A 115,343-nucleotide genomic window follows, 5' to 3' on the forward strand; every position below is an offset into this window, starting at 1 on the left:
TCCACCACGGCGGCATGGGCGGTGCAGGGAGCGGTCGCGGTGAGCCTACTCACCCACCGCCCCCATCAGGTGATGGGTGACCAGGCGGCATCGACGCGTGTACCGCACGGGCTGGAGCCCAACCTGCACCCTGCCCACCCCCCGCCACCACGATATGTGACCGTAACGCTACCAAGAGTTGGCGTCTTTGGGTAGAACACGTGAGCGATACACCTCGAGCTGTGGAGCCGCCGGTGACGACGCCCGCCATCGGGGCTACCCTCTCCGCAACCCGTCCGAATGCCCTTGAATTGCTGTCATACACGCGAGGATGATCGCCCCTATGCGAGTTGTCGTTCTCGTCTGGGAAGGTCTGCTCGGACTCGCCACGATCGGGATGATCGTGGTAGCGCTGCTGAGCGCGCCGAGCGTGCATCTGGTCAACGTGCTGGCGCAGGCCGGGCCCTTGGGGCTGGTGGCGACAGGGCTGGCACTCTCGTTCCGCGCCGGGACGCCCAACGTGGCCGTCGGGTCGATCTCCGCTCTCACCGGCATGGTCACCGCGTCACTGGCGACACAGGGACTGGGCTGGGCCGCGGCGATCATCGCGATCGTGCTCGCCACGGTCGGCGGGCTCGTGCTGGGCCTGTTCGTCGCCGCGCTCTCGGCTCCGGCGTGGGCCGTGACTCTCGGCGCGGCCGTGGCCTGCGAGGCGGTGGTCATCGCGATAGCGGACGGCCAGACCGTCTTCTTCCAGCCCGGCGGTGACTTTCCGGGCTTTGTGTGGTTCGTGCTGTTCGTCATCGTGTCCTTGGGCGGCGCGCTGGCCTGGAGCGCCCTGCGCCTGAAGTCGGTGTGGCTCGGCGCCATCGTCGGGCTGGGCGGGTCGAGCCTGCTCGCCGCCCTGGGCGGAGTGGCGCTGCTGACCCGCCTCCACGCGGCGAGCCCCGCCTCGGGCTGGACCACCACCATGACGGCCCTGGCCGCGGTCCTGCTGGGCGGGATCAGCGTGCACGGCAAGCGGGGCGGCGTGGCGGGCACCGTGCTCGCGGTGCTGTTCCTGTCGCTGGTCCAGGCGCAGCTGGCGATCTGGGGCACGCCGTTCTGGGTGTTCATGCTCGTCACGGGAGGGGTGATCCTGGCCGCGCTGCTGGCCGGTCGGCTGGCCGACCTCGCGGCCCCGGAGGCACCCCGGCCCGTGACGCCGGAGCCGCGCATGCCCGTGTGACACGGCCTTTCCCTCGATCACAACTCTTCCGTCGGGAAGATCGCATCATGTATGTTCGACCCATCATCGAAGGAAAGTTTCACGTGAAGAGGGGCAATGGGCAAGAAGCTTCAGATGCTCGCGCTACCGATCGCAGCCGCCGCGCTGGCCATCCTGCCGACCATTCCCGCCCAGGCCGCCACGGGCTACGACCGGTGCCATGACGGCAACTACTGCATGTTCTCCGGCCTCGACGGCACGGGCGACATCATCGAGATCCAGAGCGACACGCCGGATCTGGCCGCCTTGAACATGGCCGACCGGGGCAAGTCCGACTGGAACCGGACGAGCTCCTGGATCCACCTCTACTCCGAAGCCAATTACGGCGGCTGCTCGGCGGTGACGTCTCCGGGCGGCAAGGGCAACTTCTTCTCCACCTACCGCGACTTCTTCGACTCCGTCCGCTTCGACGGACAGAACGGACCGTCCTGCGGCATCGAGGACACCTTCCGGGTCAAGTCCCACTTCTGACCGCAGCATGAAGCTGACAGCGACACGAAGCTGATAGCAGTACCTGGCGCCCCGGCATCGCACCCGCGATGCCGGGGCGCATTCATGTCCGCTCGGTTGCCCACTGAACGTCCCGGGGTTCGTGCGCGTATCTCCTCATGGGTCGGCGCACCACACCCCTATCGCCGTTAGTACGGAACCGCGCAGGCCGTCCCCGCGCCGAACAGGCCATCACTTCTGTACGGTTCCGGCCAACGGTGGACTGTTACGAGGAGGCATCGTAGTGGCCGTGCCGACAAGGCTTGGGCGGATGGCTATGGCCGCGGCGCTGGCGTCGCTCGCATGGGCCGCCACCGCCCCGGGGAGCGCCGTCGCCGAGCCGGCGCCCACCCCGCAGGCCAAGGCCAAGGCCAGAGCCAAGCTGGTCAAGCTGAACGAGCAGGCCGACAAGGTGGTCGAGGAGTACAACCAGGCCACCGAGAGCTACCAGAAGGCCAAGACGAAGTACGACGCCCTCAACGCCGAAGTCGGCCGCAAGGGCGTACAGGCCGACGCCCTGCGCAGAGACCTCGCCGCGGTGGCGGTGAGCAACTATCAGTTCGGCGAGTTCGCTGGCTGGCAACGCTTCGTCGTCGAGGGCACCCCCGAGGCGACCCTGGGCGGCATGGCCGCCCTCGATCAGATGGCGCAGGACAGGGCGGCGAAACTCCGCGCCTACGAGGCGACCACCAAGGACCTGCGCGATCGGCGCGACGACGCCAAGACCGTCCTGGCCGAGACCGACGCGGCGCGCGACAAGGTGCGCGGGCAGAAGACGGAGGTCGAGAAGCTCATCGCCGAGCAGACCAAGATCTTGCGCAAGCTGGGTGCCTTCCAGACCGGCAACCCCAACAGCACCGGCATCAAGTACACCGGGCCGGCCTCCGGCAACGCCCTCGCCGCGCTCCAGTTCGCCTTCGCCCAGGTCGGCAAGCCGTACCGGTACGGCGCCACGGGTCCCGGCTCCTACGACTGCTCCGGTCTCACCCAGGCCGCCTGGCGGGCCGCGGGGGTCGGGATCCCCCGCACGACGTACACCCAGTGGAGCTGGGGCGCGAGCCGTCGCGTGTCACTCGACAAGCTGCGGCCCGGCGACCTGCTCTTCAGCAGAGGGCTGGGCCACATGGGGATGTACGTGGGCAACGGCAAGATGGTCCACGCGCCGCAGACCGGGGACGTCGTCAAGGTGGTCGACCTCGACGACTACTGGCGTGCCCGCCTCCTCGGCGCCATCCGCCCCTGACCACAACGCGCGGGTCGCAGTCCGTACGAGCTCACCCCTGGCGCTCATCGTCACTTAGAGCGATCATAAATGTGCTTTAGGTGACGACGAAGGAGTGTGACCCCCTGGAAGAGAACCCGTCGACAGCGCTCGGTACGGCCATGCCCGCGGAGCTCATGGCCGCCGGAGCGCCACGACCGAGTCACGACCTCAGAGTGCCCGCGGACCTGGTCGCGGCGGCCGAGCACGGACTGGCCGCCGGCGGCCGGCCGCACAAACGCGTACTGATCATCGGTGGCGGAATGGCCGGTCTGGTCGCCGCCTACGAGCTGATGCGACAGGGGCACGAGCCCATCGTCCTGGAAGCCCAGCAGCGGGTCGGCGGGCGCGTGCTCACCCTGCGCGGATTCGCGCCCGGCCTCTACGCCGAGGCGGGCGCGATGCGGATCCCACGCGTGCACGACCTCACACTCGCCTACTGCGAGAGGTTCGGGCTGACCCTGCGGCCGTTCGTCATGGGCAACCCCCGCGCCCTGGCCTACATCCAGGGCATCAGGACCACGATCAAGGAGCTCAACGACAACCCCGACATCATCGACTTCGGCCTGGCCGAGCACGAGCATGGCCGCACCTACGAGGACCTGTGGCGCACCGCCACCCAGGAGATCCACGACCTCTACGCGCAGGAGGGCGAGAACGCGCTCGACCGCATCTGCGCGGAATATGACCGCTACTCCATCCGCAGCTTCCTTCGCGAGCGTGGATTCTCCGAGGGGGCCATCGAGCTCTACGGCGTCATGAGCTTCCGGGAGGCCAACCTCAACGCGGCGGTCATCGAGCAGTTCCGCGAGATCATCGGGCGCGCGTTCGAGGACATGCAGGAGATCGAGGGCGGCGCCGACCGGTTGCCGACCGCCTTCTACCACGAGCTCAGGAACCACATCCGGTTCGGTCACGAGGTCTCCGCCATCGAGCAGGACGACCACTCGGTCACCCTGCACCTCAAGACCGGATCGGGCCGGACGACGCTCACCGGCGACTACGCCATCTGCACGATCCCGTTCTCGGTGCTGCGCGACGTCGAGACCCGGCCCGCCTTCTCCCGCCGCAAGCAGCGCGCCATCCGCGAACTCAACTACAACGCCTCCACCAAGATCCTCTTCCAGGTGCGGCGGCCGTTCTGGGAGCAGACCGACGGCATCATCGGCGGCACCACGGTCACCGACCTGCCGATCCGGCGCATCTGCTATCCCTCGCATCCCGTCCCCGACGAACGCTCGATCATGCTGGCCAGCTACACCTGGGGCCAGGACGCGCTGCGCTGGGGCGCGATGTCCTCGCAGAAGCGGATCGACCAGGCGCTCGAGGACGTCGCCAAGATCCATCCCCACATCTACGACCACTTCGAGTTCGGCGTCACGCACGCCTGGTACAACGACCCCTACGCGGCCGGCGCCTTCGCCCTGTTCGAGCCGCACCAGCAGAGCAGTCTGCATGACGCGATCATGGCGCCGGAGGGCCGCGTGCACTTCGCCGGCGAGCACTGCTCACTGTGGCACGCGTGGATCGAGGGCGCCCTGGAGTCGGGGCTCAGCGCGGCCCGAGCCGTACACGAGGCGGGCTGAGCACAGTCGGCGGGCGGGCGCGTCAGTGGCGCGCCCGCCCGGCGTAGTGGCGCAGGTGCGCCGCCGCCGTGGTCAGGTCGGCGGCGGCCGCCGCGCAGGCGGCGACGTGGGCGTCGATCGCCTCGCGCAGCCATGGCGGCGTCCCACCGGCCAGCTTGGCCTCGATCTGGCGCAGACGTACGGCGCAGTCGGCCAGCGCGCGGATGTCGGCCTGCAGGAATGCGGCGTGGGCGGCGATCGCCGCGGGATCGGCTGTCATCGGTCCTCCGGTCGGGGGGTCGGCCGCTCAGGGAGTCGGGAGCGCAGGTACCTGGCGGTTCGGGGGTCGGATAACGCTCGTGGGGCGATAGCGCAGCGGGGCGGCAGCTCAGGGGAGGTCGGCCGCTCAGGGGGTCGGAAGCGGGGCGGCGGCGTCGCGGAGCGTCTGGCGGGCGGTGGCCGACAGGCACAGCAGCGGGCGGGCGCCGTCGAGGCCCAGCTCCCGAAGCTGGCGGGCCAGCGGGTGCGCCGACCCCGGCGCCACGGCCAGCCGGAGCCGTGGCACGGGATGCAGGCGGCCCAGGCCGCGAGTCCGTACGCAGGAGCGCAGCGCGCCGCCCTCCGCCCCCCGCGCGTAGCCGACCAGGTCGCGGTCGCTCACGGGCAGCCAGGGGCCGAGGACCCCGCTCAGCGTGAGCAGCCGGTCGTCGAGGCCGCCGACGGCGATGCGCGCGTAACCGGAGGTGAGCTCGAACTCCAGCGGCACCAGGTACGGCTCGCCGCCCCACAGCCGTGGCGCCACGGCGCCGAGGGCGGCGGCGTCGATCACGGAGCCGGCCAGGAAGCTGCCGGAGCGCCGACGGTCGGCCCCGCGCGGCAGATCGAGCCAGACGCGCGGCGACCTCGACCGCCACGGGCCGGGTACGACGATCCCGAGGTGGAGCTCGCGGTAGCCGCCGCCCGCGCTGGTACGCCGGTCCCAGGAGGCGTGCACGGCGACCAAGGCGCGCCCGCCGACCCGTACGGCGGGCCCGAACCCGGTCCCCTCCAGCAGTGCCGCCGCCCCGGCCGGGTCCGCGGCGAAGTAGGCCGTGAGGCCGCTGCCGTTGTGGCACCTGATCGGCAGCTCGATCCCGTTCATGGCATACGTGGGCACCGTGAGGAAGGGCGAGCCGGCGGGGCGGGGGGCTCGGTCGGACAGCCGGTACGCCTGCGAGCGGACGACCTGCCCCCGGAACGGCCCGAGCCGCCCGTCGATCCGGCGACGCGCCTCGGGCAGGTCGTCGGCGATGTTGGCGATGTAGTGCTCGATGCTGTGGCAGAGCGGGAACAGGTGGGTGGCGTCGAAGTAGTCCACGACGTACCAGTCGGGATGCAGGTCGAAGCAGGTGCCCGCGCCCTGCCCGTCGAGGGTGGGGACGATGTCGTGCTGGTTGGTGACGCTGGCGACCCAGGTGCGCGGGTCGGCGGGCCGCTTGAAGTCGACGGGCGAGCCGACCGCGACGGCGTGCGTGACGGTGTAGCGGGCGCAGAACTCCGCGTCCTGGGCCAGGTTCATGATGGCCGCGCCGCCCGCGCTGTGGCCGATGAGTGCCAGCTCGGCGCCTTGGGGCAGACCGTAGTCGTCGATGGCCTTGGCCAGCGCGCGGCTGTAGGGGCTGCTGTCCAGCACGGCGCTGCTGAAGGCGCCGAGCAGGTCCTGGGGCGATTCGCCGTCGAGCCGTCCCGCCCGCATGCCGGGCGCCTGGACGACGTGACGCACCGCTCCGTCGAGGCCCGCCACGCTCTGGATGAGCACCCGTCCCGTCGTACCGACCACGCTGATGTTGCGCAGGAACCCGAGCAGCGAGCCCTGCGGGCTCAGCCGCGCGGATTCGGCCGCGGACAGCTCGACCCGGCGCGCCGCCCCCTCCCCCGTGTCGAGGACGGCGACCATCCTGTTGCTCATGCCGGTGATCGGGTCGGCGGTGGCGTAGCCCTTGCCCGTCGCGATCAGCCAGGCGGTGTCGTCGTTGAGCGGGTTCTCGTCGAGCAGCGCCCGCAGGGCGAGGACCTCGCCGAAGACCGGGGCGAGGGCGCTGAGCGCGCGTACGGCGCCGCGGTCCTTGAGCAGGGCGCGCAGCGCGCGGACGGCCTCCAGGTCGCGGTCGGCGGCGGCGGCCTCGATGAGCCGGCCGAGCATGGGGTCGGTGCTCAGCTCGGGGTGGTCGAGGGCGACGGCGGCGATCCGCAGCCGCAGCGAGGTGGCCAGCACGCGTACGGCCAGGCTCTCCGTGCCCGCCATGCCGCCGAGCTTGGCCGCCAGGGTGCCCAGCGGGCCGCCGGTGAGCGCGTAGCCCAGCCCCGCGCCGTTGGTGATGGCGCGCAGCAGCGCGCGGTGGGCCAGGTAACCCGCTGAGGGGGCGTGCGGCAGGGCGCGCAGCAGGGCGCCGTCGGTGAGCGCGGCCGTGGCGTGGCCCGCCGCCTCCCGGATCGTGACCCCGATGTCGACCAGCTCACGGGCCGCGGCACGCATCGACCCGGCGGCCGGGTCGCTCCCACCTCTCACCGAGCCTCCCGCCCAACCACTCACCGAGGCACTCGACGGGCCGCCCGTTGGGCCGACCGGAGGGCCGCTCATCGGGCCGTCCGTCGCGTCATGCTGACGAAGCGGGGGCTCGGATCCTCCGGGACGTTGCGGTGCAGCACGTCCGACAGCGTCCGCGTGCTCGCGATGATCCGCATGCCGTGCGGGGAGAAGGTCGCCGCGTTGGACACCCGCGGGGCCAGCAGCGGATTGGTCAGCGCCTGGGAGAAAGCGTCGATGGCGATGATCTTCGTGAGCAGCGGCGGCAGGATGGCGTCCGGGTTGCCGGGCTCCTCGGCGAACAGGCCGACGTAAAGGTCGAGGTCGTCGACGCTTCGGTAGAGCTCCCGCAGCGCGCCGCTGACCCGCTCGTCGCCGGAGACCTGGTCGAAACCGCGCACCCGGGGGAACCTGCAGTGTTCGCGGTAGCTGTTGTAGGGGGCCAGGCCGAGCGTGCGCGAGTCGGCGATGCTGGCCACGTCCACCTCCCTCAGGAGGGGGTCGGTGTTGAACAGGCCGACGCGGCCGGCGCGCTGGCGGGAGGCGTCCTCGAAGAGCCGGCCGAGGCCGTGCTCGGGGATCAGCGCGCCGCCGAGAAGGGTCCGCGCCATCGGCAGGTCGTGGCCGCCCACCGACAGCTGGGAGGGGATCAGGCTGTGCCAGCGGTAGACGAGGTTGAACTCCACCGAGGCCCAGTTCTCGCGGTGCCAGGGCACGTGGGCCAGCTTCGCCGACAGGCGCGAGTCCAGGGTGAAGCGGAAGTGGTAGGGCGTGATGTGGTTGATGTACTCCTCGACGACCAGCTTGATCAGCAGCACGATGAGGATGTTGCGCGCCGTCTGGAACAGGCGCTCGTCGTCCCAGCGCGGGCAGAGCTGGCCGAGCAGGCGGGCCACCCTGTTGTGCTCGCGCAGGAACAGCACCGTCAGCATGGTGAAGCCGAGCTGGATGTTGCCCCGGTCGCTCCCGGTCGCGAACAGGGTGTCGCGCTGCTGGTCGGTGAGCTCGGCGAAGCGGATGACGCTCAGGGCGGCGAACTCCGGTTTGATCTTGCCGTTCTCGCACAGGTAGGGCGGGAACTCCCCGCCGTTGATGAACTGGCTCTTGAGCAGCCCGCCCTGGAAGGTACGGAGCGCCGCCGTCGCCGTCTCGTGCAGGCCGTAGACCTGGTTGAGGTCGATGTGGTGATTGGAGCTGTTCTTGCGGGGGTCGCGCGGGAGGTGGACGTCACCGCGCAGGAAGCCGTCGGTGAACCACTGGGCGAAGTAGGCGAACAGCACCGTGGAGCGCGGGCACGGGATCATGCTCTCGCCACGGGTGAACAGGTCTGCGGCCTTCTCGGGGGTGGGCCGGGCGCTCTCGGGCACCGCGAGCGGGGGCAGGTGCCTGCCGCTGTAGGTGCGGTCGGTCAGCGAGGCCCATGAGGTGTAGTCGGCCATCGTGCTCAGCGGCTCCGGCCGTGGCGGCATCTCGCGGACCGCCTGGTCGATCAGCAGGGCGTTGAGGCGCCGCCGTACGGGCTGGATGGACTGGACGAGATCCCAGAATGGCCGGCCGTTGGTCAGCGCCAGGAACCTAAGCCGGTTGACCGCCCCGTCGGTGGCGATGCTCCGCGCCGTCGTCCGGCTCTTCGCCGTGGTCCGGCGCTTGGCCATCGTCATTGTTCCTGGCCTTCGGCGCCGAGCCCGAGGACGAACCGGTCGGGGAAGATCCCGCCGGCCCGGACGACCCGCCCCTCCGGCGGCGGGAGCAGGCGCACCCCGGGACGCAGCAGCAGCCGGCGTACGGCCTCGCAGATGACGGCCCTGGCCGGATGCACGCCCAGGCAGGCGTGCTGACCGAAACCGAAGAACAGCTGATGGTGGCCCGGCCGGTCGAGGCGGAACTCCTCGGGCTGGGCCACCACGTCCGCGTCGAACATGGCCGAGGCCGGCGCGGCGAGCACGAGCGTGCCCGCCGGGATCATCGTGGCGCGGGGGGTGCCGGCGGCCAGGACGTAGTCGCGCTCGCACAGCCGGGGCAGCAGCTTGAAGAACGGGTTGAACCGCAGCGCCTCCCAGACATGACGGTCGAAGGGGGCGGGGTCGGGGTCGCCGGCGGCCTCGATGGCCTGAGCCAGCACCTCCGGGCGCAGCAGAAGCTGCTCGACCGCCTCGACCATGGCTCCGGGCGCGCTCTCCACGAACCCCAGCGGCAGGCCGGCCATGTTGATCAGGATGCGTTCGTCGTCCACGCCGATCTCGGCGGGCAGGGCGGTGGCGGCGAGCCGGGTGAAGACGTCGTCGGGCAGGCGCCGTCCCGCCCGCAGCGCGGCCCGGCGTTCGGTGAGCCGCTCGCGCAGGTAGGCGATCATCTCCGAACCCGCGCGGACCGACGCGGCCTGGATCTTCGGATCGCCCAGGAAGTTGGCGAAGCCGTCGGTGACGATGGCCCGCGTCCACCGCGACAGGGTCTGCGCGTCGGGGCCGGGGAAGCCGAAGTAGGTCGCGGACACGCCCAGGGCGACGGGGCGGAACAGCCCGTGGACCGCTTCGACGCCGCCGGACGGCCAGGCGATGTCGAGCCGCTCGTCGGCCAGGCGCCCGGCCAGCTCGCGCACCCCGGCCACGTCGCGCGGGTCGAGCATGACCTGCATCAGCCCTTTGTCCCGCCAGTTCATCGGGGTGGCGTCCCGGCCCAGCATGAAGGGGCCGCCCAGGGCGGCGTCGAGACGGGGACCGAAGGCGCGTACGGAGAAGACCGTCTCGCGGGAGAGCACCTCGGTGACGTCGGCGAAGCGGGTCACGACCGTGAAGGCGGGCGTGACGAAGATGGGGCGGCGCTCGCGCAGCTCGGCGAACAGGGCCCGCCAGTCGCTGCGCAACCACTCCCGGACCAGGCCGAACGCGGAGATCGGATCACGCGCCAGCGCCTCGTCGTATCTCTCCAGATGGCCGCCCGTGGTTGTCTGATCGACAGCACCCATGCCGTATGGCCCTTCTGTCCGACGCCGGAGCGAACAAAGATCATTACGGTCTGTAGCCGCAACTAGGCATGCGATACCCATTTCTTGGTGACTACCCTATGGAGTGTTTTGATTCCCCTGAGTGACGGGTTCATCACTTCCAGGTCATTGCCGTGCGCTGGGGACGCGGCCGTTGAATGAGGAGCCCAATCGTCCTCGCCGATCATGGGAGGCAGTGTGAGCTCGTCATCCATCCCGCAGCCGGATTCGGGCAGGGCGGGCTCGGACGCCACGGATTCGGGCAGGACGGATTCGGGCAGGACGGAGACGGTGACGGCCACCACCGGCCGCCGGACCGTCTATCTGATCGTCCTGGTGGTGCTGCCCGTGCTGCTTCCCGTCCTGGCCGTGCCCGCCGCCTGGGGATGGGGCGTCGGCCCGCATGACGTGGTGATCGCGGTGGTGATGTACCTGGTCAGCATCTTCGGGATCGCCATCGGCTACCACCGGCTCTTCACCCACCGCGCCTTCAGGTGCAACCGGCCGCTGCGGGTCGCGCTCATGCTGGCCGGCGGCATGGCGGTCGAGGGCCCGGTCACCCTGTGGACGGCCGAGCACCGCCGGCACCACAAGTACGCCGACCGCGAGGGCGACCCGCACTCGCCGTGGCGTTACGGCGACAGCGGCCTGGCCCTGCTGCGCGGCATGGCGCACGCCCACATCGGCTGGTTCTACACCGCACGCGACCGCTCCAGCCGCCGGCACTGGGTGCCCGACCTGCTGGCCGACCCGGACGTGCGGCGGTTCGACGCCGCCTATCCGGCCGTGGCGGCGTTGTCGTTCGCGCTGCCGGCGGCAGTGGGCGGGCTGTGGTCGATGTCGTGGGCGGGCGCGTGGACGGCGTTGTTCTGGGGCGGGCTGGTCCGCTACGCCGTGGTACACCATGTCACGTGGTCGGTGAACTCCATCGCGCACACCTTCGGTGATCGCCCGTTCCGTACCCGGGACCGCTCGTCGAACGTCCGGTGGGTGGCGTTGCTGACGCTCGGCGAGGGCTGGCACAACTGGCACCACGTGGAGCCGACCTGCGCGCGGCACGGGGTGCTCAGCGGGCAACTCGACCCCAGCGCCCGGCTGATCCGATGGTTCGAGCTGGCGGGCTGGGCCCACGGCGTGCACTGGCCGGACCCCGACCGCCTGAGCGCCCGCCGCGTCGACCAGGGCGATCAGCGCCCCTGACTGCGCCGAGCGTGTCGGCCAGCGCGATTGACGCCCCTGACAGCGCCGCCCCGGCGGTCGAATGGACGACCTCGGACGGACATCAAGCGTTCAACTGTCCGCCTCGCACATACCGCTTTACCGGGCGTTTTTTGGGCAAGTCGGTTGTTATGGAGCGGGTTTCTCTGCTGGACTCCACCCCAGGGCTGCTGGTGGACGACAGCGACGACGACGATCCGGTGCTGCTGCGGCCGGACGGCAGCCGGGTCGACACCTGGCGTGAGCACTATCCCTATCCCGAGCGGCTGCCGCGGGAGAAGTACGACCACGACAAGCGGCTGTTGCAGATCGAACTGCTGAAGCTGCAGTACTGGGTCAAGGCCAACGGGCAGCGCCTGGTGATCCTGTTCGAGGGGCGTGACGCGGCGGGCAAGGGCGGCACGATCAAGCGGTTCATGGAGCATCTCAACCCGCGCGGGGCCACCGTGGTGGCGCTGGAGAAGCCGTCCGAGCGGGAGCGTACCCAGTGGTACCTGCAGCGCTACATCGCCCATCTGCCCGCGGCCGGGGAGATCGTGCTGTTCGACCGGTCCTGGTACAACCGCGCCGGGGTCGAGCGGGTGATGGGGTTCTGCACCGAGGCCGAGTGCCGGGAGTTCATGGTGCAGGTGCCGCAGTTCGAGCGGGCGCTGGTGCGCGACGGCATCCACCTGGTCAAGCTCTGGTTCTCGGTGACGCGCTCGGAGCAGCGCACCCGGTTCATCATCCGGCAGGTCGATCCGGTCCGGCAGTGGAAGCTGTCGCCGATGGACCTGGCCTCGCTGGATCGCTGGGACGACTACACCAGTGCCAAGGAGGAGATGTTCCTCAACACCGACATCCGCGAGGCGCCGTGGACGGTCATCAAGAGCAACGACAAGAAGCGGGGACGCCTGGAGGCGATGCGCCACGTGCTGAGCCGCTTCGACTACGACAACAAGGACCACGAGGTGGTCGGCACCCCGGACCCGCTCATCGTCAGGTCGGCGTCCGACATCTACGACGAGGACCACACGGCAAGCTCAACCCCCTGACCCGTGGAAGGTGACGGTCGGCTCGCCCTTGTCGACGTCGACCGTGACGGTCGAGCCCTCGGGGATGTCGCCGCTGAGCAGCGCGCGGCCGATCCTGGTCTCGACCTCGCGGGCGATGAAGCGCCGCAGCGGCCGGGCGCCGTAGACCGGGTCGTATCCCTGGTTGGCGATCAGCCGCCGCGCCGCCTCCGTGACCTCCAGGGTGAGCCGCCGGTCCGCCAGCCGCGACCGGATGTCGTCGAACATCAGGTCGACGATCTGCTCGATCTCGTTCTCGGTCAGCGGCTTGAACAGCACGATGTCGTCGACCCTGTTGAGAAACTCGGGCCGGAAGTGGCGGCGCAGCTCCCCCATCACCCGCTCGCGCGCCTCGGGCTTGATCTCGCCGTCGGAGGTGACCCCGTCGAGCAGGTACTGGGAGCCGATGTTGGAGGTCATGATGACCACGGTGTTGCGGAAGTCGACCGTACGGCCCTGAGCGTCGGTCAGCCGCCCGTCGTCGAGGACCTGCAGCAGCGTGTTGAACACGTCCGCGTGGGCCTTCTCGATCTCGTCGAACAGCACCACCGAGTACGGCTTGCGCCGCACCGCCTCCGTCAGCTGGCCGCCCTCCTCGTACCCGATGTAGCCCGGAGGGGCGCCGACGAGGCGGCTGACCGTGTGGCGCTCCTGGTACTCGCTCATGTCGATGCGGATCATGTTGTCCTCGGTGTCGAACAGCGCCGCCGCGAGCGATTTGGCCAGCTCGGTCTTGCCGACACCGGTCGGCCCGAGGAAGAGGAAGGATCCGATGGGGCGTCTGGGGTCCTTGATGCCGGCGCGGGCGCGGATGACGGCGTCGGCCACCAGCCGCACCGCCTCCTCCTGGCCGATGACGCGCTCGTGCAGGATCTCGTCCAGCCGCAGCAGCTTCTCGCGCTCCGCCTCCTTCAGCCGGCTCACCGGGATGCCGGTCCAGCGCGAGACGATGGAGGCGATCTCCTCCTCGGTCACGACCTCGCGCAGCAGCCGGTGCCCGTGCTGCCGGGTGTCCAGCCGCTCCTCCTCGCCACGCAGCCGCCGTTCCAGCTCGGGGAGCTTGCCGTGGCGCAGCTCGGCGGCGCGGTTGAGGTCGTAGTTACGCTCGGCCAGCTCCGCCTCCCGCCGTACGGACTCGATCTCCTGCCGCAGGGCCTGGACCTTGCGCAGGGCCGAGCGCTCGGCCTCCCACTGCGCCCGCATCGCGTCGGCTTCTGCGCGCAGGTCGGCCAGCTCCTTGCGCAGATCGGTGAGGCGGGTCCGGCTCGCCACGTCGTCCTCCTTGGCCAGCGCGGCCTCCTCGATCTCCAGCCGCATCACCCGCCTGGTCAGCTCGTCGAGCTCGGCGGGCATGGAGTCGATCTCGGTACGGAGCATCGCGCACGCCTCGTCGACCAGGTCGATCGCCTTGTCCGGCAGGAACCGGTCGGCGATGTAGCGGTGGCTCAGATTCACCGCGGCGACGAGCGCGCTGTCCTGGATCTTCACCCCGTGGAAGACCTCCAGCCGCTCGCGCAGTCCGCGCAGGATCGAGATGGCGTCCTCCACGGAGGGCTCCTCGACCAGCACCGGCTGGAAGCGCCGCTCCAGGGCCGCGTCCTTCTCGATGTGCCGGCGGTACTCCTCGACCGTGGTCGCGCCGATCATGTGCAGTTCGCCGCGCGCGAGCATCGGCTTGAGCATGTTGCCGGCGTCCATGGCGCCTTCGGTCGCCCCGGCGCCCACCACCGTGTGGAGCTCGTCGACGAACAGCAGGATCCGGCCCTCGGCCGCCTTCACCTCGTTCAGCACGGCCTTGAGGCGTTCCTCGAACTCCCCGCGGTACTTGGCGCCGGCCACCAGCGAGCCCATGTCCAGGCTGAAGATCGTCTTGTCGCGCAGTCCCTCGGGGACGTCACCGCGCACGATCCGCTGGGCGAGCCCTTCGACGATGGCCGTCTTGCCGACACCGGGGTCACCGATCAGGACAGGGTTGTTCTTGGTCTTGCGGGAGAGGATCTGGATCACCCGGCGGATCTCGGAGTCGCGGCCGATGACCGGGTCGAGCTTGTCCGCGCGGGCCTCGGCGACCAGGTCGCGCCCGTACTTCTCCAGTGCCTCGTAGGCCACTTCGGGCATGGCGGAGGTGACCCGCTGGTTGCCCCGGACGGCGGTGAGCGACTCCAGGAAGCGGTCGCGGGTCAGTCCCTGGCCGTGCAGCAGCCGTCCCGAGGCGCCCGAGGTCCCCTCCTCGATCATGGCCAGGAGAAGATGCTCGACGGAGACGTACTCGTCCTTGAGCCGCTTCGCCTCCCGCTCCGCGCTGTCGAGCAGCCGGGACAGCCGCTGGGTGACGAAGACCTGGCCCGGTGTCGTGCCCGGCCCGCTGACCTTGGGCCGGCGCGAAAGCTCCGCCTCCAGGTCGGTGATCAGGCTGTCCGTGTTCGCCCCCGCCGCCGCCAGCAGCCGAGGTGCCAGCCCTTCCGGTTGTTCGAGCAGGGCCAGCAGGAGGTGCTCGGCGTCGACCTCGGTGTGCCCGTGGCGTATGGCCTTGGTCTGGGCGTCGTGCAGGGCCTCCTGCGATTTCTGCGTCATCCGGTTCGGGTCCACTCCAGCCCCCTTTTAGTGTCGTTCAGACAAGCGCCGCAGGTTTGCTTCCAGCTCCTCGATCCGGTCGAGCAGGTCGATCACCAGGCCGATGGCGGCGTAGTTGATCGACAGGCCGTGGTGCAGCCGCTGGATCCGGGCGGCCACGGCCACCTGGGCGGGCGGGAAGCACAGCTCCCCTCTGGCGTCCCTGACCGGTTCGAGCAGGCCGAGCGCCACGAGCCGGCGGATGGCCTCCGGGTGCAGGCCGGTGGCGCGCGCGTAGGAGTTCAGGTCCAGGCGCGCCGGCCGTACGAGTGCGTAGGTCATGAACGCCCCCTCGGGTCGAAGGCCGAGACGGCGGCGAGCTGCTCGAACAGCCGCCGCTCCTCCTCGGTGAGCCGGGGCGGCACCATGACGCGGACCTCGGCGAAGAAGTCGCCGGCGCCGCCGCCGCGCGGGTCGGGCATGCCGCGCCCGCGCAGCCGCAGGCGGCGGCCGGTCGGGGTGCCCGGCGGCACCTTGAGCTTCGCCTCGCCGCCCGGCGTGTCGATGGCGACCGTGGCGCCCAGCGCGGCCTCCCAGGGCGCCAGCGGCAGGACGGCGTGGATGTCGCGTCCCTCGACGCGGTATCGGGGATGGTCGGCGATCCGGACGATGAGGTAGAGATCGCCCCGCGGCGCGTCGCCGCTTCCGTGGCCGCCCTCACCGGCGAGTCTGACGCGCCGGCCGTTCGTGACACCCGGAGGGATCGTGACGTCCAGCCGCCGGCCGCCGGGCAGCGTGATGGTGCGGCTGCCGCCCTTGTACGCCTCCTCGACCGTCAGCGTCAGCTCGGCCTCCTGGTCGGCACCGGGCACCGGCCCCCAGCCGCGCCCGCCTCGGCTGCCTCGGCCACCTCGGCCGCCGAACATGCCGCCGAGCAGGTCCTCGATGTCGATGCCGCCCTCGAAGCCCTCTCCCCCCGCCGGACGCCACTGGCGGCCGCCCCCGGCGCGGGCGTACTGCTCGGGGTCCATGTCGGGCGGCACCTGGCGGAAATCAGGACCGAACGCGTCGTACCTGCGGCGCGTTTGGGGATCGGACAGTACGGAGTACGCCTCCGAGATCTCCTTGAACCGGTCCTCCGCCCCGGGATCCTTGTTGACGTCGGGATGGTTGGCGCGTACGAGCTTGCGGTAGGCCCGCTGGATCTCGTCCTGGTCGGCCTTGCGGTCGACGCCCAGCACTTCGTAGAAGTCCCGCCGGACGACCATCACTCCGCCTTCTTCGACACGACCACCACCGCGGGGCGCAGCTGCCGCTGGCCGTCGCCGTAACCGGGACGCACCACCTCGACGACGGTGCCGGGCGCGACGTCGTCCCGTTCGACGGTGGCCACCGCCTCGTGGTGGACCGGGTCGAAGGGCACGTCCCTCTCGTCGTGGCGGGCGTACCCGAGGCGGGACAGCACCGCCAGGGCCTGGTCCCGTACGGCCCGCACCCCCTCGGCGATGGCTCGCGCCTCGCCTTTCTGACCGGCCGCGTGGCCCAGGGCGAGCTCCAGGTTGTCCAGGATGGGCAGCCACTCGGCCGCCACCCTGTCCCGTTCCTCGGCCCGCAGCCGTTCGGCGTCGCGGGCGATGCGTTTGCGTACGTTGTCCAGTTCGGCGACCGAACGCAGCCAGCGGTCCTCCAGTTCGGCGAGCTTCGCGTCGGTCTCCGCGGAGGCGTCGGCGGATGTCTCCGCAGGCGCCCCGGCAGGCGGTTCCGCAGGCGCCTTCACGGGCATGTCGGCGGGCGTGGGCCTGGGCGCGTCCGCCTTCGCGGGCGTGGACCTGGGCGCGTCCGCCTTCGCGGGCGCGCCCGGTGCCTGCCGAGCCGGCGCTTCGGCCTGGTCCGTCCGGTTCGTCCGGTCTTCGTGGCCGTTCATGTCACTCCGAGTCGGATGTGGTGAACTCGGCGTCGATCACGTCCTCGTCCCGGCCGGCAGCGGCCTCCGTCCTGCCCTGCGGCGGTACGCCGGCCTGGCCCTCCGGCCGGCCGCTGACCGCGAGCCCGTGATAGACCTGCTGGAGTTCGCCGCTGAGGCCGCGCAGCCGGTCGAGCGGCGCCTCTTCCTTGACCGCCTGCCGGGCGTCCTGGACGAGTTGCTCGGCACGCGCCTTCTCGTGGACGGGGACACCGTCGCCGAGCTCCTGCAGGCGGCGTTCCACCTGGTAGGCGACCGAGTCCAGCTCGTTGCGGGCGTCGATCGCCTCCCGGAGCCGGGCGTCCTCGTCACGGTGCTGCTCGGCGTCCTTGACCATCCGCTCAATGTCCTGCTTGTCCAGGTTGGAGCTCTCGGTGATGGTGATCTTCTGCTCGGCACCGGTGTCCTTGTCGCGGGCGGTGACGTTGAGAATGCCGTTGGCGTCGATGTCGAAGGTGACCTCGATCTGCGGCTCTCCCCGGGACGCGGGACGGATGTTCTCCAGCCGGAAGCGTCCGAGCACCCGGTTGTCGGCCGCGCGCTCCCGCTCCCCTTGCAGGATCACGATGTCGACGGCGTTCTGGTTGTCGTCGGCCGTGCTGAAGGTCTCGGTCCGGCGGGCCGGGATCGTGGTGTTGCGTTCGATGACCTTGGTCATGACGCCGCCGAGCGTCTCGACGCCCAGCGAGAGAGGCGTGACGTCGAGCAGGACGACGTCCTCGACCTCGCCCTTGAGGATGCCCGCCTGGATCGCCGCGCCGATGGCCACGACCTCGTCCGGGTTCACCGTCATGTTGGGGTCCTTGCCGCCGGTGAGCCTGCGTACGAGATTCTGCACGGCGGGCATGCGGGTCGACCCGCCGACGAGGATCACCTCGTCGATGTCCGACGGCCTGAGCTTGGCGTCCTCCATCGCCTGCTCCACAGGATGGACACAGCGCTCGACCAGGTCGGCGGTGATCTGCTCGAACGTGGAGCGCATGAGCGTGGTGTTGAGGTGCTTCGGCCCCGCGGCGTCCGCCGTGATGAACGGCAGGCTGATCGTGGTCTGGGTCACCGCCGACAGCTCGACCTTGGCCTTCTCCGCCGCCTCGAACAGCCGCTGCAGGGCCTGCGGGTCGCGGCGCAGGTCGATGCCCTGGTCCTTCTGGAACTCATCGGCCAGGTAGTCGACGATCCGCCGGTCGAAGTCGTCGCCGCCGAGGTGCCCGTCGCCGGAGGTCGAACGTACCTCGACGACCCCCTCACCGATGTCCAGGATGCTGACGTCGAAGGTGCCGCCGCCCAGGTCGAAGACCAGCACGGTCTCGTTGGACTTCTTGTCCAGCCCATAGGCCAGCGCGGCGGCGGTCGGCTCGTTGATGATCCGCAGGACCTCCAGCCCGGCGATGCGGCCCGCGTCCTTGGTCGCCTGGCGCTGGGCGTCGTTGAAGTAGGCCGGGACGGTGATGACGGCCTCGGTCACCTTCTCGCCGAGGTACTTCGCCGCGTCGGCGGCGAGCTTTCGCAGCACCAGGGCCGAGACCTCCTCCGGCGCGTACTGCTTGTCGCCGACCTGGAAGCGTACCGATCCGTCCGGCCCTTCCACCACGTCGAAGGAGACCGCGTGGATCTCGCTCTCGACCTCGTTGTAGCGGCGGCCGATGAACCGCTTGGCGGAGTAGATCGTCCCCTTAGGGTTGAGTATGGCCTGTCGGCGGGCCAGCTGGCCGACCAGCCGTTCGCCCTGGTCGGTGAACGCCACCACCGACGGTGTCGTCCGGGACCCCTCCGCGTTGGGAATGACCGTGGGCTGACCGTCCTCCGTGGCGGCGATCACCGAGTTGGTCGTACCGAGATCGATACCGACTGCTTTCGCCATGGCGAGCTCCCCCTAGCCGCTTTTTTCGCCGGCCGCTTTTTTCGCTAGCCGCTTTTTTCTTTTTGCTAGCCGCTTGTCTTGCCGAGCAGTTCCTGGGCCCTGGCCACGTGTTCGGATTCGACGAGGACGTCGTACTTGTCGGCTACCAGCCCGCTCTCCGAGACGAAGTCCCGGCGGCCGCCGTGCACCGAGTGCGAGATCAGGCCGTAGATCGCTCCGGCGATCAGCCCCCACAGCAGGCCCCACAGCAGCAGGCCGACCATGGCCGAGGGCCTGGGCGCGAAGAAGATCCCCAGGAACAGGCCGATGAGCACACCGAACCAGGCTCCGGACGCGGCGCCCAACCCGGCGGCGCGCAGGTACGTCATGCGCGAGACCACCCGCTCGATCGAGCGCAGTCCCACGCCTACGATGAGCGTTCCCTGTACGGGGAACCCGTGGTCGGACAGGAAGTCCACGGCCTTCTCGGCCTCGGCGTACGTCGGATAACTGGCGACCGGGACCCGGTTCGCGGTGATCGGGCCCGGGGATGCTAGAGACACGGCTCCTCCTCGCGTTCAGGCGGGATATCTCTGCGTACGCTTACGAGTGCGTACGCTTTCGAGGCTTCACCGGGCATCCGTCCGCCACATCCCCCAGATGTGTAGTCATCACCGTCTGCGCGGTCATACGGGCTCAGGCTCCTGCCACGCCGGACGGGCCGGTCTCGATCCTTTCCTGCGACACCACGAGGCGTACGAGCTCGATGCGGGAGTTGATCTGCAGCTTGCGGTAGACGTGCCGCAGGTGGAAGGCCACCGTGTGCACGCTGATGAAGGTCTGCTCGGCGATCCGCCGGTTGGTCCATCCGTCGGCGACGAGCAGTGAGATGTTCCGCTCGGTCTCGGTGAGGCTGTCCCAGCCGGAGACCGGCCGCTCGGCGTAGCTCCAGTGGCGGTGACGGACGCCCATGCCGCGCAGCCGCTTACGGACGCGCGCCGAATCCCTGACGGAGCCGAGGTCCTGGTAGATCTCGAGGGCGCGATCCAGGTTGCCGGCCGCTTCCTCGTGCCGCCCGGCCGCGACGAGCGCCATGCCGAGGTCCTCCACGGCCGAGGCCCGCCCCCACGTGTCGTCCGTCCGCTCGGCGGCCTGGGCGAGGGCGTCGCAGTCGCCGTCGAGCAGGCCACGGGCGTGCGCGGCCGAGGCGACCAGCGCGGCGAACTCCGGGTTGCCCTTGCTGAGCGCCTCCACGGTGGCCACGACCGCCTCGGCTGCCGGACGGTCGTCGGCGGCCAGGGCGACGCGGACCATCCACGCACCCGCCGTAGGGTCCACGGCGAGCATCGAACGCAGCCGGCCGAGTGGCGTGGGGAGGTCCGCGAGCCCGGGTGGGGCGGGAGAGTCCTGCCCACGCGGGACGGGAGAGTCCGCGAGTCCGCGTGGCGCGCGAAGATCCGCCTGCCCGCGTGCAGCGGGAAGGGCCGTTAGCAGCGTCATCGCGCTCAGTGGCCCGTCGCGTACCTCGGCGACCTGTGCCGTCAGCAGGGTGTGGCGTGGATGGCCGTCGAGTGGGCCGCCTGTTGCGTCCGCGACGTACCGTGACGCCGCGCGCAGGTCGCCGCGCCGTAGCGCGACGGTGGCGAGGACGGCGTTGGCCACCGTGGCGGGCAGTGGGGTGCCCAAGGTGGTGGCCAGGTCCAGGGCTCTCTCCGCCTCGGTGACGGCGTCGGCGAAACGGCCCGCGGCGAGCTCGGCCCGCGCCTCCAGAGCGGAGGCGTACGCGGTCCAGGTCAGGTGGCCGTCGGCGGACATGTCCGCACGGGCCTCCCGGAGGATGGCGCGGGCCTCGTCGAGCCGGTGGATGTCCATGAGCAGCGCGGCGGAGACGAGCAGGGATTCGTAGCGATGCACGGGCGAGTCGTCCGTCCCGGCCGGCCGCTCGTCCGTGACGGCCAGCCGCCGGGCATCCTCGGCGAACGCCAGTGCCTCGGAGAGCCGGCCCTCCTCCCACTCGGCGACCGCGAGCGTGACCAAGGCCGCGACCGTGGCCACCGGACCGTGCCGGGAGCCGCCTTCCAGGACCTCGTACGCGTACTCCTGGGCGGATGTGCCCGACCCCCGCAGGCGCGTCAGGGCGTACAGCCGGACCAGGACCGCCCGGTCGCGCACGTGGCCGGGCAGATCGGGCACGGCCAGCACCGTCTCGGCCAGCCGCAGGGCTTCCTCGATCCGGCCGGTCAGATACATGATGTCCGACAGGAGGCAGCGCAGTTCGGCCGGGTCGTCCGCCGGGTCGCGATCGGCCAGGCCCTCGTTGACCAGCCGCTCGGCCTCCTGCAGCCGCCCCCCGGCGATCGCCGTGTCGATGACGGCGACCAGGTGGCCGGGGCTGCGGCCAGGGTCGGGGCCATGGCTGGAACTGTGGCCGGGGCCGGGGCCGGAGACGTCCGGCGACCGACTCGCCGGTCCGGCGTAGATGGCCGGTGGCAGGCTTGCCGGCCCGGCGTTGACATCCGATGGCCGACTCGAAGGTCCGGCGTGGACATCCGGAGGCCGGCTCGCCGGTTCGGCGTGGGTGCGGACGCCGAGTTGGTCCAGCAGCGCGTGCCGTACCGGTTGCGGGACTCGCGTGGCGACCACGAACCTGACCAGTTCGTGGCGGAAGGTGAGGCCCTGTGGGGTGGCGGCCAGGATGCCCGCCGCCATGCACTCCTCGACCAGCGGAAGCAGGGCGGCCGGTGTGGTGCCCAGCAGTGACGTGGCCTGTTCCGGCGAGAAGGACCGGCCCAGCACGGCGACGGTCTCCACCAGATTCCTGGCACCCGTGCTGAGCGCCTCGATCCAGTGGCGGACGACCATGCGCAGCCGGTGGGGAACGTATCCATGCGGCAGGACGGCTCCGGCTCCCAGCCGCCCTTCGTCCCGGAGACCGGCGAGCAGCTCGCTGATCAGCAGCGGATTGCCGCCGGCGCCGTCCGCCAGTGCCAGCAGGGCCGGCTCGGGTGACGCCCCGAGCGTCTGCGTCATCAGCCCGACGACCGCCTCCGGCGAGAGCGGCGTGAGCTCGACTCTGGCGGCTCCTTCTCGCTCCAGGAGATCGAACAGGAAGGCGGCCTGGCCCTGTTCCACTGCGGTGGATCGGCTCAGCAGCCAGCCGATGGGCCGGGACGCGAGCACGTGGTGCAGGGCGCGCAGCACCATCAGCGTCATCGGGTCCGCCCAGTGCAGGTCGTCGAGCACGACCAGCACCGGTCCCGTGGCCCGTTCCTCGAGGCCGGATCTCAGGCGTTCGAGGGTACGCGCCCGCGAGTCGCCGGGATCACCGCCGGCGGCGGGCTCGAAGCGCAGGTCGAGAGCCTGGTACAGCATTCCGCAAGGGATCAGCTCGCCCAGCTCCCCCGGGCCGCCCTGGAGCACGCTGATGTGGCGCTCGCCCGCGGCGCGGGCGGCTTCGGTGAGTAGGCGGGTCCGGCCTGCCCCCGGTTCGCCGTCCACCAGCAGCGTCCCGGCCGCGCCCCCCTCTATCGTGCGCAGCAGGCTCTCGACACAGTGCCATTCCCGATCGCGTTCCCACATTCGCATCCCCCAATTCCTGGCTTTCCGGACAGGAGGTGACAAATCTCATGCCGGGGGAGATTTTTCCCTCTTGACCCAGACTTACACAAGAACCCATGATAAGTGGCCATGCGACGTAGAACCATCCCGTTACTCTGCGCCACCCTGCTGCTCGCACCGTTCACCCCCTTCGTTCCAGCCGCCATGGCCGGTGCGAAGGCCGCACAGCTCTGGGTCGAGAGTCCACAGAAGACCGTCTACCGCACGACGACGGTCCCGCAGATTCCGAGCACCTCCATCAATCTCGTGGCCGCCCGCGGTGAGTACGAGAGCGCGCAGATCGCCGTGCGCGCGAAAGAACGGCTGCGTATCGAGCGCGTACGGTTCGGCAACCTGACCGCGGGCGGCAAGCGGCCGATCGCGGGAGCCAACCTGAGCTACCACTTCGTCGCCTACAAGGACGACAGCAAGGTCGCGGCGAACCCGTTCTTCCCCGACCGTGAGGGCAACCTGCTCTATCCCGAGTCGGCCATGCCGGACCCGCTGTCCAACGACCAGGCGACCTGGGTCGAGGCCGGCCAGACTCAGCCCGTCTTCGTGACCGGCTTCGTGCCCCGCGGCACGGCGCCCGGCACCTATCGCGGTACGGCGACGGTCGAGACGACTCGCGGCACCTACCCGGTCCCGATCCAGGTCAATGTGAGCAACGTCGAGGTCCCCACGATCGACAAGTCACCGTTCACCAATTACCACTGGACGATGACGAACGGCTTCACCTGGGACGGCTTGAGCTGGAACGGTGCGGCCAGCCAGGCCTACGACGTCGGCAAGTATTACTACGGTGTCGAGACCTACAGCGACGCGTGGTTCCGCCTCATGGACGAGTTCGCCCGCAAGCTCGCCGAATATCGCACCAACATGGTCTGGCTCCGCACCGACCTGTTCCTGCAGTCCACCGGCACGGAGCTGTCGGACTTGGTCAAGGGAATCCCGGGCGACATCGACTGGACGAACTTCGACCGCTACGTCGAGACGTTCAAGCGGCGCGGGATCACCAACTTCGCCAACCAGCATCTCGTTCACGCGCTGAACAAGATGCCGGACAACGAGAAGCCTGACGACAGCTGGAACACCAAGCTGCCGGACAGTCTGCCGGTCACCGACGCCTTCCTGACGAACTATCTGACCGCGCTGTACAAGCACCTGAAGAGCAAGGGCTACACGAACGGCCTGACGTGGTATCAGCACATCAGTGACGAGCCCATCACCGCCAACCAGCGCAACCTCTGGACCTATGTCGCGCGCAAGATCAAGCAGATCAATGCCGATATCGGCGCCGATTTCCGCACCATGGACGCCGATCCCGATGGCATCCTGCTCGACGACAGGACCAAGCCCTATGTCGACACCTGGGTTCCGCTGACACCGGCGTTCGAGCGCAAGAAGGCCGGCTACAAGGCACAACAGGCCGCGGGTCAGGACCTGTGGGTCTACACGTGCGAGGTCAACACTCCCCCGTGGCTCAACCGCTTCTGGACGCAGCCGACGATGACCGGCCGCATGCTGTTCTGGGACCTCGAGCGTGAGGGCGTGCAGGGTCATCTGCACTGGGCGTGGAACGCGTGGTACGTGGGTCCCTGGAAGGGCGACTCCTATATCGTCTATCCCGACAAGGCCAACTTGACGGTGAAGAGCAGCGTGCGCCTCGAGGCGCAGCGCGACGGTCTTGAGGACTACGAGCTGCTCTACATCCTGAAGAAGCGCGACCCGGCCTTGGCCCAGCGGATCGTCGACAGCGCGATCAGCCCGGAGGACCCGCGGCGCTACACGCTCGACCCGGCCTATCTCGACGCTCTGCACGGCTACCTCGTGCGGGCGGCCGCGGGCGAGCCTGTCGGCGCCGTTCCCCAGCCGACCAGCCCCTACGAGGGCCAGGACGTCCCGAACACCTTCCTGGTCGACAACACCGACAGCGGCATCGGCTACTCCGCCGGCTGGGCGCCGCGGCAGCGGCAGTCCGCGTACCTCGGCAGCGTGCACATCGGCAAGAGCGCCGGTGACAAGGCGACCTACGAGTTCGAGGGCACCGGTATCGACGCGTTCTTCGAGAAGAACACGACGACCGGAAAGGTGTCCGTGTCGGTCGACGGTGGGCCGGCCACGGTGCTCGATCTCTACGAGGCGGTCCAGTACGACCGCTTCACCGCGTATCAGAAGACCGGGTTGAGACCGGGCAAGCACCAGATCCAGCTCACCAACCTGGAGAACAGAGAGGTGCGGCTCGACGGATTCCGTGTGCGACTCGCGCCCGGGCAGCAGCACTTCGACGCGACGTTGAAGGATCTCAAGCTCACCAACGTCTCGGAATTCTCCTTCGAGGGATATCGCGGTGACTACACGCTGCTCGTCAACGAGGGCAAGAGCACAGTCGGCCTGACCCCGACGCTGACCGACGCCGGCGGCACGATCACCGTCGACGGCAGCCCGGTCGCCAACGGTGCGAGCGTCGACGTCAACGTGGCGAACGGCAAGAACAAGGTCGAGATCCGCACGCTGGCAAGCGATGGCAAGACCGCGAAGACCTATGCGCTCACGCTGGTGAAGGGCGCGGTGAACACGGCGGAGGCCAACATCGCCCGAAGCTATTCGGCGGTATCCGCTTCGGCCGCCCGCGATGGCGACGGCGGCGTGCAATACGGCCCGCAGAAGATGGTCGACGGCGAATACGGCACGATGTTCGCCGCCAAGCAGGGCTACACCGACGCGAATCCGTTCCCGCACGAGATCGTGCTGGACTGGAAGGAGCCGAAGGCGTTCAACACGCTCGTCGTCGCGACCCGTGGTGGCATTCCGCAGGGCCTGACCGATGTGGACGTCGAGGTCTCGGCCAACGGCACCGACTGGACGACCGCGGTGCGGGGCGCCGCGTTCCGGTGGACGCACGACGATGACGACGGAGTCATGGAGTATTCGGCCGCCGATCTTCCCGACCTGCAAGGCGTCAGGAAGCTACGCCTGAAGATCAACGATGCGAACTACACCCGCTGGAGCATGTACGCCGTCTATGAGCTGGAGCTCTACAACCTGCCGGCCATCCGTTCGGCGACGAACGGTCAGCCCAGGTAGCCGCCATCTAGCACGCCGGTGAGCAAGCAGATTCGCGCCCGTCGCCTTGGTCAGGCGACGGGCGCCATCCGCGGCACCGCGACAGCGATGATCCTCAAGCGGATGGCTTGGGCAGGGGAGCGTCGAAGTCGTAGAGGCGGGCGTCGACGTGATCGAGCGCGCGCCGTACCGCACCCAGGACCACGGCCTGCTCCCCCAGGTCGGAGATCACCACCACGGGGGGTTCGAGGCAGAACGGGTCCAGGTGCCGGCGCACCGGCTCAAGCAGCACGTTGCCCGAGCGCGAGACGCCGCCACCGATCACCACCAGTTCGGGATCCACGGTCAGCACCAACGCGGCGATGCCTTCGGCCAGGTCGCGCGCGTACTGATCGACCGCCCACTGAGCGGCCGGGTCGCCGGACCTGGCCACGGCGAAGACCTGGGCGGCGGCGTCCTGCGGCGCCGTGCCGGGCGGCAGACCCTGAAAACCGGTCAGATGGACGGGCGCGCGGTGCCAGCCGATCAGCGGCAGCGCGCCGATCTCGCCCGCGCCGCCCCTGGCTCCTTTGAGCAGCTTGCCGTCCACCAGGATGCCCGCGCCGGTGCGCACGCCGGACAGCACGAACACCAGGTCGTCGATGTCGCGGGCCTGGCCGCGCCAACGCTCGGCGAGCGCGGCCAGGTTGCAGTCGTTCTCCACCAGTACGGGGCAGTCGAAGCTCGCCCGCAACTCACCCGCCAGATCGAGGCCGGTCCACTCGGGCAGGCCGACCGACAGTTTCACCACGCCCTCGGGGGTCACCACGCCAGTGGTGCCCGCGCAGACGGCGGCGACGCTGTCGGCGGTCAGCCCGGCGGCCGCCAAGGCGCCCGCGATCGCCCTCCTGAGGCCGGCCAGGCGCTCGGCGCGGCCGGCGGTGGCGGTGGTCCGCTCGTCGTGCGCGGCCACGACCGTGCCGTCCAGATCGGCGACGCAGGCCCGGAGCGTAAAGGAGCCGATGTCGATCCCGAGCACGTGACCGCCCGTCGCGTGGAAGGCGAACAACCTGGCCGGCCGCCCCATCTGGCCGCTCTCCGGCGGCAGTTCCCTGAGCCAGCCCGCCGTCAGCAGCTCCTCGACCAGGCCCTCCACGGTCGGCCTGGACAGCGCGGCCTCCTTGGCGAGGTCGGTCAGCCCGAGCGGCCCCCGCGCCCGGACCGTGCGGAGCGTCGTCACGAGATTGATCCGGCGTAGCCGCGAGGTGTCGCCGCCGCGGATAGTCATGCTTGCCCCCTTGACAGATGCTATGCGGCAGAAATAAAAACATCCTTCATTAGTAAGTCTCACTATAGGGGATGCGAATGGTCACTCTTGCCGTGATTGGAGCGGGCCTGCGCGGCGCAGGTTACGCGAGGCTGGCGCGCGAAGCCGGGTCGGCCGAGGTCGTGGCCGTCGCCGAGCCCGACCCGGCCAGGCGGGCGGAGTTCGCGGCCGAGCACGGCATCGCGGCCGAACGCGTCTTCGCCGACTGGCGGGACCTGCTGGCCGGAGATCGGCTGGCCGACACGGTGATCGTGGCCACGCAGGACCGCCTGCACCTTGAGCCCGCCGTACGCGCGGCCGATCTGGGCTACCACATCCTGCTGGAGAAGCCGATGGCCCCGACGGAAGAGGACGCCGCGGCCATCGCCGCGGCCGCCGACCGCAACGGCGTGATCCTGGCGGTCTGCCATGTGCTGCGCTACACGCCCTACACCACCAGGCTCAAGGAGCTCCTGGACGCGGGCAGGATCGGCCAGATCATGAACATCCAGCACCTGGAGCAGGTCGGCTGGTGGCACCAGGCACACTCCTTCGTGCGCGGGAATTGGCGGAACGAGGCCGAGTCGGCCCCGATGCTCCTCGCCAAAGCCTGCCATGATCTTGACTGGCTCGTGCACATCAAGGGTGAAGTGCCCGAGCGGGTCTCCTCCTTCGGCAAGCTGGCCCACTTCACCAAGGAGAACCAGCCCGCGAAGGCCGCCGAGCGATGCCTGGACTGCTCAATCGAACCCACCTGCCCCTACTCGGCCAAGCGGCTCTACATGGACTCCCTCGCCGATCCGAACCGGCACATCTGGCCACTCGGCGCGATCACCAGGGACTTCACCGAGGAGGGCGTGCTCACGGCCCTGCGCGAGGGCCCGTACGGCAGATGCGTCTACGCCTGCGACAACGACGTCGTCGACAGCCAGGTGGTGATCATGGAGTTCGCCGACGGCACGAGTGCCACCTGCACCATGACCGCCTTCGGCGCGCTCGAGCACAGGAAGACCAGGATCTTCGGCACGCGCGGCTCGATCGAGTGCGACGGCGAGACGCTGCGCGTGCACGACTTCCTCACCAATGAGGTGTCGGTGATCGACGCCCTCGCCGGAGCGGACGCCTCGGCCGCCTCCGGGCACGGAGGGGGTGACGGGGCGCTGCTCAAGGCGTTCTTCGCCGCCGTCCGCGACAACGACCCGGCCTTGGTCTCGACCAACGCGCAAACCAGCCTCGCCACCCACCGGGTGGTCTGGGCCGCGGAACAGGCCAGGCACACCCGTACCGTCGTCTCGATAGAAAAGGCCCCCCACCATGCGTAAATTGACGGCCGTCCTCCTGATCGGCGCCCTCGGCCTGGCCGCCTGTGGCAAGAAGAACAGCGGCGAACCCGCCCAGCAGTCGCTGTCGTACCGCTCGTCCTGGGGCGCGGCGGAACCCCAGTCGAAGATCATCAAGACGATCTTCGACGACTTCGCCAAGGAGACGGGCACCAAGGTCGACGTGAAGTTCGTCGGCCGCACCGGCAACGAGAACCTCAACGCCGAGATGGCCTCCGGCCAAGGCCCCGACCTGTTCGACACCACCACCGGCGACATCGACACGCTGACCGCCCAGCAGATCATCGGCCCCATGGACGACGTGGAGAACGCGCAGGTCCCCGGCGAGGGCAAGACGGTCAAGGACGTGCTCCCCGAGCCGGTACGGCGGGCCTCCTCCGGCAAGAACGGCCTGGCCTACCTCCCGCACACGATCATCTCCACCGCCATCTGGTACGACGCGGCCAAGCACCCCGGGCTGAACCCGCAGACCTGGGAGGAGTTCATCGCCTTCCTCGACGAGTCCAAGAAGTCCGGCCGCACCCCGATCGGCCAGGACGGCACCATCGCCTTCTACAACGTCTTCTGGTTCTACAGCCTGCTGGTGGGCGCCAACGGCGCCGGGAGCCTCGCCGAGCTGGCCAAGGACCCGGCCAACTGGGACAAGCCCCAGGTGCTCGACACCGCGAAGAAGGTCGAACAACTCGCCAAGGGCGGCTACTTCCAGCGGGACTTCATGGCGACCAAGTTCCCCGCCGCGCAGAACGCCTGGGCGGCGGGCACGTACGACCTGAACCTCAACGGCACCTGGCTGGCCAGCGAGGTCCAGCCCCAGCTGGCTCCCGGCTTCAAGGTCGCCTCGTTCCAGGTACCCACCGGCGGCAAGAAGTCCATCGAGGTGGGCACCCTCGGCTGGGGCGTGAACGCCAAGGGCAAGAACGTCGCCACGGCCAAGAGGTTCCTGGCCTTCGCGCTGCAGAAGAAGTACATGGAGCAGTTCTCGACCGTGGCGCTGAACATCTCCTCGCGCGGCGACGTGCCCGCGCCCGCGAACATGGCCAACGTGCAGAAGGCGGTGCTGGAGGCCAAGGAGACGCACCTGAGCTACGACTACGCGGGCGCCGACAAGACCTGGTGGGGCGACATGTTCCTGCCGCTGAACGACAAGCTCCTCTCCGGCAAGATCGACGCGACCACGTTCGTCCGCGAGGGCAAGAAGCGCACCGCCGAGCACCTGGCGACTGGATGAAAACCTATGAACGGGCCTTCTGGCCCTTTCTGCTGCCCGCGCTCCTGATCTACACGTTGCTGTTCGTCGCACCCTCGCTGTTCGGGATCTGGGTCGGCTTCACCAAATGGTCGGGGCCCGGCTCGGAGATGACCTGGCGCGGGCTGGACAACTACATGGCGCTGCTGCACAACGACGTCTTCGTCACGGCCTTCACCAACACCTTCGTGATGGCGGTCGTCGGCGGCGTCCTGATCTTCGGCGCCACGTTCCTCGCCATGGTCGTGCTCAGGCAGCTCAAGGGGCGGGCCTTCATCCGGGCCGTCGTCTTCCTGCCGATGGTCATTTCGATCATCGCGATCGGCGCGGCGGTGGGCTTCCTGCTCAACCCCGAGGGCGCGGTCAACACCGTGCTGGAGTGGATCGGCCTGGACCCGCGGCCCTGGCTCGGCCCCGACATGGTGTTCCGCTGCGTCGTGGGCGGGCTGGTCTGGTCGAGCACTGGCTTCTACGTCGCGCTGATGATGTCGGCGGCCGACGCCATCCCGACGCATGTGTACGAGGACGCCCAGCTCATCGGGGCCACCAAATGGGAGCAGTTCCGGCACATCACGCTGCCGTTGACCTGGGACGTCCTCGCCGTGGCCGCCGTACTCTGGGTGGTCGGCAGCCTGAAGATCTTCGACATCGTGCTGGCCTTCACCACCGCGGGAACCGCCGCCGCGCCGCCGATCCCCGCCCGCACGATCGCGGTGCAGCAGTACATCGTGGTGAAGGGCGCCGGCCTGCCGGATCTGGGAAGCGCGGCCGCCATGGGCGTGATGACGCTCCTCGTGACGGCCGTACTGATCGTGCTGACCCGGCGCATCACCAGACGTGAGCGAGTGGAGCTGTCATGAGACGTCTGATCGGGGACATCCTGCTGCCCCGGGCCACGGCCATCGCGTTGTGGGCCTGGGTGGCCTTCAACCTCGCCCTGGTCGGGTGGGTGGGCATCCAGTCGCTGAAGGATTCGGGCGAGGTGTGGCTGCATCCGTTCGGCCTGCCGAAGAGCCTGCGCTGGGACAACTTCAGTTCGGCGTGGCAGGCGGCGGAATTCTCCGCCGCGGCCATGAACAGCGTGGTGCTGACCCTTCTCGGGTCCGTGCTGATCGTGGTGGTGTCCGCCCCCGCCGCCTATGTGCTGGCCCGCTCAAGCCGGCGCGTCGCCGGCCCCGCGATCAGCTACTTCGCGATAGGGCTGAGCATCCCGATCCAGACGATCCTGGTGCCGATCGTGGTGATCAAGCTGTCGGTCTACACCTTCATGGAGGATTGGGTCACCGGCTGGTGGGACAACCGCATCACCTTGCTGGTCTTCCAGGTGGCGCTGTCGGTGCCCTTCGCGGTGTTCGTGCTCACCGGGTACATGCGCTCGCTGCCGCACGAGATCGAGGAGGCGGCCGAGATCGACGGCGCCGGCCCGCTCCGCGCGTTCGTTCAGGTCATCATGCCCGTGGCCAAGCCGGGCTTGACGACCGTGTTCGTGCTCAACGTCATGGGCCTGTGGAACGAGACCCTGCTGGCCCTGCTGATCGCTCCTCTCCCCGAGGAACGCAACCTGCCTGCCGCGCTCCTCGGTCTGTACAGCAGCATGCAGTACAGCTCCGACTGGGGCGGCATGTTCGCGGGCATCGTGATCCTGGTCTACCCCATGATCGTGCTCTACCTCTGGCTGGGCCGCCGCATCGTCGACGGCATGACCGCCGGAATCAGCAGGTGATCGGCGAGATGCGTGACTTCTCCGTCGATGGCGGCTCATTCCGGCTGGACGGCGCGGAGTACAGGGTGCTGTCGGGCGCGGTGCACTACTTCCGCGTGCACCCCGAGCAGTGGAAGCACCGGCTGGCCATGGTGCACGCGATGGGCCTCAACACGGTCGAGACCTACGTGCCGTGGAACCTGCACGAGCCGCGGCCGGGAGACTTCCGCCGCCTGGACGATCTCGGCGCGTTCCTCGACGCGGCGGCGGCCGAAGGACTCCTGGCGATCGTGCGGCCCGGGCCGTACATCTGCGCCGAATGGGACAACGGTGGGCTGCCCACCTGGCTGACCGGTGCCCTTCGCACCAGCGACCCCGGCTACCTGGCCCACGTCGACCGCTACTTCGACCGGCTGATCCCGCGGGTGGCCGAGCGCCAGGTCACCCGGGGCGGCAACGTGATCATGCTCCAGGTGGAGAACGAGTACGGCTCCTACGGCAGCGACCACGCCTACCTGCGCCACCTGGCGGACGGCCTGATCAGCCGCGGCATCGAAGTGCCCCTGTGTACGTCCGACGGGCCGGCCGACCACTACTTGACCGGTGGCACGATCGACGGCGTGCTGGCCACGGTGAACTTCGGCTCCGAGCCCGAGCGGGCCTTCGCCACGCTGCGCGCCCACCGGCCGGGCGACCCGCTGTTCTGCATGGAGTTCTGGTGCGGCTGGTTCGACCACTGGGGGCACGAACACGTCACCCGTGACCCGCGGGACGTCGCGGACGTCCTGGAACGGATCCTGGCCGCGGGAGCGTCGGTGAACCTGTACATGGCGCACGGCGGCACCAGCTTCGGCACCTGGGCGGGCGCCAACCGCACCGGGGACGACAGCGCCGGCCCATGGCGGCCCACGGTGACCTCCTACGACTACGACGCGCCCATCGACGAGCGCGGCGCGCCCACCGAGAAGTACTGGCGGCTCCGGGACGTGCTCTCCCGCTACAGCGGCGAGCTCCCCGACGTGCCACCCGTACCCGCCACGCTGCCGCCCGCCACGCTACGCCCCGCCCATTCGGTGCCGCTGCGCGAGGCACTGGAGGCCATCGCGCGGCCGGAGACCACCGCGCCGATGCCGCCGACGTTCGAGGACCTGGGGTTGGAGCACGGCTTGGTCCTGTACCGGGCGACCGTTCCCGGTCCGCGCGGACCGTACCCGCTCACCCTGCGCGAGGTACGCGACCGCGCGCACGTCTTCGTCGACGGCCGCCTCGCGGGCGTCGTCGAGCGGGACGCCGATCCTCCCGCGCTGCTCGCGGCCGGGCACGCCGCCCTGGAGATCCTCGTGGAATCGATGGGACGGACCAACTACGGTCCGCTGCTCGGCGAGCGCAAGGGCATCCTCGGCGGTGTCCTGCACCACCACCAATACGTGCACGGATATACGGCGCGGCCGATCCCGCTGGAGGACATATCACGGCTGAGATTCCAGCCGGGAGCGACGAGCGAGCCGCTCTCGTTCTTCCGCACCACGCTCGAGGTGGCCGAGCCCGCGGACGCGTTCCTGGCGCTGCCCGGCTGGGGCAAGGGATACGTCTGGATCAACGGCGTCCTACTGGGCCGCTACTGGAAGCAAGGACCTCAGCAGACCCTGTACGTCCCGGCTCCCTTGCTCGAAACGGGCACCAACGAGATCATCCACCTTGAATTGGACCACGTGGGCTCCATGCTGCAGATTCGCGCCCGGCCTTCGCACAACGGCTCGACGTCGCCCGCCCGGTAGCCGGGCTCACCGCGGCAGGTCCTGGCGATGCACGCGCGGGTGGTGGAACGTCCGCGGCTCCTAGACGCGGCGTCGGTCGCCGCGGAAGGCCCCGAGCTCGGCCGGGCGGCGGCCGGTGACGACGTAGTCGGCCATCGCCCGGCCGCTCGCCGGAGCGAGTGTGATGCCGAGCATCCCGTGCCCGGTGGCCGCGTAGGCGTTGGGGGTGCCGGGGACCCGGTCGAGCACCGGCAAACCGTCAGGAAGCATGGGCCGCCCGCCCACCCAGGGGTCGCGGATGAGCGCCATCAGGTCGTCGGGGGTGTCGTACCACGGGCCGAGGTAGTCGCGGCTGGCGCGGGCGATGGCCACCACGCGCCGCCAGTCGAGGCGCCGGTTGTTGCCGCTGAGCTCCATCGTCCCGGCGATGCGGGTGCTCCCCGCGATGGGTGAGACCGCGACGTGCTTGTCCCCGAGGTACATGGGGTGCTCCGGGGCGGGGTCGAGGTCGACCGAGAAGCTGTAGCCCTTGCCCGCCTGGAGCGGCATCCGCATTCCGAGGCCGCGCAGCAGGTCCGCCGACCAGGACCCGGCGGCCACCACCACGGCGGAGCAGTCGAGATCGCCCTCGGGCAGGCGCAGCGCGGCCACCTGGCCGCCGCGCATGCGGAACCCCCGCACGGCCGCGTGCTCGGTGATGCTCACCCCGGCCTTGCGCAGGTGGGCGGCGAGCGACTCGACGAAGGCCGTCGGGTCGAGCACGCCCTCCCCGCGCACGCGGTAGCCCGCCGTGACCTTGCCGCCGAGCGCGGGGTCGAGGTCCAGCAGGTCTCTGCCGGTGAGGATCTCGTCGGGTACGTCGTACCCCGCCCATGTCATGGCCCGCTGGGTGCGGTGGAAGCGCGTGGCCTCCTCCATCGAGAGGAACGCGTGTACCAGGCCGGGTCTGGTCAGGGTCGTGTCGACCCCGGCCGCCGCCAGCTCTCCGTAGCGCTCGAAGGCGGGCTCGGCGAAGCGGGCGACGGCGGCGTAGCCCCGCTCGAACACCTCTCTGGTGCTGCTCCGCCGGAACTTCAGCAGCCAGCGGGCGAAGGCCAGCGTCGGTTGCGGCCGCACGTACAGCGGAGAGTCAGGACGGCCGATCGAGGCGACGGCGTACCGGACGACGCCGGGCGCGGGCACCGGCGCGGAGTGGCTCAGGCAGACCCAACCCGCGTTGCCACGTGAGGAGCCGCCGCCGACGGGACCCCGGTCGACGACGTGCACCTCCGCGCCCTGCCGCCGCAGGTAGAAGGCCGTGCAGAGGCCGACGGCGCCGCCGCCGATCACGACCACGGGCGGCGCGCTCACCGTACCGGCCCATAGGAGGCGAGGAAGGCTTTCGTCCGCGCCTCGCGCGGGTCGTCGAGCACCTTCTGCGGCGGTCCTTCCTCCACGACGCGGCCCCGGTCGAGGAAGGCCACCCAGTCGGAGATCTCCCTGGCGAAGGGCACCTCGTGGGTGACGATCAGCATGGTCATGCCGTCGTCGGCCAAGGTGCGCATGACGCGCAGCACCTCGCCGGTCGACTCGGGGTCGAGGGCCGAGGTGGGTTCGTCGAACAGCAGTACCGCGGGCTTGAGCGCGAGCGCCCTGGCGATGGCGACCCGCTGCTGCTCGCCGCCGGACATCTGCTCGGGGAAGGCGAGCGCACGGTGCGACAGTCCCACCCTGCGCAGGAGCTGTACGGCCGTCGCCACCGCCTCGTCCTCGCCGACGCCGGCCGCCTTCATCTGCGCGAGCACCACGTTCTCCACCGCTGTCAGGTGCGGGAAGAGATGGAAGCGCTGGAAGACCATGCCGACGCGCTGGCGCAGCCTGGCCAGGTCGCCGCCCGCCGGGTGGACCCGTTCGCCGGCCAGCTCGATGATGCCGCCGTCGGGCCGTTCCAGCAGGTTGACGCAGCGCAGCAGGGTGCTCTTGCCACCGCCGCTCTGGCCCAGGATGCTCACGATGTCGCCCGGCCGTACCTCCAGGCTGACCTCATCGAGCACCCGGCGGTCGTCGAAGGACTTGATCAGCCCGTCGATCCTCACGAGCGGTGTCATGAACCCTCCAGCAGCGCGCGGGCCTTGCGCAGGCGGCGACGCCTGCCCATGAGCAGCGGCGATCCCGCCCTGACCCGCCGTTCCAGCCAGAGCAACGCCTGCGACAGCGGATAGCAGAGCGCGAAGTAGATCGCCGCGATGACGAGGTAGACCTCCAGCGCCCTGAAGGTGTCCGACGTGATGAGCTGCGCCTGGGTCATGAGCTCGGCCGCCGAGATCGTCACCAGCAGCGAGGTGGACTTCAGCAGGTCCACCAGCATCGTGTTGGTGCCGGGCAGGGCGAGCCTGAGCGCCTGCGGGAAGATCACGTGGGCGAACGTGCCGAGCGTGCTCATGCCCAGAGCCTGGGCGCTCTCCCGCTGGCCGCCGTCCACCCCGGCCAGCGCGGACCGGAAGATCTCCGACAGGTAGGCGGCGTAGAAGACCACCAGGCTGAGCGCGCCCGCCTCGATCGCGCCCAACCGGACGCCGATCGAGGTCAGCCCGAAGTAGGTGACGAAGATGATCGCCAGCAGCGGGACGTTCTTAAAGACTTCGGTATAGATCGAGGCGGGCAGCCGCACCAGGCGCGATCCGCTCAGCCGCATGAGCGCGAGAAGCAGCCCGAGCACGACCGCTCCCGCGAAGCCCAGCACCGCGTACTCCACGGTGCGCAGCAACCCCTGCAGGAGCGCGTCGGTGTAGTCGGACCAGGGAACCTTGAACACGTCGCGCCTCCGTTACAGGCTGGGCGGCTGCCAGTCGGCCGGGCGATCGACGCCGCGCCGCTGCTGGGCCATCCACGGTGAGGGCTTGAGGAACTGCTGGGCGTCGCCGCCGTACTTCTTGATCAGCGCGGCCATCTCGCCGCTGGCGTACATGCCTCTGATCGCCTGGGAGACGGCCTGCTCCAGCTTGGGCTCCTCCTTGGGGATGTAGAAACTGGTCATGTACGGCCGCAGATACTCGTACGCCGCCTGCTTCTTGACCTCCTCATCGGTCGGGGCGGTGAGGTATCGGGTGCTGAACCGCATGTCAGGGCGCTTCTGCTGGGTATAGATGATCAGCAGCGGATCGAGGAAGCCCACCTGGATACGGCCGGCGGACAGGTCGTTGAACACCCCTTGCGCGTCGGGGTAGGCGTGCAGCTTGGCGCCGGGGATGGCCTGGATCGACTTCACCCAGACGTAGCCGGTCACGGTGCCGAGCGGGAGTCCTGCGAGGTTCGCGACCGTGGCGTACCGCTGGTCGCCGTGCACCGCCATCGCCGGCGGCGAGTAGTAGGGCGGGTCGGTGAACAGGCCCTGGGTCTGCCGCTCCTTCGTCCACGCGATACCGCCGATGGAGATGTCGACCCTGCGGGCCTGCACGTTGCCGAGCATCCCGCTGAAGTCGGTGACCTGAGGTTCGAGCCTCAGGTTCAGCTTCTTCGCGACGGCCTGGAGGATCTCGCTGTCGATGCCCACGAGGTCCTGGCCGCGGACCGCGGTGTAGGGCATGTACGGCTGGACGGCGACCTTGAGCACGCCCGGTTCGAGAGTGTTGTAGGAGTTAGCGGAAGGTTTGTCGGATCCACACCCTGCAAGGACGTTAATCGCGATCAATGCGACTATAAAGCCGCTTTTCCGACTCATGGCGACCTCTTTCCGATATGTCCCCCAGAACTCGTATTGCGCCCACCGTAGACGAGCTTCACCTGAGCGTCATTGGACGATAAATTCATAGTTAGCGGGATATTTCGGTTCTTTGTCGTACGATTCGCACGATGGAGGTGGCGCGCATGTCACAACCCTGGCCGCCGGTCCTCACGCCCACCCTCGCCCAGGGGATCGCCGGCGACACCAGCGAGATCATCGGCTTCAACGTGCTGATCACCGATCCGGACGGCCTGGTCATCGGCAGCGGCGACACCCGCCGCATCGGCTCCTTCCATGAGGCGTCGGTGGAGGTCATGCGGACCCTGAAGTCCGCGGCGCACTCCGCGGAACAGGCCCGCCGGTTGCAGGGGGTACGGCCCGGCATCACGCTGCCGATCATCATCGACGGCAGGGCGCTGGGCACGGTCGGCATCACCGGCTCTCCGGCCCGGGTCCAGCGCTTCGGGCTGGTGGTCAAGCGGCAGACGGAGATCATGCTGCAGGAGTCGATGCGGCTGCGCTCCAGGTTGTTGCTGGAGCGGACGGTGGAGGACCTGCTCCGCGACATCGCGCGGTTCGACCCGGATGTGGTCAACCCCGAAGATCTCGTCGCGCGGGCCGGCGAACTCGGCTACGACCTGCGGGCCGAGCGGACCGCGGTGATCGTCGACGTCGGGGAGGGAGCGCCGAGCCACGACGGATCAGGCGTCCGCTCGATGCTGCTCCGTGCCATCCGCGAGACGTTCTCCGGCTCCCAGGACCTCGTCGCCGCGATGACCTCCAGCCGTTTCGCCGCGCTCCCCCGCCGGCCCGCCGGCACCGACCTCCGATCTCTCTGCCTGCCGCTCGCCGGCCACATCCGCCAGCGGATCGGGCTGCGGGTCGGGATCGGCCTCGGCGTCGCCGCCGACTCGGTCCCCGGACTGCACGACTCCTACGAGGACGCGGCCACGGCGCTGCGCCTCGGGCCGCGCGTCCACGCCGACGCCCAGGTCCACTCCATCGGCGACCTGCGCGTCCACCAGTTGCTGGCCGCCGCGCCGCGCAGGGCGCGCTCGCGCTTCGCCGGCGTCTCCACCGCCGGGCTGAGAGCCCGCCCCGACTGGCCGATGCTGCGCCAGACCGTCATCGCGTACTGCGAGAGCGGCTTCAACCTGGTCCGGGCCGCGGCCGTCCTGAACATCCACCGCAACACACTGCTCTACCGCCTGGACAAGATCTCCCAGCTGTCAGGCCGGCCGGCGGACGATCACCGAGCCCGCCTGGCCCTGTACCTGGCCTGTGTGGCCGACCAGATAGAACCCTGAGCGGGGCGGGATCAGGTTTCCGCTCCGGCGGCCTTGCACGCCACCACGGCCCGCGTCTTGCGTATTTTTCCGGTTTATTGACGGAAAAATAGGGCGCCGACAGACTCTGCGGCATGCCCCAACCCCATGATCGTTTGTCGCGGCTCAGCCGGGCCCTCGGCCTCACAGTCCTGCTGTCCGGCCTGGTCATCGGCCCGCCGGCGGCGGCGCAAGCGCCGAGCACGTACGCCAACCCGGTGTCGGCGGGCGTGGTCGACACTTTCCCCGACCCGACGATGATCCACGGCAAGGACGGGTTCTGGTACGCCTACGGCACCCAGAACCCGGTGTTCAACAGCAAGGGCGAGGACGGCGAGCGGATCTTGCCGATCCTGCGATCCAAGGACATGGTGCGCTGGGAGTACGCCGGGCAGGTCTTCACCCCGGAGACCCAGCCCGCCTGGCACAACGCCGCGCGGCTGTGGGCGCCGGACGTCAGGTACATCAACGGCAAGTACTACCTCTACTATTCGGTCTCTTCCAACGGAGGTGATCTCGGGCTGGCGACGGCACCGACCCCGACCGGGCCGTGGACCGACTCGGGTGACGTGCTGCCGTCCTCGACCACCTGCCCCACGGGCAACATCGACCAGGCGCAGTTCACCGACATCGACGGCACCCCGTACATGTACTGGGGAAGCTACGACGTCATCTGCGTCGCGAAGATGAACGCCGACGCCACCCGCATCGAAGGCGCGGCGACCCAGGTGGCCAGGGGGCGCCGGATGGAAGGCGCGTACGTCGTCCGGCATGACGCCTTCTACTACCTCTTCTACTCCGACGCCGGCTGCTGCCAGGGCGCCTACAGCGGTTACCAGGTCAAGGTCGGCCGGGCCACCACCCCGTCGGGCCCGTTCGTGGACGACGAGGGCGTCAACCTGATGGACCTGACCAGCAAGGGCGCCATCGTGGTCGGCGCCAACGGCAACCGCTGGGCCGGCCCGGGACACAGCGGCTTCCAGACCGACCTGTCCGGCCAGGACTGGCTCGTCTACCACGGCATCTCGACGGCCGACCCCGACTTCCCGCCGATCGGCGGCGGGCGGCTCGCGGGCCTGAGCAAGCGCCCGCTGCTGATCGACCGGCTGGACTGGATCGACGGCTGGCCGGTGGTACGCGCCGGAGCCGGACCGTCCGAAGGCGCCCAGCCCGCGCCGGTGGCCTCCTTCGCCGCCGGCGGCACGTTCAACGACGGCTCCCTGACCGGCTGGCGGGCCGAGGGCGGCTGGTCGGTGCGGACCGATCAGGACGCGCGGGGGTACGCGAGCCACGCCGGAAGCGCCACCGCGTACCTGGTCTCTGCGAAGAAGGCCCCCACCGCCGACGTACGGGCGCAGGCGGACCTGCGCGTCACCGCCGGCGCCGTCGGCCTCACCCTCGCCTATGCCAACCGCGAGAACAACGTCGTGGCCTGGCTGGACCGGGACAGCCGCGCGCTGGTCACCGACGTGGTGATCGGCGGCAGGAGCCGCGGCAGGTCGGTGACGGCGCTGCCGGCCGGGTTCGACTTCGGCACCTGGCACAACGTGGTGGCCGAGCTGCGCGGTACCGAACTGAGGGTCAAGGTGAGCGCCGACCAGCTCGGTGACCCGGTCGCCGAGCAGACCCGTCGCCTGCCGGAGGCCGCGGCCCGTCACGGCTCGGTCGGCGCGGTCGCGCGCGGCGGCGGCGCCGATGCCGACAACGTCGGTGCCGCGAAGCTGTACACCCCCGTCACCGAGCGGGTGCCCGACCCCCAGCCGGGTCCGTTGCTGCCCGCCTACAGCGACGAGTTCAACGGCGACACCGTCCCCGGCTCGCCTTGGCAGTGGGTACGCGGCCCGGCGGCCGGCGTCACCATGACCGGCGGCGCGCTGTCCTGGCCGACCCAGAACGCCGAGCTGTACCAAGGCACCAACACCGCCTCGGTGCTGCTGCGGGACGCGCCGGAGGGCGACTACACGGTGGAGACGAAGATCGACTTCGCGCCCACGCAAGCGGGTCAGCAGGCCGGGATCCTGCTGTACGAGAATGACGACCGGTACTTCAAGATGGTGCACTCGGTGGTCCCGCTGCAGCGGGGCGACGGGGCGGTGGTCCAGCTCAGCGAGTTCGCCAAGGAAGGGGAGCGGCCGACGACCACCCCGCCGACCGCGGTCTTCAACGGCCCGATGTTCGGCGGCCCGACCGCTGACACGATGTGGCTGCGGCTGTCCCACCACGCCGACACCGCGCATAGCGAGACCGAGGTGCGCGCGGCCACCAGCAGGGACGGCGAGCACTGGGTCCACAACGGCGTGTGGACGCTGCCGGCCAAGGAGCGGCTCAAGATCGGGCTGGTCTCGATGAACAAGTCAGGTGCCGTGGCCCGGTTCGACTACGTCAGGACTTATCGCGACTGATCCCACTCAACCGGTACGGGCCCGGTGCAGCCGATGGGGCTGCACCGGGCCCTGCCTGCTAGGCCCGCTCAGCCAGCTCCACCACGGCCCGGATCAGCTCGTGCCCGTTCAGCATGACCGGATCGTTGTGTCCGACCCTCATCACCTCGACGAGCCGCAGGGCGCCGTGTGGGTTCATCAGGCGAGGGGCGGACTCAGTTGACGGTCACCCTGATCTCCGCGAACTCGTTGGCGGAGCTGGAGATCTTCACCCCCCACGCACCGCTGCTCACCGCCTTGGCCTTGATCAGGTATCTGCCCTTGCCCTTGGTGACGCTCTTGCGGTTGGTGCCGGATCCCTTGAAGAACAGCTCGGCCGTCTCGTTGTTGAGCGTGCTCCAGGGGTCGTTGACGCTGTCGCGCTTCTGTACCGTGCCGGTGTGCCGGACGGTGGTGTTCTTCGGGACAGACTGGCCGCTGACCGTGTGAGATACCTGGTAGAGGCCCTTCTTCTCCACCTCCGAGTGCTGCTGGGCGCTGCGCGAGCCGCGCAGCGCCTCGGCGTCGGCGGACAGACCGCTCCCCGTGCCGGGCCTCCCGGAGCTGGGTGTGCCGGAGCCGGGGAATTCCGCCCGCCAGAAGCCGGAGTTCTGGGCGATGACGACCGTCCTGAACTCCCCGTCCTCCCCTGTTTCCGTACGGGTGATCTCGGTCCACGCGAACTCCTGGTCGGCGCGGAACTCCAGCAGGATCGGCCGACCGCCAAGTCTCGCGTCGTCTGCTCGCAGAACCCCCGTGAAGGTCAGCTCGTCGCCCTCGGGCACCGGATCGGGCGCCAGGCTGAACCCGTCGATCCGCGTCACCGCGCCCGCCTGGTCATCGGTCGCCACCGTGAAGGTGTCCTCCACGGCGTCACCGCGCGCGCCGGCCCGCGCCCGCCAGACCCCCACGGTCTTCACCACGGCCTCCGCCCGCCACAGGTCGCCGAACTCGCCGCTCTCGACGTGTTCGAACGCGAGCCGCTCCCGCTCCCCTCCGGGGCCGTACAGGAGGCCGTCGAGGCGGCGTACGCCGGCGGTCGCGACCTCGACGACCAGCGGCGCTCCGGAGATCACCGGGGCCGGCGTGATGTCCATCGACTCGATGATCCCGTCGTCGCGCAGCAGCTTCCACAGGATCGTCCGCGGGGTGGTCCTCGGGGTCGCCATGATCAGCACACCTCTCTGAAGGGGATCTCGGGTATGAACCTGTCCCACTCGGCCGGGGTCAGGTCGGCGTCCGCGCGGGCGCAGATCCGGGCCACGGCCAAGGCCGGGTCGACGGGGATGGCGTAGATGGTGCCGTCCGCCGCGATGCTGTTCAGTCGCCGGCCGTCGGCGGAGAATCCCAGGGCCAGCACCCCGCCGGCGTGCGCCTTGAACGGATCGCCCAGAGAGGTACGGGCCGCCACGTCCCACAGCTGGACGCGGCCGCTGCTCCCGCCGGTGGCCAGGATGGCGCCGCCCGGCTGGAAGGCGATCGCCATGACCGTGTCGAACTCGCCGCGCCCCGGCGCCAGCCGCCCCAGCTGACGGCGGCCGAGCCCGTCCCACAGGTCGACGCCGAGCTGCCGGAAGCCGACCGCGATCGTCGCGCCGTCCGGGGCGTAGGCCAGCGACCTCGCCCCGTCGACGCTGCCGCCGAACGGCCGATCGCGCAGGACGTTCCCGGCGGTGAGGTCGATGAGGGCGGCGTCGCTGCCGCCGATCGCCAGGGTCTTGCCGTCGGGCCGGAAGGCCATCGCGTCGAACCCGTCCCTCGGCAGGTCCGCGAGCCGCCGGTGACCGCTGAGGTCCCACAGCTCGGCCCGGCCCTCGGCGGGGGACACGGCCAGGGTCCGTCCGTCGGGGCTGAAGGCCAGGCCGTCGATGTACTGGCGGCCGCCGACCGGCAGCCGCGCGATCTCGGTCCGGCTGGCCACGTCCCACAAGGTCACCGTGGTCGTTCCGGCGGATCCGGCCGCCAGTGTCCGGCCGTCGGGACTGAACGCCAGAGCGTACGCGCCATCGGCGTCGGCGGTGGGATGGCGATGGCCGAGTGTGCCCAGTGACCGGCCGGCGGCGACGTCCCACAGCACCAGGCTGCCGGGGGTCTGGAGCGCGGCGAGCCGTCCGGCGGGGTCGAACGCCGCGGCGGCGACCGCGCCGGCCGCATGGAAACCCGCCGTGAGGTCGAGCACCGCCATCGCGCCCCTGCCCAGCAGGTAGCTGAGCCGCGTGTGCCCGGCGTCGAGCCGGGCCGAGGGCATGCCGGAGGTGTCGGTCAGCGGGTAGTGCAGCGTCGGCTCGCCGGTCGCGACGTCCCAGACGGCGATGGCCGTACGGTCGTAGGAGATGAGCAGCCGCCCGTCCGCGCTGAAGGACAGCCAGGCGGCCGTGATGCCGTCGACGAGCGAGTCCGGACGGAACCGTCTGGTGGCCAGGTTCCACAGCCGGATCTCGCCGCCCGTGGCGATCGCGGCCGTGCCGGGCCCGAAGGCGACCGCGCCGCCCGTTCCCCCGATCCGGCGTCCCGAGCCGAGCTCCCACAGCTCGTAGCGGGCGTCGGTGAAGGTGGCGGCGGCGTAGCGGCCGTCGTCGGACAGGGTGATCCGGTCGATCCGTTCGTCCCGCGTGCCCATGACCAGCTTGCCGGTACGGGCGTCCCGGACCTCGCCCCTGCCCTCAGCCGTCGCCAGGCCCAGCAGCCGCCCGTCGCGGCTGAGCACCGCGCCGAGCGCGGTCCCGGCGATGCGTGGGCCCGCCCGGCCCGTCGCGACGTCCCAGACACGGACGCCATCGGGGCCGCACACGGCGACCTTCGTCTGGTCGCCGCTCAGCGCGATCACGCGGACGCCCGTACCCACGCCGTCGAGCGTGCGGATCGTCCGGCCGGCCTCGAGCAGGGTCACCCGGCCCGCGTCGGCTATGGCCAGCACGCGGCCGTCGGCGCTGAGGTCGAAGCGCGCGTCCGCCCCGGCGGCGGGAGGTGGCAGCACGGTCAGCTCGCGCTGCGCCAGCGCGCTGTACAGCACGGCCCGCGCCTCCTGGACCGGCGCGATCCGCCAGGCCGCCACGCTCAGCAGCATGGCCTTGACGGGGTCGGAGGTCTGGAGCGACTCGGCGAGCATCGCGGTCTTGCGGGCCACCGCGATGTCCCGTTCCCGTACGGCCGCCGCCCGCTGTCCGGCGGCCACGCCCGTGGCGGCCAGCGCGACGACCAGCATGGCGGCCAGCGCCGCCATGACCTGCCGTCTGCGACGGGCCCGGACCCGGCTGTAGGCCAGGCCCGCCTCCAGGAAGGCGTTCTCGAGGAGGTTCAGCGTCACGTGCTGGCGGCCTGTCGCGGCCCAGCTCAGCGCGGCCTCCAGGGAGCCGCCCTGGTAGAGGTCGCCGGTACGGCGGCCGTGCGCGTCCCACCGCTGGGCGGCCTCGCCGAGTCTGCGGTGGATGCGCAGGCCCGCCCGGTCGGCGTCGATCCACCCGCGCATCCTCGGCCAGGCGCGCAGGAGGGCCGCGTTGGCCAGCGACACCGTGTCGCCGTCGCGTACCACCAGCTCGGCCCGGGTGAACCCGAGCAGCACCCGGTCCAGCCTGGGCGGGTCGACGACCCCGTCGTCGAGCTCGCCGGCCGGCACCTTGCGCAGCATGTCCTCGGCGCCCTCGCCGGGTGTGACCAGGCGCAGCATGATCTGCGGCACCACCGCCTGGTCGGTGCCGCGCAGCCGCCGGTAGATCTGCTCGGCCACCAGCTCCAAGGGGGGCTGCGCGAGCAGGGCGGGCGGCCTGATCACGTCGGCGGCCCGGCTGCCCTCGGCCAGCAACGCCCGCGTCCCACCGTCGTCGTCGCGCGGGACGACACCCCCGCCGCCTTCACGCGGGACGACATCCCCGCCACCTTCACGCGAGACGACATCCCGGCCACCGTCGCGTGAGACGACGTCCCGGCCGCCGACCAGGGCCAGCAGCAGGCTCCGGGAGCTGGGGCGCTCGCCCGGGTCCTTGGCGAGGGCCGCCGTGACCAGGGCGCGCAGCGGCTCGGCCAACCCGGACACGTCGGGGGCGGCGGCGAGGATCTGGTGCAGCAGCCCCGCCAGGTTCTCGCCGGTGAACGGGTCCCGGCCGGTCGCCGCGTACAGGACGACGGCGCCCCACGCCCAGATGTCCACGGCCGGGCTCGCGCGCTGGCCGATGACACTCTCCGGGGCCATGAACGCCGGTGTCCCGGCGACCTGGCCGGTCGGGGTGAGCGACATCTCCGACGTTCTGGCGATCCCGAAGTCGATCACCCGCGGGCCGTCGGGGCCGATCAGGACGTTGTCGGGTTTCAGGTCGCGGTGGATCACCCCGGCCTCGTGGATCGCGGTCAGCGCGGTGGCGATGCCGGTGGCCAGCCGGTGCAGGTCGTCCGGCCGGTACGGCCCGGCGGTCGTGACCGCCCGGCGCAGGCTGGGGCCGCCGACGTACTCGCTGACGATGTACGGGCGGGGGTCGTCGAGCTCGACCGACAGCACCCGGGCCGTACAGAACGCCGACACCTGCCGGGTCGCCGCGGCCTCCTTGGCGAACCGGTCCCGCAGCTCGGCCCCGGCGCCGGGATGCAGCACCTTGATCGCCACCCGCTGCCCGGCGGGGTCGTAAGCCTCATAGACCACACCCTGGCCGCCCTCCCCCAGCCGGCCCGCGAGCCAGTATTCACCGAGCTGGCGCGGGTCGCCGGGAACAAGGGCGGGCATGTTCTCGATGGTGCAACGGCATCATCCCATCGAGAAGGGGTCCCGAACGGCTCTCCTAGGTCACCTCTCCTGGCCGCGCGGTTCCCCTCCTGACCGCGCGGCCAGGGAGGTGTAGACGGTCACCTCGTCAGGACGGACGAGGCCGTCCTGGATGGCGCAGATGAGCAGTTTTTCCTTGGTGGGCGCGGGCCGTCCCGCCGCCGCGTACTTGACGCGGGCCCGGTCGATGTACTGGCGTACGGTCCGTTCCTTGATCCCCATCCGCGCGGCCACCGACGCCTTGGACATCGACTGGAACCAGAACAGCAGCGCGGCCCGCTCCTTGTCCGACAGCTGCGGCCGGTGCGGGCCCTCGTCGGTCGCGATCGCCTGCGCCATCGGCGGCGTCATGCTCGGTTTGTCGGCGGCCACCTCCAAGATGGTCTCCAGGCAGGACTCCCGCGTGGCCCGTCCCTTGCCGATGAACGCCGAGGCCCCGGCGTCCAGCACGGCGCGCACGATCTCCGGCTCCTCGTGCTCGGAGAAGACGATGACCCGCTGCCCGCCCCCGCATAACTCGGCGACCCGGTCGACGACCAAGGTGCCGTTGAGGTTGAGATCGAGCATCAGCACGTCGGCGGCCACCCCGCGGACGGACTCGATCGTGGACCCCTGCGCGACCAGGCGCACCGGGCCCGGCGGGCTGAACCACGACCTGACGCCGTCCACCACGACCTGGTGATCCTCCACCAGGGCGACGGTCACGGGCCCTGCCAGATGCTGTTGACCCATAACTCCCCTCCCTGCCGCTGATAGGTGACGACGACGCCGCTCGGCTCGTGCACCGGGGTGGTGCTGATGGGCAGATCATCATTGTCGGCCACGACCGCCACACTCATCATCGTGGACATCGCGGACACGGTGACCCTGGCCCGCGACCTGGCGCCGTCCAATGCCCGGATCGGCGCTCTGAGCAGGTCCTCGCGTACGCCCTCCGGCAGGTCGGGCAGGTTCTCGCCGAACGGCGGCGCCGTCACCAGGACCTGGCGCCGCTCGGCCGCGTCGATGCGCTCGCGCAACGCCGACACCAGCGCGTCGGGTACGTCCTCGCGCTCGGTGATGAGGCGGCGCAGCCGCATGGCGCCGGCCGTACAGTCCGCTCGGACGCGGGGATCGCCGGGATCGGCGCCGTCGGCCAGCTGCTTCAGCAGCGACTCGGCCACGTCGCGGATGGCGTCGTACCTGCGCAGCCGGTCGGTGTGGATGCGCTGGGCGGAGACCCGCCAGGCGTCGTCGGCGGCGAGCCGGCGGGCCAGCAGCACCGCGTCCTCGGCGCGCACGCGCAGCGTGTGGCAGCCGGCCAGGTAACCGAGCTGGAGGGTGATGCTGCCGACCTCGACCATCAGGTACTTGGCGATGGAGACGCGGTCGAGCGTCCCGGTCGCGGCCATCGCCGCCAGCATGATGCCGGCGTTGGCGGCGAGGAAGACGAACAGCTCGCCCCGCCCGCGCGGCCGGTTCCACAGGAGCATGACGCCGAGCCAGCCCACCGAGCCCCAGCCCCAGTTGATGGGGCCGATCAGGTCCTTGGGGTAGCAGGCCACGATCACCGCGATGTCCAGGGCCAGCACGGGCACGGCTAGCTCGCGTCCCCGGGCCGGGCCGCTGGAGGTACGCAGCAGGGCCACCCCGGCCAGCACGGCGATCGCGGTGTACAGGAGCCAGGCCGCCGCCGCGACCACCGGCCAGCGGAAGTCGTACCAGCCGGTGATCGTGACCGTGAGGTCGTAGCCGGTGTGCCAGAGCATGGCGATCATCACGGCGCCGATCGCGGTGTAGCGGGCGTAGCGCTGCGCGACCTGCTCGATCTCTTCGGTCACGGCCGCCACCACAGGCTCACCCTGGTGCCCTGGCCGCCGGAGGAGATCTCAGCGCCGCCGTTCGGCAGGGACCGCATCGTGTCGAGGATCGAGCCGCGCACGCCGAACCGGTCGGGCGGCAGCCGGTCCTGGTCGAACCCGCGGCCCTCGTCGGCGACCTCCACGCGAATCTCGCCGTCGCGCCTGCTGGAGAGCAGTTCCGCCTGGTGTACGCCGGAGTGCCGGGCGACGTTCGCCAGGGCCTCGGTGACGGCGCGGGCGAAGCTCTCCGCGACCTCCCCCGGCACCGTCTCCGGCGTCAGGCTCCGATGGACCTCCAGGCCCGTCACCCGCTCGGCCACCTCGTCCAGCAGTGCGTCCAGGGCGATGGAACCGGCGGCGGCGCGCGGGGTGTCCCGCAGTTTCTCCAGCGCCGACAGGTCGCTCGCCGCCTGACCGCGCAAGGTGGACGAGGGCTGGTCGTAGGTGCCCAGGCCGACCATGGTCAGCGTGTGCAGTGACGTCTCGTGGATGCTGCCGACCTGCCGCAGCTCGTCCTCGCGCCGCAGCCGCTCCACTATGAGCGTGATCTCCCTGCGCGCGCTCTCCCGCAGGAAGGCGTCCGCCGAGGCGGCCGAGCGGCGCAGCAGCAGCATCAGCACCACGATGGAGAGGATCTGTACGACGTGCGTCCCCAGCGTGATGCTCACGTCCTGGGGAGGGGAGGCGAGCCGGGCCCCGACCAGGTACGCCCCCGACACGGCCAGGCCGGTGGGGACGGCCACCTTGGGCGGCCAGGCGACCCCGGCGACGACGATGGTCATCGTGACCAGCCCCGCGATCCAGCTCGCGCCGTCCTCGAGCGCCTCCCTGGCCACGAGGTGGCGCTGCGAGAGGCACAACGTGATGGTGATGGCCACGTCACCGGCCGCCAGCCACTTCGGCAGCAGTTCCCTGCGCCACACCAGGCGGGCGAACAGCGCCGTCCAAACGAGGTCCACCGCCAGCATCGGCACCAACCACGCGACGGAGACCGGCGGCACCGCGCCGAGCGCCGCGGCGACGACCGCCACCAGGCCGACGGCGACACGGGCCGCCGCTCCTGTACGAGCGATGGCCTGCTCCAACTGCCTGGCCGCCGAGTCGTACCTCGTGGAACCGGGGTGAGCCATGCGCCGTCCGCTCGCGATGGGAGCACAAAACGGGTCTCACGATAACGCACCGAAAGTGAACGGATCGGCTTTCTCCGGTCGTGGCGGCGGATGGGGTCATGGGTCAGCATCGCTGCTTCCTCGGGCCGGCTCTCCTGCGGGATGCACCGCGTCCTACGCACCCTGAACCCCCCGCCACCGCGCCGCATGACGGCCGATCGGCCGTCAGTCGTATCACCGCGCGCGAGCGTGTACTGGGGCGCGTGTCGCGATGACCGCGGCTACGGGGGCACATGTCGCGATGACCGCGACAGGAGGGGACCTCATGACCTTCATCGTGATCGCGATCCTGATCACCTGCCTGTCCGTGATGGCGATCCGTGGTCAGCGAGGGACCTGGCCGCCCGGGATGCCGGTGGCACGGCCGCGATTGTCGGCGGTCGGCGGTACGTACGAGGGCTCGCACGGCCGGCCGTCCGACGCGTACGTCATCCAGGAGCGGCTGATCGCGACGGCCAGCGGCGGGCAGCTCGGCGGCCATGATGGTGGGCAGCTCGCCGGGCGGGGTGGCGGGCAGCTCGGCGACGTCTCCGCCGCCGCTGTGGCCCTGGGCGCCGTGGTCGCCGCCCGGCCCCGGTACGGCGCGGCGCGGAAGGTGGACATGAACGGCTGGGCCCAGGCGGTACACCACTCCGTGCACACCGCCGCCCAGCTCGACCCCGACACGTCCGGCCTGGTCAACACCCTGGATCTGATCATCCTCGACGCGGCGGACAGCCCATGCCTGCGCTTCGCCCATGTCGGGAACGGCGCGATCTGGCACTGCCCGAAGAGCGCGCGGCCGCAGCCGCTCACCACGTCGCACTCCTTCGAGGACGGGTCGCCGTACTCCTTGGAGGACGGCTCGCCGCCGCGCGGGCTCGGTCTGGCGCCCGCCCTGTCTCCGCAGGTCGGCAGCGTGTCCCTCCGTCCTGGTGATCGCGTCGTCATCATCACGAACGGGGCGATCCGGGCGCTCGGCGCCTCCCGGATGACGGAGCTCTTCGCCGGTGGCCCGTCTCCCGCCGCGTGCCTGGACAGGGTGTTCGACGAGATGGCCGCCGTGGAGCCGAAGGATGATGCGACGGTGGTCATCGCGGACTTCGTCACCACCTGAGGGGTCTCGCGACGGCCGCGGGCGACCTCGCCGGCCTGCCCGTCCGCCCGTCTGCCGGGAGGCCGGTCGGGAGGAAGTGGCAGGAAGTGGCAGGATCTTCCCATGGACTTCCGGGATCGAGTTCGAGGCTGCCTGCTCGGTGGGGGGATCGGTGACGCGCTGGGGGCGCCGATCGAGTTCCAGTCGCTCAGGGAGATCCGCAAGCATCACGGCAAAGACGGTATTTCCGGATATGTCACCGATTGGCGTGGCAAAAGCGGACTGATCACCGATGACACACAGATGACGCTCTTCACCGTTGAGGGCCTCATCCGCGCCGAGGCCCCGGCCGACGCCGTGGAGTCGGTACGCCAGGCGTACCAGCGCTGGCTGGACACCCAGGACCATCCCGCGCCTCCGCCGCCGGACGGTCCGCATCGTACGGGCCGGTTGCGGGAGGAGGGCTGGCTGTACTCCCGGCGGGCACCCGGCAACGCCTGCCTGTCGGGCCTGCACCGGCACTTCCCCGGCCCGGCGCCGCTCGGCGAGCCAGGCCCGGTGAACCCCGATTCCAAGGGGTGCGGAACGGTCATGCGCTCGGCCCCGTTCGGCCTGGCCGTCAGGGACCCTCGGGCCGCGTTCGAGCTGTCCGCCGCCTGCGCGCAGATCACCCACGGGCATCCGACCGGCTACCTGGCCGCCGGGGCATTCGCGGCGATCGTCGCACTCCTGGTGGCGGGGCGACCGCTGGCGCACGCCGTACAGGATGCCCTGGATCTGACGTCGACTTACCCGCGGCACGAGGAGACGACAAGCGCGCTCCACGCCGCAGTCGAGCTGGCCCGCAGCGGCGAGCACACGCCGGAGGCGGTCGAATCGCTCGGCGGGGCGTGGGTGGCCGAGGAGGCGCTGGCCATCGGGGTCTACTGCGCGCTGGTGGAACGGGCGGTGGGGCCGTCTGTGGAGCGGGCGATGCTGCTGTCGGTCAACCACTCGGGAGACAGCGACTCCACGGGCTCGGTCTGCGGCAACCTCCTGGGCGCCGTGCACGGGACCGCCGCGTTCCCGGCCGCGTGGTCACGACCGCTGGAGGGCCGGGAGACGATCGAGCGGCTCGCCGACGAACTATCGACCACGCTCGGCTGATCCGTCCACAGTGCGGCGGCCCTCGCCCCAAGCTCCGTCCGCCATGCGGCGGCCCTCCTTGGACTCCCTCCGCTGCGCGGCGATGCGTCCCAGGCCCCGTCCGCTGTGCGGCGGCCCTCCTTAGACTCCGTTCACCGTGCGGCGGTCCTTCCCAGGCTGCGTCGGCCGTGCGGTGGTATCGCTCCCAGGCATGGAAGTCAGTCGTGGAAGTCGCAGGTGGGGAGCCGTCAGAGGGCGTAGTTGCGCAGGACGGCGAGTGCCTTGGCGCCGTACGGGCCGGTCGCCTTCAGCGTCGAGTCGGCGGGGGCCAGGCGATGGGCGCCGACGCGGCAGAAGTCGGCGGCGGGGCCCGTGACGGTGGAGGCGGCGGTGGGGTCGCCGAAGCGCCAGAGCTCGCCGTCGGGTGAGGTCAGCTCACAGTAGACGGGCCCGCCTTCGACGCCCGCGACATCGAAGGCGTACGGCAGGGTGCGGTGGCCGAGCCAGGCGATGTGGCGCAGGCGCGCGGTGTCGGGGTAGGGGATGCCGAGGGGCGCGGTGATGTCGTAGGCATGGGCCCAGTGTTCGGCCAGCCGGGTGGTGGCCAGGGTCGCAGGGGACAACGAGGTGGCCACCCAGGACAGCCGAGTGCCCTTGGGCTGGGCGCGTAGGGCGTCGGGGATGGCGAAGGCGGCCCTGCGCCAGCGGGCCAGGAGATCGGCGGGGGCGATGCCCCGCTGAGCGGCCACCCTGGCGTCCACCGCCGCGTCCACCCCTCTACCGGACTCGCCGCCGCCGGACTCCCGACCGGAGGCGCCGCCGTCGCGGGACTCGCGACCGAACGCGCCACGGTCCCGACCGGACGCTCCACGGTCCCGACCGGACGCTCCATCGTCTCGACCGGACGCACTGTCGTCTCGACCGGACGCACTGCCGTCCCGACCGCGCACGCCGTCGGCGGCGGGCTCGCGCCTGATCGTGACGTCCTCGCCCGCGAGCGAGGCGGCGGCGCGTTCCTCGCTCTGGGCGAGGTGGAGGACCACGTCGGAGACGGTCCAGCCCTCGGCGGCCGACGGGTGGGACCACTCGGCGGGGGTGAGACCAGCGAGGACGGTGTCCAGCTGCTCATACTCGGCCTTGAGGTCGTCGAATATGTCCGTCATAGGCAACAACACTACCGAACAATGTTCTGCCATGGGTGAAAGGCGCCGGAGCGGCCGACGGGTCAGATCAGGCCGAGGTGGCGGGCGCGGTTGACGGCCAGCAATCGGTCGTGGCAGCCGAGCTTGCTATAGACGTTCTCCAGGTGCTTGCGGACGGTGCGGACGCTGATCCGGCGCAGGCAGGCGATCTGCTGCGCGCTGGGCGCTGCCCCATTCCCGGCATTCCCGGCATTCCCGGTACTCCCGGTACTCCCGATACTCCCGATACTCCCGGCGCTCCCGGCGCTCCCGGCGCTCCCGCTACTCCAGACGTTCCCGCTGCTCCAGGCGTTCCTGGCGCGCCCGGCATTCCCAGTGTTCCCCGCGTTCCTGGCGCTCCCGGTGCGTAGATCCGGTCGAGCAGTGTCAGAACCGGCTGGAGCGCCTGCGCCACCTCCACGTGGGTCTGACTGAAGTCGCGGCCGGAGCGGTTGACGGCCCAGCCGAGGCCGCCCGACGGCAGCCACGTACCGACGACGATGGCGAGCTGGTGCCGGGCCTGCATCGGGACGAACAGCTCGCGGTAGACGCGGTGCGACCGCCAGGCGCGTTCGGCGAGACAGTCGCTGATCCGCCGCGGGGAGGCGTCTCCGGGGTGGTCGAGGTAGTGGCGGACGAGAGGGTGCTCGTCCATGACGGCGGCGAGCAGATCCACCGAGATCTCGGCGTCCGGCGGGTCGAACCACAGCTCCACCGAGTGGGTGGGGAAGTCGAGATTGTTCCAGCCGACGACGTCGCCGTCGAGGGCGGAAATGAGGCAGGCGGCCGCGGCGGCCAAATAGGCGTCGCGGCCGGGCAGGTCGCCGAGTTGATAGCTCAGCTCCATGGGGTTCATCAATGAGCGGCCCATGTCCGCCTCCTCCCCCTCGGACTACGTCAAAGAGCGTATTCCGCGGCACCGGATCCGGTCCGCAGAATATGGGGAAAGGGGAGGGTGAATCATGGCGCGGCAGACAATTCGGTCGCGGTTCGGCGGAAAAGCAGGGGCGACGCCAGGAATACGCCTAAATGATGAAATGGAACACTCTGACGGGTTTCACGCGCGGAGCGTGTGGCGGTCCGGGTACGCCGACGGTGTACGGCTCGGCGCGGGGCGGTCCAGGCACACAGGCGGTGTACGGCTCGGCATAGCGCTCGCGTGCGCCGCGGTACTGGCGACGAGCGCCTGCGGGGGTCCCGGCGACGGGGGCGGCGACTCGTACGTCCCCACGGTGCGAACGTACGCCCCGCCCGTACGGACGAATGTTCCCGATGATCCTCAGCAGGCGTTTCCCAGGTCGGCCGTACCCGCTGAGTTCCAGGGGACCTGGAGCGGCGGAACGTCCGGCGGCACCGCCTACGGCTCGGTCACCCTCGGCCCCGAGGGAGATCTGATCATCGCCAAAGGCCGGCTGCGATGGGCGGGCACGGTCGTCGTCGAGCGAACTCAGATGACCTTCTACATTCCCAACACCGCCCCTCGGCGGGAGTCGTGGTCATGGCAGGGCTGTCAGGATCCGGCCGGTTTCGGCTATCCCTATCGGACCCTTGTCCTGAGCGGTTATAGCTATGTTCAGGATTGCTAAGCCCGGGTCAAAAGATGAAACTTCTACGCGAAATCCGGAACGGAGATGAACGGCATCGGTGATTTCGATCTCGCGGACCGCGATCTGCTTCAGGAGATCGCCCGCGAAACGGTGAGACGCGCCGCTCCTGAGGAACTGCCACTCTTCCCGATCGTGGCGACGGTCTACTTCGACAGGGGCGGCGTCTCCCAGCCGGGCGGGCGAGGCGCGACGAGATGCTGGGGTTCGGGCTGGAGTCAGCGGTCATCCTGCTGACACCCGTGGTACTCCCTGTCGTTTCGGCGATCCTGGACCAGTTGGCGCAGGACGTCGCCCGTGTGGTGACCGATCGCGGCAAGGACGGGCTGCGCCGGACGATGCGCGCTCTGCTGCGCCGCACCGCCGAGGCCGAGAACGACGCCCTGCCGCCGGTCCCGCCGCTGACCCCGGAGCAGCTCGCCCGGGTACGCATGACGGCGATCGAAAAGACCCGCCAGATGGACCTGCCGGAGGACAAGGCCGAACTGCTCGCCGACGCCGTCATCGGAAGCCTCGGCGCATGAACAGGCTCCCGCTCGGCCCCACCGAAAACCTTGGCGCATGAACGAGCGCCCGCTCGATCCCTTCGCCGTGCCCTCTCAGACAGCGCTGCGGTTTGTGCTGTTGATGGGCTCGATCGTCGGTACGAGCGTGTTCGCCGTCAACATCCTCTACTTCAGCTTGTCGCCGCAGGGCGCGAGCGAGGAGCGGGCCTACTCGCGCTGCTGGGAGGTCGCGCCTGGAGCCGAGGGCTCGGACATGGGGGCGGTCGCCAGCCGGTTCCTCGCGTGCGTGGCGCCGTACGAGCAGGCCAAGGCCGTCTGGGTGGCCGGCGGGCTCGCGCTGCTCTTCCTGGTGGCCGGGCTGATCTACTGGTACCTGCCCGCCTGGCGGATCCGCCGGCTCGGGCTGCGGCCCCTGCGGGCTGAGGACGCTCCGGACCACGTGCGCGAACTCGACGGCCTCGTGGCCGTCGCGGGCCTCGCGCGGCCCCCCACGTACCTGTGGCGGCTGACCGGCACCGTCGGCGGCGTCGCCTTCGGCCGCTACTGCCGCCGCTACCTGGGCCTCAACGCCGGCCTGGTCACGAAGCTGACCGCCGACAGGACAGCCTTCCGCGCGATCGTCCTGCACGAACTCGCTCACCTGCGCAACGCCGACGTCGACAGGACGTACCTGACGGTGGCGTTCTGGCGGGCCTTCGTCATCGTCGCTCTGGTGCCGGTGACGGTGAGCCTGGCCGACAAGCCGGACGGGACATCGCTGGGGGTGGTCTGGCGGCTGTTGTTCCTGCTCGTCGTGGTCTACTTCACCCGGAATGCCGTCCTCCGATCGCGCGAGACGTACGCCGATGTGCGTGCCGCCATGTGGGAGGGCGGGGCGGGCGGCCTTGAGGCCGTCCTGAGCGGTCGGCAGCACGAGGATTCCCCAAGCGGCGGTTCGAGGCACGGGCTGCCGTCGTGGCGTGGGCAGTCTTCACAGAGCGGGCAGTCTTCACGACGCGGGCCGCTTCCGTGGCGCGGGCCGCTTCCGTGGGGTGGGCCGCTTCCGTGGGGTGGGCTGGTTCCGTGGGGCGGGCTGGTTCGGCGGCACTTCGAGCCGCAGGTCCGGCTGCGGCTGCTGCGGGATCCGCAGGCTGTTTTCGCGCCGGGCTTCTGGGAGTCCTTCGGCGCCGGGCTCGCGACGACCATCGTGTACGGCAACCTCGCCACCCTGCTCTGGCTGGCGGCACCCCGGCTCGACGCGCTGGTCAACCGGTGGCTGTCGGCGCTGCTGTTCGCGCCGCTCGCGATGGGCGTGGTGGCCGTCGCCGTCTGGCGCTGGTCGGCGTACCGGGCGGTCAGGGGGCGTGCACGTTCCCGGCTGGCGTACGTGGGGCTCGGGCTGGGGCTCGGCCTGGTGCTGGGGCAACCTCTGTCAGCATCGAGCGCCATCACCGGATCTTGGAGTGGGACGGGCGACATCACTCCCCTGCTCTGGCTGGTCTCGGCGGCGGTCACCGTCGCGTGCGCCTGCCTCATCGTGCGGTGGATCGCCACCACAGCGGCCGCGTGGCTTCCCGTCATCGGGAGGGCGCCGATCGGTGCCGCCGTGGTGCCGATCGTCATGGCGGCCGGTTGCCTGTTCGCGTGCTGGTTCGGCGTCCAGTCGCTGACGCTCGAGGTGCCGGATCTGTCCGAGCTGCCGGTGAGCGACTACCTCCAGGCGAGCGGGCTGAACGGCACCGCCACGGTGAATCGGGCCGGGCCTTGGTGGCTGTGGCTGGCGCTGAACCATCCGCTCAGCCAGTACTTCTCGCGGCAGGGGGTGATCGCGGCCGTGCTGGTCGGGGTCTGGGCCGTTCCGCTGGGCACGTGGCTGGTCAGGCCGCCGGCCCACGGGTGCCCGAACTGGCTGACCCGTCTCACCAGCCTGACGCGCCCGCCGCTTGTGCTCGCCCGGCCGGCCGCTGCCATCCGACTGGCGGTACTGACGGGGGTGGGGGCGGCGGTGGCGTACGCGGCGGCGCTGCTGGCCATCCGTTTCCTGGCTCGCCAGGCGTACGCACCGGCCCAGCGCGGCATGCCCGGCTTCGCGTTGCTGTTCAACCATTGGCAGGTGTCGCTCGCCATACTGCTGCAGGCGGTGGCGGCCGCGTTCGTGGCCTGCGTGGTCACTGTCAGGCGGCAGCGCTTCGCCATCGTCCTGGGCACGGTGGCGGCCTTCCTCACGGGTGCCGTCGGCGCGCTCGTCATGCCGTCGGCCGGCGTCCTCGGCGGCTGTCTGGACGCCTTCAGTCTCAGACCCGGCCCCTGCGCGTGGGACGTGTCATTGTCCGCGGTACGCCTCCCGCTCGGACAGGTGACGGTCGTCGGCTCTCTCACTGCCCTGGCCGCCGCACTGGTCTCCGCTTGGTTGACCGGAGTCGCATCCGTCGTATCCAGGCGCCCCTCCCCCACCGCTCCCGCCGCGGGCATCTCACCCATCGTCCCCATGGCCATCGCCGTCGCCGCACTGACCGTGTTGTGGATCCCAGAAGCCGTACGGATTCCCCCCGAACCACCGCCCACCACTCTGCGTCTGGATCCAGCCGCCCTGGAAGCCTGCGACCTGCTCCACCGCCTGCCAACCGGCAGAGGCACGGGCGCGCTGAGCCACGAAGAGTCGCGGGCCACCTTTCTCGCGTTCCTGGACGCGGCCGACCGCTCGACCCACCCGGTGATGACGGACGAGGCATTGGCGTTGCGTCAAGCGATCGCCGACGGAGACTCCCAGGCGTACGCCCTCCACCTGCGCCGCCTCACGACCCTCTGCCCACCCTGACAGGCTGCCGATACCGTGCCCAGACGCCGGGGGCTGAACCTAGTTGTCAGGGTCACGGAGACCAACGGCATCGTGCTGCCAGAATGGCTGCGAGTAGACCAACGTCCCGGTCATCCATGGCTCGTATGCGGGAAACCGGATCACCTGGAAGGCCGCGTCGGGAATGCGCAGGGACGGTTTACGAAAGCCATGGACACTCCCCGGCTGGAAGCCGAAGCGATGGTAATAGCCCGGGTCGCCTTCGAGGAAGACGAGGGGGACAGAGCGTTCGGCGAGCACCTCCAGGCCGCGCTGGACCAGGGCCGATCCGACGCCTTGCCGTTGATATTCGGGCGCCACGGCCAAAGGGCTGAGGACCTGCACCTCGACCAGTCGCCGTGGCGCGTCGAGCAGGCTCGAGGTGAACATGATGTGGCCGATGACCCTTCCGGCGTCCTCGGCCACCAGCGAGATGCCCGTGTCAGGTGTGATCGCGCCGCGCAGGGTATCCACGAGATCGGTCACGACGGCTCCATGGTCGCCGAACGCCCGCAGATGCACCGTCCGCACTGGTTCTCTGTCGCCCTGCCGCTCATCGCGAAGATTCATTTCCCGGACAGTAGAGCACTGGTTCGTGGCGGGCATCTGAATTTTCGCGACGACGGCGTAGGGGTCGTGAGGGCGGTCCATGGGCCTGGCCCCATGTGATCTTGACCAACTTGACCGCGGCGATCGTATGGCCGAGGCCGGCGTCCGGGTACGCCGGAGCATGCCACCGACGTGGCGCTCCGCCACGTCGACACACTTCGGAGGCTCAGCATGCCTGGCGACTTAATCTGAATGGTGGCGCGGAGACCGAAAACAGCATGGAAAGGCTCAGTCACGTTCGGTAATATGTGCGGTGGGTGAGGCCGCTGTGACAGGAGGTGCACGATGGCAATCCGCCGCTCCACCACCAAACGACACGGCCTGCCCCACGACCGTGCAACTGCGGCTCACGCCCGCACCGGCCCAAGCCGACGCCCTGGCTGCGGCGGTGCTGGTGTGCAATCAGGCGGCGACCGTCGTCTCCCGCCTGGCCTGGCAGCACCGCACCTTCACCGTGGTGGAGTTGCACCGGCTGGCCTACTACGAGGTGCGGGCGCAGGTGGCCGGGCTGGGCGCGCAAGCGGCCGTGCGGGCCATCGCCCGGGTCGCCGGCGCCTACGCCAACCGGCGTTCCAGCAAGAAACGCGCCCACATCTTCCGCCCGCACGGCGCCGTCCCGTACGACGCCCGGCTGATGAGCTGGAATCGTGATGCCCGGACGGTGTCGCTGTGGACTCCCACCGGGCGCGTCACCGTCCCCTACACCGGCCGACCAGAAGACCTCAAAGCCATCGACACGCTGCCGATGGGGGAGGCCGACCTGGTCTGTCGGCACGGGGTGTGGTTGCTGCAGGTCGCCCTCACCCTGCCGAAGCCGGTGGCGCGTGAGCCGGTTGGCGGCTTCGTCGGGGTGGATCAAGGGGTGGCGAACCTGGCGGTCACCTCCGATGGCGCGGTGCTGCCCGGCCCTGCTCTGCCGGGGCCGGTCGGCGGCAACGGCCACGTCCGCACGCTGCGCGAGCGACGGCACCGCCAGCGCCGCCGGTTGCAGAAGAAGGGCACGTCGGCGGCGCGGCGGGTGCTGCGCCGCCTGTCCGGGCGTGAGCACCGGATGATGACCGACCTCAACCACCAAATCAGCACGTACGTGGTGCGTGAAGCCGAACGCACCGGCCGCGGTGTCGCCCTGGAGGATCTGCAGGGTATCCGCGAGCGGGTAAGGGCTCATCGGTTCCAGCGGCGCACCCTGCACAGCTGGGCCTTCGCCCAGCAGATCACCTTCACCCGCTGCAAGGCCGCCCGGGCCGGGATCGCCTTCGTCCTGGTCGACCCCGCCTACACCTCGCAGGCCTGCCCGGACTGCGGGCACATCAGCCGGGCGAACCGGCCAGCGCGGGGCCGGTTCGTCTGCAAAAGGTGCGGCCTCGCTGGGCACGCCGACCACATCGCAGCCCGCAACATCGCCACACGCGGCATAGCGGACTGGGCTGCCATCAACCAGCCACACGCTACCGGCCTCCCCTCACCCAGACGGGACCGCGAGAGCAAACCACCAGATTCAACCGGCGGTAGTTGATTCAAGAGGTACGTATGCGGCTCCACCTCGGACGGAGGTGCGATCATGTGCTCGGAAATAGGATGGGCCAAGGTTCCCATCATGATGATGCCCGCGGATTCGGACAACGGGTCGAACGTGGGGTGGCAGGAGGTCGGCCACACCGATATTCACATTTCGCTGAAGAAGCTCGTCTCGGTGATGAAACAGCACGGCATAGACGTGCGGTATGACGAAGCGGAATTGGCCCGCCGAATCGGCCCGGCGCCTGAGGCCGTCGACTATTAGGGCCGGGCTCACTCGTCTTCGCGCCAGCGGGCGCGCAGGTGGAAGGCGGCAGTCTTGGGGCGGCGGTCGCGCGTGAAAACACCCTTCTTGTTGCCGTCGACGCGAAAGACGCCCGGTGTGGTGGCGAAGTCGGCGAAGTTCCACACCTGCTCGCCCACCACCGCGTCGACCCGGTCGAAGACCCGGTGATACACGTCGAGCAGCTCCGCCTGATACTCCTCGGTCCACGGGTTGGGCACGACGCTGCGCAGGCCGGGGTAGGTGTCGGCACCGTACTCGGTGATGACGATGGGCTTGTCGTGCAGCGCCGCCCACTGCCGCAGTTCGGCCTCCAGCGCGGTCTCGGCCGCTTCCAGATCGCCGGTACCGAAATACCAGCCGTAGTAACGGTTGAGCAGGACCACGTCGAACAGGTCGGTGACCACGCACTGGTCCGGCGGCGCGAGCAGCGCGTTGGCGTAGGCCACGGGCCGGGTCGGGTCGAGGCGGCGGGTTTCCGCTGCCAGTGGGGCGAAGTAGTCGCGCGCTTCGGGTTGGACGTGGTCGGGTTCGTTGGCCACGGACCACAACACGACGCTGGGACGGTTCTTGTCGCGCGCCACCAGCTCCTGGAGCGCCCGCAGGTGGACGCGCTGAGTCTCGTCACTGACCGCGTCCGGGGAGAAGGTGAGCACCCGTTCGCCGGAGCTGAAGACGCCTCCGCCTATGTTGCGGTTGAGCCCGACGGCCGCCGTCTCGTTGATGACGACGATGCCGTGCCGGTCGGCGTAGTCGAGAACCTCCTCCGCGTACGGGTAGTGCGAGGTGCGGAAGGAGTTCGCGCCGGTCCACTCCATCAGCGCGAAGTCATGCACCATCAGCACGTCGTCGTGCCCTTTGCCGCGCACCGCCGCGTCCTCGTGCTTGCCGAATCCCTTGAAGTAGAAGGGGGTTCCGTTGATCAGGAACTGCTTTCCGCGTACCTCCACCGTGCGTACGCCCACCGGCTGGCGGTAGCTGTCGGTGACCTCCCCGGACGCGCTGAGCAGCGTGGCCTCGAGTTCGTACAGGTAGCCGTCGCCAGGTGCCCAAGGATGTACGTCGGGCACCCACAGGGTGCCGACCGCACCCGTGGCGGCGGCCACCTCGGCACCCGAGGCGTCGCGCAGCGACACGCGGACCGAGTCCGTCTCCCCGGTGCTGTTCGCCCGGTAGCCGATGACGCCGGTGGTGTCGTCGAAGGCCGTGGTGACGGTGATGTCGCTGATGTGCTCCGGGGGTGTGGTGTAGAGCCAGACCGGCCGGTGCAGGCCCGCGTAATTGAAGAAGTCGTGGAAGTATCGCTGCACCCGGCGGCCGTCGGGACGTTCCTCGATGGTGCCCGGCGGGATCGTCGCCCAGCTCAGTTCGTTGTTGACCACGACGGTGACGCGGTTCTCGGCTCCCGGTCGCAGGTGTGCGGTCACATCGGCTTCGAACGGGGTGTAGCCGCCTTCGTGGGTGACGACCTCGGTGTCATTGACCCAGGCGGTCGCGCGGTGGGTAGCGGCGTCGAACCGCAGGACTATGCGCTGTCCTGTCCACTGGGCCGGTATCCATACGTTCGTCTGGTACCAGGCGTCGCCGACGTGGTCCCGGACTGTTACGTCGGGATAGATGTCGTTGTAGCTGGCCGGTACCGGGATGTCCACGGCTTCCGCGAGGGGTGAGCGCCACCAGCCTTCGGCGCGGCCTGCTCCCTCGGCGTCCAGCCGGAACCTCCACAAGCCGGCCAGGCAGCGGCGTTCGCGGGTGGGGCCGTCCTGCGGGCGAAGCATGGTCGGTGCTCCTTTTCTCCGCGCGGTGATTCACGCGGTGGTTATTTGATGCCGGTGTTGGCGATGCCCTGAACGAACTGTCTTTGGAGGAACAGAAAGAGCACCAGGATCGGGGTGACGACGGTGACCGCACCGGCGAGCAGCAGCCCGTAGTTGGTGCCGTTGGCGCCCACCGAGAACAGGGCGAGCGCTACGGGAAGCGTGTAATGATCTTCGGTCTGCGCGATCACCAGCGGCCACAGGAAGTTGTTCCACTGGGCGAGAAAGGTCAGGATCGCCAGTGTCGCCAGCGCCGGCCGGCAGAGCGGGACGATCACCCGGAGAAAGATGCGTGTTTCCCCGGCACCGTCGAGCCGGGCCGCTTCGACCAGCGAATCTGGAATGTCCTGGATGAACTGGCGCATGAGAAATACGCCGAGCGGCGTCACGAGGAAGGGCAGAATCAATCCCAGATAGGAATTGCTCAGTCCCATGTTGCTGACGAGGACGAAGAGCGGCACGAAAGTCGTGGTTCCGGGGATGATCAGCATCGTGAGGACGAGGCCGAACAGCAGCCGCTTTCCGGCGAACTCCATCTTCGCGAAGGCGTACCCCGCCATGGAGCAGAAGAGCAGATTGCCCATGACACACACCGCGGCGACCAGCGCGCTGTTGAAGAAGTACAGGCCGAAATTCTGCTTCGACAGCAGCAGTTCGAAGTTGTCCAGCGTCGGAGAGCGGGGAAGCCAGGAGCTCGGATAGGCGACGATTTCCCCGGTCGGTTTGACCGATCCCAGGAACATCCACGCGAACGGTGCCAGCGTCGCGATCAGGCCGATGACGAGGGCGCCGTAGAGCATGATGCGGGCAGGCCGGATTCGTACGCCGATGCCGGACGTGGCCGCACCGGTGCTCGCGCTCGCAGTGGTCATATCACGCCTTCGCTCGGAAGATACGGAACTGCAGGAGGCTGAGCAGCGCGATCGCGGCCACCAGCACGTACGAGGCGGCGGCGGCCGTGCCGTAGTTGCCGAAGCCGAATTGCTCGAAGGCGTAGTAACTGATCGAGGTGGTGCTGTCCAGCGGGCCACCACTCGTCATCACGAACGGCTCCTCGAAGAACTGCAGATAACCGATGCTCAGCAGCACGGCGACCACCAGCGTGACCGGTCTGAGCAGCGGCAGGGTGACACTGCGGAAAGTGCGCCAGCGGGTGGCGCCGTCAATGTGGGCCGCCTCGCGCAGTTCCTCGGGAATGGACTGCAGTCCGGCCAGGAAAATCACCATGGGGATGCCGAAGTGGCGCCAGACCGCCATGAGGATGAGCGCGGGCATGGCCCAGTTCGGGTCGTTCAACCAGTCCGGGCCGTGGATTCCCACGACGGCGAGGGCGGAGTTGATCATTCCGTCCTCCTGGTAGAGGTATCTCCACACCACCGCTATCGCCACGATGCTGGTCACCACGGGCGCGAAATACGCAACCCTGAAGAGTCCCTTCGCCCGCTGGATCCCGTAATTGAGCGCGACGGCGAGACCCAAGGCGATGACCATCGTCAGCGGGATTCCCGCGACGACGAAGTAGACCGTATTAAGAGCTGCCCGGAGAAAGGTCGGGTCCCCGAAAAGGCTGGTGTAATTCTCAATGCCCACGAAGTTGACACTGAAGGGTGCCCGTACGTCCCGGTTCGTGATGTCGGTGACGCTCATCGACAACGAGGAGAGCACCGGCCACACGCCGAAGGTGGCGAAGAGTGCGATGAAGGGCGCGCAGAAGGCCCACGCGACCAGGGTGCGCCGGGAATGTCCAGACATAGTCTGCGGTGGCTTGGCAGCCCGGCCCGACGAGGAGCGCGTGGTGGCAAGAGAGGCCATCTCTACGCCCCGGTTCCGATCGCCGACGCCTTTTTCTGGATCTCCTGCAAGGCCGCCTGCGGCGAGGAGACGCCCTTGGCCACCTTTTCGAACTCGGCGTCCAGTACCGCGGTGACCTGCCGCCACGTCGTGGTGGTCGGTCCGGGCTGTGCCGTCTTCAGCTGCGTACGGAACACGGCCAACGTCGCATCGGTCGCGAGCTTGCCCTCGTTCCAGGCCGACTCGACGGCGGGCAGGTCTCCGGACAGGTCATACCAGGTTTTCTGTGCGTCAGGGGCGGCCATCCACCGGATGAACTTCCAGGCGCCCTCCCGGTTCTTGGCGTCCTTGAACACCGCCCACTGTCCGCCGCCGATGTAGCTGGCGTTGGACTTCGGCCCGGAGGGGAGCGGGGTGATGCCGACCTTGTCGTCGACGAAGGACGCGCCTCCGGCGGATTTCAGCAGGCTCCCTTCCCAGGGGCCGGCGATGAGCGCGGCAGTGGACCCGGCGACGAACTGCGGCTCGATCTCGCCCAGGCTCACCGGGCCGTTCGGGCTGGTGATCTTCGAGCTGATGAAGGACCGGTAGAACTCGAGCCCCTTGAGCGCCTCCGGCGTGTCGAAGGCGAACTTGGTGCCGTCCTCGCTCATGATCTGGGCGCCGGCCTGCCACATGAACGGCACGACACCCTGCCAGGTCGCCGTGGCACCGGTGGGCAGGGACAACCCCCACTTGGCGCCTTGCTTCTGCAGGGCCTGGAGGAACGGGCCGTACTCCTCCCAGGTCTTGGGGGCGGAAACCCCGGCGGCCTTGGCCATGTCCTTGCGGTAGAACAGGGAGCGCGTTTCCACATACCAGGGGACGCCGTACTCGGCGCCCTCGAAGAGGGTGCTCTGGACGGCGCCGCGGTAGAAGGAGTCGTAGTCGACGAGCTTGGACGGGACCTTCTCCAGCCCGCCCGTGGACGCGAACGCCGCCAGGTCCACCGCCCCCACCATGGTGGCGTCCGGAGTGTCTCCTGAGGCGATGGCGGTCTGCACCTTCTTGGCGTAGTCCTGCCAGGGAACCGCTGTCACCTGCACTTTCGCGCCGGGGTTCGCCTTGCTGAACTCGGCGGCGAGCTTGGGCAGGAGTTCGCCCTCCGTTCCCATCGCCCAAACGGTGATGGCGCCGTCGGCAGGCTTGGCGTCAATCGGGGCGGCCGCCGCGGACTGCGCCGGGCCGGCGTCGGACCGGCCACAGCCGGTCAGAAGCAGTGCGACGGCCAGGCCGCCGACAAGTGACTTCGCAATGGTTGAGCTGCACATTTGTGGTCCCGGTCCTCTCCACCCGAGGGAAGCTCCACCGCTTCCTCCGCAAGTCGTGGTGTGGGTGAGCGAGACGTTATCCCAAAAACCGAACAGTTGCCATAATTTCGTTGGGCGAATTCCCCCTGCAACGGACGCACGGCCCATAGGGTTGATCGCATGACCGAAGAGACGGCGAGCCGACCCGGCACGCGGCGGGGCCCCTACGCCAAGAGCGCGCGCCGCCAGGCCGAGATCGTCGCCTCCGCGACCTCCGTCTTCTCCGCCCGCGGCTACCGAGGCGGGTCGCTGCGGGAGATCGCGAAGCAGCTGGACCTCAGCCTGACCAGCGTCGTCCATCACTTCCCCAGCAAGAGCGCGCTTCTCGTGGCCGTACTCGAGAACGCCGATTCCGCGCACGCCGACTCCTTCACCGCGGACTGCCGGGAGGAGGGTGTGGCGTACGCCGTGCTGCAGTACGTTCACCGGAACCTCGAACGCCCCGAGATGCTGAGGCTGCTCGCCCTCATGGCCGCGGAGTCGTCGGCTGCGGACCATCCGGCGCATGAGTGGTTTCGTGACAGGTACGACAGATTGATCGAGACGCTGGCGATCGCCATCCGCCGCGACCAGGACGCGGGCCGCGTTTCCAACAGCCGGGCCCCCGAGAGCATCGCCGAGTCCCTGGTGGCCCTGTGGGACGGGCTTCAACTCCAGTGGCTCATCAACCCGCAGCGGGATCTGGTCGCGGCGATGAGGTCCTCGCTGGCGGACCTCCTGGAACCACAGCGGCAGAACTGAAAGTTTCACTCCCAGCAAATGGCCTTGTCATGCTCTGGCCAGCCACGACGCCTTCTCACCGGACGCCGGAGATCGCGTTCGCGTTGACGACTGGAAAGCGCTTTCCTACATTGACGGTCATTCACTCACCTGTCTTTCGTTCACATACGTGTACGACAGGCGAAGGCATCCGCAGGGAGGCAATCGTGAGAAAGACGATCCCGGCCCGGATAGCGGCGATAGTGGCCGCCGCACTGGCCTTGGCCGGCGGCATCGCCAGCGGGCCGTCGGCATCCGCCGCGGCCTGGCCGACGCCGAGCGGCCAGCAGGCCGTCGGTGCGACGATCAACGTGTCCGGCACGGTCGACGGCAAGATGATCCGCTACTACGGCACCGGGGACCTGGGCAGCGGTGGACAGGACGAGGGCCAGAGCCCGATCTTCAAGCTCGCCAACGGCGCGGTGCTGAAGAACGTCATCCTCGGCTCCCCCGCGGCCGACGGCATCCACTGCACGGGCACCTGCACCCTCCAGAACGTCTGGTGGGAGGACGTCGGCGAGGACGCCGCCACCTTCAAGGGCACCTCGTCGTCCCAGACGATGACGATCGACGGCGGCGGCGCCAAGGCGGCCAGCGACAAGGTCTTCCAGCACAACGGCCCCGGCACCATGTACATCAGGAACTTCCAGGTGACGAACTTCGGCAAGCTCTACCGCTCCTGCGGAAACTGCTCCAAGCAGTACGCGCGCCATGTCGTCATCTCCAACGTCACCGCCACGTACTCGGGCAAGACGCTGGCCGGCATCAACACCAACTACGGCGACACCGCCAGGTTCTCCGGCATCACGATCGTCGGCGACTCCGGCAAGAAGATCGTGATCTGCGAGAAGTACAAGGGCGTGACCAGCGGCGAACCCACCAAGATCGGCAGCGGCGCCGACGGCGTCAACTGCGTCTACTCCAGCTCGGACATCACTTACCGGTAGGCGAAGATCGATCGTGACCGCCGGCGCCGGAGCCGGTCGGACCTTCATCTGACGACCGAACCTGAGCGCGGTCCCCGCTGAGACGGGAGACCGCGCTCAGCACCAGCCCAATCCCCCGTAAAACGCCCCACCGATAAATCACTTTTCACTCCGCGTACTCAAGCGAGCGAATCGCTATATGCGCGACTGGAGAAATGGCACTAAGGAGATCATCGCCCATGCACTCGAAAGGGCACCTTGGTGAGAAAGTATCTAGCATCGGGCATATCAGGCATGCTCCTGGCCCTCGCGCCGGCGGTCGCCTTCCAGCCGGCGCGGGCCACCGACGGCGAAGCCATCGGAGCCACTCTCCCCTCGTCCGCCAACTACATCGTGACACTGAAAGAAGGCGCCGAAATACCGGCGTATATCTCGCCGAATCATATCTATCACCACGCCGTCAACGGCTTCTCCGCCACGTTGACCCCGGAAGAGATCGCCCTGCTCCGCGGCAACCCGGACGTCATAGCGATCGAGGCGGACAAGCCCGTCAAGCTGGACCCCGCGCCGAGCACCGAGGCCGAACTCCCTTGGTACCAGCAGTTCAGCCCACCGTGGAACCTCGACCGCATCGACCAGCGATTTGGCTTGAATAATCGGTACATATTCCGATACACCGGCGCGTCGGTTCGCGCCTATGTGATCGACACCGGTATCCAGACCGACCAGGGCGAGTTCGGCGACCGCGCCATCAACGTGTTCGACGCTTTCGGCGGCGACGGAGTCGACTGCCAGGGCCACGGCACGCACGTGTCCGGCACGGTGGGCAGCCAGTCCTGGGGGGTGGCGAAGCTGGTGCGACTGCGCGGGGTCAAGGTGTTCCCCGAGTGCAGCGGTGACACGTCGACCTCAGCGATCATCGCCGGCATCGACTGGGTGACCGCCCACGCCATCCACCCGGCCGTGGCCAATCTTTCGCTGGGCGGCCCCCAGTCCGTGGCGCTCAACACGGCGGTGACCACCCTGGCCGACTCCGGCGTCTTCGTCTCGGTCGCCGCCGGCAACGAGAACGTCGACGCGTGCACCAGATCACCGGCGAGCGCCCCGAACACGCTGACCGTGGCCGCCTCGGACATCAACGACACCAAGGCCTGGTTCAGCAACTTCGGACCCTGCGTCGACCTCTACGCACCAGGGGTGGGCATCCCGTCCGTCCCGCTGGCCGGGATCTACCCGAGCGTTCTGAGCGGCACGTCGATGGCGGCCCCCACGGTGGCCGGGGTGGCCGCCCTCATCAAGGACCGGTACGGCGAGATGTCGTCCAGCGTGGTCAACGCCTTGATCATCCAGTGGGCCACCCAGCTCGCGGTCAATGGCAACCCGCTCTCCACGCCGAACCGGCTGCTGTTCAAGCCTTGATGCGATCGCCGGCCTGGTAGTCGAACCAGTCGAAGCTCGCGCTGCCGTCCGTGACGTACATGCCGATGACCCGCCCCGTGAAGCCGGTCGCCACCTCCGTGGACAGGTAGCGGCCGTCCAGTTCGGCCAGGAGAACGCCGCCGGCGGAGAAGGCGATGGTGTCCGGGCCGCGGGCGCCGACGCCAACCGGCTCGCCGACGCCCGCGTCCACCGAAGCGGACGCAGGCGCGGACACGGATGCAGACGCGGACGCGGTCACGGACGGTGGCAGGAGGTCGCGCGTACGGAAGGAGATGGCGAGGGTGACCGGCCCCGGAGGTACGGGCTGGTCCGCCACGCACTGGCGCACCGGCCCGATCCGCGCGATCAGGCGCGCCCGCCCCTCGCCTACCTCCAGGTCGTAGTGGTGGGCCTCGTCCAGGCGCACGGACAGCCCGGCCGTGGCCGACCCCGGCTCCAGGAGGGCGGCGACGCGGCAGTCATGGTGCTGCTGGCGGCGGCCGACGAAGGTGCATCCCGGGCGGTCCGTCGTGGTGCCGGTGGCGTGCAGGGTGAGCCGGCCGGGGCGCTCGGTCAGCGACCAGGAACCGTCCGGGCGGCTGCGCGGTGAGATCCAGTACGGCGCCAGCGCGTCGGCGTCGAAGTCGTCGCGCGGCGGCGTTTCAGGCAGGGGATGCCAGGCGGCGGGCGCCGGATGGCGTTCGAGGACCGGGCCGACGACGGGCCAGCCGTCCACCCATTCCACCGGGGTGAGGAACGTCTCTCGGCCGAGGACCTGGAACTCCGGCGTGTAGCCGCGCGGGCGGGTGCCGAGCAGGACCATCCACCAGCTGCCGTCGGCCGCCTCCACCAGGTCGGCGTGGCCGGTGCTCTGGATCGGCCGGTCGGTGCCGCGGTGCGACAGGATCGGGTTGGCCGGGCCCGCCTCGAACGGGCCGCGCGGCGAGCGGGCGCGGGCGATCGAGACGCTGTGGCCGCGCTCGGTGCCGCCCTCGGACATCAGCAGGTACCACCAGTCGCCCACCTGGTAGAGGTGCGGCCCTTCCGGATATTTCATGCCGACGCCTGACCAGGCGTGATACGGGCCCTCCAGCACCTTGCCCGCCACCGGGTCGATGCGCGCGATCTGCGTGCCGGAGAAGGCGCACCAGCAGGAGCCGTCCTCGTCCCAGGCCAGGTCGGGGTCGATGCCCGGCAGGTCGATCCAGACGGGGTCCGACCACGGGCCTTCGGGGCGCTCGGCGGTGACGATGAAGTTGCCCCGGCCGCTCACGTTCGTCGTGATCAGGTAGAACCGGCCGTCGTGGTGGCGGATCGTCGGCGCGTAGATCCCGCCCGAGGCGGGCACCTCCGGGGGCAGCTCCAGCTGTGACGGCCGGTCGAGCACGTTGCCCACCTGCCGCCAGTGCACCAGGTCGCGGCTGTGGAAGATCGGGACGCCGGGGACGTACTCGAAGCTGGAACAGACGAGGTAGTAGTCCTCGCCGACCCGGCACACGCTGGGATCCGGATGGAACCCGCCGATCACCGGGTTGTCGTACATCCGCACGTTGAGCGGTTCCTTTCAAAGAGAAGAGATCAGCCCTTGAAGGCGCCGTCCATGATCCCGGCCACCATGCGCCGGCCCACGAAGACGAACAGCACCAGCAGCGGGACGGTGGCCAGGAACGAGCCCGACATGGCGAGGCCCAGGTCGATGGAGTAACTGTTCTGCAGTGCCTTGATGGCGATCTGCGCGGTGTACATCTCCGGTGACTTCAGCACGATGAACGGCCACAGGAAATCGTTCCAGGCGGTGACGAAGCCGAGCAGGCCGAGCACGAACGCGGCCGGCCGCACCAGCGGGAACGCGATGCGCCAGAAGATCTGCCAGGTGGTGGCGCCGTCGATGCGCGCGGCCTGGAGGATCTCGTCGCTGATCGTGGTGGACAGATGCTGGCGCATCCAGAAGATCCCGAACGCGCTGGCCAGGCCGGGCACGATGAGCGCCTGGAGCGTGTCCACCCAGTTCAGCGAAGAGATGATCATGTACTGCGGGATGACGGCGAGCTGTGTCGGTACCGTCATGGTGAGCACGACGATCAGGAACAGCACGTTGCGGCCGGGGAAGCGCAGCTTGGCGAAGGCGAACCCGGCCAGCGAGCACAGCACGGCATGCCCGACCGCGATCGTACCGGCCACGATGAGGCTGTTGACGATCGAGCGGACGAACGGCACCGTCGTGAACACCAGCCCGGCCAGATGGAAGAAGTTGCCGCCGGGCGCGATCTCGGGCGGCAGCCGCGTGGCGGTCGCCGTGTCGGTCGTGGCCACCACGAACATCCAGTACAGCGGGAACAGGCAGGCGAACACGGCCAGTCCCAGCAGGAGGTAGGTCCACCAGCGGACGCGCTCACCCGAGCGCCGAATCGTCTTGGTCATCATCGCTCCGGACGGATGCGGGTGGACAGAACGTAGTTGACCGTCGCGAGCCCGACCACCAGCACGAACAGCGCCACGCCGATGGCCGCGCCGTAGCCGAACTGGAACTGGCCGAAGCCCTGCTCGTACAGGAACAGCGTCAGCGTCTGGCATTGCCGGACCGGCCCGCAGGTGAGCGGCGAGAGGCGGGAGACGAGCAGCGGCTCGGTGAAGATCTGCAGGCCGCCGATCGTCGAGGTCACGATCGTGAACACGATGACCGGCCGCAGCGACGGGATCGAGATGTGGCGGAACTGCTTCCACCCGCCCGCGCCGTCCACGGCCGCCGCCTCGTAGATCGCCCGCGGGATCGCTTGCAGGGAGGCCAGGTAGAGCAGCGTGGTGTAGCCGAACCAGCGCCAGGTCACCATGACCGCGATCAGCACGTGGCTGCCCAGCACCGACTGCTTGAAGTCGATCGGCTCCACACCGGCGAACCCGAGCAGCCAATTGAGCAGACCGTAGTCACGGTCGAACATCTGGGAGAAGACGATCGTGGTGGCGGCCACCGAGGTGATGTACGGCACCAGCATCGACATCCGGAAGAACACCGCCAGCCGGAGCCGGGCGTGGTTGAGCAGGTGCGCCAGGCCCAGCGCCAGCAGCAACTGCGGCACAGTGGACAGCAGCCAGATGCTGATCGTGTTCCAGGCCGCGTCCCAGAACCGCGTGTCGGCGAACAGGCGGGTGAAGTTGTCCAAGCCGATGAAGACGTGCTCGCCGATGGGGTTCCAGTCGAACAACGCCACGTAGAAGGTGAAGAGCAGCGGCACCAGCCCGAACACCGCGAAGATCAGGAAGAACGGCGCGATGTAGGCGTACGGCGCGATGCGTTCGGTGATGCTCTGCCGCACCGAGGTCGTCCCGGCGGGCGCCGCTTGCGCCCGCCGGGGGCTGAGGGTCGTCGTCACGCTCGTCCTACTTGCCGATGGCGGTCTTGATGTTGGCCAGCGCCGCGTCCCACGCCTTGGCCGGATCGCCCTTGCCCTGCTCGACGTTGGTGATCGCGTTCAGGAGCTCCTGGCCGATGGCGGAGCTGTCCGGCCCGATGTAGAAGGGCTTGAGCCCGAGCAGCGAGTTGGTGTAGATCGTCCCGGTCGGGGCGTCGGAGAAGAACGGGTCCTTCAGGGCGGTGAGCTTGGGGTCCTTGTAGACCGAGGGGGTGGTGGGCAGCGCGCCGGTGACGACGAAGTGCGCCAGCTGGCCCTGCGGGGACTGGGTCTTGGAGATGTAGTCCCAGGCGGCCTTGGGGTTCTTGGCGCCCTTGGGGATGGCCAGGTAGCTGCCGCCCCAGTTGCCCGCGCCTCCGGGGATAGTGGCGATGTCCCACTTGCCCTTCGTACCGGGCGCGTTGTTCCGGATCTGTTCCAGCAACCAGGACGGCGCGGAGATCACCGCGAACTGGTCCTTGCCAATGCCGGCGCTCCATCCATCGGAGAAGGAGCTCTGCTTGGCGGTGATGCCCGCCTGCACCGCCTTGAGAGCCAGGTCGAAAGCCGTCTTGACCTGCGGGCTGGTGCTGTAGACGACGTTGCCCGACGGGTCGTAGTACTTCTGCGGCCCCTGGTTGACCGCCTGGTGGAACACGCTGGTCCCGGCGTTGTCGACGAACGCCTTCTTGGTCGCCGCGGTGTACTTCTTGCCGGTCTCGATGAAGGCGTCCCAGGTGGGCCAGAGCTTGCCCACCTCCTCACGGTCGGTCGGCAGCCCTGCGGCCTTGAACAGGTCCGTCCGGTAGGCGACGGCCATACCGCCCACGTCCGTCGGGATGCCGATGATCTCGCCGCCCTTGGCGGTGCTCTGGCTCATCACCCAGTCCAGATAGTCGCCCTTGATCTTGTCGGCGCCCAGTTGCCGCAGGTCATAGAAGTTCTGCGGCTGCTGCACGAACTTGGGCAGATCATCGCCCTGGATCAGCACCAAGTCGGGCACCTTGCCGCCGGCCAGCGCCGTGGTCAGCGCCTGCGCCGTCTCCACCGAGCCGCCCACTTCGGTCAGCTTCACCTGGATGCCCGGGTTCTGTTTCTGGTAGACCTCGACGTCGGCTTTCTGGTTGATCCCGGAGAACGACCAGAACTCGAACGACTTGCCGTCACCCGTCGGTTGCGACGGAGAACCGCCGCCACCACAGGCGGCCGCGGTCAGGGCGAGGGCCATGGCGAGCACGGCCGATGTTGCGATACGGAGCTTCATGGCGATCTCTTCCCCTGGGGGTCGGTGCTGAAGAGTTGGTACGGACTGACGGCGGCGCGCCCATGGGAGTGGAGTTCGTCGCTGCGCCTAAAATTTTCGTAACTTGGGCCGATCGTTAATCGGGGACTTTAGGCACTTCACGCGAAACCCGTCAATAATCTGGTCGCAAGATTGCCGAAACAGTCGGACAGGAGCCTGAAAGCGTGGCGTTAGACTGCGCCCATGACCGCGACCCAGGAGCCGCCCGCATCCGGCCCCGCAGCTGGCACCGCGCCCAACCAGCCGCTGACCATCGCACAGCTCGCCGAGCTGGCCGGAGTGTCCACGGCCACGGTCTCCAAAGTGGTGAACGGCCGTTCCGAGGTCGCGCCCGAGACCCGGGCCCTGGTCGAGGGACTCATCCGCGAGCACGGCTACCGGCGGCAGCGGCGGCGCGACAGCCCCGCCGCCCTGGTGGAGCTGGTCTTCCACGCGCTGGAGGGCGACTACCCGATAGAGATCATCAAGGGCGTCGAGCGGGTGGCGCAGGAGCACGACCTGGCCCTGGTGCTCTCCCAGCTGCGGCACCACCACGTACCGGGCCGGAGCTGGATCGAGGGCGTGATGAGACGCCGACCGTCCGGTGTCATCGCGGTGTTCAGCAGCCTGACCGACACCCAGTGCCACCAGCTGGCCAGCCGTGACATCCCGCTGGTGCTGCTGGATCCGAGCGGCGAGCCCGGCCACCAGGTGCCCTCGGTGGGCGCCGGCAACTGGAACGGCGGCCTTTCGGCGACCCGCCACCTGCTGCAGCTCGGCCACCGGCGGATCGGCATCATCACCGGCCCCGACTACGCGCTGTCCAGCCGGGCCCGCCTCGACGGCTACCGCGCGGCGCTGGACATGGCCGGCGTGCCCGTCGACCCGGACCTGATCTGCGCGGGCGACTTCCTGATCGAGGGCGGCCTGGCCATGGCCCATCGGCTGCTGCGGCTGCCCGATCCGCCCACCGCGATCTTCGCCTGCAACGACGGGCAGGCCACGGGCGTCTACGGGGCGGCCTACGAGCGGGGGCTACGCATCCCCGACGACCTGAGCGTGATCGGCTTCGACGACCTGCCGCCGATGCGGTGGGCCATCCCGCCGCTGACCACGATCCGCCAGCCGCTCACCGAGATGGCCGCCGCGGCCACCAGGATGCTGGTGGCGCTCACGCACGGCGAGCCGGTGCCGCAGAACCGGATCGAGCTCGCCACCGAACTCGTGGTGCGAGGGAGCACCGCCCCCTACAGTCGCTGAGAAGTTCCGAAAGTTTCTGGATTCTTTCCGTATGTATCAAGGACAACTCGCGCCCGGATGGCCATGGCCTCGTCCACCATTTCCCCCTCGAAGGTGATCGCCCCGGCGCCGTGTCCCTGTGCCTCCTCCACGGCGGCGATCATCCGCGCGTAGCGGGCGAGCTCCTCCGGGGTGGGCGAGAAGACCTCGTTGATCACGGGGACGTGGGCGGGGTGGATCGCCATCATGCCCTCGTACCCCAGGGAGCGGTTCTGCTCGGCGAAGGCCCGCAGTCCGTCGAGGTCGGCGATGTTCGTCCAGAGGCCCGCGATCGGGCAGGGCGCGCCCGCCGCCCGCACGTCCAGCAGGACACGGGCGCGCAGCGCCAGCGTCTCGGTGCCCTCAGGGCTCCAGCGGTAGCCGACCGCCCGCTCGACGTCGCCCCCCTTGCCGGTGACCGCGCCCAGGTAGGCGACGCGGGGCGCGGCCCGGCCGATGTCGTACGCCGTACGCAGCGCGGCGGCGCTCTCCAGCAGCGGCACGAGGGCGATGTGGCCCTCGGGCAGGCCGTGTTCGCGCTCGCACCAGCTCAGCAGCCGGTCGGCCAGGCGTACGTCCCCTTCGTCGGCGACCTTGGGCAGGACCACCCCGGCCAGGCGGGCGTGCGTGATGGCGCGCAGGTCCTCGGCGGACGCCCAGCCGTCGAGGGGATTGATCCGGACGAAGAGCGCCATGTCACCCGTCGCGCCGGCGACGGCCTCGGCCACGCGCGCGCGAGCGGCGGCCTTGCCGGCCTGCGGGACGGCGTCCTCCAGGTCGAGGATGGCCGCGTCGGCTCCGGCGGCCGCCGCCTTGGCCAGCCATTCGGTACGGGTGCCGGGGACGAAGAGCAGGCAGCGCAGCGGTGGCCGGTCAGATGACACCGCGCTTCTCCAGATCCGCGAGCTGGTCGGCGCCGAGCCCGAGCCATTGCCGGTAGACGAGGGCGTTGTCCTGCCCGAGCGCGGGTCCGGTTCGCCAGACGTGTCCGGGTTTCTGGTGGAAGTGCGGGAGGGCGGCCTGCATGCGGACCGGCCCGAGGTCGGGGTCGTCGACGGTGATGATGTCGCCGCGTTCGGCGTACACGGGATCACCGGCGATGTCCTCGGCGGTGAAGACGCGAGAGGCGACCACCTCGGCCTCCGCGAACGCCTCCAGGCACTCGGCGGTCCCGCGCGCGGCCACCCATTCGCGCAGTCCCTGGTCCAGCCGTTCCCGGCCGGCGAGTTGCCGCTGCGTCGTGTCGTACTCCTCCTCGGGCAGACCCAGGAGACGGACGACGTTCAGGACCGAGCGGAGGGTCGCGGAGGTCACGGTGATCCAGTCGCCGTCTCCGGACAGGTAGGTGTTGATGACCGCGGCCGGTGCGACGGCCAGCTGGTTACCGGACCTGCCGGGTACGACACCGAGCTGGTCATGCGTGATGACCTGCCACTCGACCAGCCGGAACAGCGGCTCGAACAGGGCCAGGTCGATCCACTCGCCGTCGAAGGCGGGGTCGTTGGCCCGCCGGTGCAGGGCGGCGAGCACGGCGTACGCGCCCATCAGCCCGGTCACGGCGTCGCCGTGGGAGAACCCGGTGTGCACGGGCGGCCCGTCGGGGAAGCCGGTCAGGTGCACCACCCCGCTCCTGGCCTCGCCGACCTTGCCGAAGCCCGGCGCGTCGGCCCGCGAGGACGTCGCGCCGAACCCGGAGATCTGCAGCAGGACGGCCTTGGGGTTGATCCGGTGCACGGCCTCCCAGTCCAGCTCCCAGGCCCGCAGCCGGCCGGGGCGCAGCGTGACGATCACCACGTCGGCCCAGGCCACGAGCCGGTGCGCCACCTGCCGGCCGTCGGGGTCGTGCAGGTCCAGGGTGACGGAGCGCTTGTTCCGGCCGGCGACCTTGAACCACAGCGGTACGCCATCGCGCGTGGGGCCCATGGCGCGGGCGGCGTCACCGACACCGGGGGGTTCGACGTGGATCACGTCGGCGCCCTGGTCGGCGAGCATGGACCCGGCCAGCGGCCCGGCGACCACATGGGCGAACTCCACCACTTTCAGACCACACAACTGCCCCTGGCCATGCTGCTGTTCGGTCGCCTGTCCGCTCGCCTGTTCCGTCGCCTGTTCGGTCGCCACGCATGAGCTCCTTCGCACTGTCCGGTGCTGCCATCCTGCCCAAGGCGAGAAATGCGGGTCCAGCACAAGAAGCCGATAAATTCATGCTATTTACGCATTAACCCATCCAGGAGACGCCCGGCGGCAGCTCCGTACGGAACTCTTCGAGCACGTCCAGGAACGCGGCCGCCGCGAGCGGCAGGGTTCGCCGCGCCCGGACCACGACATCCAGCCGCCGCTCCACCACGGGGCCGGTCAACCGGCGGTGCACGACGTGCCCCGGACCCAGGAGGGGCAGCACCAGAGCGGGCATCGCCGACACCCCGAGGCCGGCGGCGACCAGGCCGCCCACCGTCGCCACGTTGCTCGCCTCCGCCGCGGGCGTCACCGCGGCGCCCGCCTGGGCGAACGCCGCGTCGGTGAGCCTGCGCACACTGGACTGCGGCCCGACGGCCAAGAACGGCTCGGCGGCCAGCTCCTCCCAGGTGACCTCGTCACCCTCGGCGAGCGGGTGCCCCTCGGGCAGTACGGCGTGGAACTGGTCGCGGATCAGCGGACGATGCTCGAGCCGATCCGGCGACGCGCCCACCGTGGTGATCGCGAAGTCGGCGTCACCCGACAGCACCCTGCCGAGCACGGCCCGTTCGAGCCCGTCCATGATGCGCACCGCCACCTGCGGCCGCTGCCGCCGGAAGGCGGAGATCATGCGCGGCAGCAGCACCGCCGCGACCGAGGGCAGCGTGGCCACGGCCACCACGCCCGACTCGCCGAGCAGGTAGCGCCGCAGCTCCTTCATTCCCGACTCGTGGGCGCCGACGATCTGCTCGGCCACCCGCAGGGTCTCCAGGCCGGCCGCGGTGAGCTGGACGTTGCGGGTGTCGCGCTCCAGCAGACGGGCGTCGAGCACCCGCTCCAGGTCGGCGACCGCGCGGCTCAACGTCGACTGCGAGACGTGCAGGTGCGCGGCCGCGGCGGTGAAGCTCGCCGCCCGGGCCACGGCGACATAGGCGGCGAGTTGCCGGAGAGTAGCGTCCATGAGGCCAACCTATGCACATACCGCATGGATAAATCCACTTTTGATGGTGGACGTGAAAGGTCAGCGCTCGGAAACTTCTCCGTAACCCTCCGAAAGGACCTCGATGATCGCGCTCCTCGGCTTTCTCACCATCGGCCTGTTCCTGGTGCTCACCATGACCAGGCGCGTGTCGGTCCTCACCGCGTTGGTGCTGGTCCCGGTGTTGACGGCACTCGCCGGCGGTTTCGGCGCCGAGATGGGCCCGATGATCCTCGCCGGGCTGGGCAAGGTGGCGCCCACCGGCATCATGATCGCTTTCGCGGTCCTGTACTTCAGCTTGATGATCGACACGGGGCTGTTCGACCCGCTGATCCGCGGCATCCTGCGCCTGGCCAAGGACGACCCGCTGCGGATCGCCGTCGGCACGGCCGTGATCACGATGTGCGTGGCGCTGGACGGCGACGGCGCCTCGACCTTCCTCATCACCGTCTCCGCTCTGCTGCCCGTCTACAAACGGCTGCGGATGAGCCCGCTGGTGCTCACCGGCGTCGTCTGCCTGGGCGCGGGCGTGATGAACATGATCCCCTGGGGCGGACCCACCGCGCGGGCGATGGCGGTGCTGAAGCTGGACAGCTCGCAGGTGTTCACCCCGGTTCTGCCCGCGATGGTCATCGGCATCGTCTGGGTGCTGGTGGCGTCGTACCTGATCGGCCTGCGCGAACGCCGTCGCCTCGGCACGGTCTCCCTGCCCGAGCCCGCACCGGAACCCTCGCGGGAGTCCTCGTCGGAGCGCGCGGCAGAGTTCGTCGCCGGAGACGGGCCGGGGACGCCCCTCGCCCCGCCGCGCCGGCACCCTGCCCTGACCCTCTTCAACCTGGCGCTGACCGTCGCGCTGCTCGTCGGGCTCATCCTTCAGGTCATGCCGCTTCCGGTGCTGTTCGTGGTCGGGTTCGCCATCGCCGCGCTGGTCAACCACCCCTCCTGGGAGAAGCAGCAGGAACTGCTCGACAAGCACGCCAAGAGCGTCGTCCTGGTCACCACGATGATCTTCGCCGCTGGGGTCTTCACCGGAATCCTCACCGGGACCAAGATGATCAACGAGATGGCGACCGCGTTCGTCAACATCATCCCCGACTCCTTCGGCGGCCACCTGCCGGTGCTGGTCGCGATCACCGGCATGCCGCTCAGCCTGGTCTTCACCCCCGACGCCTACTACTTCGGCGTGCTGCCCGTGCTGGCCCAGACCGCCGGCGGCTTCGGGATCGAGTCCGCCGAGGTCGCCAGGGCCGCCATCCTCGGCCAGATGACCACCGGCTTCCCGCTCAGCCCGCTCACCGCCGCGACGTTCATCCTCGTCGGCATGAGCGGCGTACAACTCGGCCAGCACCAGCGCTTCATCTTCGGCTGGGCGTTCGCCACCACCCTGGTCATGACCGTGGCCGCGCTCCTGACCGGCGCCATCTCCCTCTGACCGCGCGAGGAGCACCCCCCTCATGAAGTACGGCAGAATCGCCGCCGCCCTGTCCACCCTGTCCGCCCTTTTGGCAGCGCCCACCCCCGCACACGCCGACACTGTGCTGCCCCCGGATCGCTTCTTCTCCTACGATCGGGCCGCCGCGTACGGCGTGCAGACCGAGCGGGTCTCGGTGCCCCTGCGCGACGGCAGCCACCTGGCCTGCGACCTGCACCGGCCCGCCGGCCCCGACGGCAAGCCCGCCGACGGCCGCTTCCCCGGCATCGTCTACGACTACAACGCCTACGACCAACTGCAGCCACAGGGTCAGGCGGCGGCCTTCTTCGTCACCCGCGGCTATGCCGCCGCCGTGTGCAACGCCCGCGGCACGGGCGCCTCACCCGGGCGCCTCGACCCGTTCAGCGCGCAGGAACAACGCGACAACTACGACCTCATCGAGTGGCTGGCGGCCCAGCCCTGGTCCACCGGCAAGATCGGGCAGACCGGCGTCAGCTACGGCGGCCACTCCTCCCTCCTGGTCGCGGTGAACAAGCCGCCCCACCTGGCCGCGATCATCCCCGTCGACGGAATCAGCGACTGGTACGAGAACACCATCTACCGGGGCGGCATCTACTCGGCCAGGATCCGGGACTGGCAGCGCGCCGTCGCGCCCGACACTCTGGTGACCTACGCCGAGCACCCGCTCTATGACGACTACTGGCGAGAGCGCAGCGTCAAGGCCCGCTGGAAGAATCTGGACGTCCCGGTCCTGGAGATCGCCGGCTGGTACGACCGATACCGGGCTGCCATGGTGGCGAACTTCCAGGCCCGCCCGAAGAACGCCTGGCTGATCGCCGGCCCCTGGCAGCACGGCTGGCCGTCAGGCCAGCCCGCCGACATCGGCAACGGCGCCTATCTCGCCTGGTGGGACCACTGGCTGGCCGGCCGCGCCGACGCGCCGCTGCCCGCCGCCAAGGTGACCTCCTATCAGGTGCCGGGCACCGGCTGGCAGCAGTTCGCCACCTGGCCCCCTCCCGGCACCCGGCAGACCCGGCTCGGCCTGAGCGCCGACGGCGCTCTGACGACCGGATCGACCAAGCCGGCCACCCTCGCCTTCACCGTCAACACCGAGACGACCCCCGCGACGCCGGACGAGCGGCTCACCTTCCAGACGCGGCCCTATCAGCAGGACACCGTCCTGGCCGGCGACGTGGCCGCGAAGGTGCGCGCCGCCTTCAGCGCCACCGACGGCAACATCGCGGTCGTGGTCGAGGACGTCGCCCCCGACGGTACGGCCGTCCGCGTCACCCAGGGCTGGCTGAAGGCGAGCCACCGGTTCGGACACGAACGCGCCGTCCCTGTCCGGCCGGGCAAGACGTATGACCTGGAGATCCGCACCTGGCCGACGCACTACCGGTTGAGCGCCGGCCACAGCCTCCGCGTGACGGTGTCCAGCGACGATTATCCCGAGATCGACTCCGACGCTCCGGCGGGCCGGGTCCACCTGCGCGTGGGCTCCGGCGGCACCGAAATCCGGCTCGGCACGCTCTCGGGGAAGGACGTCCAATGACCCGTCTCAGGACAGGGGACGCCCGCTTGACCCGCCTCAGGACGCCCGCCGGGAAGATGCCTCACCTCGGGAGGCTCTTGGCCGCGATCGCCACCGTACTGTCGATGGCGATCCCCCTGAACGCGCAGCCGTCCGCCGCCGCGGTGGCCGAGAGCGGCACGTGCGAGAGCCTGACCGCCGTGACGCTCCCCCACACGACCGTCACCCTCGCCGAATCGGTCCCGGCGGGCAGGCACACCGCTCCCGACGGCCGGGTCCTGCCGTCCGTGCCCGCGTTCTGCCGCGTCCACGGCGTCGCCAAGCCGGTGCCGAACTCCAGCATCGGCTTCGAGGTGTGGATCCCCCAGCAGGGGTGGAACCAGCGGCTGCTGATGTTCGGCAACGGCGGATACAGCTCGGCCATCGACTTCCCGTCCATGGGCGGCCCCGCGCTGGCGGCCGGGTACGCCACCGTCGGCACCGACACCGGGCACACCGGTGACGACCCTGACGTGTTCGTCCAGGGCGCCGCCAATCCGGAGATCATCGTCGACTGGGGCCACCGCGCGGTCCACGAGACGATCGTCAACGCCAAGCCGATCGTCGAGGCGTACACCGGCGCCAAGCCGCGCTACTCCTACTTCATCGGCTGCTCCACCGGCGGCCACCAGGCGCTGATGGAGGCCCAGCGCTACCCGGACGACTTCGACGGCATCGTGGCCGGCGCCCCGGGCAACAACCGCGTCGCGCTCAACGCCGGCTTCCTCTGGCAGTTCCTCCGCAATCACACCCCCGGAAGCACCTCTGACCCGATCGTCCCAGCGGCCAAGCTGCCGCTGCTGACGAACGCGGCCGTCAAGCGATGCCGGGGCAAAGACGGCGGTCTGGCGACCGACGACTTCCTCACCGATCCGCGACGCTGCTCCTTCGATCCCGCCTCGCTCCGCTGTCCGGCCGGCGACGCTCCCACCTGCCTGACGAAGCGCCAAGTGCAGGCGTTGCGGGAGATGTACGCGGGCGCCCGCGACCCGCGTACCGGCGAGCAGATCTACCCCGGCTGGCCGGTGGGCAGCGAAGCACCCGTGGTGGACGCGTCGGGCACCGTGCGGGTGGGCTGGAGCTCCTACTGGGGCGCCACCGAGCCGGCGCGGGCGAACTTCTGGCGCTACTGGGTCTTCAACGATCCGAACTGGAAGTGGTGGACCTTCGACTTCCACCGCGACCTGCGCCTGGCCCAGAAGAAGCTCGGCCCGATCATCAACGCCACCGAACCGGACCTCAGGCCGTTCCGGCGTAGTGGCGGCAAGCTCATCATGTACACGGGCTGGGCCGATCCGGTCGTCTCCGCCCACGACACCATCGACTACTACGGTCAGGTGGTTCGCGCCACCTCCGGTGAGCGTCGGCCGGGCAGCGCGGCGGTCGCGCGGACGCGGGAGTTCGCCCGGCTGTTCATGGTCCCCGGCATGGCCCACTGCGGCGGCGGCCCCGGTCCGAACGTCTTCGACACGCTGACCCCGATCGTGAGCTGGGTCGAGCGCGGAGCGGCGCCCGCCGAGATCGTCGCGACGAAGTACGTACACGACAACCCGGCGGACGGCGTCGCGATGACCCGTCCCCTCAGGCCCTTCACGTGTTAGCGGTCAGGTAGGGCGTACCGGACGGAGGTCAGCCGACGCGGACCGGTCAGCCGACGCGGAGCGGGAGGGTACGCGGCCCGCGGACCTGACCGGCGGCCCAGGTCACCGCGTCGGGGTCGGCCAGGCTGAAGTCCGGGAACCGCTCCAGCCACACCTCGAGCGCGACCCGCAGCTCCATGCGCGCCAGGTGCGAGCCCACACAGCGATGAATGCCCAGGCCGAAGGCGACGTGCCGGTTGACCTCACGGTCGATGACGACCTCGTCCGCCCGGTCGAACTGAGCCGGATCGCGGTTGGCCGCCGGGAACGACAGCAGGATCCAGTCGTCGGCCTTCATGTCGCCGCCGCGCCAGTGCATGTCCTGCTTGACCAGCCGGGCCATCGTCACCGGCGCGTACGCCCGTAGGAACTCCTCCATCGCGGTCGGCAGCAGCTCCGGCTCGGCGACCAGGCGCTCTCGGTCGGCGGGCGTCTTCGCCAGGTGCCACAATGACGCGCCGATCGCGCTCCAGGTCGTGTCGATGCCGGCGATGAGCAGCAGCGCCATCGTGCCCGCCACGTGGGACGGGTCGAGCTTGTTGCCGTCGAGCTCGGCGTCGATCAGGTAGCTGGTGAGGTCGTCACGCGGGTGCTCGACATGCTCACGGATCTGCACGAGCAGGTAGTCGAACAGCTGCTGCGAACGGGCGAAACGTTCCTCCGGCGGCAGGTTGATGCCTTCGAGCGCGTTCTCGACGAACACCCGGAACTGCGCCCCGTCCTCGGGCGGGAAGCCGAGCATCTCGGCGATGACCCGCATCGGGATGTGCTGGGCGTAGTCGGCGGCGGCGTCGACGACGTCCTGCCCCGCCATCGCGTCGATGAGCGCGTGGCAGTACGCCCTGGTCCCCGCCTCCCGCTTGGCCACCGCGGACTTGGTGAACGCCGGCAGCAGCAGCTTGCGCGCGTGGTGGTGGAAGGGCGGATCGGAGGAGATCGGCGGCGCGGTGCCCACGGGAGCCAGCTCGACAGGCGGCCGGAAGTTGCTCATGATGATCGCCCGCGACGAGAAATGCTCGGTGTCGTAAGCGATGGCCGCGACGTCCTCGTAGCGGGTCGGCAGCCACCCGCCGCCGAACCGCTCGGTGTGCGCGATCGGGCAGCGCTGCCGCAGCTCGTCCTGGATGGGGTACGGGTCGGCCGCCCACTCCGGCTCGGCATGGGAGAAATCGGTCGCCCAGTCCGAGACGGGCCCGGTGATGACCTCGTTACGGGCGCCCGGAGGCGGCTCCTCCAGCGTCCCCCGGTACTCCTGGTTGAAGCGGTCGTCCACGGTCATGTCTATCCTCCTAGAGGATCTCGATCGCTCGTTCGGGACAGTTGGACACCGCCAGGCGCGCCGCGCGCTCGTTGTCCGGCGGCACGATCCCCTCGCCGATCACCTGCCCGTAGCCCTCGTCGTCCTCGCCGAACAGGTCGGGGGCGAGGTCGTAGCAGCGACCATGCCCCTGGCAGCGCTCGGAGTCGATACGCACTTTCACTGGGGTGCTCCTCTCTGAGCCGTGGTCTCGACGGTCTGTGGTGCCGGCGGGGGCCAGGGCGGCGACGACGCGGGTGAGCAACGCGGTCCACTCCTCGTCGTCCACCGCGTGCAGGTCCGGGCTGATGAGCGCGCTGCCCATCGCGAGCAGGAGGCAGAAGTGGGCGAGCGCGTTCCCCGACAGCGCGGGGTCGAGCTCGCCATCACTCTCGGCGATGCCGGCGAGCCCGGCCAGCCAGCCGGCGCGTTCGCCGATGTAGTCGCGCATCGGCTGCGCGACCTCCTCATCACGACGGGCCGCGACCAGGGCTTCGACGATGAGATAGCCGCCGGCGTCACGCTTGTACGGCAACCGCCGGCCGACCACGACGAGCAGCTCCGCGATCGACCGGTTCGGATCGGCGGCCAGCAGATCGGCCAGCAAGCGCGGCCCGTGCGCGCGCAACGCGGCCACGAGCAGCTGGGCCTTGGACCCGAAGTGCGCGTACAACGCGCCGTTGCTCACCCCGGCGGCCGTAGCGATGTCCGCCACACGCGTGCCTTCGTAACCGCGCTCGGCGAACACCTCGGCAGCCGCTCGCAGCAAGCGTTCACGCGTCTCGGCGGCGGTGACGCCCGCGATACGCCCCATGATCAAATTAAAAGACCGTTCATTTGATTCGTCAAGGGCGGCTTCATTTCTGCGTGGGTTTGTCCCCTGTTCGTCGAGGTGGCGGGGCGGGAGCGGGTTGCGGCCGCGCCCGGCCGCAACCCGCTTCCACGACCTCGTCCGGGATCATGCTTCCCGGACGAGATCGTGCCCCGGCGACTACTGAGAAGGGTGAGCGCCTACACCATCGGGTCGCGCGGTTTCTGTGTGAACGGCCGCTGGTCCGGGAGGTCGACGATGTACTTCTTCTCGTCCGACCACTGCAGCAGGTAGCCGGAGTTCCAGCCGCGGGTCAGGCCGATCTCCCCGATCGCCGCGCCGATGCCCACGCCCCCGCCGAACTGCGAGTACCTGGAGATGTGCCCGTCGTCGAGGCTGCGCTCGACGCCGGCCGCCATGGTGCCGCCGAGCAGGGCATGCCCGTTGACAGACGCCTGGGCGTACGCCCCGTTCCCACTGTTGATCTGGGTGGCGTTGTCGCTGTTCGCCAGGATGCCGAGGTCCGCGGACATGAAGCCCCCGTCGGTGAGGAACTGCTTCAGCCCGGCGTTGAACGTCAGACCGTTGGAGTCGGCCGAGAAGCAGGCCGTCGCCCCGCCGCCGTAGGCGACGGCCGCCGCGGCGGACGCGCACAAGGACGTCGAACCGTTGGCGTCGTTGCTGTTCGGGAGGGCGGTGATGATCGGCCGGTCCCAGTTCACGGGCTTGCTCGGACTGGACACCGGCTTGTCGGCCTTGGGCTGGGGCTTGGGCGCGACGGCCTTGGGGTTGTAGATCTTCGGGTCGAAGATGTTCGGCGGCTTCGGTTTGAACGCCGAACAGAGGAAGCACGTGCGAGGCTTGTACCAGTTGAAGGCCCGCAGCGCGGCACGGTAGATCATCATCTGGTACTTGTAGGGAGTCAGGTACTTGGCGGCCTGGGCCCCCGGGACGCTCACATACCCTCCGGCGTCCACGATGTACCTGAGCCCGTCGGGGTCCGACATGGTGGCCGGGTTGTTGTTGCCGTAGGCGTAGGCGTTGAGCTGCTGCGGATCCATCGGATCGACGACGGGATCGACAGAGACGAACCTGCCTGTCACGGGGTCGTACTCGCGGACGCCCAGCCGGGTCAGCCCGGTCTCGGGGTTCGCGGTGCCGCCGACGAAACCCCGATCGCCGGCGGGCCAGCCGGCCGTCGATCCCCTGGCGTCGCCGAACGGGTCCAGCCGCCGCGCGGTTCCCGCCAGCGTGCCGGCGTCCACGGCGGCCACGGAGGTGCCGTGGTGGTCGGAGATCGTCCAGGTGAAGCCGGCGCCGGTGCGGATGCCGAGTCCTTCGTACTGACGCGTCCCCGCCGTCGCGCCCGTCGCGGTGTTCAGCCGGATCTCGCCGTCGCCGACGAACAGCGTCACCGCCCCGGTGTCGCGGCGGATGAGCTGATTGCCGTCCGTGTCGTGGACGTACGAGGTGGACGTGCCACCCGCCGCGATCGCGGCGAGCAGGCCCTCGGCGTCCCAGGTCAGGGTCTGGGTGCCGGCGGGTCCCGGCCGCTTGATCGTGTTGCCGGCCGCGTCGTAACCGTACTGCGCGCCGGCCTGACCCGTGGTCACGGCGGTCACCGCGTGCGGCAGGTCGACGCCGTCGCCTGGATCGGGGTAGGTGTAGGTGGTGGCGGTGTCGGCCGCCCCGCCCAGCCCCTTGACGGTCCTGGTGAGCCGGTTGCCGGTCAGATCGTAGCCGTACTCGTGCCAGTAGGGCGCGGGGCCGCCGATCACGGACGCGGACGGCGTGGCCGCGCAGGTGTCGGTGCCCTGGGTCCAGGCGGTGGTGAGCCGGCGCAGATGGTCGGAGAGGAAGCACTGGGTGTCCTTCCCCAGACCGGCGGTGCGGTCGGTGACGCGGGTGACGTTCCCCGCCGGGTCGTAGCCGTAGGTGAGGTCGTGCACCATGACGCCGCTGGCCTGCTCGCGCTCGGTGAGAGTCTCGGTGACCCGGCGGGTGCCCTCCTCGTAGTAGGTGGTGCGCCACAACCGCTTGCCGTCGGCGCCCAGTTCGAGCTGGGCGGTCTCGCCCAGGGCGTTGTACTCGGTGTCGGTGACGTAGGTCAGGGCGCCGGTCACCGTGTCCCGGCGGCCGAGGTCGTCGTAGGTGAAGGTCAGCGTCTCGCGCGGAAGGTCGCCCAGCGCGGGCAACGTCCTGGTCGCGAGGCTGCCGTCCTCGGCGTACGTCGTGTTCGTCAGGTAGGTCCCGGCGAGCTTCCCCTCGTTCGCGGGGATGGTCACCGACGTTCCCTCAGGCCGTCCCGCCTCGTCGTAGCCGGTGATCTCCTTCACGTACACCTGGCCGCCGGCGTAGCGGGCCGAGGAGGTCAGGGCGCCCTTGGCCAGGGTGTCGTACGTCGTCTTGGTGAGCAGCGACCCGGTGGGCGAGTCCTGCCTGGTCTCGATGACGCGCCCGAGCTTGTCCGGCACCGAGGCGACGGTCCTGCCGCGGGCGTCGGTGACGGTCAGCAACTGGCCGGCGCCGTCGTAGGTCATGGTCGAGACGCCCTTGTCCGGGTCGTCGGAGGTGAGCTTGCGTCCGAGGACGTCATAGGTGTACCGCCAGACGTTGCCTGCCGGGTCGGTGATGCTCGTCAGCTCGCCCCGCTTGCTGTAGCCGTAGCGGGTGGCCGCGGACGGGCCGGACAGAGTCCTGCCCTCCCACTGCACCAGCGCGGTCGTCCGGTCCCTGGCGTCGATCCACCGGGTGGTCACGGTCGAGCCCTGAGGCGGGATCGTGCTGACCCAGTCGGCGCTGTAGGACGTCGTGGTGCGCCACTGCTCGACGTTGAGCTTCAGGAGGATCTCCGCGGTCTTGCGTTCCGCCCCGTCGTAGGTGGTGACGGTGGCCGACGGCACCTTGCCGGCCTGCGGCTGGAACAGCGTGGTGCCGGGTGCGCCGGTGTCGTGGTAGGACGCCCGGTTGACGCTGACCAGGCCGCGGGAGTCGTAGAGGGTGTCGGTGAGCACGCGGCCCTCGGCGGGGCTGGGTTCCTGGGTCTGACGGGGCCGCAGGAAGCCGTCGTACAGCGTGTACGTGGCGACGTGGTTGCCGTTGGCCTTCAGCGTGCTGGTGCGCAGGTAGCTGGGACCGCCGGTGCGGCGCACGCCGTACTCGTAGCGGACGTGGGGGCTGTCGCCGTCCGCCTCGGTGCGGCCGGGCTTGTAGACCTTGACCAGACGGCCGAGCGCGTCGTACGTGAGCGACGTCGTCCGCCCGTTGGCGTCCACCTCCTTGAGCGGCTTGCCCCATGCCGGGTCCAGGGTGGTGGTCGTCTCGTGGCCGAGCGGGTTGGTCACGTTTCGCTCGACGGTCAGCCCGTTGGTCTCGGTGTAGGAGGTGGTGGTGATCCGGTTGAGCGGGTCGCCCGACTGCTCGGGGCGGCCGTAGTCGTCGAAGGTGGCGGTGCCGCTCACCATGTAGACCGGGCTGCCGCCCTGGTAGGACTTGGCGACCTCGACCTTGGTGGCGTCCCCTCGCGTCGGCGGCACGCCGAAGTCCTGGCCATCGTAGGAGGTGCGGGTGTCGGAGACGGCGTCGGCGGGGTACGCCGGGGCAGCGCCGCAGGCCACACCCACGGTGGTGGTCTGTTTCGGCAGGCTGACCAGCATGAGACCGGTGTTCTTGGCGTAGGCGACGGTGGTGCACCGGTCGTCACCGGCCGACTCGACGCTGCCGAGGTCGTTGATCTGGATGGCGTTGCCGTACTCGTCGTAGGTGGTCTCCACCCGCAGGACGCGCGTGCCGCCGCCGGAGCGCCACTGCCGGGTCTCGGTCCGCGCGGTCTCCACCTGGTACGCCCGCAGGCCGCCCTGGGTGGCGACGAGGCGCGTCCAAGGGTCGTTGACCTCGGTGGTCAGGGCGGTGGCGCCGTCGTAGGTGACCTGCTCGCGCAGGAAGCCCGACAGCGGCGCGGCGTCGTCCAGTTTGACGCCCGCGGAATCGGTGATCTGCGCCGTCTTGGCGCCGCCGCCCGCGTTGAGCCGATCGCCGTTCATGCCGCGGAAGTACAGGTAGTCGGTCCTGGAGACGGGCTTGTTCTCGTCGTTGGCCGGATCGCCCCTGCGGACCACGACCTTCTCGTACCCGCGCCACTCCGACCAGGTGCGCTTGTCCTGGGCGACCAGCGGGTCGTCGTTGTAGGCCCAGGCGCCGCCCTTGGCGTCGTACTCGTACGTGGTCACCATGTCCTTGGCGTCGGTCACCAGGTCGTCCTCGACCACCTTGGCCACCACGTACTTGTGGAACCAGTCGTTGACCGGCGTGACCGCGGGCGGCATCGCCCACCTGACCGGGAAGCAGCGTTTGGTGTTGCTCTCCGCCGCGGCGGGCAGGGCGCCCGGGGCGCAGTCAGGGTCGGCGTAACGGACGTTGACCGCTCCGCCGGACTCGGTGGTGATGGTCGTGAGGCGCGGCTTGTTCAGCGCGGGCAGGCCGTCCGTGGCGAAGTTGACCCGGTTCGCCTTCATGGTGCCGTCGAACGTCACGTCCGGCAGCGCGATCGCGGTACCGGCCACGCCCGAGTGGGTGATGCCGTTCAGCCACAGCCCCGCCGTGGTGCCGTCGCCGGGCGCCGGGTAGGTGTGGGCCAGCTCCCACTGGTCCACGCCGCGGTAGTTCCCGCCGCCCGTGGAGACCTGGGTGGTCACCTTGGCCAGGCGCTTGGTGGACCAGAACGTCGGCGAGTACCGGTCCGCGCACGGGATGGACGCGCAGTCGGTGTCCCACGGGACGTCGGGCCAGGCGGCGCTGGTGCGGACCGCGCAGTTCTGGCCGGGTACGCAGCGGTCGGCGGTCTCGAACAGCACCCGGGCGGGCGCCTGGGTGGTGTACTCGGCGCCGGTACGGGTCCCGTACTCGATCCGGCGCAGCGTGCCGCCGCGGACGTAGGTCGCGGTGGCGGCGCCGCGGTTCTGGGCGTACCGGTTGGTCTCCTGGTCGTAGAAGTAGCTCATCGAGTTGCCGTGCGGCTCGACGACGTAGTCGAGGTTCCAGCGGTAGGCCTGCTGGCAGGCCGAAGCGGCGAAGGTGGCCTTGTTGCACGGCTCGTTCGCGTCGTTGCCGTACACCGGCACCGTCCACGCGGACTGCGTGGTGGCCTTGTCCTGCGTCCAGCCGGGCAGCCGGTTCAGACCGAAGAAGTACTGGGTGCCGTCGGTCGTGGTGACCTTCCAGTACTCGCCGTCGTCGTCGCCGTTGACCGCGCCCGACAGGCGCTCGATCCGGCTGCCGTCGTCCTTCTCCAGCCGCCACGCGTTGTTCTCGAAGACCATCCGTCCGGAGTGCTCGCCGAAGGACAGGGTGGCGTTGTCGGTCTCCCAGCACAGGTCGCCGGTCTTGGTCTGGCCGTTGTTGCCGCCGAGATCGTCCGCGCAGCCCTTGTAGGAGCGTTCGATGAAGCCGGGTACGAGGTTCCAGCCCTCACCCACCCATGACGGCTGGTTGTTCGTGGACACGGTCCGCCCGTCCACGGCCCGCGAGGAGTACGAGAAGGCCAGCTCCGGGGCCAGCGCTCCGGGCACGGGCGGCGTGCTCAGCGGGTACGACCAGGCGAACTCGCCACCCTGCGTGGAGACCTGCCAGGTGCCGGACGGCGCCATCGAGGTGGCCTTGTAGTCGCCGCCCGGCCCGTCGGCGCCGGCCGTCAGCGCGAACGTGCTCGCCGTGCCGCCGACCGCCACCTCGGCCGACACCGTCGCGGCCTTGAGGTCGTTGCGTACGGCGCTGACGGGCCCGGCGTCGGCTCCTTGCGGGACGAGCCGCAGCCGGGACGCCCAGTCGCCGCCGTAGACGTCGCGGAAGGCCGAGTAGTCGACGGCCACCGTGACCGGGCCGCGCTCGCTCTCACCGTCCGCCCGCCGTACCGACAACAGCAGGCCCTCCACCCCTTCCCGTACGGCGGCGGCCCGGTCCAGCACCTCGACCTTCACCCGCGCCGGTCCCGGCGCGCCGGCGGGACTCACCCACACGGGAAGGTCGCCGGCCCGGCTGCGGCCCGACACGGCCCCACGCGCGGCGGCGACCGGCACCGCCACCTCCGCAGCGCCGGCGGTGGGCCAGTCCTTCTTGGGCGCGGCCCGCTCGGCGGTCGCGGCCTCGGGGTCGCGCCGGGCGGCGGGGGGCGTGAAGTCCTTGCCGGGGACCGGCTCCACTACGTCGGGTTCGCTGGGCCGTACGGGCCCGAGACCGACCGCCCCCGCGGGAGGGCCCGTGAGGGCCACGATGAGTAAGCAGATCAGGGCCGTGATCGGCCACAGCCACCGTCGGTTACCGCGCATGAGTCGAGATCCCTTTCCTGGTCACAGCCCGGAGGCGACGAAGCCGAGTGAACGGTCGAGGGTCTGGCCCTCGCAGGCGGGGTCGCCCGAGTCGAACAGCTCGTTCCAGCTGGCCCGGCAGCGGAACAGCTCCTTGCCGGTCGCGCCCGGCGCTCCCGGCAAGCCCTGCGGCGGGCTGGTCCAGATGAAGCCGATCCTGCCCACGACGGTCTTGCCCTCGCAGGCCGCGTCGGTCGAGCTGAAGGTGTCGGTGCCGTCCTGACAGCTCATCAGCGCCGTGGTACCGGGAAGCTGCGCGATCGACAACGTCCCGGTGGAGCCCTCGGGGCGGTAGTTCGCCGCGATCCGGCCGGTGGAGCTGGCGTGGTCGTAGGGATATCCGGTGGTGATGTGCCTGACCAGACGGAGATAGCCGCGGGTGTAACCGAGCTCGAACTCCGTCGTCTGGCCCTCGCACCCGGGATCGAGCGAGGCGAAGTGCCCGAAGCCGGGGATCAGGCACCGGTAGACCCGCTGCGCGGGCACCCCGGCGGGCGGCGAGATGTAGAGCCGGCCCACGCTGCCGAGGTTGGTGTAAGTGCCGCAGTCGTGGGCGAGGAAGTAGTCGACCTCCCCGTTGCGGCAGGAGTACACCATTCGTGTGTTGGGCTTGTCCGCGCCGGCGAGCAGGCCGAAGGAGCCCTCCAGATGCGCCGACGGTGGCACCGGCCCGTTCGTCACGATGTGCCGGCCGGTGGCCAGGTTGTTATAGCGGCTGAGCTGGGCGCCGTAGGGCACGTTCCGCCTGGTGATCGGCTTCTGGTACTCCGCCTTGATCTGGTCGGCGGTCCGCACCCCGGTCCACGCGTGCACGTCGTCGATCGCCCCGGCGAACGGCGTGGCCGGCGCCCCAGCCTGCCTGCCCCGCCCCACCTGGAGCGCGCCCGTGGCGTTCACCGTGGCCGTGACCTTCTTCCAGCCGGCCTTGACCCCGTCCACGTAGAGCTGGATTTCCTGGGCCGCCGGGTCGTAGACGCCTGCCAGATGGGTCCACACGCCCGCCTGCGCGCTGTCTCCGGGTTCGACGCTGAGGGCGAGCTGGGTGTCGGTCGCCGACTGCGGCAGCGCGAACGACCACTTGCGCTTCCCGCCGTCGTAGCGGAGCTGGAAGCCGCTGCCCTGCACGGCGTCCTGGCTGAGCACCGTGCGGACCTGGCCGTCGTCCGCGTCCAGCTTGACCCACGCCGTGACGGTGAAGCCGGCGTCCGTACGGAGTGCGGGGCCGGTCGTGGAGAGGGTCTCGGTGCCGCCGCCGAACATCACCGCCCCCGTGCCCACCTTGCCGGTGGTCCAGGAGGCGGCGGCGCCGAGCGTGCCGAGGCGGTAGTTGCCGGACACGTCCTGCGCCGTCGTGCCCGTCCCTTCGTCCAGCGGCAGGAACACCTCCTCCGTCGCCGGGGAGCCGGCCAGGTCGTGGATCTCGTCCAGGGTAAGTGCGCGGTCGTAGACGCGGACCTCGTCCAGCGAGCCGGGCCAGTAGTTCACCGCCTGCCCGCCCACCTGGGCGCGGCCGAGCTGCACGGAGCCGGTCGCCTTCCACGGCGTGAGATGGTCGCCCGTCGTGCCGGGCACGCCGTCCACGTAGATCCTGATCTTCTTGGCGGCGGCGTCGTACATGCCGACGAGGTGCGTCCAGCGGCCCGCGACCGCTGGGCCCGCCGACTCGGCGACGTCGCGTGCGGCGGTGTCGGCGTTCGTCGCCGGCAGCACGAAGTGCCACTTCTTGACGTTCGGGTTGTACTGCAGGAAGAACCCGCTGATCGTGCTGCCGCTCTGGCTCACCGCGGTCCGCCAGTCGGTGTCGAGCCGGTCGAGCTTCACCCAGGCGGAGACGGAGAACGACTTGCTCGTGTCCACGGTGGAGCCGCCTTCCGTGCTCACGTAACCGGTGGCGCCGTCCAACCAGAGCGCGTCACCGTGCCGGCCGGGCGCCCACTTCGCCGGGCCCTTGGTGAAGGTGCCGTGGTGGGCGTTCCTGGAGTCGTCGACCACGGCCGGCTCGGCATAGCCATCGAGCTTCCAGTGCCCGTTGGGCGGCGTGCCTGGGCCGACCCAGAAGTGGTAGCGGTACTCCGGGCCCACGTTGCCGGCCTTGTCGACGCTGCGCGCGTACAGGTCCATCGGGCCGTCCTCAGGCGGCGTGACCAGCACGTTCGCCGAGCCCGAGCTCGTCTTGACGCTGGAGTAGCCTTCCTGGCCGTACAGGTAGTACTCGAAGCCCGCCACGTCCTCCACGCCGTCGGCGCCCAGCGTGAAGCCGCCCGTGCGGCCGACCCCGCCGCCTCTGTCGCAGGGGTCGTAGTCCGGCGGCGGGCACTCGGGGTAGGTCACCGAGCTGACCTTCGGTGTCTTGTCCGGGGCCTTCCTGTCGATGGTGACGTCACACCACGGGCCCCACGGGCCGAAGTCCACGCCGTCCGCGCCGCGTACCCGGTAGGCCAGCTTCGCCCCGTCGCCGGCGTGCGCCGCAGGAACGTCCACGGTGAAGGCGGAGCCGGAGGACTTGAACTCCGTGGCAGAGCCGCCGAGCTGCGCCCCGAACCTCGTGTACCACTCGAACTGTGCCTGCACCAGCCCGCCGTCCGGATCGGCGACCACCGCCGACAACTTCGGCCCGCGCGGGCCCTTGCTCGGGTCGTTGTCGATGTGCGGGTTCGCGTACGGCTCGTTCGGCTGCACCGCGCAGGACGCGTTCTCCACCGTCTGGCCGGTCGGCGCGCCGGGGTAGCTGTTGTACGTGATGACCAGGCTCGGGTTCGTGCTGAACTTCTTCCACGCGAACTTGTCGCCCTCGTCGGCCGCCTTCAGCATGATCGCCGTGGCCCCGTTGTTGTACGTCACCGCCGCGTTGACCGCCCCGGTCGCGTTGAACCCGACCCAGGCGCCGGGGCAGCTCGCGCTGTAGCCGTGGGCGACGTTGGCCGTGCCCAGCGCGACCGGGCCGCCGCCGGGGAAGGGCTGGTTGTTCCAGGTCGTGCCGCCGCCGACGGGGCTGGTGCCCCACGCCTCGACCGCGCGGGCCGAGCAGGACGGGGCGTAGTTCTCGAAGACGTTGAACTCCGCGCCGAGTACGTGCTTGCCGACCATGAACGAGGCGTCGAACTGGAAGTACGACCTGGCCACGCCGATGCCGTTGCAGCCCGCCCAGTCGCAGAGCCCGACCTTGGCCAGGTTCTCCCCGTCACCGCCCCAGTACGCCTGGCTCGGATGGCCGGACAACGCCAGGGCGAAGCCCGTCCGGCCGGCCGCGAAGTCCGGGTCGATGAACACCGGGAACGTCGCGGCGGGATCGTCCAGCAGCTTGCGATCGGGCCGCAGGACCAGCGCCTTCTTGCCCAGCTCCAGCGCGCCCACGGCCCGCTTGGCGGCCGACGGGGTCGAGTCCCACACCATCGGCGCGCCGGACCCGAAGACCTGCTCGCCCTTCGCGTCGTAGACGGCGATGTTCCCGTCGCCGTCGTCGCGGACCGAGACGCCCCTGGTGTCCAGGCCGAACGTCAGCTTCGACAGCTCCGGGTTGCGCGCCGCCTCCCGGTTCTTGACCACCAGGACCTCGGTGAAGCCCTGTGCCGTCGCGGTCATCCGCAGGTCAACCCCGCGCAGCACCTCGGGGTAGTTGACGGAGTCGCGGCTCAGCACCGGGTCCGGCAGCGGCTTCGGCCAGCGCAGCTCGATCCGGGCCGCGTCCTCGCCGAGCCGTACCAAAGGCTGGTCCCCGCCGCCCGAGAAGACGACGGGGACCGTGGTCGCGGCCGGCTCCACGCCGCCGCCGGCCCGCACGCGTAACGTCGTGTCCACCGGGACCCAGCCCGCGCCGCGTCGGACGCGGACGGGAACGGTCCGCAGCTCGGCCGTGAACGAGCCGTCCGGGTTGGCGTAGACGTCCCGGGCCTCCGACTGCTCCGCGGGCACCGCGACCCGCTGCCCCGACTTCTTCGCCTGGACGACGGCCCAGGGCGCGGAGCCCGCCGGGTCGTCCGCGATCGCCGCCACCATGGTGTCCCGTGCCGCCTCCGCCGGCGCCGTGACTGGTAACAAACCGGCGAACATGGCCGTTAGCCCCGCTAACGGCGCACGCAACCAACGCCTCACTGCGCCTCCAGAAACTCCTCAGGCAGGCCACTGCTGCCTTCGTGCCGCGACAAGATCGAGCTTCCGGCTCGGAGCGTTCATGCTCCAGGGCAGGAGGCGGACATTTATCGGCCATTTGCCGCGGTCCACGGCGGAAGATCAATTGCCGCGCTGTGCGTGTTATGCCGCAGAGGAGCACCAGGATGCGTGCGGCCGGGTCACAAGGACGAGATTCGCGTGGAGGTCCTCGTCCCCGCCGGTCGCTTCCGGCATCTCATGAGGGGGATCAGGGAAGCACTTTCAACGGCCTCCCGCTTCAGGACATGTGTCATGCGGGCCCGCCTCCCGGGCGCGGCTTCGCGGTGCGAGCGGCTTTCCCGCCGCGCAATACCAGCGATCCCCCGGGGCCCAGGCGGTCCCGGGGGACGTCGATCAATCCCTGCGATCAGGACGAACAGGCGGCTTGTCTGCGCATCAGCAGGTGGCCGCGGCGGAATCGTTCATCCTCCAAAGGCTCGCGCAACATCCGCCCCACCTCGACGAACTCCTCCTTGCGGGCCAGGTCGGCCAAGTCGTCGATCGGCCACCGGTAGGCCGGCGTGACCTTATGGTCGAACTCCAGCACTGGACCGCCATCGGATTCGAAGAAGCCGAGCAGGAGGTGACCACCCGGAGCCAGCACCCTGCGGAACTCGGCGAAGTACGCCGGCAGCTCCGGCGGTGGGACGTGGATGACCGAGTACCAAGACAGCAGACCGCCCAGCTCGCCGTCGGCCACATCGAAGGCACTCATCGAAGCGACCTCGAAACGCAGGTCAGGATGGTCTTTGCGGGCGATCTCGATCAGTGCGGGAGACAGGTCGACGCCGAAGGCGTCCAGCCCGAGGCTACGCAGGTGTGCCGTCATGTACCCGGGACCGCAGCCGGCCTCGGCGACGGGCCGGGGCCCGGTGGCCCGTACGAGTTCGGCGAACACGGCGACGATCGCGCGATCCAGTGGCAGGCGGTCGAGCGAGTCCCGGGCGAGATCGGCATAGAGGTCGGCGACGGCGTCGTAGGCGTCCGCCGTCGCGCTCAGATAAGTCGCGGTCAGGTGGGAGGAGGATTCGGCCATGGCGGACGACTGTAGTTCATCGGTCGGCAGTTCATCGGTCGGCAAAGGTCGTCGATCATCGACCGGTCGGCGCGTCCGTTCCGTAAGGCCCTCCAGAAAGCGCCGCGGCCTCGCTGCTCTTCGAGGCGGTGCGGATGACGAAGAGCAGCGATGGTCCCGCGGGCGTCACGTGGGAAGAGTCTCAGCCCGTGTAGTCGGTGGTCTGGGTCTGGCCGCTCGGCCACAGATACTTGCCGTGGTCGGCCGTCGTATAGGTGCGGCTGTCGTCTCCCGTACGGGCCTGGATGAGGTTTCGGCGCCAGGTGGAGCCGCGCGCCGATCCGCCCCAGATGTTGCCGTACAGGAAGCCGTACAGCTGCTCGAGCTCCGCCGAGAAGACGTTGTCGGTGACGGTGATGTTCGTGGCGTTGTTGACGTCGCCGATGTGCAAGGCATAACCCCAGCCGGAGACATAGTTGTTCGTGACCGAGATGTGGTCGTACACGCCGCTGCCCTGCAGGGCCAGGCCGTTGGTGTTCCCCACGGAGGCCAGGGTGTTGTGGTCGAGGATCATCGGACCGCCGTTACCTTCGCTCTGCGGGCCGATGCCGTCGTGGTGGTAGACGTCATGCGAGGTGTCGGCCATGTCGTGGATGTAGTTGTTCGTCCACGTCGACGGGCGGCCCGGGAATCCCGTCACCATGATCATGCCCGCGTTGCCCCAGATGTCGTTGTGGTCCATGACGGCCACGGCTTCCTTCATCGTCGTGGCCAGCTGCCAGGACTTCTCGAAGGGCGTGCCGGGCTTGGAGTGGGACGACGAGACGGTGCCGTCGTTGCCGGGAGGCATCGCGTAGGAGTTCGGCTTGAACGTCGAGTAGAGAAACTTGATGTTGTTGTCGGAGTAGATCTGGACGAGGTTGTCATTGGGGTTGGTGCCCTCGAACAGACAGCCGACGAACGTCAGGTTGTCGCCATAGATCAGCACCTTCAAGCCCAGGAAGCGCTTGTAGGAGATGACGCTGTTGTCCGGAAACTCAAGCCTCAGCGGCTCGTCGGCACTCATGCCCGACTCGTAGTCGCTGAGCTTGCCCGGGTACGCGCCCAGGCCCAGCCCTCCGGCGTTGGCCGGGGTGTTGGCGTAGCCGGTGTTCGAGAAGTCCGGCCAGTAGCCGGAGCCGTCGTTGGGGCGGGCGTCGATGGCGCTGACGGTCTCTTCCGCGCCGCTCGTTCGCAAGTCGCCGGGGACGACGCTCGTGGAAAGGGCGGCCGCGAGGAAGGCGAGGGCGAGCGCGGCGGACAGGCAGCTCCGGGCGAGCGAGCGGGCTAACGGGATGCGGCGCCGGTCGTCCACGCCAGCGCGATGCGATGTGTTGATCTCGTGCTCCGATACGGTCGGTTACCGACTCGTGCCGTCCAGCGGCAGAGGCGGTGCTTCTGCATCAGGTGGTGGTCCGGGGTTACCGGTGATTTGTCATGATCACACTGTGCAGGACGTTCCTCCCGCCGCGCCGGGATTTTCAACATTCGGGGCGAGCGCCGCCGTCCTGATCGGTCAGGGCTGGCCGAGGAAGCCCGCCAGGGCGCCGCGGCTGCGCTGGAGATCGTCAATGCGCTTATCCATGGCCTCGAGCTCGCCGTTCAGAATCTCCCAGAGCTCGGCACACCACTCGAAGTCCGGACGCTCGCCGCGCACGCACGGCAACACCACGCGGATCACCTCGGTCGACAGGCCCACCTTCAGCAGCGCGCGCACCTGACGCACGGTGACCACGGAGTCCTCATTGTAGAAGCGATAGCCGTTCGCGCCGCGACCGGCCTCCAGCACTCCCTGTGCCTCGTAGTACCGCAGCAGCCGTGTACTGACCCCAGTGCGCCGCGACAACTCACCGATCAGCATGCGCCGGCTCCACTCCTCGGTTGACCTTGCCATTGATGTCAAGCCCTAACGTCGCTCGGGAAACGCACATTCCATACTGCTGGAGCGAGGTATGTCTTCTTACGTTGTGCAACGTGACGGCCGGGTGGCCGACGCCATGGACCTTGCGCCGCTCGCATTCGCCGGGTACGCGCACTTCACCGCCATGCAGGTGCGCGGCGGCCAGGTTCGGGGGCTGGACCTGCACCTGGAAAGGTTGCGAGCGGCCTCCGCAGCGCTCTTCGGCCGCGCGGTGCCCGACGACCGGGTGCGAGCCCTGTTGCGGGCAGCCGTCCAGGCCGGACCGGCCGACCTCTCTCTGACGGCCACGGCGTTCTCGCCCGCGGGGGAGTTCACGCCGGCGGACGCCGAGCCCGATTTGCTCATCCGTACCGGACCAGCGGCGTCCGGGCCCCGGGGGCCGCTCGCGTTGGCGGTGGTGGAGCATGAACGCGTGCTTCCTGCGGTGAAGCACGTCGGGGAGGTGGCCAAGACGTACTATCTCCGCCAGGCCGTCATGGACGGCTTCGACGACGCCGCCTTCATCGACCGCCGGGGGCGGCTCAGCGAAGCGTCGATCTGGAACCTGGCCTTCTGGGACGGGACCGCGGTGGTGTGGCCAGAAGCTGAGATGTTGACCGGGACCACGATGGGCATCGTCCGCCGGCAGCTGGACCGGCTCGGGGTTCCCCAGCGCGTTCAGCAGATCCGGCCGGCCGACCTGCCAGGAATGGCCGGGGCCGTGGTGATGAACTCGTGGACGCCGGCCGTTCCAGTGCGTCGAATCGGCTCCGTGCCTCTGCCCCACGCGCCGGCCTTCGAGGCGACCCTGCGCCGGGCGTACCAGGCCGAACGGCTCACTACCCCGTAGCGGCTGGGCGGGTCGCGCGTCGACTGTCACTTGCCTGCCGCGCGGCGGGCCATCTATCGCTCACCGACTCAGCAGGCCAGAGCATTCCTAGCCTTGTACGGTCGGGCGGATGGTGACCTCGCCGATCTCGACATCCCGGGGCTGTTCGATCGCGAAGGCGACAACGCGGGCGACGGCCTCCGGCGCGATGCCGAACCCGTCCATGTTGCGGCGGACCTCCTCACGGACCTGCGTGTCGTCGATCGAGCCGGTGAGTTCGGTACGGACGAAGCCCGGCGAGATCGCCGTCGTCCGCAGCACGCCATCGGTCGACTCCTGCCGCAGTCCTTCCAGCAGGGTGCGTACGGCGTTCTTCGTCGCCGCGTAGACCGCCTGCGTAGGCACGATCTTCAGGCCCGACGTCGACACTGTGGTCACCAGATGGCCGTGGCCCTGCCGGCGGAACACCGGCATGGCGGCGGCGATGCCGTACAGCACTCCCCGCAGGTTGACGTCGATCATCGCGTCCCAGCCGTCGACGTCGAGCTCGCTCACGGGGCCGATCCGGGCGATGCCGGCGTTGCCCACCAGCACGTCAAGCCGGCCGAACTCCGCCACGGCCTGGCCGACAAGTCGTTCGAGGTCCCCGCGCCGGGTGACGTCCGTGGCGCAGGCGATGGCACGTCCGCCACGATCGCGGATGTCCCGCGCGAGCTGGTCGAGGCGTTCTGTCCGGCGCGCGCCGAGGACGACCGCCGCGCCGCGCTCGGCGAGCAGGCGTGCCGTGGCCTCACCGATGCCACTGCTCGCTCCGGTGATGGCGACGACCTGGCCTTCGATGACAGTCATAGGAATCCCCTTCAGATAAAGTGGACACGTGTCCGCTTAACCCGAAGCTACCGGACACGTGTCCGCTTAGCAAAGTAGGAAAGCGATGAACCCAACCGGGCGCCGAGCCGACGCCGCCGACAACCGCGACCGGATCATCCAGGCCGCACGAGCGGTCATCGCGAACGCGGACGAGATCAAGCTCAATGCGATCGCCAAGCAAGCAGGGGTCGGGCAGGGCACCCTCTATCGCCACTTTCCGACCCGGGAGGCGCTGCTCATCGAGGTCTACCGGGAGGAGGTCGACGAGTTGGTGGCGGTAGCGCCGGCACTGCTCGGCGAGCACGAGCCGCTCACGGCGCTGGCTCGCTGGTTCGACCGGGTCGTCGACTACGCGCAGGTCAAACGCGGGGTGTTCGCCGCCGTCGAAGCGTCGGTGTGGCAGGGCCTCGCGGCCCACAGCTTGGGCCCGATCGGTGACGCGCTGACCACTCTCCTCGACGCCGGCAAGGCGGACGGAACCATCCGTTCCGACGTCGACGCCCGTGACGTCATACTCCTCATGGGCTATCTGACCCGCCTTGAGGAGACCGAGTGGGACAGCCGAGCCCGGCACCTGCTCCGCATCGTTCTCGATGGGGTACGAGCTCGCGAATGATCACGAAAGCCATGACCAGGCATCCGTAGCCAAAGGCGAACGGTCATGCCTCGGCGAGCAGGCGGCCCACTCCCGCCTGGCTGAAGGCCTCCCGGCTGGCCAGCGCGATCGCGCCGAAGATCCCCGCGTCGGCGCCGAGCTGGCTCGGCATGATGATGAGCTTGCGCGTGGCCAGCGGCAACGCCTGTTCGTACACCGCGGCGCGCACTCCCGACAGGATCTCGTCCTGCAGCTCGCTCAACGGGCCGCCGAGCACCAGCGTGCGCGGATTCAGCGTGTGGATCAGCATCGCCACCACCTCACCGATGTCGGTGGCCGCCTGGCGGATGCGGTGCAGTGCGCTGGTGTCGCTGTCGGCCACCAGGCGGGCCAGTTCGCGCGAGGCGTGCAGCCGGTCGTCGAACGAGGGCGGCGTGATGCCGAGGTCGGCGAGGACCGCCCGATAGCTGGCCACGGCCTCCAGGCAGCCGGTCTTGCCGCATCTGCAGACCACGTCGCGGCGCGTGGGCGCCCGGATGTGCCCGATGTCGCCGGCCGCGCCGTCGGCGCCGCGGTGCACCGAGCCGTCGGCCGTCACGATGCCGGCGCCGATGCCCGAGGCGACCTTGATGAACAGCAGGGGCGTGTCGGCCATCTCCTGGGTCGCCTCGCCCAGGGCCATCAGGTTCACGTCGTTGTCCACCGTGACCGCGGCGCCGAACTGCCCGCGCAGGTAGTCCCCGACAGGGTAGGCGTCCCATCCGGGCATGATCGGCGGGCGTACCGCGCAGCCGCGCTGGAAGTCGACCGGTGCCGGCAGGCCCGCGACGACGTGGCGTACCCGAGCCGGATCATGGTCGTGCTCGTCGAGCATCGAGCGCAGCCGCTTGGACACCACGGCCAGCAGTTTCTCGGGACCGCCGTCGACGGACATGTCGACGGTGTCGCGGGCGATGACGGTGCCGCTGAGGTCGGCGATCGCCAGCTGGGTCGCGGAGACGTCCACGTCGGCCACGGCGATGGTACCGGCGCGCGGGCTGATGGTGAGCGCCCGGGGCGGCCGCCCGCGTACGGACTGGCTCGACTCGGTCTCCTCGACGATGCCGAGCTCGATCAGCCTGTCCACCTGCTGGCTCACCGTCGATCGGGCCAGGCCGGTGAGCCGCGCGATAGCCGCGCGGCTGGTCGCCTCGCCGGTGGCGATCATACGGAGCACCTTGCGCAGCGCGATGGCCACAGGTGTCGGCCCGTGCTCGTCGTCTTTTTGCATGCGACGAAACTAAAGACGGCATCTTGTGGCTGTCAATGGCCTCAATCATGCTCTTATACGGCAATACATCTGTCCGGAGGTCTGAACGTGGCGCATCCGCATATCCAAGCCGTGATCGTCGGCGCCGGCTTCATCGGTTCGGTACACGCGGCGGCCGTGCGCGGCGTCGGCGCGACCGTGCGCGGCGTGGTCGGCTCCACTCCGAGCCGTTCGGCCGCGCTCGCCGACGAATGGAACGTCCCGGCGCGCTATTCGGACCTGGCGGCCGTACTCGCCGATGACGCGGTCGACGTGGTGCACATCTGCACGCCGAACGCGCTGCACGCCGACCAGGCGGTGGCGGCGTTGCGGGCCGGCAAGCACGTGATCTGCGAGAAGCCGATCGCGACGTCGCTCGCCGACGCCGAGCGGCTCGCCGCGGTGTCCGCCGAGACCGGCCGGACGCTCGCCGTCCCGTACGTCTACCGCTACCACCCGCTGGTACGCGAGATCCGGGCCCGCCGGATGAGCGGCGACTTCGGCGCCTGGCAGCTCCTGCACGGCAGCTACCTGCAGGACTGGATGCTCGACACCGGCACCACGAACTGGCGCGTCGACGCCGCGCGGGGCGGGCCCTCCCGCGCCTTCGCCGACGTCGGATCGCACTGGTGCGACCTCGTCGAGTGGGTGGCCGGGGTGCGGTTCCACGAGGTGACGGCCCGGCTCGGCGTCACCATCCCGGCACGCCCGGCGGGCAGCGGCGACACTTTCAGTGCGAATGGTCCGGACAGTGGAACGAGCAGTCCGGACGGTCCGGAGAGCGGGACGTACGGAGCGGCAGCGGATGGACTGCGGCCGGTCTCGACCGAGGACGTCGCCGCCGTCCTGCTGCGGACGGCCGACGGGGTCCTGGGCTCGCTGACGGTGTCGCAGGTCTCCGCCGGCCGCAAGAACCGCCTCTGGTTCGAACTCGACGGCGCGGACGGCAGCGCCGTCTTCGATCAGGAGAACCCCGAGTCGGTGTGGCTCGGCGACGCCGACGGCGCCCGGCTGCTCCTACGGGACCCGGGCCGGGGATCGGCCGAGCAGCGCCGCCTGGCCACGCTTCCGCCGGGACACTCCCAGGGGTACGGCGACTGCTTCCGCGCCTTCGTCGACGACGCCTACTCGGCCATGGCCGGCCACCAGGTGGAGGGACTGCCGACGGCCGCCGACGGTGTCCGCTCGGCGCACCTGATCGACGCGGTGCTGCGGGCCAACGACAGCCTCGCCTGGACCGTGGTCGAGCAGGCCCCAGCACGCATGTGAGACAGCCCTCGCGATTGAATCCCCTAAGGAAGGACAGCGAAGACATGGCGACACACCACCGCATCGGCATCCTCGGCAGCGGCAACATCTTCAGCCGGTACGTCACCGGCATGGCCCGCTACCCGGAGCTCGAGATCGTCCGCGTCGGCGACATCGACGTCGACCGGGCCAAGCGGGCCGCCGGCGAGCACGGCATCCCGGGGTGGGGGGACGCCGACGAGCTCTACGGCGACGACTCGATCGACATCGTGGTGAACCTGACCCCGCCGGCGCACCACGCGAGCACCATCATGCGGGCGCTCGACGCCGGCAAGCACGTCTACGTCGAGAAGCCGATCGCCACGACCGTCGCCGACGCGAAGACGGTGCTGGCGGCGGCCGCGGCCAGCGGGCGCGTTCTGGGCTCGGCCCCGGACACCTTCCTCGGCAGCGCCAGCCAGACCGCGCGCAAGGCGCTCGACGACGGGCTGATCGGCGAGCCCATCGGCGCGTCGGCGTTCATCCGGCACAGCAAGGCCGAGACCTGGCATCCGGATCCGCGCTTCCTCTTCCAGGCCGGCGGCGGCCCGGTGCTGGACATGGGCCCGTACTACCTCGCCATACTGGTGAACCTGCTCGGCCCCATCAGGTCCGTGGCGGGGGCCGCCCGCATCGGCGCCCCGGTACGCACGGTGACCGCGCCGGACCGGGCCGTGGACCACATCGACGTCGAGGTGGCCACCCACGCCTCAGGCGTCCTCGTCTTCGATTCCGGGGTCATCGGCACGACGCTGATGAGCTTCGACGTCTGGGACAGCGATCTGCCCGCCATCGAGATCTACGGCACCGAAGGCACGCTGTCGGTGCCCAACCCCAACCACTTCGACGGCGACGTCCGGGTGCGGCGGCACGGCGAGGCGGACTGGACCGTCCTTTCGCCGGTGGTGGAGTTGTTCGGCGCGGTCGGCACCAAGGAGCAGGCTCGCCGGGGGCTCGGCGTACGGGATCTGGCCGACGCTATCGAGGGCGGCCCGCACCGCGCCAACGCCGCGTTCGCCTTCCACGTGCTCGAGGCGCTCTCCGCGATCGACGGGGCCGCGCAGGTCGTCACCTTGGAGAGCACGTGTGAACGTCCGGCGGGCCGCTTCGAGAGCTGACCGTGATGGCGAACCTGACCGCTTCACAGGTGGCGACCCTGAGCGCGGTCGTCGACACGATCGTCCCCGCCGATGAGCATCCGGGCGGCGTCGAGGCCGGCGTCCTCGACTACCTCGAGGGGCAGTTCGGGCGCGACCTGGCGGGTCTGCGCGCGTACTACGGCGCCGGCCTCGACGCCCTCGACGCCGAGGCCGGCCAGACGTACGGCGCGCGGTTCGACCTCCTCGAACCCGACCGGCGGGAGGCTTTGCTGCGCGCCGTCGAAGCCGGGCAGACGCGCACGCCATGGCCGTTCGACGCGCCGACGTTCGTCAGCACGATGGTGGAGCACGTCATGGAGGGCTTCTACGGTGATCCGGGCAATGGTGGCAACCGCGACGCCGTCTCATGGCGGATGATCGGGTTCGAGGTGAGCGACTGATGCCGGCGGTCGCGGTGCTGATCGGGTTCGAGGTGAGCGACTGATGCGGGAAGACGCCGGGCGGGGCGAGCGGGTGGACGCGGTGGTGATCGGGTCGGGCGCCGGGGGCGGGGTGGCCGCCGCGGTCCTCGCCCAGGCGGGCAAGCGGGTGCTCGTCCTGGAGCGCGGTCGCGACCTCACCTACGAGCAGATCGGCCGCGACCACCTGCGCAATCACCGGATCGCCCGCTATCCGCACCGCTCCGGACCGGACCTAGAGGGGAGCCCGCGCGTCGCCGTCGACATGATGGGCCGCGAGCATCTGGTACGGGCACACGAGCCGGGCTTCCACGGCAACGCCACGCTGGTCGGCGGCGGCACCCGGCTCTACGGGGCCCAGGCGTGGCGCTTCCTGCCGGCCGACTTCACGATGGCCGGCACGTACGGCGTCCCCGCGGGCAGCAGCCTCGCCGACTGGCCCATCGGCTACGACGACCTGGCACCTTATTACGAGCGCGCCGAATGGGAGATCGGGGTGTGCGGCGACCACGCGGCGAGCAGCCGGCACTGGACGCGCGCGAAGGCGTACCCGATGCCCCCGCTTCCCGAGGGCCTACAGGCCAGGGCGCTGCGGCGCGGCGCGGCCGCCCTCGGCTGGGACGTGCTACCGATCCCCCTGCTGATCAACTCGGTGCCGTACGCCGGGCGGGCCGCCTGCACCCGCTGCCAGCACTGCGTCGGCTTCGCCTGCCCGGTGGACGCCAAGAACGGCTCGCACAACACCGTCCTGCGTCGCGCCCTCGCCACCGGCCACGCCCGGCTGCGGCCGGAGGCCGTCGCCGAACGCGTCATCTGCGATGCCGCCGGCCGCGTCACCGGCGTCCGCTGGGTGGACCGCTCGGGGGCACGTCACGTGGTCGAGGCCGAGGTGGTGGTCTGCGCCGCCGGCGCGATCGAGACCGCCCGGCTGCTGCAGAACTCACCGACCCGGCGCGAGCCGTACGGGCTGGGCAACAACCACGATCAGGTGGGGCGGCATCTGCAGGGCCATGCCTACGTGTGGGCGCTGGCCGAGATGGACGAGCCCGTGCACGACGGACGCGGCCCCGGGGTCTCGGTCGCGACGCTCGACTTCGCGCATCACAACGACGGGGTCGTCGGCGGGGCGATGCTCGCGGACGAGTTCACGGTGCTGCCCATCGCCTTCTGGGCGCGGAACCTGCCGCCGGACCTGCCCCGCTGGGGCGCGCTCAACAAGCGGTACATGCGTGACAACTACCGCCGCGTCATGCGTGTGGGGGGACCTGTCCAGGAGATCCCCAGCCCGCACGCGCGCACCCGGCTCGACCGGCACGTACGCGACCGCTGGGGCATCCCCGTCGCCCGCCTGTCCGGCACGACTCATCCCGAGACCCTGCGGACCGCCTCCCACCTGCGGGAACGGGCCGGCGAATGGCTCGTCGCCGCGGGCGCGCGCCGGACGTGGAGCGGACCGGTGCCCTTGGCGTTGCACGGCGGACAGCATCAGTCGGGTACGTGCCGGATGGGCGACGACGAGCGGACGTCGGTCGTGGACCGGTGGGGCCGGGTCCACGGCCATGACAACCTCTACGTCGTCGACGCCTCGGTGCACGTCACCAACGGCGGCGTCAACCCGGTCCTGACGATCATGGCTCTGGCCTTCCGCGCGACCGAACGACTCTGCGCGGAGTGGTGAGCACGACTGTCAACGAGCCGCCGACGAAAGCGTAGGTGAGGCTCAGCGACGCCCGGCGACGTCGAGCACGACCTTGCCGGACACGTGACCGGACTCCACCAACGCCAGCGCCTCAGCCGCCTCGGCCAGCGGAAACACCCGGCCAACGCACGGATCCAGCTTCCCGGCGGCCACGAGCTCGGCCAAGGCCGGCAGCGTCCCCGTACCACCGGTCCGCTTCAGCGGGCGCGCGCCGAAGCGGGCGGCGATCTTCTCGTCGGCCACCGTGGTCACCCGCGTCCGCTCGCTGATCACACCGGCGACCCCGAGCAGCGCGTCACCGCCGACCAGGTCGAGCACGGCGTCGGCGCCCGCCGGAAGCAGGTCGCGGAGCCGGTCGGCGACGTCGTCGCGGTCGTAGGCCATCGCCGTGGCGCCGAGGGACTGGAGAAAGGCGCGCTTCGCCGCGCTCGCGGTGCCCACGACGGCGACTCCGTCCATGGCCGCGAGCTGGACCGCGATCGTGCCCACTCCCCCACCGGCGCCCAGGATCAGCAGCCTCCGCCCTGGGGCCAGGCCGAGCTCGGCGAGACTCTCATAGGCGGTGCCCGCCGCGATCGGCAGCGCCGCCGCGTCCGTGAACGACAGCCCGTCCGGCATGCGCGCCGCCTTTGCCGCAGGCAGTAGCGCCAGCTCGGCGTACCCGCCGCTGCCGCCGACCGTACTGCCGAAGACCCGGTCACCGGCGGCGAGGCCGACGACTCCGGGGCCGGTCCGCACCACGGTCCCCGCGACCTCGCGGCCGAGGGTCGCGGGCAGCCGCAGCGGCAGGAAGGCACGGTGCATGCCCTCACGGACCTTCCAGTCCACCGGGTTGACGCCGGCCGCGCGCACCTCGACGAGCACCTCGCCGTCGCCCGGTTCGGGCGCGGGGACGTCCAGGAAACGCTGGACGTCCGGGCCGCCGTACTCGATGAACGCGTATGTCAGGGGCATGAGCCCGGAGGCTACCCGGCTCCGGCCGACCGGCGTGGCGCCCCGTCTCGGTCAGTGAACCGGTGAGCCGGGCCGGGGGCCACGAATGGGCTGTTCCGGTGAGCGAACCGGTGCGGGGGTACGTCGGAATCCTCCGGTCCTAGGGTGTGAGGCCACCACCTGAAGGACGGTGACGCGACGGTGCGAATGCCTGGCGATCACGCTGCCGACACCCGTTCGGCATCTGGTGATCATCTCGGCCGTCCTCGGCTACGGATGGTGTGGCCGTACCGAAAACGCTCCCTTTATGACGGGAACAAAACTAAAAGCGGCGGGTTGTGCCTGCCTGAGTCGCGAACCATGCTCCTCGCCAGGGGACAAATCGGGCCGACTGTACAATTCCCGACACCCCGGCATACCCACCCCCCAGAACGTCTCGAGGAGTATCGATGTCAGTGACGAATTGGCGCCGCCGGCTCACAGCAAGCGCCGCCGGCGCGGCGCTGCTCGCGTCCGCCGCGTGCAGCGCCGCCACCCAGGGCGCCCCGGGGAACTCCGCGTCCGCCGGCCCGGTGAGCCAGGGCGGCAACCTGGTCGTCGGGCAGACCACCGAAGCCGAGCCGGGCTCCTTCCTCAAGACCTCCTTCGGCAACATCCTGTGGGAGTACGCCGTCTTCGAGACGCTGACCCTCATCGATACCAAGACCGGGCAGCCCAACGGCGTCCTGGCCAAGTCGTGGACCCTGGCTCCCGACGGCAAGAGCATGGACATCAAGCTCCGCGACGACGTGACCTTCCACAGCGGCCGCAAGCTGACCGCGGCCGACGTCACCTTCGCCATCGAGAAGGTCCAGGACCCGAAGACCGGGGCGGCCAACCAGTCGATCGCCGCGCAGATCTCCGAGATGAAGGCCAAGGGCGACTACGAGCTGACGCTCACCTTCAAGCAGCCGCTGCCGAACATCTTCGACCTCTTCGAGACAATGCCGATCCCGAACAAGGACGCCTACGCCGACTACGCGGCCGGCACCAAGGTGGACGGCACCGGGCGCTTCGAGTGGAAGTCGTGGACGCCGGGCGGCAAGCTCCAGCTCAGCAAGTACGCCAAGTACCGCGATGTCCAGAACACCCGCCTGGACAGCATCGAGGTCAACCTCATCAAGGACCCGACGGCGATGGTCGCGGCCATCCGCAGCGGCCGGGTCCAGTACGGCGTCGGCCTGGCCGGGCTGGACGCGAGAAGCCTGAGCCAGCAGCCGGGCTTCTCCCTCGTGTCCTCCGGCGGCGCGGCGATCCCGCTCGGATTCGACGTGACCAAGCCGCCGTTCGACAACAAGGCCGTGCGCCAGGCGATCCACTACGCGATCGACCGCGACCGCATCGTGCAGCAGGTCGAAGGCGGGCAGGCCCAGGCGACCAACCTGCCGTGGCGGGCCTCCACGATCGGCTATGACGCCGCGCAGACCAAGCAGTACACCTACCAGCCGGACAAGGCCAAGCAGATGCTGGCCGCGGCGGGTGTGAAGGCGGGCACCTCGTTCGAGGTGACCATGCTGAACACGCCCGAGGCCACCGGAGTCTTCCAGATCGTCAAGAACAACCTGGCCGCCGTCGGGCTGGAGGCCAAGCCGGTCATCGCCACGGCCGACTATGACGCCAAGGTCGCGGCCAAGGACATGGGCACGCCCGCCTTCCTGATGATGAACAGCAACGGCCTCTCCCCGGCCAGCGCCGTCGTGAGCCGCCCGGAGCTGCTGGCGGACGAGAACGTCTCGCACTTCAAGAGCCCCGAGTACACCAAGCTCGTGAAGGCGGTCACCACCGCCAGCACCACGCCCGACCAGCAGAAGGCGCTCCACGACTACAGCGCCTACTTCGCCGACCAGGCGTTCGTGCTCCCGCTGATCACCCGCCCCACCCTCACGGTGCGCTCCAACGCCCTGAACGGCCTCGCGCCGACCCAGATGGGCTTCCTCGACATCAGCCGGGCCTGGCTGTCCAAGTAATCGACCTATAGACCGACTGGCGGTATCGAGACGATGGTCCGGTTCCTGATACGCAAGATCCCATCGCTGGTGTTCGTGCTCTTCGCGAGCTCGATCGTCGCCTTCGCCCTGCCTCGCCTGGCACCGGGGGATGTCGCCGTCACCCTCGCCGGCACGGATCCGACCGCGGCCACCATCGCCGCGATCCGGGAGCAGCTGGGGCTGGACCGGCCCCTCGTGCTCCAGTACTGGGACTGGATCGCCGGGCTCCTCCAGGGCGACCTCGGAGAGTCCTACCTCCTGCACCGCAGCGTCGCGAGCCTGATCGGCGACCGGCTCAAGAGCACCGTGGAGCTGTCGGTGTTCGCGACGCTGCTGGTCATCCTGGGTGGAACGCTCCTGGGGGTCCTGGTCGGCTCGGCCAGACGCCGCTGGGCGCGGGCCGGCCTCGACCTGATCAACAGCTTCTTCGTCGCCATCCCGTCGTTCCTCACCGGGCTGGGGCTGATCCTCGTCTTCGGCGTACTGAACCGCTGGCTGCCCGTCAGCGGCGAGGTCAGCTTCGTCGACGATCCAGTGATCGGCTTCCAGTTCCTGATCCTGCCGGCGATCGCGCTGGCCCTGCCCTCGGCGGCGGTCGTCGCCCGCCTGTTGCAGGCGGAGATGCTCGCCGCCAAGAACGAGGACTACGTCGACCTGGCCCTGAGCAAGGGCGCGTCGGCCGCACGGATCACCGTCCGGCACGTGCTGCGCAACAGCGTGGGCACGGCGGTCGTCGCCGTCGGGCTCCAGGTGGGCAACCTGCTGGCCGGCGCGGTCATCATCGAGGCGATCTTCAACCGCAACGGCCTCGGCCAGCTGGCCGTCTCCAGCGTGCAGACCCGCGACTTCACCGTGCTGCAGGTACTGATCCTCGCCATCGTCTTCGTGGCGGTGATCTGTCAGATCCTCACCGAGGTCGTCCTGGCGGCCCTCGACCCGCGCATCAAACTGGGAGAGTAGGGATGGCAGACCTTCCCCTGACATCTGGCCCCTTGGCAACCTCCGACGCGGCGCCGCCACAGGCCCGCCGGCGGCTGAACCCGACCCTGGCTCGCTACCTGTCCGCCTTCCGTACGCCGAAGGGCGTGGTCGGGCTGTCGATGCTCCTCCTCCTGGGACTGGCCGCGCTGCTCGCGCCCGTGCTGTTCCCGGGGGGCTACGACCAGCAGGGCCCGCAGTCGCTGACCGGGATGTCGGGCGCGCACATCTTCGGCGTCGACGAGTTCGGCCGGGACATCTTCGTCCGCAGCGTCTACGGCCTGCGCATCGACCTGAGCCTCATCCTCACCGCGGTGCCCCTCAGCATGGCGATCGGCACGCTGCTCGGTCTGACCGGCGCGATCTCCGAACGCCTGGGCGCCGCCGTGCAGCGACTGCTCGACGTGATCATCGGCTTCCCCGGCCTGATCCTGGGGATCTGCCTGGTCGCCATCCTCCAGCCGGGCTGGCCGGCGCTCTTCCTGACGATCCTGATCAGCGGCCTGCCCACCGCCGGGCGACTGGCCCGCGGCGCGTGGCTGAGCCAGCAGAGCAGGGAGTACGTCCTGGCCGCCCGGGTGATCGGCGTCTCGCGCTGGCAGCTGCTCGTACGCCACGTCCTGCCGAACGCGATGGACGCGATCGTCGTCAACGGCGCCGTCTGGATGGTCGTCGGCGTCTACATCGAGGCCGGGCTGAGCATCGTCGGCCTCGGCGTGCAGCCGCCGACGCCCTCGCTCGGCGTGCTGCTGAACAACGGCCTGCGCTTCGTCACCCAGGCGCCGACGTACATCATCGGCCCCGCCCTGCTCCTTCTCCTGCTCGCGATCGGCTTCAGCCTGCTGTCCGACGCGCTCAACGAGGCGGTGAACCGCCGATGACCTCCCCCAACACCACCGAGTCACCGCTGCCGACTTCCAAGGGCGTGCCGCTCCTGCGGGTCGAGGGCCTGCGTACGGAGTTCCGCCTGAAGAAGGGCGGCGTCAAGGCCGTCAACGACGTCAGCTTCGACATCTACCCGGGCGACGTGCTGGGCATCGTCGGCGAGTCCGGCTCCGGCAAGTCGGTCACGGCGCGCTCCATCATGCGCATGCTCCGCCCGCCGGGCGAGGTCGTCGCCGGCTCCATCCGCTTCGACGGCGAGGACCTGCTCACGCTGCCCGAACGCGAGATGCGGCGGCGGCGCGGCAGCAAGGTGGCGATGGTCTTCCAGGACCCGCAGTCCGCGCTCAACCCCGTCATGAAGGTGGGCGACCAGATCGTCGAGGCCATGACGGTCCACGGCGTCGACAAGCGGGCGGCGCGCGAGCGCGCGATCGAGCTCCTGGAGCAGGTCGGCATCCCCGACGTCCAGACGAAGATCGACCACTATCCGCACCAGTTCTCCGGCGGCATGCGCCAGCGCGTCGTCATCGCGATCGCCCTGGCCAACGACCCCGCGCTGCTGGTCGCGGACGAGCCGACCACGGCTCTGGACGTCACCATCCAGGCGCAGATCCTGCGCCTGCTGGCCAGGCTCCGCACCGAGCTGGGCATCGCCATCGCGATCATCACCCACGACATGGGCGTGGTGGCCGAGCTCTGCACGGACGTCGTGGTCATGTACGGCGGCCGCACGGTCGAGAAGGGCACCGTCGAGCAGGTCTTCGAGCGTCCGCGCCATCCCTACACCGCGGCGTTGCTGGCGGCCATGCCCCGCCTCGACGACGACCGGATCGGCCAGCCGCTGCCCGCCATCCCGGGAGCGCCGCCCGACCCCGCCGCGCCGCCACCCGGCTGCCCGTTCGCCCCTCGGTGCCGTTTCACCGAGGAAGCCTGCGAGCAGGAGCCACCGGCGTTGCTCCAGATCGGTGACGCCGGTCAGGCGGCGGCCTGCTTCGTCGCCCAGCGGGCCGTCGACATCTCGGTCCACGATCCCGGCCCCGCTGTCCCCACCGTCACCGTACAGACCGAGCAGGTCGCTCCCCCTGTGGCCACGGCGGTGCTGGAGGTACGGGACCAGAAGGTCGACGTCGGATCCCGGCGGCGCGGACTGTTCCACCGCGAACCACCCGTGTACGCGGTCGACTCGGTAAGCCTGACGGTGCACCAGGGCCGCACGCTCGGGCTCGTGGGCGAAAGCGGCTGCGGCAAGTCGACGCTGTCGCGCAGCATCGTCGGCATCAACCAGGTCGCCGACGGTTCGATCCTCATCGACGGCGCCGACGTGAGCGCGCTGGGCGAGGAGAATCTGGGCCGGGTCCGTTCCTCGGTGCAGTACCTCTTCCAGGATCCGTACGCGTCACTGAACCCGCGCCGCACCATCCGGCAGTCGCTGGCCGAGGCGCTCGCGTTCAGAGGGATCGGCCGGCGGGAGCGCGAGGACGAGGCACGATCGCTGATGACGCAGGTCGGGCTCCGCCCCGAGTACCTCGACCGCTACCCCCACGCGTTCTCCGGCGGCCAGCGCCAGCGCATCGGCATCGCCCGCGCGCTGGCCCGGCAGCCGCGCGCGCTCATCCTCGACGAGCCGGTCTCCGCGCTGGACATGTCGATCCAGGCGCAGATCATCAACCTGCTGGAGAAGCTGCAGAACGAACTCGGGCTCGGCTACCTGTTCATCGCCCACGACCTGTCGGTCGTACGTCACCTCAGCGACACCGTCGCGGTGATGTACCTCGGCCGGATCGTGGAGCACGGCGACGCCGCCGACGTCTACGGCAACCCGCAGCACCCCTACACCGCCGCCCTGCTGTCGTCGTCGCCCGTCCCCACGGTCTCGGCGCGCTCGCGCGAGCGCATCGTGCTGCCCGGTGATCTGCCCAGCCCGGCGAACCCGCCCTCCGGCTGCCGGTTCCGTACCAGGTGCCCGATCGGCCCGCTGGCGAATCCGGAGCGGACGATCTGTACCGAGGTCGACCCCCAGCTCACCCTCACGGCCACCGGCCAGCGGGCCGCCTGCCACTTCGCCGGCGAACTAGCCCCCAAATCCTGACCCCCCATCTATTGAAAGGAAGCCATATGTCCGGCACACCGAAGATCGCGCTCAACCCGATCCAATGGATGGCCAGCGACGACGGATGGCTGGACCCGTCCCTCGCGCCCGAGCCGAAGCAGCGGCTGTCCCTGATCAAGCAGGCCGGATTCGACGTCGTCATGGCGGAGGTCCCGGCCGGCTGGACCGTGGAGCAGTACCAGGCGCTCCTGGACGAGACCGGCCTGACGCTCGCTCCCGGCTACTTCGTCTGCCGCTCGGACGGGAGGGACGGCACCGAGGACGACGTCGTGGCCGGCGCCGCCGAGACCGCCCGCCAGCATGCCCGGCTCGGCATGACCGAGATCGGCCTGGGCATGGGCATGGGCAAGGACAAGCCGCGGGTGGCGCACCCCGCGCAGGCGTACGACGCCGACGACGCCCGCGTCGAGGCGGTGACGGCGCTGATCGGGCGGATCGCCGACGCCATGGCCGCCGAGGGCGTCCGGCCGTCGCTGCACCCGCACGTCGGCACCTGGATCGAGACCGAGGAGGAGGGCCGGGCGGTGCTCGACGCCATTCCGGCCTCCCGGCTCGGCTTCCTGCCCGACACGGGGCACCTGGCGTGGGCCGGCGCCGACGTCGGCCGGTTCGTGAAGGACTACGCCGAGCGGATCCCGTTCGTGCACGTGAAGGACTGCCGGCTCAGCGTCGCCGCCGAAGGTCGCGAGAAGGACTGGGGTTACCAGCAGACCGTCCTCGCCGGGCTGTGGGTCGAACCCGGCCGGGGCGAGCTCGACCTGCCCGGCATCATCGCCAACCTGCCCGGCGACTTCGACGGGTGGCTGATGGTCGAGGTGGACCGTCCCGACATCGCCGACCCCTACGAGAGCGCGCAGGTGTCGGCCCGCTGGATGCACAGCGCGTTCCCCTCGTAGACCCAGCCCCCTCGTAGACCCAGCGCCGGCGCGGCCCCCTTCCGGCCGCGTCGGCACTCCCGAACGACCCATGTCAAGAACTGCGAGAGGAGCGATTGTGGAGCCAGGCTCCGTGGAGAAGGCCGCCGCCGATCTGCTGGCGGCGTACCGTACCGGCGACCCGATCCAGCCACTTACCACCACTTATCCGGAGCTGTCGGTGGCGGACGCGTACGCCGTCCAGCGCCACCAGATCGACGCCCTGGTCGCGGACGGCGCGGTCGTCAAAGGTCACAAGGTCGGCCTGACCTCGGCGGCGATGCGCCGCCAGCTCGGCGTGGACCAGCCCGACTACGGACACCTGCTGGACTCCATGTTCCACCTGGACGGCGCCCCGATCGACACCCGCCGCTTCCTGCAGCCGCGGATCGAGCCGGAGATCGCCTTCGTGCTCAAGCGTCCACTGTCCGGGCCCGGGGTGACCACGGCCGAGGCCGTCGCGGCGGTGGACTTCCTGCTGCCCGCGCTGGAGATCATCGACTCCCGGATCGCGGACTGGCGGATCACCCTGGCCGACACCATCGCCGACAACGCCTCCAGCGGCGGCGTGGTGCTCGGCACCCGCCCGATCCGGCTGGAGACCGTGGACCTCGCGCTGGCCGGCTGCCTGCTGCACCGCAACGGCGACCTGGTCCAGACCGGGGCGGGCGGCGCCGTGCTCGGTTCTCCGCTCAACGCGCTGGTCTGGCTGGCCAACACCCTCGGCGAGCAGGGTGTCGCCCTGGAGGCGGGACACGTCGTCCTGCCCGGATCGATCACCGTGGCCATCCCGGTCACCGCCGGGGACATCGTCAGCGCCACCTTCGCCGGGATCGGCACCGTGACCGCCCGTTTCCAGGAGGAGATCGCTTGACCAGGCTGAGCGCCGCCATCGTCGGCCCCGGGAACATCGGCACCGACCTGCTGGTCAAGCTGCTGCGCAGCGAAGCGATCGACGTGCACTCCATGGTCGGGGTGGACCCGGCCTCCGACGGCCTGGCCCGCGCCCGCGCCCTCGGCGTCGAGGCGTCCGCGGGCGGCGTGGACTGGCTCCTGGCCCAGGACCGGCTGCCGGACCTGGTCTTCGAGGCCACCTCTGCCAAGGCGCATCTGGCCAATGCCCCGCGCTACGCCGAGGCCGGGATCAAGGCCATCGACCTGACGCCCGCCGCCGCCGGACCGTTCGTGTGCCCGCCGGTGAACCTGGCCGGTCTGTCGGACGTGCCCAACCTCAACATGATCACGTGTGGCGGGCAGGCCACGATCCCGATCGTGCACGCGGTCTCCAGCGTGGTGCCGGTGCCGTACGCCGAGATCGTCGCCTCGATCGCCTCCCGCTCGGCCGGGCCGGGCACCCGGGCCAACATCGACGAGTTCACCCAGACCACCGCCCGCGCCATCGAGCAGGTCGGCGGCGCGGACCGCGGTAAGGCGATCATCATCCTCAACCCGGTCGACCCGCCGATGATCATGCGGGACACCGTGTTCTGCGCGATCCCCGCCGACGCCGACACCGGCGCCATCGCCGCCTCGATCCACGCGATGGTGGCCGACGTCGCCGCGTACGTGCCCGGATACGCCCTGCGCGCCGATCCCCAGTTCGACGGCCCGCGCGAGGTCTGGAACGGTCATGCCCGCGTGGCCGTGTTCCTGGAGGTCCGCGGCAACGGCGACTACCTGCCGCCGTGGGCCGGCAACCTCGACATCATGACCGCCGCGGCCGCCCGCGTGGGCGAGCAGCTCGCGCTCGGAAAGGTCTCCGCGTGACCGACAAGATCAGAATCACTGACTCCACCCTGCGTGACGGCAGCCACGCGATGGCCCACCGCTTCACCGAGGAGCAGGTACGTGGTGTCGTCCACGCCCTGGACCAGGCCGGGGTAGAGGTGATCGAGGTCACGCACGGTGACGGTCTCGGCGGCTCGTCCTTCAACTACGGGTTCTCTCTTGAGGACGACATCAAATTGGTCGCCGCCGCGGTGGACGAGGCGGTCTCCGCCGAGATCGCCGTACTGCTGCTGCCCGGCCTCGGCACGGTGGAGGACCTCAAGCAGGCGCACGGCGCGGGCGCGTCGGTGGCCAGGATCGCCACCCACTGCACCGAGGCGGACGTCTCCCTCCAGCACTTCGCCGCCGCTCGCGACCTGGGCATGGAGACCGTCGGCTTCCTCATGTTGTCGCACCGCATCGGCCCGGCCGAGCTGGCCAGGCAGGCGCGGATCATGGTCGACGGCGGCGCCCAGTGCGTCTACGTGGTGGACTCCGCCGGCGCCCTCGTGCTCGGCGAGGCGCAGGCGCGCGTCAGCGCGCTGGTCGCCGAGATCGGCCAGGAGGCGCAGGTCGGCTTCCACGGCCACCAGAACCTGTCCCTCGGCGTGGCCAACTCGGTCCTGGCCGCCCAGAACGGCGCCCGCCAGATCGACGGCGCTTTGTGCGCGCTCGGCGCCGGGGCGGGCAACGCGCCCACCGAGGTGCTGGTCGCCACCTTCGAACGGCTCGGCGTCCCGACCGGCGTGGACGTCCAAGGCGCGCTCGCCGCCGCCGAGGACGTGGTCAAGCCGTTCCTGCCGCGCCTGCCGTTCGCCGACCGTTCCGCGATCACCCAGGGGTACGCCGGGGTGTACTCCAGTTTCCTGCTGCACGCCGAACGGGCCGCGCTGAGGTACGGCGTGCCCGCGCACGAGATCCTGCAGCGGGTCGGCGAGGCGGGGTATGTCGGCGGGCAGGAGGACATGATCATCGACGTGGCCCTCCAACTCGCCGCCGACCGGGACCGCGTCGCCTGAGCTCTTCTGAAGCAGGGCCGGGCCGGGACCGCGTCACTCTTCGGAGGCGGGCCGGGTCCGCCTCCGGAGACGGGCCGAGGCCGCGTCGCCTGAGCCTCGGGAGACGCGCTTCGGCCAGGTCATGTCCGGCGGTCGATGGCCAGGGAGATGCCCGCGGCGGTCGAGCGGAGTTCGGGCAGCAGCCGCCTGGTCACCAGGCGCGCAAGCGGGGCCGCGGCCGACACCGACGCGACGACCGTTCCGTCGGCGCGCGCGACGGGCACCGCCATGCTGCCGAACCCCAGCAGGATCTCCTCCGTCTCGACCGCGTACCCGCGTTCCCGGACCACTTCAAGCTGCCGCCGCAGGTCTTCTACGGACCCGACCGTCCGTGGCGTCAGGGACGGCCAGCCGGTCAGCGCGAGGCGGCGGAGCCGCTCCTCCCTGTCGGGGCACGTCGCGAGCAGCACCTTCCCCGTCGCCGTGCACGACGCGGGCAGTCGCCCGCCGACCAGGGAGTGCGTATGGACGTTCGCCTCACCCGCGACCTTCTCCACGTACAGCACATGA

At 69.9% G+C, this 115,343-nt stretch carries 88 protein-coding genes (1 of these 88 running past the window's edge); 42 read left to right on the forward strand and 46 right to left on the reverse strand.

The features are described from left to right. The first annotated feature begins 322 nt into the window (after nt 1-322). From AB0J16_RS46650 to AB0J16_RS46665, 4 genes are all read left to right on the forward strand, one after another. Nucleotides 323-1,207, forward strand: coding sequence for a hypothetical protein (locus tag AB0J16_RS46650; RefSeq protein WP_358552245.1), 885 nt, complete (start codon nt 323-325; stop codon nt 1,205-1,207). A gap of 96 nt (nt 1,208-1,303) precedes the next feature. Next, complete coding sequence (locus tag AB0J16_RS46655) at nt 1,304-1,717, forward strand: peptidase inhibitor family I36 protein (RefSeq protein WP_358552247.1); 414 nt, start codon at nt 1,304-1,306, stop codon at nt 1,715-1,717. A gap of 268 nt (nt 1,718-1,985) precedes the next feature. Then, nucleotides 1,986-2,978, forward strand: coding sequence for an NlpC/P60 family protein (locus tag AB0J16_RS46660; RefSeq protein WP_358552249.1), 993 nt, complete (start codon nt 1,986-1,988; stop codon nt 2,976-2,978). Nucleotides 2,979-3,058: 80 nt separating this feature from the next. Continuing rightward, on the forward strand, nt 3,059-4,582 hold the full coding sequence (locus tag AB0J16_RS46665; protein WP_358552251.1) for a flavin monoamine oxidase family protein: 1,524 nt from the start codon (nt 3,059-3,061) through the stop codon (nt 4,580-4,582). Nucleotides 4,583-4,604: 22 nt separating this feature from the next. On the opposite strand, the gene AB0J16_RS46670 is transcribed toward AB0J16_RS46665, so the two are convergent. The 4 genes from AB0J16_RS46670 to AB0J16_RS46685 all read right to left on the reverse strand — a co-directional run bounded on the left by AB0J16_RS46670 (nt 4,605) and on the right by AB0J16_RS46685 (nt 10,092). Further along, nucleotides 4,605-4,841: a hypothetical protein gene (locus AB0J16_RS46670; RefSeq protein ID WP_358552253.1), complete on the reverse strand. Its 237-nt coding sequence runs from the start codon at nt 4,839-4,841 to the stop codon at nt 4,605-4,607. A 126-nt stretch (nt 4,842-4,967) separates the two neighbouring features. Next, entirely contained in the window at nt 4,968-7,109 is a 2,142-nt protein-coding gene (locus AB0J16_RS46675) for a hypothetical protein (RefSeq protein WP_358552255.1), read from the reverse strand. 68 nt (nt 7,110-7,177) lie between these two features. Then, nucleotides 7,178-8,782 (reverse strand): peroxidase family protein, encoded by a 1,605-nt coding sequence (locus AB0J16_RS46680; protein ID WP_358552257.1) that lies wholly within the window; start codon nt 8,780-8,782, stop codon nt 7,178-7,180. A 2-nt stretch (nt 8,783-8,784) separates the two neighbouring features. Beyond that, entirely contained in the window at nt 8,785-10,092 is a 1,308-nt protein-coding gene (locus tag AB0J16_RS46685; RefSeq protein WP_358552259.1) for a cytochrome P450, read from the reverse strand. Nucleotides 10,093-10,308: 216 nt separating this feature from the next. Between AB0J16_RS46685 and AB0J16_RS46690 the strand changes: the two genes are divergently transcribed. Beyond that, on the forward strand, nt 10,309-11,310 hold the full coding sequence (locus AB0J16_RS46690; protein ID WP_358552261.1) for an acyl-CoA desaturase: 1,002 nt from the start codon (nt 10,309-10,311) through the stop codon (nt 11,308-11,310). A 149-nt stretch (nt 11,311-11,459) separates the two neighbouring features. Then, entirely contained in the window at nt 11,460-12,362 is a 903-nt protein-coding gene (gene ppk2, locus AB0J16_RS46695) for a polyphosphate kinase 2 (protein ID WP_358552263.1), read from the forward strand. Here the strand turns inward: ppk2 and clpB are convergent. The 7 genes from clpB to AB0J16_RS46730 all read right to left on the reverse strand — a co-directional run bounded on the left by clpB (nt 12,351) and on the right by AB0J16_RS46730 (nt 22,321). Beyond that, nucleotides 12,351-14,969, reverse strand: a complete 2,619-nt coding sequence (gene clpB / locus AB0J16_RS46700; protein WP_358552265.1) for an ATP-dependent chaperone ClpB — start codon at nt 14,967-14,969, stop codon at nt 12,351-12,353. The two genes, ppk2 and clpB, sit on opposite strands and share 12 nt — an antisense overlap. A 12-nt stretch (nt 14,970-14,981) precedes the next feature. Beyond that, nucleotides 14,982-15,275 (reverse strand): chaperone modulator CbpM, encoded by a 294-nt coding sequence (locus tag AB0J16_RS46705; protein WP_358552267.1) that lies wholly within the window; start codon nt 15,273-15,275, stop codon nt 14,982-14,984. Beyond that, complete coding sequence (locus AB0J16_RS46710; RefSeq protein ID WP_358552269.1) at nt 15,272-16,201, reverse strand: DnaJ C-terminal domain-containing protein; 930 nt, start codon at nt 16,199-16,201, stop codon at nt 15,272-15,274. The genes AB0J16_RS46705 and AB0J16_RS46710 overlap by 4 nt, the downstream gene beginning before the upstream one ends. Then, the gene (grpE, locus tag AB0J16_RS46715) at nt 16,201-16,857 is read right to left on the reverse strand and encodes a nucleotide exchange factor GrpE (protein ID WP_358552271.1); all 657 of its coding nucleotides are present in this window, start codon (nt 16,855-16,857) and stop codon (nt 16,201-16,203) included. The genes AB0J16_RS46710 and grpE overlap by 1 nt, the downstream gene beginning before the upstream one ends. Nucleotide 16,858: 1 nt before the next feature. Next, a complete protein-coding gene (dnaK, locus tag AB0J16_RS46720; RefSeq protein ID WP_358552273.1) occupies nt 16,859-18,757 on the reverse strand; it encodes a molecular chaperone DnaK in 1,899 nt (632 codons plus the stop codon). A gap of 65 nt (nt 18,758-18,822) precedes the next feature. Beyond that, nucleotides 18,823-19,299 (reverse strand): general stress protein, encoded by a 477-nt coding sequence (locus AB0J16_RS46725; RefSeq protein WP_357954175.1) that lies wholly within the window; start codon nt 19,297-19,299, stop codon nt 18,823-18,825. A 133-nt stretch (nt 19,300-19,432) separates the two neighbouring features. Then, nucleotides 19,433-22,321, reverse strand: coding sequence for an AAA family ATPase (locus tag AB0J16_RS46730; RefSeq protein WP_358552275.1), 2,889 nt, complete (start codon nt 22,319-22,321; stop codon nt 19,433-19,435). 102 nt (nt 22,322-22,423) lie between these two features. Between AB0J16_RS46730 and AB0J16_RS46735 the strand changes: the two genes are divergently transcribed. Continuing rightward, a complete protein-coding gene (locus AB0J16_RS46735; RefSeq protein WP_358552276.1) occupies nt 22,424-25,420 on the forward strand; it encodes a glycoside hydrolase domain-containing protein in 2,997 nt (998 codons plus the stop codon). Between the two features lie 94 nt (nt 25,421-25,514). Here AB0J16_RS46735 and AB0J16_RS46740 read toward each other — a convergent pair whose 3' ends face one another. Continuing rightward, on the reverse strand, nt 25,515-26,666 hold the full coding sequence (locus AB0J16_RS46740) for an ROK family transcriptional regulator (RefSeq protein WP_358552278.1): 1,152 nt from the start codon (nt 26,664-26,666) through the stop codon (nt 25,515-25,517). 77 nt (nt 26,667-26,743) lie between these two features. Between AB0J16_RS46740 and AB0J16_RS46745 the strand changes: the two genes are divergently transcribed. The 5 genes from AB0J16_RS46745 to AB0J16_RS46765 are packed head-to-tail and all read left to right on the forward strand — an operon-like array spanning nt 26,744 to nt 32,750. Next, entirely contained in the window at nt 26,744-28,006 is a 1,263-nt protein-coding gene (locus AB0J16_RS46745) for a Gfo/Idh/MocA family oxidoreductase (protein WP_358552280.1), read from the forward strand. Between the two features lies 1 nt (nt 28,007). Next, nucleotides 28,008-29,252 carry an extracellular solute-binding protein gene (locus AB0J16_RS46750; protein ID WP_358552282.1) on the forward strand — a complete coding sequence of 415 codons (1,245 nt, stop codon included), beginning with the start codon at nt 28,008-28,010 and terminating at the stop codon, nt 29,250-29,252. After that, the gene (locus tag AB0J16_RS46755; protein ID WP_358552284.1) at nt 29,249-30,130 is read left to right on the forward strand and encodes a sugar ABC transporter permease; all 882 of its coding nucleotides are present in this window, start codon (nt 29,249-29,251) and stop codon (nt 30,128-30,130) included. The genes AB0J16_RS46750 and AB0J16_RS46755 overlap by 4 nt, the downstream gene beginning before the upstream one ends. Further along, a complete protein-coding gene (locus tag AB0J16_RS46760; protein WP_358552286.1) occupies nt 30,127-30,993 on the forward strand; it encodes a carbohydrate ABC transporter permease in 867 nt (288 codons plus the stop codon). Before AB0J16_RS46755 ends, AB0J16_RS46760 begins: the two co-directional genes overlap by 4 nt. An 8-nt stretch (nt 30,994-31,001) precedes the next feature. Next, a complete protein-coding gene (locus tag AB0J16_RS46765; RefSeq protein ID WP_358552288.1) occupies nt 31,002-32,750 on the forward strand; it encodes a beta-galactosidase family protein in 1,749 nt (582 codons plus the stop codon). A gap of 60 nt (nt 32,751-32,810) precedes the next feature. Here the strand turns inward: AB0J16_RS46765 and AB0J16_RS46770 are convergent, their stop codons facing one another. From AB0J16_RS46770 to AB0J16_RS46785, 4 genes are read right to left on the reverse strand one after another with little or no spacing between them, the layout of a single operon-like run. Beyond that, a complete protein-coding gene (locus tag AB0J16_RS46770) occupies nt 32,811-34,079 on the reverse strand; it encodes an FAD-dependent oxidoreductase (protein ID WP_358552290.1) in 1,269 nt (422 codons plus the stop codon). Beyond that, on the reverse strand, nt 34,076-34,816 hold the full coding sequence (locus tag AB0J16_RS46775) for an amino acid ABC transporter ATP-binding protein (RefSeq protein WP_358552292.1): 741 nt from the start codon (nt 34,814-34,816) through the stop codon (nt 34,076-34,078). The genes AB0J16_RS46770 and AB0J16_RS46775 overlap by 4 nt, the downstream gene beginning before the upstream one ends. After that, nucleotides 34,813-35,523, reverse strand: coding sequence for an amino acid ABC transporter permease (locus AB0J16_RS46780; RefSeq protein ID WP_358552294.1), 711 nt, complete (start codon nt 35,521-35,523; stop codon nt 34,813-34,815). Before AB0J16_RS46780 ends, AB0J16_RS46775 begins: the two co-directional genes overlap by 4 nt. Before the next feature lie 12 nt (nt 35,524-35,535). Further along, complete coding sequence (locus AB0J16_RS46785) at nt 35,536-36,321, reverse strand: transporter substrate-binding domain-containing protein (protein WP_358552296.1); 786 nt, start codon at nt 36,319-36,321, stop codon at nt 35,536-35,538. 254 nt (nt 36,322-36,575) lie between these two features. Here AB0J16_RS46785 and AB0J16_RS46790 point away from each other — a divergent pair, with 254 nt between their 5' ends. Together AB0J16_RS46790 and AB0J16_RS46795 are read left to right on the forward strand one after the other, a co-directional pair. Beyond that, nucleotides 36,576-37,739: a sugar diacid recognition domain-containing protein gene (locus AB0J16_RS46790; protein WP_358552298.1), complete on the forward strand. Its 1,164-nt coding sequence runs from the start codon at nt 36,576-36,578 to the stop codon at nt 37,737-37,739. A 113-nt stretch (nt 37,740-37,852) separates the two neighbouring features. After that, nucleotides 37,853-40,159 carry a family 43 glycosylhydrolase gene (locus tag AB0J16_RS46795; RefSeq protein ID WP_358552300.1) on the forward strand — a complete coding sequence of 769 codons (2,307 nt, stop codon included), beginning with the start codon at nt 37,853-37,855 and terminating at the stop codon, nt 40,157-40,159. A 194-nt stretch (nt 40,160-40,353) separates the two neighbouring features. Here the strand turns inward: AB0J16_RS46795 and AB0J16_RS46800 are convergent, their stop codons facing one another. The 5 genes from AB0J16_RS46800 to AB0J16_RS46820 are packed head-to-tail and all read right to left on the reverse strand — an operon-like array spanning nt 40,354 to nt 47,901. Continuing rightward, the gene (locus tag AB0J16_RS46800; RefSeq protein ID WP_358552302.1) at nt 40,354-41,346 is read right to left on the reverse strand and encodes a hypothetical protein; all 993 of its coding nucleotides are present in this window, start codon (nt 41,344-41,346) and stop codon (nt 40,354-40,356) included. Nucleotides 41,347-41,348: 2 nt separating this feature from the next. Beyond that, on the reverse strand, nt 41,349-44,891 hold the full coding sequence (locus AB0J16_RS46805) for a serine/threonine-protein kinase (RefSeq protein WP_358552304.1): 3,543 nt from the start codon (nt 44,889-44,891) through the stop codon (nt 41,349-41,351). A 60-nt stretch (nt 44,892-44,951) separates the two neighbouring features. After that, on the reverse strand, nt 44,952-45,662 hold the full coding sequence (locus tag AB0J16_RS46810) for a sigma factor-like helix-turn-helix DNA-binding protein (protein WP_358552306.1): 711 nt from the start codon (nt 45,660-45,662) through the stop codon (nt 44,952-44,954). Beyond that, entirely contained in the window at nt 45,632-46,750 is a 1,119-nt protein-coding gene (locus AB0J16_RS46815) for a hypothetical protein (RefSeq protein WP_358552308.1), read from the reverse strand. The genes AB0J16_RS46810 and AB0J16_RS46815 overlap by 31 nt, the downstream gene beginning before the upstream one ends. Beyond that, nucleotides 46,747-47,901, reverse strand: a complete 1,155-nt coding sequence (locus AB0J16_RS46820) for an ATP-binding protein (RefSeq protein WP_358552310.1) — start codon at nt 47,899-47,901, stop codon at nt 46,747-46,749. The genes AB0J16_RS46815 and AB0J16_RS46820 overlap by 4 nt, the downstream gene beginning before the upstream one ends. A gap of 304 nt (nt 47,902-48,205) precedes the next feature. Between AB0J16_RS46820 and AB0J16_RS46825 the strand changes: the two genes are divergently transcribed. Next, the gene (locus tag AB0J16_RS46825; protein ID WP_358552312.1) at nt 48,206-49,036 is read left to right on the forward strand and encodes a SpoIIE family protein phosphatase; all 831 of its coding nucleotides are present in this window, start codon (nt 48,206-48,208) and stop codon (nt 49,034-49,036) included. Nucleotides 49,037-49,138: 102 nt separating this feature from the next. Further along, a complete protein-coding gene (locus AB0J16_RS46830; RefSeq protein WP_358552314.1) occupies nt 49,139-50,161 on the forward strand; it encodes an ADP-ribosylglycohydrolase family protein in 1,023 nt (340 codons plus the stop codon). 227 nt (nt 50,162-50,388) lie between these two features. Here the strand turns inward: AB0J16_RS46830 and AB0J16_RS46835 are convergent, their stop codons facing one another. Then, nucleotides 50,389-51,303 (reverse strand): maleylpyruvate isomerase family mycothiol-dependent enzyme, encoded by a 915-nt coding sequence (locus AB0J16_RS46835; protein WP_358552316.1) that lies wholly within the window; start codon nt 51,301-51,303, stop codon nt 50,389-50,391. A gap of 67 nt (nt 51,304-51,370) precedes the next feature. Next, nucleotides 51,371-52,192 carry a hypothetical protein gene (locus AB0J16_RS46840; protein ID WP_358552318.1) on the reverse strand — a complete coding sequence of 274 codons (822 nt, stop codon included), beginning with the start codon at nt 52,190-52,192 and terminating at the stop codon, nt 51,371-51,373. Nucleotides 52,193-52,358: 166 nt separating this feature from the next. Between AB0J16_RS46840 and AB0J16_RS46845 the strand changes: the two genes are divergently transcribed. The 3 genes from AB0J16_RS46845 (at nt 52,359) to AB0J16_RS46855 (ending at nt 56,228) form a co-directional block, all read left to right on the forward strand. Next, nucleotides 52,359-52,907 carry a hypothetical protein gene (locus tag AB0J16_RS46845; protein ID WP_358552320.1) on the forward strand — a complete coding sequence of 183 codons (549 nt, stop codon included), beginning with the start codon at nt 52,359-52,361 and terminating at the stop codon, nt 52,905-52,907. Nucleotides 52,908-53,122: 215 nt separating this feature from the next. Further along, nucleotides 53,123-53,449 (forward strand): hypothetical protein, encoded by a 327-nt coding sequence (locus AB0J16_RS46850; RefSeq protein WP_358552322.1) that lies wholly within the window; start codon nt 53,123-53,125, stop codon nt 53,447-53,449. Nucleotides 53,450-53,486: 37 nt separating this feature from the next. Further along, nucleotides 53,487-56,228: a M48 family metalloprotease gene (locus tag AB0J16_RS46855; RefSeq protein WP_358552324.1), complete on the forward strand. Its 2,742-nt coding sequence runs from the start codon at nt 53,487-53,489 to the stop codon at nt 56,226-56,228. 39 nt (nt 56,229-56,267) lie between these two features. On the opposite strand, the gene AB0J16_RS46860 is transcribed toward AB0J16_RS46855, so the two are convergent. Then, entirely contained in the window at nt 56,268-56,978 is a 711-nt protein-coding gene (locus tag AB0J16_RS46860; RefSeq protein ID WP_358552440.1) for an N-acetyltransferase, read from the reverse strand. Between the two features lie 211 nt (nt 56,979-57,189). Here AB0J16_RS46860 and AB0J16_RS46865 point away from each other — a divergent pair, with 211 nt between their 5' ends. Continuing rightward, nucleotides 57,190-58,371: a transposase gene (locus AB0J16_RS46865; RefSeq protein WP_358552326.1), complete on the forward strand. Its 1,182-nt coding sequence runs from the start codon at nt 57,190-57,192 to the stop codon at nt 58,369-58,371. Nucleotides 58,372-58,452: 81 nt separating this feature from the next. Then, on the forward strand, nt 58,453-58,638 hold the full coding sequence (locus AB0J16_RS46870) for a hypothetical protein (protein WP_358552328.1): 186 nt from the start codon (nt 58,453-58,455) through the stop codon (nt 58,636-58,638). An 8-nt stretch (nt 58,639-58,646) separates the two neighbouring features. Here the strand turns inward: AB0J16_RS46870 and uidA are convergent, their stop codons facing one another. From uidA to AB0J16_RS46890, 4 genes are all read right to left on the reverse strand, one after another. Next, nucleotides 58,647-60,434 carry a beta-glucuronidase gene (gene uidA / locus AB0J16_RS46875; protein WP_358552330.1) on the reverse strand — a complete coding sequence of 596 codons (1,788 nt, stop codon included), beginning with the start codon at nt 60,432-60,434 and terminating at the stop codon, nt 58,647-58,649. Between the two features lie 41 nt (nt 60,435-60,475). After that, a complete protein-coding gene (locus AB0J16_RS46880; protein WP_358552332.1) occupies nt 60,476-61,345 on the reverse strand; it encodes a carbohydrate ABC transporter permease in 870 nt (289 codons plus the stop codon). Between the two features lies 1 nt (nt 61,346). After that, nucleotides 61,347-62,225: a sugar ABC transporter permease gene (locus AB0J16_RS46885; protein ID WP_358552334.1), complete on the reverse strand. Its 879-nt coding sequence runs from the start codon at nt 62,223-62,225 to the stop codon at nt 61,347-61,349. A 62-nt stretch (nt 62,226-62,287) separates the two neighbouring features. Further along, nucleotides 62,288-63,574 carry a sugar ABC transporter substrate-binding protein gene (locus AB0J16_RS46890; protein WP_358552336.1) on the reverse strand — a complete coding sequence of 429 codons (1,287 nt, stop codon included), beginning with the start codon at nt 63,572-63,574 and terminating at the stop codon, nt 62,288-62,290. A 159-nt stretch (nt 63,575-63,733) separates the two neighbouring features. Here AB0J16_RS46890 and AB0J16_RS46895 point away from each other — a divergent pair, with 159 nt between their 5' ends. The 3 genes from AB0J16_RS46895 (at nt 63,734) to AB0J16_RS46905 (ending at nt 66,717) form a co-directional block, all read left to right on the forward strand. Continuing rightward, nucleotides 63,734-64,354 (forward strand): TetR/AcrR family transcriptional regulator, encoded by a 621-nt coding sequence (locus tag AB0J16_RS46895; protein ID WP_358552338.1) that lies wholly within the window; start codon nt 63,734-63,736, stop codon nt 64,352-64,354. A 185-nt stretch (nt 64,355-64,539) separates the two neighbouring features. After that, nucleotides 64,540-65,319 carry a pectate lyase gene (locus tag AB0J16_RS46900; protein WP_358552340.1) on the forward strand — a complete coding sequence of 260 codons (780 nt, stop codon included), beginning with the start codon at nt 64,540-64,542 and terminating at the stop codon, nt 65,317-65,319. A 273-nt stretch (nt 65,320-65,592) separates the two neighbouring features. Beyond that, nucleotides 65,593-66,717, forward strand: coding sequence for a S8 family peptidase (locus AB0J16_RS46905; RefSeq protein WP_358552342.1), 1,125 nt, complete (start codon nt 65,593-65,595; stop codon nt 66,715-66,717). On the opposite strand, the gene AB0J16_RS46910 is transcribed toward AB0J16_RS46905, so the two are convergent. From AB0J16_RS46910 to AB0J16_RS46925, 4 genes are read right to left on the reverse strand one after another with little or no spacing between them, the layout of a single operon-like run. Next, a complete protein-coding gene (locus AB0J16_RS46910; protein WP_358552442.1) occupies nt 66,707-68,260 on the reverse strand; it encodes a glycoside hydrolase family 43 protein in 1,554 nt (517 codons plus the stop codon). The two genes, AB0J16_RS46905 and AB0J16_RS46910, sit on opposite strands and share 11 nt — an antisense overlap. Before the next feature lie 35 nt (nt 68,261-68,295). Beyond that, a complete protein-coding gene (locus AB0J16_RS46915) occupies nt 68,296-69,138 on the reverse strand; it encodes a carbohydrate ABC transporter permease (RefSeq protein ID WP_358552344.1) in 843 nt (280 codons plus the stop codon). Further along, nucleotides 69,138-70,088 carry a sugar ABC transporter permease gene (locus AB0J16_RS46920; RefSeq protein WP_358552346.1) on the reverse strand — a complete coding sequence of 317 codons (951 nt, stop codon included), beginning with the start codon at nt 70,086-70,088 and terminating at the stop codon, nt 69,138-69,140. Before AB0J16_RS46920 ends, AB0J16_RS46915 begins: the two co-directional genes overlap by 1 nt. 7 nt (nt 70,089-70,095) lie before the next feature. Further along, nucleotides 70,096-71,370 (reverse strand): extracellular solute-binding protein, encoded by a 1,275-nt coding sequence (locus AB0J16_RS46925; RefSeq protein ID WP_358552348.1) that lies wholly within the window; start codon nt 71,368-71,370, stop codon nt 70,096-70,098. Nucleotides 71,371-71,592: 222 nt separating this feature from the next. On the opposite strand from AB0J16_RS46925, the gene AB0J16_RS46930 reads away from it, so the two are divergent. Beyond that, nucleotides 71,593-72,648 (forward strand): LacI family DNA-binding transcriptional regulator, encoded by a 1,056-nt coding sequence (locus AB0J16_RS46930; RefSeq protein WP_358552350.1) that lies wholly within the window; start codon nt 71,593-71,595, stop codon nt 72,646-72,648. On the opposite strand, the gene AB0J16_RS46935 is transcribed toward AB0J16_RS46930, so the two are convergent. The 3 genes from AB0J16_RS46935 to AB0J16_RS46945 form a co-directional block, all read right to left on the reverse strand. After that, nucleotides 72,636-73,550 (reverse strand): CoA ester lyase, encoded by a 915-nt coding sequence (locus tag AB0J16_RS46935; protein WP_358552352.1) that lies wholly within the window; start codon nt 73,548-73,550, stop codon nt 72,636-72,638. The two genes, AB0J16_RS46930 and AB0J16_RS46935, sit on opposite strands and share 13 nt — an antisense overlap. Beyond that, the gene (locus AB0J16_RS46940) at nt 73,540-74,787 is read right to left on the reverse strand and encodes a CoA transferase (protein ID WP_358552354.1); all 1,248 of its coding nucleotides are present in this window, start codon (nt 74,785-74,787) and stop codon (nt 73,540-73,542) included. Before AB0J16_RS46940 ends, AB0J16_RS46935 begins: the two co-directional genes overlap by 11 nt. A gap of 97 nt (nt 74,788-74,884) precedes the next feature. Continuing rightward, nucleotides 74,885-75,802 carry a LysR substrate-binding domain-containing protein gene (locus AB0J16_RS46945; protein WP_358552356.1) on the reverse strand — a complete coding sequence of 306 codons (918 nt, stop codon included), beginning with the start codon at nt 75,800-75,802 and terminating at the stop codon, nt 74,885-74,887. A gap of 103 nt (nt 75,803-75,905) precedes the next feature. On the opposite strand from AB0J16_RS46945, the gene AB0J16_RS46950 reads away from it, so the two are divergent. From AB0J16_RS46950 to AB0J16_RS46960, 3 genes are all read left to right on the forward strand, one after another. Beyond that, nucleotides 75,906-77,252 carry a citrate:proton symporter gene (locus AB0J16_RS46950; RefSeq protein WP_358552358.1) on the forward strand — a complete coding sequence of 449 codons (1,347 nt, stop codon included), beginning with the start codon at nt 75,906-75,908 and terminating at the stop codon, nt 77,250-77,252. Between the two features lie 22 nt (nt 77,253-77,274). Beyond that, entirely contained in the window at nt 77,275-78,804 is a 1,530-nt protein-coding gene (locus AB0J16_RS46955; protein WP_358552360.1) for a CocE/NonD family hydrolase, read from the forward strand. A gap of 104 nt (nt 78,805-78,908) precedes the next feature. Then, entirely contained in the window at nt 78,909-80,423 is a 1,515-nt protein-coding gene (locus AB0J16_RS46960; protein WP_358552362.1) for a tannase/feruloyl esterase family alpha/beta hydrolase, read from the forward strand. Nucleotides 80,424-80,469: 46 nt separating this feature from the next. On the opposite strand, the gene AB0J16_RS46965 is transcribed toward AB0J16_RS46960, so the two are convergent. The 7 genes from AB0J16_RS46965 to AB0J16_RS46995 form a co-directional block, all read right to left on the reverse strand. Beyond that, nucleotides 80,470-81,741, reverse strand: coding sequence for a cytochrome P450 (locus tag AB0J16_RS46965; RefSeq protein WP_358552364.1), 1,272 nt, complete (start codon nt 81,739-81,741; stop codon nt 80,470-80,472). A 10-nt stretch (nt 81,742-81,751) separates the two neighbouring features. After that, entirely contained in the window at nt 81,752-82,573 is an 822-nt protein-coding gene (locus tag AB0J16_RS46970; RefSeq protein ID WP_358552366.1) for a TetR family transcriptional regulator, read from the reverse strand. Nucleotides 82,574-82,770: 197 nt separating this feature from the next. Next, entirely contained in the window at nt 82,771-88,893 is a 6,123-nt protein-coding gene (locus tag AB0J16_RS46975) for an RHS repeat-associated core domain-containing protein (RefSeq protein ID WP_358552368.1), read from the reverse strand. 21 nt (nt 88,894-88,914) lie between these two features. After that, a complete protein-coding gene (locus tag AB0J16_RS46980) occupies nt 88,915-92,970 on the reverse strand; it encodes a LamG-like jellyroll fold domain-containing protein (protein WP_358552370.1) in 4,056 nt (1,351 codons plus the stop codon). Between the two features lie 478 nt (nt 92,971-93,448). Beyond that, nucleotides 93,449-94,117, reverse strand: coding sequence for a class I SAM-dependent methyltransferase (locus AB0J16_RS46985; RefSeq protein WP_358552372.1), 669 nt, complete (start codon nt 94,115-94,117; stop codon nt 93,449-93,451). A gap of 181 nt (nt 94,118-94,298) precedes the next feature. Next, nucleotides 94,299-95,450, reverse strand: coding sequence for a hypothetical protein (locus tag AB0J16_RS46990; protein ID WP_358552374.1), 1,152 nt, complete (start codon nt 95,448-95,450; stop codon nt 94,299-94,301). Nucleotides 95,451-95,651: 201 nt separating this feature from the next. Beyond that, on the reverse strand, nt 95,652-95,996 hold the full coding sequence (locus AB0J16_RS46995; protein ID WP_358552376.1) for a MerR family transcriptional regulator: 345 nt from the start codon (nt 95,994-95,996) through the stop codon (nt 95,652-95,654). 91 nt (nt 95,997-96,087) lie between these two features. Between AB0J16_RS46995 and AB0J16_RS47000 the strand changes: the two genes are divergently transcribed. After that, complete coding sequence (locus tag AB0J16_RS47000; RefSeq protein ID WP_358552378.1) at nt 96,088-96,885, forward strand: aminotransferase class IV family protein; 798 nt, start codon at nt 96,088-96,090, stop codon at nt 96,883-96,885. 87 nt (nt 96,886-96,972) lie between these two features. Here AB0J16_RS47000 and AB0J16_RS47005 read toward each other — a convergent pair whose 3' ends face one another. Next, a complete protein-coding gene (locus AB0J16_RS47005) occupies nt 96,973-97,713 on the reverse strand; it encodes an SDR family oxidoreductase (RefSeq protein ID WP_358552380.1) in 741 nt (246 codons plus the stop codon). Between the two features lie 85 nt (nt 97,714-97,798). Between AB0J16_RS47005 and AB0J16_RS47010 the strand changes: the two genes are divergently transcribed. Then, on the forward strand, nt 97,799-98,350 hold the full coding sequence (locus AB0J16_RS47010) for a TetR/AcrR family transcriptional regulator (RefSeq protein ID WP_358552382.1): 552 nt from the start codon (nt 97,799-97,801) through the stop codon (nt 98,348-98,350). 43 nt (nt 98,351-98,393) lie between these two features. Here the strand turns inward: AB0J16_RS47010 and AB0J16_RS47015 are convergent, their stop codons facing one another. Further along, entirely contained in the window at nt 98,394-99,599 is a 1,206-nt protein-coding gene (locus AB0J16_RS47015; RefSeq protein WP_358552384.1) for an ROK family transcriptional regulator, read from the reverse strand. Nucleotides 99,600-99,686: 87 nt separating this feature from the next. Between AB0J16_RS47015 and AB0J16_RS47020 the strand changes: the two genes are divergently transcribed. The 4 genes from AB0J16_RS47020 to AB0J16_RS47035 are packed head-to-tail and all read left to right on the forward strand — an operon-like array spanning nt 99,687 to nt 104,140. Next, a complete protein-coding gene (locus AB0J16_RS47020; RefSeq protein WP_358552386.1) occupies nt 99,687-100,886 on the forward strand; it encodes a Gfo/Idh/MocA family oxidoreductase in 1,200 nt (399 codons plus the stop codon). A 44-nt stretch (nt 100,887-100,930) separates the two neighbouring features. Further along, nucleotides 100,931-102,022: a Gfo/Idh/MocA family oxidoreductase gene (locus tag AB0J16_RS47025; protein ID WP_358552388.1), complete on the forward strand. Its 1,092-nt coding sequence runs from the start codon at nt 100,931-100,933 to the stop codon at nt 102,020-102,022. A 5-nt stretch (nt 102,023-102,027) separates the two neighbouring features. Beyond that, a complete protein-coding gene (locus AB0J16_RS47030; RefSeq protein ID WP_358552390.1) occupies nt 102,028-102,444 on the forward strand; it encodes a gluconate 2-dehydrogenase subunit 3 family protein in 417 nt (138 codons plus the stop codon). Nucleotides 102,445-102,487: 43 nt separating this feature from the next. Continuing rightward, nucleotides 102,488-104,140 carry a GMC family oxidoreductase gene (locus AB0J16_RS47035; protein ID WP_358552392.1) on the forward strand — a complete coding sequence of 551 codons (1,653 nt, stop codon included), beginning with the start codon at nt 102,488-102,490 and terminating at the stop codon, nt 104,138-104,140. A 42-nt stretch (nt 104,141-104,182) separates the two neighbouring features. On the opposite strand, the gene AB0J16_RS47040 is transcribed toward AB0J16_RS47035, so the two are convergent. Further along, nucleotides 104,183-105,115 carry an NADP-dependent oxidoreductase gene (locus AB0J16_RS47040; protein ID WP_358552394.1) on the reverse strand — a complete coding sequence of 311 codons (933 nt, stop codon included), beginning with the start codon at nt 105,113-105,115 and terminating at the stop codon, nt 104,183-104,185. Between the two features lie 428 nt (nt 105,116-105,543). Here AB0J16_RS47040 and AB0J16_RS47045 point away from each other — a divergent pair, with 428 nt between their 5' ends. The 8 genes from AB0J16_RS47045 (at nt 105,544) to dmpG (ending at nt 114,794) form a co-directional block, all read left to right on the forward strand. After that, nucleotides 105,544-107,100: an ABC transporter substrate-binding protein gene (locus AB0J16_RS47045; RefSeq protein ID WP_358552396.1), complete on the forward strand. Its 1,557-nt coding sequence runs from the start codon at nt 105,544-105,546 to the stop codon at nt 107,098-107,100. Nucleotides 107,101-107,133: 33 nt separating this feature from the next. Then, nucleotides 107,134-108,081, forward strand: a complete 948-nt coding sequence (locus tag AB0J16_RS47050) for an ABC transporter permease (protein ID WP_358552398.1) — start codon at nt 107,134-107,136, stop codon at nt 108,079-108,081. Between the two features lie 32 nt (nt 108,082-108,113). Then, complete coding sequence (locus AB0J16_RS47055) at nt 108,114-108,980, forward strand: ABC transporter permease (RefSeq protein ID WP_358552400.1); 867 nt, start codon at nt 108,114-108,116, stop codon at nt 108,978-108,980. After that, on the forward strand, nt 108,977-111,073 hold the full coding sequence (locus AB0J16_RS47060; protein WP_358552402.1) for an ABC transporter ATP-binding protein: 2,097 nt from the start codon (nt 108,977-108,979) through the stop codon (nt 111,071-111,073). The genes AB0J16_RS47055 and AB0J16_RS47060 overlap by 4 nt, the downstream gene beginning before the upstream one ends. A gap of 26 nt (nt 111,074-111,099) precedes the next feature. Then, on the forward strand, nt 111,100-111,990 hold the full coding sequence (locus AB0J16_RS47065) for a sugar phosphate isomerase/epimerase (RefSeq protein WP_358552404.1): 891 nt from the start codon (nt 111,100-111,102) through the stop codon (nt 111,988-111,990). A gap of 97 nt (nt 111,991-112,087) precedes the next feature. After that, nucleotides 112,088-112,882, forward strand: coding sequence for a 2-keto-4-pentenoate hydratase (locus tag AB0J16_RS47070; RefSeq protein WP_358552406.1), 795 nt, complete (start codon nt 112,088-112,090; stop codon nt 112,880-112,882). Next, nucleotides 112,879-113,775 (forward strand): acetaldehyde dehydrogenase (acetylating), encoded by an 897-nt coding sequence (locus tag AB0J16_RS47075; RefSeq protein WP_358552408.1) that lies wholly within the window; start codon nt 112,879-112,881, stop codon nt 113,773-113,775. The genes AB0J16_RS47070 and AB0J16_RS47075 overlap by 4 nt, the downstream gene beginning before the upstream one ends. Then, the gene (gene dmpG / locus AB0J16_RS47080; protein WP_358552410.1) at nt 113,772-114,794 is read left to right on the forward strand and encodes a 4-hydroxy-2-oxovalerate aldolase; all 1,023 of its coding nucleotides are present in this window, start codon (nt 113,772-113,774) and stop codon (nt 114,792-114,794) included. Before AB0J16_RS47075 ends, dmpG begins: the two co-directional genes overlap by 4 nt. A gap of 119 nt (nt 114,795-114,913) precedes the next feature. Here the strand turns inward: dmpG and AB0J16_RS47085 are convergent, their stop codons facing one another. Next, nucleotides 114,914-115,343, reverse strand: partial view of an IclR family transcriptional regulator gene (locus tag AB0J16_RS47085; protein ID WP_358552412.1) — the 3' portion only. 365 nt of this gene lie beyond the right edge of the window; only the last 430 of its 795 coding nucleotides appear in the window; its start codon lies beyond the right edge, outside the window; the stop codon is at nt 114,914-114,916.

Origin of the sequence: Nonomuraea sp. NPDC049750 (assembly GCF_040659625.1) — a bacterium.
In the GTDB taxonomy this organism is placed as follows: domain Bacteria; phylum Actinomycetota; class Actinomycetes; order Streptosporangiales; family Streptosporangiaceae; genus Nonomuraea.

Excerpts from the sequence above, each read along its gene's own strand:
- AB0J16_RS46930 (WP_358552350.1), top strand. The coding sequence starts at position 71,593 with ATGACCGCGACCCAGGAGCCGCCCGCATCCGGCCCCGCAGCTGGCACC.
- AB0J16_RS47005 (WP_358552380.1), bottom strand. The coding sequence starts at position 97,713 with ATGACTGTCATCGAAGGCCAGGTCGTCGCCATCACCGGAGCGAGCAGT.
- AB0J16_RS46710 (WP_358552269.1), bottom strand. The coding sequence starts at position 16,201 with ATGGTCGTCCGGCGGGACTTCTACGAAGTGCTGGGCGTCGACCGCAAG.
- AB0J16_RS46830 (WP_358552314.1), top strand. The coding sequence starts at position 49,139 with ATGGACTTCCGGGATCGAGTTCGAGGCTGCCTGCTCGGTGGGGGGATC.
- grpE (WP_358552271.1), bottom strand. The coding sequence starts at position 16,857 with ATGAACGGCCACGAAGACCGGACGAACCGGACGGACCAGGCCGAAGCG.
- AB0J16_RS47030 (WP_358552390.1), top strand. The coding sequence starts at position 102,028 with ATGGCGAACCTGACCGCTTCACAGGTGGCGACCCTGAGCGCGGTCGTC.
- AB0J16_RS46755 (WP_358552284.1), top strand. The coding sequence starts at position 29,249 with ATGAAAACCTATGAACGGGCCTTCTGGCCCTTTCTGCTGCCCGCGCTC.
- AB0J16_RS46805 (WP_358552304.1), bottom strand. The coding sequence starts at position 44,891 with ATGCCCGCCCTTGTTCCCGGCGACCCGCGCCAGCTCGGTGAATACTGG.
- ppk2 (WP_358552263.1), top strand. The coding sequence starts at position 11,460 with ATGGAGCGGGTTTCTCTGCTGGACTCCACCCCAGGGCTGCTGGTGGAC.
- AB0J16_RS46870 (WP_358552328.1), top strand. The coding sequence starts at position 58,453 with ATGATGATGCCCGCGGATTCGGACAACGGGTCGAACGTGGGGTGGCAG.
- AB0J16_RS47040 (WP_358552394.1), bottom strand. The coding sequence starts at position 105,115 with ATGCCCCTGACATACGCGTTCATCGAGTACGGCGGCCCGGACGTCCAG.
- AB0J16_RS46760 (WP_358552286.1), top strand. The coding sequence starts at position 30,127 with ATGAGACGTCTGATCGGGGACATCCTGCTGCCCCGGGCCACGGCCATC.
- AB0J16_RS46855 (WP_358552324.1), top strand. The coding sequence starts at position 53,487 with ATGAACGAGCGCCCGCTCGATCCCTTCGCCGTGCCCTCTCAGACAGCG.
- AB0J16_RS46745 (WP_358552280.1), top strand. The coding sequence starts at position 26,744 with ATGGTCACTCTTGCCGTGATTGGAGCGGGCCTGCGCGGCGCAGGTTAC.
- AB0J16_RS46995 (WP_358552376.1), bottom strand. The coding sequence starts at position 95,996 with ATGCTGATCGGTGAGTTGTCGCGGCGCACTGGGGTCAGTACACGGCTG.
- AB0J16_RS47010 (WP_358552382.1), top strand. The coding sequence starts at position 97,799 with ATGAACCCAACCGGGCGCCGAGCCGACGCCGCCGACAACCGCGACCGG.
- AB0J16_RS46825 (WP_358552312.1), top strand. The coding sequence starts at position 48,206 with ATGACCTTCATCGTGATCGCGATCCTGATCACCTGCCTGTCCGTGATG.
- AB0J16_RS46945 (WP_358552356.1), bottom strand. The coding sequence starts at position 75,802 with ATGGACGCTACTCTCCGGCAACTCGCCGCCTATGTCGCCGTGGCCCGG.
- AB0J16_RS46670 (WP_358552253.1), bottom strand. The coding sequence starts at position 4,841 with ATGACAGCCGATCCCGCGGCGATCGCCGCCCACGCCGCATTCCTGCAG.
- AB0J16_RS46765 (WP_358552288.1), top strand. The coding sequence starts at position 31,002 with ATGCGTGACTTCTCCGTCGATGGCGGCTCATTCCGGCTGGACGGCGCG.
- AB0J16_RS46960 (WP_358552362.1), top strand. The coding sequence starts at position 78,909 with ATGGCGATCCCCCTGAACGCGCAGCCGTCCGCCGCCGCGGTGGCCGAG.
- AB0J16_RS47060 (WP_358552402.1), top strand. The coding sequence starts at position 108,977 with ATGACCTCCCCCAACACCACCGAGTCACCGCTGCCGACTTCCAAGGGC.
- AB0J16_RS46810 (WP_358552306.1), bottom strand. The coding sequence starts at position 45,662 with ATGGGTCAACAGCATCTGGCAGGGCCCGTGACCGTCGCCCTGGTGGAG.
- AB0J16_RS46705 (WP_358552267.1), bottom strand. The coding sequence starts at position 15,275 with ATGACCTACGCACTCGTACGGCCGGCGCGCCTGGACCTGAACTCCTAC.
- AB0J16_RS46655 (WP_358552247.1), top strand. The coding sequence starts at position 1,304 with ATGGGCAAGAAGCTTCAGATGCTCGCGCTACCGATCGCAGCCGCCGCG.
- AB0J16_RS46975 (WP_358552368.1), bottom strand. The coding sequence starts at position 88,893 with ATGCGCGGTAACCGACGGTGGCTGTGGCCGATCACGGCCCTGATCTGC.
- AB0J16_RS46845 (WP_358552320.1), top strand. The coding sequence starts at position 52,359 with ATGGAACACTCTGACGGGTTTCACGCGCGGAGCGTGTGGCGGTCCGGG.
- uidA (WP_358552330.1), bottom strand. The coding sequence starts at position 60,434 with ATGCTTCGCCCGCAGGACGGCCCCACCCGCGAACGCCGCTGCCTGGCC.
- AB0J16_RS47025 (WP_358552388.1), top strand. The coding sequence starts at position 100,931 with ATGGCGACACACCACCGCATCGGCATCCTCGGCAGCGGCAACATCTTC.
- AB0J16_RS47065 (WP_358552404.1), top strand. The coding sequence starts at position 111,100 with ATGTCCGGCACACCGAAGATCGCGCTCAACCCGATCCAATGGATGGCC.
- AB0J16_RS47000 (WP_358552378.1), top strand. The coding sequence starts at position 96,088 with ATGTCTTCTTACGTTGTGCAACGTGACGGCCGGGTGGCCGACGCCATG.
- AB0J16_RS46835 (WP_358552316.1), bottom strand. The coding sequence starts at position 51,303 with ATGACGGACATATTCGACGACCTCAAGGCCGAGTATGAGCAGCTGGAC.
- AB0J16_RS46735 (WP_358552276.1), top strand. The coding sequence starts at position 22,424 with ATGCGACGTAGAACCATCCCGTTACTCTGCGCCACCCTGCTGCTCGCA.
- AB0J16_RS46880 (WP_358552332.1), bottom strand. The coding sequence starts at position 61,345 with ATGACCACTGCGAGCGCGAGCACCGGTGCGGCCACGTCCGGCATCGGC.
- AB0J16_RS46840 (WP_358552318.1), bottom strand. The coding sequence starts at position 52,192 with ATGGGCCGCTCATTGATGAACCCCATGGAGCTGAGCTATCAACTCGGC.
- AB0J16_RS46955 (WP_358552360.1), top strand. The coding sequence starts at position 77,275 with ATGAAGTACGGCAGAATCGCCGCCGCCCTGTCCACCCTGTCCGCCCTT.
- AB0J16_RS46895 (WP_358552338.1), top strand. The coding sequence starts at position 63,734 with ATGACCGAAGAGACGGCGAGCCGACCCGGCACGCGGCGGGGCCCCTAC.
- AB0J16_RS46985 (WP_358552372.1), bottom strand. The coding sequence starts at position 94,117 with ATGGCCGAATCCTCCTCCCACCTGACCGCGACTTATCTGAGCGCGACG.
- AB0J16_RS46965 (WP_358552364.1), bottom strand. The coding sequence starts at position 81,741 with ATGACCGTGGACGACCGCTTCAACCAGGAGTACCGGGGGACGCTGGAG.
- dnaK (WP_358552273.1), bottom strand. The coding sequence starts at position 18,757 with ATGGCGAAAGCAGTCGGTATCGATCTCGGTACGACCAACTCGGTGATC.
- AB0J16_RS46650 (WP_358552245.1), top strand. The coding sequence starts at position 323 with ATGCGAGTTGTCGTTCTCGTCTGGGAAGGTCTGCTCGGACTCGCCACG.
- AB0J16_RS46800 (WP_358552302.1), bottom strand. The coding sequence starts at position 41,346 with ATGGCGACCCCGAGGACCACCCCGCGGACGATCCTGTGGAAGCTGCTG.
- AB0J16_RS46685 (WP_358552259.1), bottom strand. The coding sequence starts at position 10,092 with ATGGGTGCTGTCGATCAGACAACCACGGGCGGCCATCTGGAGAGATAC.
- AB0J16_RS46915 (WP_358552344.1), bottom strand. The coding sequence starts at position 69,138 with ATGACCAAGACGATTCGGCGCTCGGGTGAGCGCGTCCGCTGGTGGACC.
- AB0J16_RS46925 (WP_358552348.1), bottom strand. The coding sequence starts at position 71,370 with ATGAAGCTCCGTATCGCAACATCGGCCGTGCTCGCCATGGCCCTCGCC.
- AB0J16_RS46905 (WP_358552342.1), top strand. The coding sequence starts at position 65,593 with ATGCTCCTGGCCCTCGCGCCGGCGGTCGCCTTCCAGCCGGCGCGGGCC.
- AB0J16_RS46890 (WP_358552336.1), bottom strand. The coding sequence starts at position 63,574 with ATGTGCAGCTCAACCATTGCGAAGTCACTTGTCGGCGGCCTGGCCGTC.
- AB0J16_RS46730 (WP_358552275.1), bottom strand. The coding sequence starts at position 22,321 with ATGCGAATGTGGGAACGCGATCGGGAATGGCACTGTGTCGAGAGCCTG.
- AB0J16_RS46885 (WP_358552334.1), bottom strand. The coding sequence starts at position 62,225 with ATGTCTGGACATTCCCGGCGCACCCTGGTCGCGTGGGCCTTCTGCGCG.
- AB0J16_RS46795 (WP_358552300.1), top strand. The coding sequence starts at position 37,853 with ATGCCCCAACCCCATGATCGTTTGTCGCGGCTCAGCCGGGCCCTCGGC.
- AB0J16_RS47035 (WP_358552392.1), top strand. The coding sequence starts at position 102,488 with ATGCGGGAAGACGCCGGGCGGGGCGAGCGGGTGGACGCGGTGGTGATC.
- AB0J16_RS46950 (WP_358552358.1), top strand. The coding sequence starts at position 75,906 with ATGATCGCGCTCCTCGGCTTTCTCACCATCGGCCTGTTCCTGGTGCTC.
- AB0J16_RS47045 (WP_358552396.1), top strand. The coding sequence starts at position 105,544 with ATGTCAGTGACGAATTGGCGCCGCCGGCTCACAGCAAGCGCCGCCGGC.
- AB0J16_RS46775 (WP_358552292.1), bottom strand. The coding sequence starts at position 34,816 with ATGACACCGCTCGTGAGGATCGACGGGCTGATCAAGTCCTTCGACGAC.
- AB0J16_RS46970 (WP_358552366.1), bottom strand. The coding sequence starts at position 82,573 with ATGGGGCGTATCGCGGGCGTCACCGCCGCCGAGACGCGTGAACGCTTG.
- AB0J16_RS46850 (WP_358552322.1), top strand. The coding sequence starts at position 53,123 with ATGCTGGGGTTCGGGCTGGAGTCAGCGGTCATCCTGCTGACACCCGTG.
- AB0J16_RS46860 (WP_358552440.1), bottom strand. The coding sequence starts at position 56,978 with ATGCTCCGGCGTACCCGGACGCCGGCCTCGGCCATACGATCGCCGCGG.
- AB0J16_RS46820 (WP_358552310.1), bottom strand. The coding sequence starts at position 47,901 with ATGGCTCACCCCGGTTCCACGAGGTACGACTCGGCGGCCAGGCAGTTG.
- AB0J16_RS47050 (WP_358552398.1), top strand. The coding sequence starts at position 107,134 with ATGGTCCGGTTCCTGATACGCAAGATCCCATCGCTGGTGTTCGTGCTC.
- AB0J16_RS46740 (WP_358552278.1), bottom strand. The coding sequence starts at position 26,666 with ATGACTATCCGCGGCGGCGACACCTCGCGGCTACGCCGGATCAATCTC.
- AB0J16_RS46910 (WP_358552442.1), bottom strand. The coding sequence starts at position 68,260 with ATGTACGACAACCCGGTGATCGGCGGGTTCCATCCGGATCCCAGCGTG.
- AB0J16_RS46680 (WP_358552257.1), bottom strand. The coding sequence starts at position 8,782 with ATGGCCAAGCGCCGGACCACGGCGAAGAGCCGGACGACGGCGCGGAGC.
- AB0J16_RS47015 (WP_358552384.1), bottom strand. The coding sequence starts at position 99,599 with ATGCAAAAAGACGACGAGCACGGGCCGACACCTGTGGCCATCGCGCTG.
- AB0J16_RS46790 (WP_358552298.1), top strand. The coding sequence starts at position 36,576 with ATGTCACAACCCTGGCCGCCGGTCCTCACGCCCACCCTCGCCCAGGGG.